Source organism: Phenylobacterium sp. (assembly GCF_016124325.1).
In the GTDB taxonomy this organism is placed as follows: Bacteria; Pseudomonadota; Alphaproteobacteria; order Caulobacterales; family Caulobacteraceae; genus Phenylobacterium.
The window spans coordinates 1-82,428 of sequence record NZ_WGNY01000007.1; the positions used below are offsets into that span (position 1 = coordinate 1).

The window sequence follows — 82,428 nt, forward strand, 5'->3', positions numbered from 1 at the left end:
GCTTCGAGGCCAACGAGGGCATCATCCTGATCGCGGCCACCAACCGGCCCGACGTGCTCGACCCGGCCCTGCTGCGTCCCGGCCGCTTCGACCGCCAGATCATCGTGCCCAATCCGGATGTGATGGGCCGCGAAAAAATCCTGCGCGTGCACATGCGCAAGGTGCCGCTGGCGCCAGACGTCGATCCCAAGGTCATCGCGCGCGGTACGCCGGGCTTCTCGGGCGCCGATCTCGCCAACCTGGTGAACGAAGCGGCGCTGCTGGCGGCGCGACGGAACAAGCGGCTCGTGACGCAGCTCGAGTTCGAGGACGCCAAGGACAAGGTCATGATGGGCGCCGAGCGCCGGTCCATGGTCATGACCGAGGACGAGAAGAAGCTGACCGCCTACCACGAGGGCGGCCACGCCCTGGTGACCCTGAACGTCGCCAACACCGACCCGGTGCACAAGGCCACGATCATCCCGCGCGGCCGCGCCCTGGGCATGGTCCTGCAGCTGCCCGAGCGCGACAAGTACTCGATGAGCTACGAGCAGATGACCTCGCGGCTCGCGATCCTGTTCGGCGGCCGCGTGGCCGAGGAGATCATCTTCGGCAAGGACAAGATCACCTCGGGCGCCAGCTCCGACATCAGCCAGGCCACCAAGCTGGCCCGCGCCATGGTCACCAAGTGGGGCTTCTCCGACCGCCTGGGCGCGGTGGAGTACGGCGAGAACCAGGAAGAGGTGTTCCTGGGCCACTCGGTCGCGCGCAACCAGAACGTCTCGGAAGAGACCGCCAAGATCATCGACGAGGAGGTTCGCCGCCTCGTGGAGGGCGGCGAGAGCGAGGCCCGGCGCATCCTGACCGAGAAGTTGGAAGACCTGCACCGGCTGGCCAAGGCGCTCCTGGAATACGAGACCCTGACCGGCGACGAGATCACCAACGTGCTGAAGGGCGTCATGCCCAGCCGCGACGAGGCCGACACCAAGCGGCCGACCGGCCCGTCGGTGGCCGTGCCGATCTCGCCCAAGCCCAGCGCCGAGCCGGCGTAAGCCGGAGCGCGACCCGCATGCGGGGCTGGATCATCGGCGCGGCCGCTGCGGCGGCGCTGGCCGGCCCCGTCCGCGCCGAGGACATCGTCGGCGACTGGATCGGCAAGGTCACCGCGCCCGGCGACGTCGAGCTGACCATCGCCGTGCACGTGGCCCGTGACGGCAAGGGCGGCTACGGCGGCTATGCCGAAAGCCCGGACCAGGTGGTCATGAAGATCCCCATGACCGGCATCTCCGGGACGGACGACGCCTTCGCCTTCGAGGCCCCGGCGGCCCGGGCCGCCTTCTCCGGCAAGTGGGACGCGGGCGCCGCCGCCTGGGTCGGGACCTTCACGCAGAACGGCGTCGAACTGCCGCTCACCCTTGCCCGGGGCGTGGTTCCGCCGCGGCCGGTGGTGGCGGGCCTCGACGGCGACTGGGCGGGCGTGCTCGCCGCGCCGCAGGGCGACCTGCACCTGCTGCTGCGCGTGAAGACCGACGCCAAGGGCACGCTGGCCCTCTTCGAATCCCCCGACCAGAGCCCCATGCAGATGGTGGCGGCCCTGACCCACGTGGGCGACGAGGTGACCGTCACGCTGAAGGGGGTCGGCGGCTTCTCCGGCAGGCTCTCGGCCGACGGCCAGACGCTGGAAGGCCAATGGCGCCAGGCGGGCGGCTCCCTGCCCCTCACCTTGAAGAAGGGCGGCTAGCCGAGATCCCGTGAGCGCTTCGCCGCCCGCCATCGCCCGCCCGCGCGTCATGGGGATCGTGAACGCAACCCCCGACAGCTTCTCCGACGGCGGACTCCACCTCGACCCGGCCGCGGCCCTGGCCCACGCCCGCCGGCTGATCGCCGAGGGCGCCGACATCCTGGACCTGGGCGCGGAGTCCACCCGTCCGGGCGCCGAGCCCGTGGCCGCCGAGACCGAGATCGAGCGGCTCGTCCCCCTGATCGAGGCCATCCGCGCGGAGAGCGGCGTCCCGATCTCGGTCGACACCATGAAGCCGCAGGCGGCCCGCGCGGCGATGGCCGCCGGCGCCTCGATCTGGAACGACGTCACCGCGCTCCGCCACGCGCCCGACAGCCTGGAGACGGCGGCGGAGCTGGGCTGCGAGGTGGTGCTGATGCACATGCAGGGCGAACCGCGCACCATGCAGGCCGAGCCCCGCTACGACGACGTGGTCGGCGAAGTCGGCGCGTTCCTGATCGAGCGCGCCGAAGCGGCCATCGCGGCCGGCGTGGCCCGGGACCGGATCTGGCTCGATCCCGGGATCGGCTTCGGCAAGCACATGATCCGCCATAACCTGCCCCTGCTGGCGGGCCTGCGCCGGATCACCGACCTGGGCTTTCCCGTCCTGCTGGGCGCCAGCCGCAAGAGCTTCATCGGCGCGCTCGACAACCGGGCCCCGGCCGACCGGCGGCTCGGCGGCTCGATCGCCGCGGCCCTGGCGGGCGCGGCCGCCGGCGTCGCCGCCGTCCGCGTCCACGACGTCTTCGAGACGGTCCAGGCCCTGAAGGTCCGGGCGGCGATCGAAGGCGCGGCCGGCTAGCCGGGGAGGCGCGACCGATAGATCTCGTTCACGCCCTTCTCGACCTCGAGGATCTCGGCCCAGGTCATGCGGATTCCGTCGGCGGCGCGTTCCACGCCGGCCAGGTGAGCATGCCAGCCCGCCGCGACGCCCGCGCCGTCCTTGGGCGTGAGCCCGCCCTGCGTGAGCGTCAGCCGACAGCCGTCGCCGTCGGGCGTGAGCTCGAAGCGCACCTCGGAGGGTCGCCCGTCCTGCGGCCAGGTCCAGGCGAACAGCCGCGGCGGATCGCAGGCGGTGATCTGGCCGGCCACGCGATGGTCGACCTCCCGGAAGTAAAGGCGGATCGGCGCGCCCACGCGAAGCGCCTCCATCTCCACCTCGCAGAACCAGTCGGCGATCCGCTCGGGGACGGTGAGCGCGGCCCAGACCTTCTCGATCGGGCGTGCGTAGCGGCGATGGAACACGACCTCGAAGGTGTCGCCGGTGCGGCGGACGTCCCCGAGGGCCGGGTCGGCGGGCGGCATGGTCACGACCCTTCCGGCGCGGGGAAGGCGGCGAGGAGATCGTGGTAGCGCTCGCCCACCTCGGTTTCGCGCTCCATGGTCCAAAGCGTGCGGATGCCTTCGCAGGCGCCGGGCAGGGCCTCGAAGAAGACGTGCCAGCCGGCGAGCGCGCCGAGGTACTTGCGATGCACCGCCGTCTGGGTCAGCCGCAGGCGGCAGCCGTCGCCGTCGGGCCAGAGTTCGTAGCGCACGTAGGCGTCGGCGTAGGCCGGATCCTCGGAGTCGGGCCAGGTGTGCGTGATGCGCTTCAACGGCTCCAGCTCGGTGATCACGCCCTCCACCGTGTAGTCGATGTCGGCGAAGAGGATGCGGTAGTGGCCGCCCACCCGCAGGTCGAGCTCTACCGGCGAGAACCAGTCGGCGAGGCGCTCGGGGATGGTGAGCGCGGCCCAGACCTTCTCGACCGGCTTCTTGATCCGCCGTTCGAAGATGAGATCGAAGCGGCCGTCGTCGCGCGCGACGGCCTGGCCGAGCTCGTCCGAGATCAGGCCGGCGAAGGGACCAGGCGTCATTGCTCGTGCTCCAGGTGCTGTTCCAGGCGCGACAGCCGGTCGGCCCAGAATTGACGGTACGGTCTGAGCCAGGCTTCGAGGCCCGCGAGGCCTTCGGGTTCGAGGCGGTAGAGCCGCCGCTGGCCGTCGGCGCGGACGCTGACCAGCCCCGCCTCCCGCAGCAGCTTCAGGTGTTTGGACACGCCGGGCTGGCTGATCGCCAGGGCCTCGACCAGATCGCCGGCCGGCCGCTCGCCCTCACGCAGGAGGTCGAGAATCCGGCGGCGGTTCGGTTCGGCCACGGCCTCGAAGGGGCTCATGGCCTAAGATATGCTCTATTAGAAATATAACTGTCAAGCGATATTAAGTCTGGCCCGCCTTGACCCGCGGATGGTCCCGCCACGCCGGCAGGGTCGCCATGTAGGCGAGCGTGTCGCGCTCGGCGTCGGCGCGGCTGCCGCCCCGCTCGCGGAGCTGCCAGTCGACCATCCGCGAAAAGCGGGTGTCGAAGTCCTGCAGCGCGCCGGTCTCGTCGACGCAGTACTGGCAGTAGCGGCCGTTCTCGATCGGCATGCCGCAGCTTTCGCAGTTGTGGGTCATGGGTCGGGCCTTTCGGTCTTGAGGGCGGAGATCAGTTCGGCGAGCGCTTCGGTCAGGCGGGCCCGCTGCTCGGGGCCCAGGCGGGCGGCGGCGCGGCTCAGGTGATCGCGATCCAGGGCGTACATCTCCCGCGCCTGGACCTCTCGGCCATTGGCGGTGAGCCAGACCAGGGCGCGGCGCCCGTCCTCGGGATCAGGCTCGCGGCGGACCAGGTCCTTCGCCTCCAGATGATCGACCATCTCCGAGAGCGTCGAGGGCGCGCGGTTCAGGTGACGGGAAAGCTCGGTCAGGGTCATGGGGCCCGCCTCGGCGAGGTGCAGGAGGAAGGCGGCGGTTTCGCGGGTGAGCTGCTCGCGCTTGTCGCGCACGCGGCGCACGGCGTGCAGATAGATGTCCTGATGCGCCTGCGCGAAGCGCTCGGCGAAGGCGGCGGCGTCCATGCCCGGACGTTGGCGGCGAAGCGATCCTTCGTAAATCCCGATGCAATTGCGGCCGGCCCGCGCTATCGCACGGCCATGTCAGCGCCGGGCCGAGTCCTGATCATCGCCGGATCCGACAGCGGCGGCGGCGCCGGTGTCCAGGCCGACATCAAGACCGTCACCGCGCTGGGCGGCTACGCCGCCACGGCGATCACCGCGATCACGGTGCAGAACACCCTGGGCGTCAGCGGCGTGCATCCGGTCCCGCTTGAGGTGATCGAGGCGCAGGCCCGCGCCGTCCTCTCCGACATCGGCGCCGACGCGATCAAGACCGGCATGCTGGGCGACGCAGCCACCGTCGACCTCGCCGCGCGGCTGATCGCCGAGGCCGGCGTTCCGGCCGTGGTCGATCCCGTGATGGTCGCCAAGGGCGGCGCGTCCCTGCTGGCGGAGGCCGCCGTCGCGGCCGTGCGCGACCGGCTGGTCCCCGTCGCGGCGCTGCTCACTCCCAACGCGCCCGAGGCCGAGGCCCTGACCGGGTTCACGGTCGCGAGCGTCGACGACCAGCGGCGCGCCGGCGAGGCGCTGCTGGCGGCGGGCGCCAAGGCGGTGCTGGTGAAAGGCGGCCACGTTCCGGGCGAGCGGGTGGTCGACGTGCTGATGACCCCGGACGGCGAGACACTCTTCGAAGGCGAACGCCTCGAGACGCGCCACACCCACGGCACGGGCTGCACGCTGGCTTCGGCCTGCGCCACCGGCGTCGCCCAGGGCCTGCCGCTCGACGCCGCCGTCGCGCGCGCCTGGGACTATGTGCACGAGGCCATGCTGCGCGCGCCGGGGCTGGGCGGCGGCCACGGCCCGCTGGATCACGGCTGGCCGCTGCGGGGTCGCGCATGAACCTGCAGACGGAGCTCGACGCCATCCTGCGCCGCTCGGCGCCGTTGATGCAGGTGCTGACGACGATGCGCGAGCTGGCGCCGCCGGACTGGATGGTCTTCTCCGGCGCCGTCTACCAGCGGGTGCTCAACCACCTGGGCGGCCGGCCGATCGACTACGGAATCCGCGACTACGACGTCGGCTATTTCGACGCCTCCGACACGTCCTACGACGCCGAGGACATCGTGATCCGGCGCGTCGCCGCGGCCTTCGAGCCGCCGCTCCGCGAGCTGGTCGAGGTGCGCAACCAGGCGCGCGTGCACCTCTGGTTCGAAGGCAAGTTCGGCGAACACTATTCGCCGCTGTCCTGCACGGCGGAGGCGCTCACCCGCTTCGAGAGCCCGATGTTCGCGGTGGGGGTCCGGCTCGGGCCCGACGACGCCATCGCCGTGGAGGCCCCGTTCGGGCTGGAGGACCTGTTCGCCCGGCGCCTGCGCCCTAATCCGACCCGGCCCAGCATCAACTTCGCCCGCACGGTCGCACGTGCGACCGTGCGTTGGCCCGAGCTCGAGGTGGTCGGCTAGCTCGCGTAGGGGTCTCGGACGCGGATCTCCATCCAGCTCTCGACCTTGGTCAGGGGAACGAACCCGAACTGGGCGTAGAGGCCGTGGGCGTCGCGGGTGGCCAGGTGGAGCCGGCGGAAGCCCTGCAGGTCGGGGTGGCCCCTGAGGTAGGCCATCAGCCGCTTGCCCAGCCCCTGACCGCGGAACGCCTCGTCCACGAACACGTCGCAGATCCAGCCGAAGGTGGCCCGGTCGGTGACCACACGGGCCATCGCCGCCATGGCGCCGTCGGCGGCGTAGCCCCCGACGACCAGGCTGTTGGCGCAGGCCTTAGCGAAGGTGTCCAGGGGAATGCCGGCGGCCCAATAGCTCTCCTGCCCGATCCAGCGGTGGGCGCGGGCGAGGTCGAAACGCCCGGCGTCGTCGCTGAGCGTGAACCCGCCGTCGCTGATCTCATGGGCCATGGGCGTTCCCCGAATGCCGCCGGCAGGTCCGCCGGGCGGGAAGTGGCCCTTGCCGCCCGCGACGGCGGAACGCAAGTGAACGATGCAATCTCGAGGATTTCGCCATGCGCCAGTGGACCATCGACGCCTTTGCCGATCGCCCGTTCCGGGGCAATCCCGCCTGCGTGGTCGAGCCGTTCGACGCCTGGCCCGAGGCCGCCTGGATGCAAGCCCTGGCCGCCGAGAACAACCAGGCCGAGACGGCCTTCCTGCTCCGGACCCCCGATCCGGCTCGTTTCGGCCTGCGCTGGTTCACCCCGGCGCTGGAGGTTCCGCTTTGCGGGCACGCCACGCTCGCCTCCAGCCATGTGCTGTTCGCCGAACTGGGCCTGGGCGCCGCGGCGGCGACCTTCGACACCCAGTCGGGCCCGCTGATCGTCCGGCGCGACGGCGAACGCTACGAGATGGATTTTCCGGCCCAGCCGCCCGTCCGCACCGAGGTTCCCGCCGGATTGGCCGAGGCCCTGGGCGCGGCGCCCGCCGAGGTCTGGGCGGGCCCCTATCTGGTCGCGCTCTTCGACGACCCGGCCGTCGTGCGCGGCCTCGCCCCCGACCTCCCGATGCTCAAGTCGATCTCCGGCGCCGCGACCGGCGGCCGCGGCAACGTGGGGGTCGCCGCGCTGGCGGCCGAGGGCGCGGGCCATGACGTTGTGGACCGGTTCTTCGCGCCCGGGTCGGGCATCCCCGAGGATCCGACCACGGGTTCGCTGCACTGCATCCTGGCGCCGCTCTTCGCCGACAAGCTGGGCCGCGCTTCGGTGAGCTTCCACCAGGCCTATCCGGGCCGGGGCGGCGACCTGGACTGCGAGGTCCGCGGCGACCGCGTCCTGATCCGCGGCCGGGCCGTCACGGTGGTCGAGAGCGTCTTACGTATCACGGCCTGAAGCGCTGCGCCCCCGCGGCGGAAACCGCGAGGGCGCCCGGCGCGATCATGACCGGGGATTAGCGGCGATAGCCGTACCCGTAGCCGTAGTCACGGTCATGGCTTTCGCGCGCGATGTTCCACTCCAGCCGGTCCAGACGCCGATCCAGTTCGGCGCGCTCGTTCCAGTTGAAGCCGCCGCGGCGGTAGCGCGCCTCGAGGCGGGCGATGTCGCGAGCCTCCTCACGCAGCCGGCGCGCCTCGCGAGCGGTCAGGGCGCCGGTTCGCAACCCGTGCTCGATGCGGCGTTCGGCCTGGGCCTGGCGGGCGTTGACGCCGGGGTCGCGGTGGGCGCGGTGGTCGCGGTAGTCCCGCTGGTCGACGTAGCGGCCATGGTTGTAGCCGTCGGGATGGGCGGCGGCGGGGCCAGCCACGGCGGCGACGGCGGTCGCGGCGGCGAGGGCGGCGATAAGGGTCTTCATGACAGGTCCTCCTGTTCGCGGGCGGCCAAGGTCGGGCCGTCCATGACGCAGAGAAGACCATGGCGCGCCTGAAGCCCGGCTGAGGCGGGCCGTTGGCGGAGGTTCAGCTAGATGACGGCGCGTTCAGGCGGCCGACTGGGCGGCCGTCCGGCCCGGCGTCGCGCCCGTCGCCGCCGCGTTCAGCGTGGTGGCGATGGCGTCGTAGAGCTTGGCGATCTCGATCGGCTTGGCGACGTGGGCGTCCATGCCCGCGGCGAGGTATTCCTCGACCTGGTGGCTCATGGCGTTGGCGGTGAGCGCCACGATCGGCGTGCGGCGGCGGCCGCTCTGCTTCTCGCCCTCGCGAATCTTGGTCGCGGCGGTGATGCCGTCCATCACCGGCATCTGGATATCCATGAGGATCAGGTCGTAGACCCCGGTGCGCCAGGCCTCCACGGCCTCCTTGCCGTCGGGGACGATGTGGACGTCGATGCCCAGCGAGCCCAGCACGGCGGCCAGGACCTGCTGGTTGGTCGGGTTGTCCTCGGCCGCGAGCAGGCGCAGGTCGCCCTCGTCCGACGCCACGGCCGTCTCCGGCGCATCGACCGAGGAGGGACCGCCGCGCCTCAGGGGCAGCTCGACCGTGAAGGTCGAACCATGGCCCTCGCGGCTTTCCACATTGATGGAGCCGCCCATCATCTGGGTCAGCTCGCGGCAGATCGCCAGGCCGAGGCCGGTGCCGCCGAAGCGGCGCGTCGCCGAATTGTCGGCCTGGGTGAATTTCTCGAACAGGCTGGGCAGCTTCTCGGGCGCGATGCCGACGCCGGTGTCGCGCACCACCACCTTGAGGGCGCCCGACGGGGCGGCGTCGAACGAGGCGGTGACCGAGCCCTGAGGGGTGAACTTGACGGCGTTGGAAATCAGATTGCCCACGATCTGGCGCAGGCGGTCGGCGTCGCCGCGCCACCAGCCCCGAGCCTCGTCGGTCACGTCGACCGCGAACTCCAGGTTCTTGGCCTCGGCCATCACCGCGAAGCTGTCGCGCGCCTGGATGACCACCGACTCGAGGTCGAAGTCGTCCTCGAACAGCGTCAGCTTGCCCGCCTCGATCTTCGACAGGTCCAGCACGTCGTTCAGCACCGCCAGCAGCAGGCCGCCCGACCGGCGGATGACGTCGAGGCGGTCGCGCTGGACGTCGTCCAGCTGGCCCATCGACATGACCTCGGCCATCGCCAGCACGCCGTTCAGCGGGGTGCGGATCTCGTGGCTCATATTGGCCAGGAACTGGGTCTTCAGCACATTGGCCGCGTTGGCGGCGTCGCGGGCGAGTTCGAGCTCGCGCATGGCCCGCTTCAGGTCGTCCTCCCGCTCGGCCAGCTTGCCCAGCAAGTGGTTGAAGCTCTTGGTCAGGCTCTCGAACAGCTCGTCGCGGGCCTCGACCACCACCGGCGTGAAGCTGCCGCCCGCGGCCACGTCGTGCATCGCCTTCGACAGGGTCTGGACCGGCTGGATCACCCGGTGCGCGAGGCTGCGCGCCAGGAACAGGGCCACGCCCACGCCGCCGAACAGCAGGACGAAGGTCAGCGCGATGAACTGCGGCAGCATCGGCGCCAGCGACGGCTGGGCGACCACGACGCTGATCTTACCGGCCGGCTTGCCGGCGACCACGATCGGTTGCTCGATCGTCTCGACCTCGCCGGCGGCGGGCGCGTTGTTGCGCATGGTCGCCAGCTCGCGCCCCGAGGCGTCGACGATCTGCGCCGAAATGACGTCGGGACTGGCCTGAATGGACGCGATCGCCTGGCCCAGCCGAATGCGCTCGCTGGGGGCCATCCCGGGCGAGGCCATCTGCGCCGCCGTGACCGCGAGGCTTTCGTGGAAGCGATGCGACTGGGTGCGCGCGACCGCCCACTGCTGCAGCATGAAGGTGAGGCAGGCGGCCACCAGAACGACGACCGTGGTGATCAGCCCGACACTCGCGACGCGTGCATGAAACGTCGCAGTCGGCGCCGAACTCTTCGGCGGCCCGTCTTCCGTATTGGCGCCCCGCGCACTCATAGGCCGGGTGATAGACCAGATAATCCTAACGCTTCGCTTCCGTGGCGCTACGACGACTTCGCGCGAAGCGGGCCCGGCTGTGGCTTTGGCGCCACGCTACAACTAGCCGCAGAAGAAAACATGGTTAACAACTCCTGAATCGGTTGCGTGCAGCTTAACCACTGCTTTACCTTAACGGGTGTCGGGTAACTTTAAGGGGTGTTCCCACATGGATAAGGCATTCGTGGCCCAGCGCGTGGCCAAGAAGCTGTTCACGACCGAAGCGGCCGTCGACAGCGCTCTCGTTGAAGCCGCTGAACTGATGGGCGAAATGCTCAAGGCCCGGCAAGACGTGAACGTCTCGCTCGTCTTCGCCGACGATGTGCAGGCGAAGATGATGGAAGCCATGAAGGCGCTGAGCGAAGCTCGCACCGCCATGGTCGGCGTCCACAACGAACTCAACGAGGCCAAGCTGCGCCTCGGCATCCGGACCAAGATGGGCCTCGAAAAGCCCGTCGAAGCCTCCGCGAAGGCCGCCCCGGCGGTGATGCGCGAAGTCGTCTGACGCCTAAGCTTTCTAGACTTTAACTGTTGCTGCACCCCTTTGAGTTCTAAGGGGTGCAGCACCATGTCGGCCTATACGATATTCCTGATCGCCCTGGCGTTTTGTCTGGGGTCTTGCGTATTCGCCCTGGTGAAGGGCGGAACGCCTGAGCGTATCGGCGCGCTCATCATCCTGGCCAACCTCATGGCCACCGCCGCCAACGAAAACCTCCTGCACGACCAGCGCATCCTCCTGGCGATCGATGGGCTCACCGCCGTGGCCCTGCTGCCGTTGACGCTGCGCTACGCCAGCGTCTGGCTGGGCGTCGTCATGCTGCTCTACGGTCTCCAGTTCGGCTTGCACGCCTTCTACTTCGTGCTGGAACGGCCGAAGGACGCCCTGCACGTGACGATCAACAACGCCAACTTCTGCGCCATCATCCTGAGCCTCGGCTGGGGCACCATTCAGGCTTGGCGCCAGCGGAGCGTTCGCGCCGCGGCCTGACGCGGAGCGCCTGCGCCATAGCGCCGCTGAGAGGTGCGTTCAGAAAACTTCCGCTTGCGCTGCGGCTCGAACCCTGGCTTTTGGCGCGCGGGCCACGCCCTCCCAACGGGGCGCTGCCCATCTGCAAGGATGGGAGACATCGCTGTGACTGACCTACCGACGCCGGCCATGCGCCCGGCTCGTCCCGAGTTCTCTTCCGGCCCGTGCGCCAAGCGCCCCGGATGGACCCCTCAAAACCTGACCGGCGCCGTCCTCGGCCGCTCGCACCGCTCCAAGCTCGGCAAGGGCCGGCTGAAGCAGGCCATCGACCGCACCCGCGAGGTGCTGGGCGTGCCCGACGACTACCTCGTCGGCATCGTGCCTGGTTCCGACACCGGGGCCGTCGAGATGGCCATGTGGTCGATGCTGGGCCCCAAGCCGGTGCAGCTGCTCGCCTTCGAGAGCTTCGGCAAGGACTGGGTCACCGACGTGGTGAAGCAGCTCAAGCTGGACGCCGAGGTGCTGGACGCGCCCTACGGCCGGCTGCCCGATCTTTCGAAGGTCCGCCCCGACGCCGACCTGGTCTTCACCTGGAACGGCACCACCTCGGGCGTGCGCGTGCCGAACGGCGACTTCATCTCGGCCGACCGCGAAGGCGTGGTGATCTGCGACGCCACCTCGGCGGCGTTCGCCCAGCCGCTCGACTGGGCCAAGCTGGATGCCGTGACCTTCTCCTGGCAGAAGGCCCTGGGCGGCGAGGCCGCGCACGGCGTGCTGATCCTGTCGCCGCGGGCCGTCGCCCGGCTGGAGAGCTACGCGCCGCCGTGGCCCATGCCCAAGCTGTTCCGCATGACCAAGGGCGGCAAGGTCAACGCCGAGATCTTCGAGGGCGCGACGATCAACACCCCGTCGATGCTCTGCGTGGAAGACTATCTCGACGCCCTGGGCTGGGCCGCCAAGATCGGCGGGCTGGCCGAGCTGCAGCGGCGCGCCGACGCCAATCTGGCCGTGCTCGCCGACTGGGTCGCCAAGACGCCCTGGGTCGACTTCCTCGCGGAGGATCCGGCGACGCGGTCCAACACCTCCGTATGCCTGAAGGTGGTCGATCCGCGCGTGACCGGGCTGGCCCCCGACGTCCAGGCCGACTTCGCCAAGAAGCTGGCCTCGGCGCTGGAGAAGGAAGGCGTGGCCCTCGACATCGGCGGCTATCGCGACGCCCCGCCCGGCCTGCGCATCTGGTGCGGCACCACGGTGGACACCGCCGACCTCGACGCGCTGACGCCCTGGCTCGACTGGGCCTTCGCGTCCGTCTCCGCCGACCTCCAAGCCGTCTGACGCATTCCTCCCTTCCCCCTTGCGGGGAAGGGCCGGGGATGGGGGTGCGAAACCCCCTCTCCAGTTCCACACCCCCACCCCAACCCCTCCCCGCAAGGGGGAGGGGCGTTGCGAGGAAACCCTCCATGCCCCGCGTTCTCATCGCCGACAAACTGAGCCCCGCCGCCGTCGACATCTTCAAGCAGCGCGGCGTCGACGCCGACGTGAAGACCGGCCTGCCCAAGGAAGAGCTGCTCAAGATCATCGGCGACTACGACGGCCTCGCCATCCGCTCGGCCACCAAGGTCGACAAGGACGTCATCGCCGCCGCCAAGAACCTGAAAGTGGTCGGCCGCGCCGGCATCGGCGTCGACAACGTCGACATCCCGGCCGCCACCGCCGCCGGCGTGGTGGTGATGAACACCCCCTTCGGCAACTCGATCACCACCGCCGAGCACGCCATCGCCATGATGTTCGCGCTGGCCCGCCAGCTCCCCGCCGCCGATGTCTCCACCCAGGCCGGCAAGTGGGAGAAGAACCGCTTCATGGGCGTCGAGCTCTACGCCAAGACCCTGGGCCTGATCGGCGCCGGCAACATCGGCTCGATCGTCGCCGACCGCGCCAACGGCCTGAAGATGAAGGTGGTGGCCTACGACCCGTTCCTGTCGCCCGAGCGCGCGGTGGAGATCGGCGTCGAGAAGGTCGAGCTGGACGAGCTGCTGGCGCGGGCCGACATCATCACCCTGCACACCCCGCTCACCGACAAGACGCGCAACATCCTGTCGGCCGAGAACCTGGCCAAGACCCGGAAGGGCGTGCTGATCGTCAACTGCGCCCGCGGCGGGCTGGTGGACGAGGCGGCCCTGCGCAAGGCGCTCGACGACGGCCATGTGGGCGGCGCGGCCTTCGACGTGTTCGTCGAGGAGCCGGCCAAGGCGAACGTGCTGTTCGGCGCGGAGAACTTCATCGCCACGCCGCACCTCGGCGCCTCGACCAACGAGGCCCAGGAGAACGTCGCCCTGCAGGTGGCCGAACAGATGAGCGACTACCTCGTCAACGGCGCCGTCACCAACGCCCTCAACAGCCCCTCGGTCACCGCCGAGGAGGCGCCGCGCCTGAAGCCGTTCGTGGCCCTGGCCGAGAAGCTGGGCGCCCTGGCCGGCCAGATGGTCGACTTCGGCATCAAGGGCGTGGACATCGCCTTCGAGGGCGAGGTCTCCAAGCTCAACACCCGGCCCCTCAGCGCCGCGGCCTTGGCCGGCGTGCTGCGTCCCATGCTGGCCGAGGTGAACATGGTCTCGGCCCCGGCGGTCGCCAAGGAGCGCGGCGTGACCGTCTCGGAGAGCCGCCAGGAGGACTCGCCGATCTACGAAAGCCTCATGCGGATCACCGTGACCACCGAGAAGGGCAAGCGCTCGTTCGCCGGTTCGGTCATGGCGGGCGCGCCGCGCATCGTGGAGGTGAAGGGCATGGAGCTCGACGCGCCGTTCTCGCCGCGCATGCTCTATGTGAACAACCTCGACAAGCCGGGCTTCATCGGCTCGATCGGCGCGCTCCTGGCCGACAGCGGCGTCAACATCGCGACCTTCAACCTGGGCCGCATCGACGCCGGCGAGGACGCCATCGCCCTGATCGGCATCGACCAGGATCCGAACGGCAAGCTGCTGGAGAAGATCCAGGCCCTGCCGCACGTCAAGGAAGCCCGCGTCCTCAGCTTCTGAGCCACGCGCAGGCGACTGGCCCTTGCCGTTCCGGCCCCGGCGCCACACCTGAGGCGTCGGGTCCCGGGAGGCGCGCATGAAGATCATCGGCAGCTATGTCAGCCCGTATGTCCGCAAGGTGCTGGCCTGCCTGAACCTCAAGGGCCTGGCCTACGAGATCGACCCGATCACGCCCTTCTTCGGCGACGACGCCTTCGAGGCCATGAGCCCGCTGCGCCGGATTCCCGTGCTGATCGACGGCGACCTGACCCTCTGCGACTCCTCGGTGATCTGCCAGTACCTGGAGGACGCCTATCCCGGGCGGCCGCTGCTGCCCGCCGACGTGAAGGACCGGGCCCGCGCCCGCTGGCTGGAGGAGTTCGCCGACACGCGCATGGGCGACGTGTTCATCTGGAGCCTGTTCTTCCAGAAATTCGTCCAGCCCGCCGTGTGGAAGACGCCGCCCGACGAGGCGCGGGTGCAGAGGGCCCTGACGCAGGACGCGCCCGCCGTGCTCGACTACCTCGAGGGCCAGGTTCCGGCCGGCGGGTTCCTGTTCGGCGACATCGGCCTCGCCGACATCTCGCTCGCCACCTTCTTCGTCAACGCCGGCTACGTGAGCTTCTCGATCGACGCGGCCCGCTGGCCGAGGACCGCCGCCTTCGTCGCCCGGGTGCTGGAGCACGACGCCCTGAGGCCCCTCCTGGCGTTCGAGAAGATCCAGACGTCGACCAGCATCGCCAGCCGCCGGCAGGCGCTCCTGGACGCCGGCGCGCCGCTCTGCGCCGACTCCGTCGGCGGCCGCGAGCCGCGGTCCAGCATCATGCTCGCCTGATCCCGGCTACTTCCCGAGCTTCAGGTCGGGCAGCATCGACTCCTGCTGGGCGTCGAGCTGGACCTTGCGGAAGTGCGTGCGCACCCCGCTGTCCGATCCGAATTCCATGAGCTGGTCGGCCTTGGGATCGTAGGCCGGCCAAGCCGTCCCCCCGCACTTGGGCGCGCCCGCCTTGGCGAAGGCCACCCAGCAGGCGTGCATGAGGCTCGCCATGGCGCGGTCGTCGGCGCTCACCGTGCTCATCGGCGTGCGCCGGCCCCAGTATTCCCAGACGTACTGGATCTCGGCGGCGTGGGTGGCCCGCGTCATCGCCGGGCGGAACCGGGCCCCGACATACGAGAAGTAATAGAGCCACGACGGCTTGCCCGCGTGCGCCTCGGCGGCCACCCAGCGCGCCGCGCCGCCCATGAAGCGGTCGGTGAACATGGCCCGCGCCAGGAGGTCGGGGTCGGCGTGGACCGGGTCGTCGGCGTAGGCGTCCTTCAGGCCGGCGGGGAAGCGGGCCAGCGCGGCTTCCGGCAGCTTCATGGGCCCCAGCAGGGAATCTTCCCCCGAGTTGGTGCCGATCATGAGGGGCACGTCGTCGAACCGGCCGTCGGCCAGCGCCTGGCTGGGCGTCTCGGTCATCAGCTGGCCGTCGACGAAGGGCCCGTAGTTGGCGTTGATCGGGACCAGCTTGTCCACGGGGATCGCCCGCAGGTCGGCGGCGCTGGCGTCGGCCGCCACCCCGATCTTCTCCAGCGCCTCGGCGCCCTGCTTCTCCTTGTCGGCGAGGGTCACGGGCGGGAACCAGCCGCCGCCGGACTCCACGATGGCCTTCTCATAGAGGCCCCGGGCCGAGGGCGTGGCCAGCAGCGCCAGCGTGCTCATGCCGCCGGCCGACTCGCCGAAGACGGTGACGTTCTTCGGGTCGCCGCCGAACGCGCGGATATTGCGCTGCACCCACTTCAGCGCCGCGATCTGGTCCATCAGGCCGAAGTTGCCGGTGGGCTGGCCGCCGGCCGCCTTGGTCAGGGCCGGATGGGCGAAGTAGCCCAGGGCGCCCAGGCGGTAGTTGATCGTCACCACCACGACGCCGTCGCGGGCGAAATTCTGGCCGTCGTAGATCCAGCCGGCGCCGGTGCGGTGGCTGCCGCCATGGATCCACACCATCACCGGCGCGGCCTTCGCGCCCTTCGGCGCATAGACGTTGAGCTGCAGGCAGTCCTCCGACGTCGGCCCGTTGGCGCCGCCCGTGTTGGGCGTGCCGTCCTTGGTCATCGGCTGCGGACATGACGGACCGGGGAAGATGGTCTCGCGCGGCTTGGCCCAGGGTGTCACGGGCCGGGGCGGCGCCCAGCGCAGATCGCCGACCGGCGGAGCGGCGAAGGGGATGTTGCGGAAGACATTGGCGTGCTCGTGCGCCACGCCGATGATCGGTCCGGAATCGATCTTCGCCTTCACCCGCGGCAGCGGGCCATCGGCGGGCTCCTGGGCCTGGCCGACGCCCGACATCGCCAGCGCCGCAACGCCCGCCAGGACCGCAATCATCCGCCGCATGTCGATATCCCCTCCGCGTTTTGGCCGGGATTAGCCCCGGTTTCTGTGACGCGGGCAACCGCGCTTGGCGGCAATCGCCAGGAATCGTCTAGAACAGGCGAAGCCGGAGCCCGGAAGGATCCCATGAAGCGGCTCGTCTTCGATCTCGACGGAACGCTGGCGCTCGACGAGCCCGAGCGGCCCTATGCCGAACGCCGGCCCAACGCCGAACTGATCGCCCGCCTGCGCGAATACCGCGCCCAGGGCTTCGAGATCGTCATCTGCTCGGCCCGCAACATGCGCACCCACCAGGGCTCGATCGGCAAGATCAACGCCCTGACCCTGCCCGTCATCCTCGACTGGCTGGCGCGCCACGAGGTGCCCTACGACGAAATCCACGTGGGCAAGCCCTGGTGCGGGACCGAGGGCTTCTACATCGACGACAAAGCGGTGCGGCCCAGCGAGTTCGTCCGGCTGAGCCTCGACGAGATCCGCGCCCTGCTGGCGAAGGAGGCCTGAGGCTTGGCGCCGTTGCGGCTGATCATGTCGGGCGCGGTCGTCGGCCAGGAGTTGGCCGCCGAGTTCGGCCCTCTGCCGCCCTCGTTCCTGCCGGTAGGGACGCGGCGGCTCTACGAACTCCAGCTCGATGCGCTGGAGGGCGGCGAACAGTTCCACATGGTGGTCCCCGAGACCTTCCAGGTCCCTGCGCACGACGCCCGGCGCCTGGCCGAGCGCGGCGTCGAACTGCTGCCGATCCCGGAAGGCCTGCGCCTGGGCGAGGCCGTCGTCTACGCCGTGAACTCCGTGGGCGCCGGCGAAGGGCCGATCCACATCCTGCACGGCGACACCCTGATCGGCGCCCCACCCCTCGATCGCGACGACGTCATCGTCGGCGGCCCGCGGATGAGCGAATACGCCTGGGCCGAGATGCGCCGGGGCGACGACGGGCGCGTGCTGTCGCTCGACACGACGCCGGCGGGCGAAGACGGCCACGAGGGTCGCCCGATCGCGGCGGGCTATTTCAGCTTCTCGTCGTCGCTGGGGCTGGTCCGCGCGCTCTCCCGCATGCGCGGCGACTTCGTGGCCGGGGTGAACCGCTACCTGACCGAGCGCCCGGTCGAGATGGTCGAAACGCCCGAATGGCTGGATTTCGGCCACCTGCAGACGTTCTTCCAGTCGCGCCTGGCGGTGACCACCGCGCGGGCCTTCAACACCGTGCGCATCGACGGCCTGACCGCGCGCAAGACCAGCGTCGATCGCGCCAAGATCCGCGCCGAGGCCCATTGGCTGAACGCCATCCCCGCGCCGGTGCAGATCCACACCGCCCGCCTGCTGGCGCACGGCGTCGACGACGGCCGCGCGTTCTACGAGACCGAGTACGAGTTCCTGCCGGTGGTCTCGGAGCTGTTCGTCCACGGCCTGCTGGGCCGGCACTCCTGGATGCGCATCCTCGCGGCCTGCGAGGCGCTGCTGGCCGCCTGCGCCGCCGACAGATCCGAGGACTCCGCCGACGCGGCGCTGCGGACGCTCTGCGTCGACAAGACCCTGGCCCGGCTGGAGCGACACGCGCGGGAGACGGGCTTTCCCATCGATCGGCCGCTGCGTTTCGACGGCCAGCCGACGCCTTCGCTGGTGGAGATCGCCGAGCGGCTGGCCGCGGGCCTCGACCTGGAGTCCGGCCGCCGCGAATGCGTGATGCACGGCGACCTCTGCTTCTCGAACCTGCTCTACGACAGCCGGGTGCGCCGCGTGCGGGCGCTCGACCCGCGCGGGCTGGTGGGCGAACGGCCCGGCATCTACGGCGACCTGCGCTACGACCTCGCCAAACTCGCCCACTCGGCGGTCGGCCGCTACGACCAGATCATCGCCGGCCGCTACGAAGCCACAGAGCACGACGGCGACTTCACCCTGGCCTTCGAGGAGATCGCCGCCCAGCCCTGGCTGGAAGCCGCGCTCGGCGAGACGACTATCGATGGCGAGCCCGCGCTGTCGCCCACGGTGCGGGCCGCCATGACGGGCCTGTTCCTTTCCATGCTGCCACTGCACGCCGACCGACCCGATCGCCAGCGCGCCTTCGTCGCCAACGCGCTGCGCCTGTTCCGGGACCTGGACGCCCGATGATCGTGATCCCCATGGCCGGGGCCTCGCGGCGGTTCGCCGAGGCCGGCTACGCGGTCCCCAAGCACATGCTGCCGCTCCACGGCCGCAGCGTGTTCGCCCACGCGGTGGGGAGCTTCGAGGCCGAGTTCGCGCGCACGCCGTTCCTGATCATCGCCCGCAGCGAGGCGGCCGGCTTCGTACGGGCCGAGTGCGACGCCCTGGGGATCGCCGAGGTCACGCTCGCGCTCCTCGACCAGCCCACGGCCGGCCAGGCCGAGACGGTCGAGGTGGGGCTGGATCAGGCCGGCGTCGGCGCGGAGACCGCGCTCACCATCTTCAACATCGACACCTTCCGGCCAGGCTTCGCCTTTCCCGGTGGCGCGCTCGCCGTCATGGACGGCTGGCTGGAGGTCTTTCGCGGCGAGGGCGCCAACTGGTCGTACGTGAGGCCCGCGCCTGGGCCGGAGCCGCTGGCGCTGGAGACGGCGGAGAAGCGGCCGATCTCCGACCTCTGCTGCACGGGCCTCTACCACTTCGCCCGCGCCGGCGACTTCCGCGCCGCCCTGGCCGCGGAGCGCAACGCCCCGCAGGCGGCCGAGCTCTACGTCGCCCCGCTCTACAACCACCTGATCCGCCGGGGCGCGCGGATCGGCTACCGGCTGATCGAGACGGACGAGGTGGTCTTCTGCGGCACGCCGGCCGAGTACGAGGCGCTGCAATAGATGAACCGTCATCCCAGGCCTTGTGCCTGGGATCCCTCTCGACGCCGCGCGATCGGCGGTCGCCTGGCGCCGTCCGGGCCGCCGAGGGAGGGATCCTCGCCACAAGGGCGAGGATGACGGGTGTGAAGCCCGCCCGCCAAAGCTAGAGCACGATGGGGTCAGGTGGAATCACCTGACCCCATCGTGCTCGAGATCCAAAAGCATAGAGCGCGTTCGAGCGGCGAAACCGCTCACACTTTCGCCTAACGTGCTCAGCGCGCCTGCTTGACCGCCTTGACGATCTTGGACGCGCGGTCCGACCAGCGGTGCTCGGCCATCGCCCGCTTGTGGCCGCCGCGCGCGATCCCCGCGAGCCGGGGCGTGTCGTCCATCAGGGCCAGCAGCTGTTCGGGCGCGCCGGCCATTCGGCTCCACGGGAAGGTCACGATCTCGCGGCCCTCCTTGAACGCCTCCGCGTAGTATTTGCTGGCGTCGGAAAACACCGCGGCCCCGGCGCACATGGCGGTGAACACCCGCTCGTGCCCGCCCGCGACGAAGCCGTTGTTGGTGTTGAGCACCAGCCGCGTGCGCCTCAGGAGACGCATCGTCTCCTCGAAGCTGCCGACGCCGCCGTAGACGAAGCTGGGATAGAGCGCCGTCAACGCCTCCCAGCCGTTTCCGTATACGTGCATGGGAACACCTGCCCGGCCCAGCGCGTGGAGCAGCGCGTCGCGATGATAGGCCTCGGCGAAGGCCTGGGCCGGCTGCAGCAGCGGCACGAACTGGTCGAACAGCTCAGGCGTGAGCTGGCCGCCGCGGGAGGCCAGCGACGCCTTCAAGGCGTCCAGGATCGGCAGGGCCCCGTCGGCGGCCATGCGCCCGGCGATCTCGCCGACGACCTCCTTCGCCGGGCTCTCCTCCCACGCCGCCCAGCCGGGCTGGGGCGGGCCACGGTAGGTGCCGGTGAAGAGCAGCGGGATGTCGCGCCGGGCAAAGGCCTCGTCGGAGGCGTCGACCGGCTCGGGCAGCTCGTTGGCGCCGGGCGGCAGGAAGCTGCGGACGGCCAGCCCCCGCGCGCCCGGCCAGCCGGCCAGGAACTGTACGTGCGAGCGATCCAGGAAGAAGGCGACGTAGCGCCGAATGGACGCGGTGATCCGCGGCACGTGGTGCACGGGATGGTCGACGTAGAGCGTCGCATAGACGGCGCCCAGCTGGTCGTAGACCGAGCCCGAGGCGTTGCGCAGGTCGCTGCCCACGCCGCCGATGCCGAAGAAGCAGTCCGGCGGATCGGCGAGCGCGGCGTTGATCGCCGCCATCCGCTCGGGAGGCTCCAGATCGACGACGCGCACGTCGTGCTCCTGCTGGCGCAGCGCTTCGGCGAGCTGGTCGATGTGCAGGCGCAGCGACCCGTACTGGGACTGGCCCTTGAACAGAACGAACCGCATGCGCCCCTCGCCGTCTTCGATCCGGCTGGTCTAGCAAGAGTTGGCCGGAACACCGAACCCCGTACGGCCGGCGGGCTCGACACAAAGTCGCCGCGAGCCGATCCAACACTCTAGCTTGTGGAGCGTCTGGGGCGGCGCGGCGGGGGAGAGCGCAGTGAGTTGGTGTCCGTCCTGGCTCGCCCTCGCGGCGGCCTTGGCCGCGTCCGTCCCGGCGGTCGCCGAGCCCGACCCGGCGAAACCGATTCCCGCCGGCCCCGCTCCGGCCAGGCCGGACGCTAGCCAGCAGACCGTGAAGGGCGTCACCGTGACGGGCGAGCCGCCGCCCGTGCGCACCTCCATCGACCGGCGAAGCTACAGCGTGTCGGGCGACCTGCAGGCGACCACCGGTTCGATCAGCGACGCCCTGCGCAACGTGCCCTCGGTCGAGGTCGACGTGAACGGCAACGTCAGCCTGCGCGGCGATCCCAACGTCACCATCATGGTCGACGGCAAGCCCTCGGGGATGTTCCGCGGCGAGGGCAAGGCCCAGGCGTTGCAGAGCCTTCCCGCCGACCAGATCGAGCGCGTGGAGGTGATCACCAACCCCTCGGCGGCGTTCAGTCCGGAAGGGTCCGCCGGGATCATCAACCTCGTCATGAAGAAGACGGACAAGCCGGGGCTCAGCGGCGGCGCGCGCGCCAACCTCGGCTCGAGCGGCCGCCAGAACGGCGGGGCGAACGTGACCTACAAGGACGGCCGTTTCACCTGGAGCGGCTCCGCCTATGGCCGCCACGACTCGCTGAAGCAGGTCAGCGCGATGACCAAGTCCTTCGTGGCCTCGGGCGCGGGCCAGCCGACGGACGAGGCCCGCGACAATATCGGATCGGGCGACGTGCGGCTCGCCAACCTGCGGGGCGGTGTCGACTACGATCCCGACGCCAAGACGCGGTTCAGCGCCGAGGTGAACTACCGGAGCCTGACCTATGACAGCCTCAGCGCCCTGGCCGTGCGTCAGGCGACGGCGGCCGGCGACGTGGTGCTGGCGGACGACACCGCCAACGCCCTGCGCGAGGACCGCGACACCCTCGAGACGACGCTCGGCTATCGCCGCAAGATGGGCGAGGACCACGAAGTCTCGCTGAGCTTCGTGCGTGAACTGAACGACGACGACCGCAGCCGCGTGGCGCTGCGGCATGTCCGGATTCCGGCCGCCGCCGGCGCCTACGAGGACACCGAGCAGCGCGACCACGCCTGGCGCACCCAGCTCAAGGCTGACTATTCGCGGCCGTTGGCCGGCGGCGTGAAGCTCAAGCTGGGCTACGAGTTCGACGGCGACGACAACGACTATCGGGTCGTGTTCGGGCGTGGCCCGGAAGGCGGGCCGGCGGCGATCGATCCCGGCCGCTCGAACCTCTTCAAGTTCGACCAGCAGGTGCACGCCGCCTACGCCACCTACGAGCGGCCGTTCGGCCGGCTGACGACGCTCGCCGGCCTGCGCGCGGAGGTCACGCGGATCGATCTCAATCAGGTCACCGACGGCCTGAAGCAGGGCGACGACGATGTCCGGCTCTATCCCAGCCTGCATCTGAGCTGGCGGCTGGACGAGGGCCGCCAATTCAAGGCCAGCTACAGCCGCCGGGTCCAGCGGCCCAACCCGCAGGACTACAACCCCTTCCGGATCTACTACGACCCGCAGACCTTCCGGGCGGGCAATCCCGACCTGAAGCCGCAGACGACCGACTCCTTCGAGCTGGGTTACGAGCAGCGCCAGCGCGGGACGATGTACCTGGCGACGCTGTACTATCGGTCGGGCCGCGACGCGGTGAACGACGTGACGCGCGACCTCGGCGGCGGCGTGCTGCTGCAGACCCGCGAGAACGTCGGCAGCTTCCAGGCCGCGGGGCTGGAGCTCACGGCGAACGGCCGCCTGCCGGGCCGCCTGACCTATTCGCTCAGCGGCAACGCCCTGTGGAGCGAGATCGACGCCGGCGACCTGGGCTTCGGCAGCACCCGCCGGTCTGGGGCGAGCGTCTTCGGCCGGGCCACCCTGAACTGGCAGGCGACCGCCAGGGACTTCCTCCAGGTCCAGGGGATCGTGAACGGCCGGCGGCTGACGCCGCAGGGCCACATCGAACCGATCGGATTCGTGAACCTCGGCTATCGGCACAAGTTCAACGACAGGATTTCCGGTGTGGTGACGGTGCAGGACGCGTTCGCCTCGTTCCGCTTCCGCAGCGTGATCGACACGCCGTTGCTGCGGCAGACCGTGCGCGGCGATCCGCAGAACCGGGCCGTGTTCGTGGGCCTGTCCTACACCTTCGGCGGAGGACGCCCGCGCGATCCCGGCTTCGACTACGGACAGGGCGGCGCGGCCCCGGGAAACTAGAACCCCCGCCCGCCCTGGCGGCTTGCGTCTTGACTCCGACGCTCCAGGTTCTAGAACAAAGATGGAACAAAAGGAGTCCCAACGCCATGTCCGATTTTCGCCGCAGGCGGCTCGCCGCCCTCGCCGCGAAGATCGCCGTCCTGGAGGCGGACGGGCGGGCGGATGCGGGCGTCCTGCCGTTCGGCGCGCCGTCGCTGGACGGCCGCCTCGCCGGCGGCGGGCTGCCGCTGGGGCGCTGGCACGAGATCACGGGCGAAGGGCTGGAGGCCGAGACGGGGGCCGCGCCGGCCGCCTTCGCGGCCCTGACGGCCACGCCCCTGGCCCGGCGTGGGGAGGCGGTCTGGGTGATGCGCCGCGACGACCTGTGGACGCCCGGGCTGATGGGCCTGGGCTTCCCGCCGCAGCGGCTGATCCAGGTGTGCGCCCGCGACGAGGCCGAGGCGCTGGCGGTGATGGAGGACGCGCTCGCCACTGCGGGCGTCTCTGCGGTTATCGGCGAGGTCGAGGCCGTGGACCTGACCGCCGGACGCCGCCTGCAGCTGGCCTGCGAGAAGCACGGGGCCACGGGGTTCGTGATCAAGCGCCGTCCGTTCGGCGGAACGGGAAAGCTCGAGCCGGCCGGATCGACAGCCGCCACCCGCTGGCGCGTGGCCTCGGCGCCTTCCGAGCCGCCGGCGGGGGAGTTCGGCCTGGGCGCGCCGCGGCTTTCGGTGACGCTGGAACGCAGCCGGGGCGGTCGGCCCGGCGCATGGATCCTCGAGGCGGCCTCCGCCTATTCCTGGGAGACGGGCGATGCCGCGCATCCTCTGCGCCTGGTCGCCGAGCTGGGCGATCGCGAACTGGCGCCGGCGCAAGACCGCCGCGCGGCCTGAGGCCCCCTCCACCGCGTTCCGCGGTCCCCCTCCCCCGCTGACGCGAGGGAGGAGCGAAGCGCCGGACTCCCGCTCCTCCCCCGCATCGGCGGGGGAGGTGTCGCCCCGCACAGGGGCGACGGAGGGGGCGGTCTCGCCCCTGGCCCTGGTCGAGACGGTCCGCCAGATCCGCCGGCTCGTGGCGGTCAGCCCCGAGGCCGCCCGGCTGGGCCTGTTCCCCGGCCAGAAGGCCACCGACGGCAGGGCCCTGGTGCCCGAGCTGGAGCTGGCCGACGCCGAGCCGGACGCCGACGCGGCGGCGCTGACCGCCCTCGTCGACTGGTGCGTGCGCTTCTCGCCCGCCGTGGCGGCCGATCCGCCGGACGGCCTGTTCCTCGACATCGAGGGCGCCGACCATCTCTGGGGCGGCGAGGCGGCGATGCTGGCCGACTTCCGCGCGCGCCTGGCCGCCAACGGCCTGGTCTTCCGCCTCGCCGTCGCCGACACGCCGGGCGCGGCCTGGGCCCTGGCCCGCTTCGGCCCCGACGGCGTCATCGCCCCGCCCGGCGGCCAGGCCGCGCTGCTGGCGCCCCTGCCCCCCGCCGCCCTGCGGCTCGATCCCGAAGCCGCCGCCCAGATCGAGCGCCTGGGCCTGCGCCGGCTGGGACAGGTGATGGACATCCCCCGCGCGCCGTTCGGCCGCCGGTTCGGGGCCGCGGCGCTCACCCGCCTCGACCAGGCCCTGGGCCGCGCGCCCGAGGCGCTCCGCTTCCGCCGCCCGCCGACGCCCTGGGCCGCGCGGCTGGCCCTCGTGGAGCCGATCAGCGCCCCCGACGACATGGCTCGGGTCGCCGGCGACGTGACCGCCAAGCTCTGCGCGCGGCTGGAGGCCGAGGATCACGGCGCGCGCCGCTTCGAGATCGCCTTCCACCGCGTGGACGGCAAGTCGCCCACCCTCGCCGTCGGCCTGTCGCGGGCCGGCCGCGACGCCGGCCGCATCGCGCGGCTGTTCCAGCCCAAGCTGGAGACCGTCGACCCCGGCTTCGGCGTCGAGGCCGTGTCGATCTGGGCCTATGAGGTCGAGGCCCTCGGCGCCCGCCAGAGCCGCCTCGACGCCGGCGTGGAGGCCCGTGACAGCCTGGCGCCCCTGGTCGATCGCCTCGCCAACCGCCTGGGGCCCGAACGCGTCTGGCGCGCGGCCCCGGTCGAGAGCCATGTGCCTGAACGGTCCGTATCCCGCCGGCCTCCGCTCGCCGACGAGATGGTGGAGGCCTTCCCCTGGGACCCCGAGGCGCCGCGGCCGGTGCGCCTGTTCCGCCGGCCCGAGCCGCTGGAGGACGTGACCGCGCTGCTGCCCGACGATCCGCCGATCCAGTTCCGCTGGCGCGGCCGGCTGCACCGCGTGCGCCGCGCCGAGGGGCCCGAGCGGATCGGCGCGGAATGGTGGACCCAGGACATCGAGGACGTCTCGACGGGCCACGTCCGCGACTACTACCGCGTGGAGGACGCCGGCGGCGCCCGCTTCTGGCTGTTCCGCGCCGGCCTCTATGGCGAGGCGCCGCCGAAGTGGTGGCTGCACGGCCTGTTCGGGTGAGGAGACCCCATGAAACCCAAGATCAGCCTGATCACCTTCGGCGCCCGCGACCTGGAGCGGATGGTCGCCTTCTATCGCGACGGCCTGGGCTTCCCGACCCACAACTACACGCCCGGCGACGACATGGTCATGTTCCGCCTGGAGGGGACCTGGCTGGGCCTGTTTCCACGGGAGGAAGCCGCCAAGGACGCGGGCGTTTCCTCGGAAGGCTCGGGCTTCACCGGCGTGACCCTCTCCCATAACGAGCCCTCGAAAGAGGGGGTCGACCGCGCCTTCGCCGAGGCTCTGGCCGCCGGGGCCACCGCCGTCAAACAGCCACAGGACGTCTTCTGGGGCGGCTACTCCGGCTACTTCGCCGACCCCGAGGGCAACCTCTGGGAGGTGGCCTGGAACCCCTTCACCGACCTCACATGACCCGCTACGCCGAGCTGCAGGCCACGACCAACTTCGCCTTCCTGCGCGGGGCCTCGCACCCGCACGAGCTGGTGGCGACGGCGGCGGCGCTGGGGATCGAGGCGATCGGGATCTGCGATCGCAACAGCCTGGCCGGGGTGGTGCGCGCCTGGTCCGAGATGCGTCGGCTGAACGAGGGCGGGCGCCCGATCCGCGCGCTCACCGGCTGCCGCCTCGACTTCGCCGACGGGACCCCCAGCCTGCTGGTCTATCCCTCCGACCGCGAGGCCTACGGCCGGCTCACCCGGCTGCTCACCGCCGGCCAGCTCCGCGCCGAGAAGGGCGCGTGCGAGCTGCATTGGGAGGACTTCCTGGCCCATGCCGAGGGCCAGCTCGCCCTGGTGGTTCCGCCCGAGCGGCTGGACGCGGCGTTCGAACACGACCTGAAGCGGATCGTCGGCGACCTGCCCGACGCCTGGCTCGCGGCCTCGCGCGGCTATGGCGCGCGCGACCTGAAGCGGCTCTCGCATCTGGCCGCCCTGGCCGAGGCGGCCGGCGCGCCGATGGTCGCCACCGGCGACGTGCTCTACCACGGCCCCGAGCGGCGGCCCCTGCAGGACGTGCTGACCTGCATCCGCGAGGGCTGCACGATCCACGAGGCGGGCCTGCGGCTCGCCGCCAACGCCGAGCGGCACCTCAAGGGCCCCGACGAGATGGCCCGCCTGTTCGCCCGCTTTCCCGGAGCCGTGGAGCGCAGCGCCGAGATCGCCGGACGGATCGGCTTCGACCTCTCCCAGCTGCGCTACGAATATCCCGACGAGCCGGTGCCGCCGGGCAAGACCGCCATCCAGCACCTACGCGACCTGGCCTGGGCCGGCGCCGAGTGGCGCTATCCCGGCGGCGTCCCCGACAAGGTGAGGAAGCTGGTCCGGCACGAGCTGGACCTGATCGAGAAGCTCGACTTCCCCAACTACTTCCTGACCGTCCACGACATCGTCCGCTGGGCGCGCGAGCAGGACATCCTCTGCCAGGGGCGCGGCTCGGCGGCCAATTCCTGCGTCTGCTTCTGCCTGGGGATCACCTCGGTCGACCCCACCAAGCCCGACCAGGACCTGCTGTTCTCGCGTTTCATCTCGGAGAACCGGGGCGAGCCGCCCGATATCGACGTCGACTTCGAGCACGAGCGGCGCGAGGAGGTGATGCAGTACGTCTACCGCCGCTATGGCCGCCACCGCGCCGCCATCGTGGCGACCGTCATCCACTACCGCCCGCGCATGGCGATCCGCCAGGTGGGCAAGGCGCTGGGCCTGACCGAGGACATCACCGCCGCCCTGGCCAACACCGTCTGGGGCAGCTACGGCGACGGGGTCCCCGACGAGCATATCCGCCAGGCCGGGCTGGACCCCGACGCCCCCGAGATCCGCCGCGCCACGGCGCTGGCCCACCAGCTCCTGGGCTTCCCCCGCCACCTGTCGCAGCACGTGGGCGGCTATGTGCTGACCAAGCGGCGGCTGGACGAGACCGTGCCGATCGGCAACGCCGCGATGGAGGACCGCACCTTCATCGAATGGGACAAGGACGACATCGACGCCCTGTCGCTGATGAAGGTGGACGTGCTGGCGCTGGGCATGCTGACGGCGATCCGCAAGGCGTTCGAGATGCTGCCGCCGCTGCCGGACGGCCGGCGCATCACCGACATCGCCCACATCCCGCAGGAGGACCCGGAGGTCTACGAGATGCTGTGCCACGCCGATTCTGTCGGCGTGTTCCAGGTGGAGAGCCGCGCGCAGATGTCGATGCTGCCAAGGCTGAAGCCCCGGAAGTTCTACGACCTGGTCATCGAGGTGGCGATCGTGCGGCCCGGGCCGATCCAGGGCGACATGGTCCACCCGTACCTCAAGCGCCGCGACGGGATCGAGCCGGTCTCCTTCCCCCGCCCGGCGCCCGAATACCCGCAGGACGAGATGGAATCGATCCTGGGGAAGACCATGGGGGTGCCGCTGTTCCAGGAGCAGGCCATGCGCGTGGCCATCGTCGGCGCCGAATTCTCCGACAACGACGCCGACGGCCTGCGCCGCTCGATGGCCACCTTCCGCAACATGGGCACGGTCGGCGAGTACGGCGTGAAGTTCGTCGAGGGCATGATCCGGCGCGGCTACGATCGCGAATTCGCCGAGCGCTGCTTCAAGCAGATCGAGGGCTTCGGCTCGTACGGCTTCCCGGAGAGCCACGCGATCAGCTTCGCGCTGCTGGTCTACGCCTCGGCCTGGATCAAGCGCCACCACCCCGACGCCTTCTGCGCGGCGCTCCTCAACAGCCAGCCGATGGGCTTCTACCAGCCGGCCCAGCTGGTCCGCGACGCGCGCGAACACGGGGTGGAGGTGCGCCCGCCCGACGTCATGGCCAGCGACTGGGACTGCACGCTGGAGGAATGCTCCTCCCCCGAAGGGAACGCTTCGGGGGAGGGGGACCGCGAAGCGGTGGAGGGGGCGCAAGGCGATCTGCTTCCATCGGGCTCGATGCCCCCTCCGTCTCGTCGCGTGCCGCGCCGAGCCACCTCCCCCGTCGCCTCCGCGACGAGGGAGGAGCGAGCGCACCCTCTCCGCGCCGTCCGCCTGGGCCTGCGACAGGTGAAGGGGCTCAAGGAAGCCGACGGCGTGGCGCTGGCGAAGGCCCGCGAGGCCGGGGCGCGGACGGTGGAGGACTTCGCTCGTCGCAGCGGCGTGTCGCGCCGGGCGCTGGAGCTGCTGGCCGAGGCCGACGCCTTCCGCGGGATCGGGCTCGACCGCCGCGCGGCGCTGTGGGCGGTGAAGGGATTGGCCGGCGAATGGCGCGCCGAGCGCGACGCCCCGCTGCTGCTGCGCCAGAACCTCCAGGAGGTCCAGGTCGAGCTGCCGCTGATGAACCTGCCGCAGCATGTGGTGGAGGACTATCGCACCACCAGCCTGTCGCTGAAGGCCCACCCTGTCGGCTTCTTCCGCGAAGACCTGGCGCGGGCGAAGGTTTTCCCCTGCATGGCGCTGCGCACCGCGCGCGACCGCCGCCGGCTTTCGGTGGGCGGGCTGGTGCTGGTGCGCCAGCGGCCGGGCACCGCCAAGGGCGTGGTGTTCATGACCCTGGAGGACGAGACGGGCGTCGCCAACATCGTCGTCTGGCGCGACGCCTTCGAAGCCAACCGCCGCCTCGTGATGACCTCGTCCTTCGTGGTGGTCCACGGCCAGGTCCAGCGCGAGGGCGAGGTGATCCACCTGGTGGCCGAACGCTTCACCGACCTGTCCGGCCGGCTCTCCGAGCTGCGCGACGACGAAGGCGCGATCACCGCGCGCACCAAGGTCCAGGGCGGCCTGATCCGCAGCCGCGACTTCCACTGATTGACCGAAAAAGCGGTATGGTCCTAAGGTCCGCGCCAAGGGGAGCGGCGGGGCCAGACGCGCATCCCCAGCGTGCCGCAAGCCTGGCCTGGAGGACGTCGCCATGGCCGAGAAGGGCTCCCTTTCCGCCGACCGCCGCACCGTGATCGCCGCCGCCGGCGCGCTGGCCGCCGCGGCAGCCGCCCCGAAGGCCCTGGCGCAGGAGCGCCCGGTCAGCGGGCTCGCCACCGGCGCCGGCGCCAGCAAGCTGTTCGCCGCCACCGAGATTGCGTCGGGCAAGGTGATGGGCATCGCCAACGGCCCGATCTGGGAGTTCCGCGGCATCCCCTACGGCGCGCCGACCGGCGGCAAGAACCGCTACATGCCGCCCAAGCCGCCGGCGCCGTGGCGGGGCGTGCGCGAATGTTTCGCCTTCGGCCAGGTCTGCCCTCAGGTGCAGGCCGACATCCGCGGCGAGTACGGCCAGCTGATCCAGTGGGACCGGCAGGTCGGCGGCATGGGCGAGGACTGCCTGGTCCTGAACGTCTGGACGCCCAAGCTGGACCGCGGTGCGAAGAAGCCGGTGTTCGTCTCGTTCCACGGGGGTGGCTTTGCGACGGGATCGGGCAATGCGCCGGGCTTCGACGGCAAGAACCTCGCCTACTACGCCGACGCCGTGGTGGTGACGATCAACCACCGCCTGGCCGCCTACGGCTATGCGGGCCTGCACGAGGCCGGCGCGCCGGACGCCTTCAGGTACGCCGGGGTGTGCGGCGCGCTCGACATGGTGGCCTCCCTGGAATGGGTGAAGGCCAATATCGAGGCGTTCGGGGGCGATCCAGGCGCGGTGATGATCTTCGGCCAATCGGGCGGCGGGGCGAAGACCTCGACCGTGCTGGCCATGCCGCCAGCCAAGGGCCTGTTCCACCGCGCGGGCGTTCAGTCGGGCTCGGCCGTTCGCCTGGCGACGCCGGAAGCCGGCGCGGCCATGGCCGAGAAGCTGCTCAAGCAGCTCGGCCTGACGCCGAAGACCGCCGGCGACATCCAGAAGAAGACCTGGCGGGAAATCCTCGAGGCCCAGACGGTCGCCGGCGCCAACTTCGCGCCGGTGATCGGGACCGACGCCCTGCCGCACCATCCCTTCGATCCGAAGGCGCCCGAAGAGTCGCACGACGTGCCCATGATCGTCTCGACGACGCTGGAGGACGCCGCCCTGTCGCTGACCAACTTCGATCTCACCGAGGCGGGGCTGGTCGAGCTGCTCGACAAGCGGTTCAAGGGCCAGGGCAAGGAGATCGCCGCGCTCTACCGGCGCTACGATCCGATCGCTACGCCGTTCCTGATCCAGGCCCAGGTGTTCACCGACTCCGGCTTCCGGCGCGGCGCGTTCCTCCAGGCGACGCGCAAGGCGGCGGCCGGCGGGGCCCCCGTCTACATGTACCAGTGGAACTGGCGCACGCCGGCCTACGACGGCAAGTTCGGCGCGGTGCACGGCATCGACGTCTCGGCCAGCTTCCACTCGTACCGCGACGCGTTCTTCGCCGGCTCGACGTCGGGCAAGCGGATGGCCGACCGGCTGGCCTCGGCCTGGAGCGCCTTCGTGCGGACCGGCGACCCCAACAATCCGCACCTGCCGCCGTGGAGCCCCTACGACGACGCCGGGCGGGCGGTGATGATCTTCGACGAGGACACCCACCAGGAGCTCAGTCCGCGCGCCGAGATCCGCGCCTATTGGGACGCGCATGCGCCCTCCGGCGGGCCGTTCGGCTAGAACGCCGTTCCATCAACTTGACGTCCTTGGCGTCTGATGTCGGAGTCCGCCCTCCCGGCGCGTCTTGAAGGGGGAGGAACCTCATCATGTCAGACGCCATCAGACTGCTCGTTGGGACCCGAAAGGGCGCCTGGACCCTGGAAAGCGACGCGGCGCGGGCGAGCTGGCGTGTCGAGGGGCCCCTGTTCCTGGGCCAGATCATCAACCACTTCGTCCGCGATCCGCGCGACGCCAGGACGCTGCTGATGGCGGCGTCGACGGGACACCTGGGTCCGACGATCCTGCGCTCGACCGACGACGGCAAGACCTGGGCCGAGGCGAGCCGGCCGCCGGCGTTTCCCAAGGGCGATCCCCATGGCCGCTCCGTCGACCACTCGTTCTGGCTGGAGCCCGGCCACCCCGACGAACCGGGCGTCTGGTGGGCGGGCGTCTCACCGCCGGCCCTGTTCCGCAGCGCCGACGGCGGCGACACCTGGGAGAGCGTAGAGGGCCTGAACCTGCATCCCAAGGCCATGGACTGGTTCCCGCCCGAAGGCGGCACGCCCGACGGCGCGATCCTCAATCAGGTGATCATCGACCCCCGCGACGCGCGCCACATGTATCTGGCCACCTGCTCGGCCGGCGTGCTCGAGACCACCGACCAGGGCGCGACCTGGCGGCCGCTGAACCAGAACGTCCGCTGCGACTTCTTCCCCGACCCCTATCCGGAATACGGCCAGGACAGCCATTTCGTGGCGCTCGCCCCCACCGACCCCGACCGGCTCTGGCAGCAGAACCACTGCGGGATCTACCGGCTCGATCGGCCCGGCGAGCGGTGGGAACGGATCGGCGAGGCCATGCCGAAGGAGGTCGGCGACATCGGCTTCACCATCGTGCCCCACGCGCGCGACCGCGACACCGCCTGGGTCTGGCCCATGGACGGCACGGAGGTCTGGCCGCGAGTGAGCCCGGGCGGGCGGCCCGCCGCCTACCGAACCCGCGACGGCGGCGCTTCGTGGGAGCGGCAGGACAAGGGCTTCCCCGCCGTGCAGGGCTGGTTCACCGTCAAGCGCCAGGCGTTCTGCGCCGATGCGCGCGACCCCATGGGCCTCTATATCGGCACCACCGGCGGCGAGGTGTGGATGACCGGCGACGAAGGCGGGAACTGGCGGCAGATCTGCGCCCACCTGCCCGAGATCTATTCGGTGACGGCCACGCCCGCATGATCCGCGTGTCGATCCCCTCGCAGCTGATCGCCTACACCGACGGCGCCACCCGGGTGGAAGCCGACGGCGCGACCGTGGCGGCCGTGCTCGACGACCTGGACCGGCGCTTTCCGGGCCTGAAGTTCCGCGTGATCGACGAGCAGGACCGCATCCGCCGCCACATGCGCATCTTCGTCGGCCAGGACGAAGCCAGGCGCGTGGACGTACCAGTCCGTAACGGCGGCGAGGTCCTGATCTTCGGCGCGCTCAGCGGCGGCTGACGCCTACTTCTTCAGGTTCGCCGCCATCTCCGCGGCGTCGCGCCAGGCCTTCAGGAAATGCTCGCGCACGGTCACGCCGCCGTCGCCGAACTCGACCTGGCCTTCCTGTTCCGCCGTGAACTTCGGCCAGGCCACGCCGCCGGCGGAGTCGGGATCGCCCGCCTTCGCGAACGCCGCCCAATAGGCGTTCATCGCGTCGGAGAGCGCCTTGTCCTGCGGCGTGAAGGCGATCGGCGCGGTGGGCGCGCCGAAGACGTAGCGGATCTCGTCGGTGTGCCGCGCGCCATAGGGCTGGCGCGCCTTGGCGGCCTCGGGGACGTGCGAGAAGTAGTAGAGCCACACCGGGGCGCCGGCCTTGGTGTGCAGCCGGGCGATGTTGCGGTCGGGCTCGGTGATCATGTTGACCGTGGTCACGTCGTTCATGATCCGCGCCTTGTCGCCGGTTCCTTCCGGATCGAAGACCTTGGACACCACGGCCTGGAGCGGCGCCGGAAGCGCGTCGAACTGCGCCGCCTGGGGCCGCACGAGGCTGGCCTCGTTCGAGTTGCCGCCGATCATCAGCGGAACCTTGGCCTCCGCGCCCGCCGCGAAGCCCTCGGCGATCCCGCCGGTGATGTAGGTCCCGTCGGCGATGGGTCCCGCGCGGCCGACGAAGGAGCCGGTGTAGGGCATGGCCGAGAGCGGCAGCTTGCGCAGCGCCGCCGCGGCCGCGGCGTCGTCGCCGGTCACGCCCGCAGCCTTGGCGGCCTCGACGCCCTGGGCCTCGGCTTCGGCCAGCGGCTTGGGCTCGAACCGCCCGAAGCTGGATTCGGCGACGACCTTGGAGAACAGGCCCTTCGCCTGAGGCGCCAGCATCAGATACAGCACCGAGATGCCGCCGGCGCTTTCGCCGTAGATCGTCACGTTCTTCGGGTCGCCACCGAACTGGCCGATGTTGGCCTGCACCCACTTGAGCGCGGCGATCTGGTCCATCATGCCGTAGTTGCCGGTCGCCCCTTCCTTTGTGAGGGCGGGGTGGGCGAACCAGCCGGCGCGGCCCAGGCGATAGTTCAGGCTGACCGCGACGATCCCCGTCTTGGCGAAGTTGGTCCCGTCGGTGTCGCCGCCGAACGATCCCATCGACGTGCCGATGATGTAGGCGCCGCCGTGGATCCACACCATCACCGGCAGCTTGTCGCCCGGCTTGGCGTTGGCCGGCCGCACGACGTTGATGAACAGGCAGTCCTCGTCCTGGGTCCCGCCCTGCTGCAGCGAACAGCTGGCGCCCGGTTTCGAAGCGTCGCGCTCGCCCGCCCACGACGGGCCGGGCGCCGGCGGCTTCCAGCGCAGGTCTCCCACCGGCGCGGCCGCATAGGGAATGCCGAGGGTATAGGCGACGCCGTCCTTCACCGTCCCCTTGAGCGCGCCCTGCTTGATCCTGACGACCTGGGTCGCGTCGGACGCGAAGGCCTCGGCCGGCGCCTGGGCGAGGCTGGCGAGCGGCGCGGCGGCGAGCACGAACGCGGCCGAAACGGCCAGCAGCGAGCGACGGATCATGACGTTTCCCCAGAGCCGATTTTTCGAAGTTCCGGTCCAATTAGACAGCGGCTGTTTCGCCAATGTGTCCGGAATGCGCGACGGACCTTGCCCCCTGGCGCGGGGCGCGCCTAGCCTCCTCGCGCAACCTGGGAGAGGCGACACGATGCGCAGACGGACAGCGATGATCGGAGCGGGCGTCGCGGCGCTCGCCCTGGCGGCGGGCGCAGCTTGGGCGGCCGATGCGCCCGCCTATGTGGTCAACGAGATCAACGTGACCGACGCGGCGAAGTTCGGGACTTACGTCGCCCAGGTGCCGGCCACCTTCGCGCCGTTCGGCGGCGAGTATGTGATCCGCGGCGGCGCGCCCGAGGCGGTGCACGGCGGGGAGCCGCCGCAGCGGCTGGTGGTGCTGAAGTTCCCCAGCCGGGAGAAGGCCCGCGCCTGGCGCGCCTCGCCCGCCTATCAGGCGATCCTGCCGATCCGGGAGGCCTCGTCCACCAGCCGGGTCTACATCGTCGACGGCTACGTCCCTTAGGAGTGGGCGGCGGGGACGTGCGGCGCGGTGGCCATCTTCTGCGCGCCGGCCGCGTCGGCGGGCTGGCCGGATTCCACCGTGTGGATCACCCCGAACACCAGGGCGACGAAGATCGCGCAGGCCACGGTCACCGGCGGGACCAGGACGAGAATGCGACCGGGCGTGGCGAGACCCTTGGGCATGGGCATGGCGGACTCCTGACGAAACACCCTCTCGACGGACGTTCCGGGGGAGGGTTCAGCCGCGCTTGAACGCCGCGATCGCGTCGGAAAGAGGGCGCGCGGCCTCTTCGTAGCCGGCCCAGGCCTTGGTGCGCTTCAAGCGGGCAGGGGCCGTGCGGAGGGTGAACGCCAGGGGATCGAGCCCCTGGCGGACCTGGCCCCAGGTCAGCGGGAACGAGACCGGCGCCAGGGGCCGCGCACGTGGCGACAGCGGCGCCACAGCCGTCGCCATCCGGTCGTTGCGAAGATAGTCGAGGAAGATGCGCCCCTTGCGCTTCTCCTTGGCCATGGAGACCACGTAGCGGTCGGGGTCGTCGGCGGCGATGGCGTCGCAGACCGCGCGGGCGAACCGCTTCGCCGCCGCCCAGTCGCAACCGCCGGGCACGATCGGCGTCACCACATGCAGGCCCTTGCCGCCGGTGGTCTTGCAGAAGGCGACGAGGCCGGCCGCGTCCAGCCGCGCTTTCACGGCCCGGGCGGCTTCCGCCACGCGATCGAAGGGCAAGCCTTCGTCGGGATCGAGGTCGAACACCAGGCGACCGGGAACCTCCGGCTCGCCGGGCGCGCAATTCCAGGGATGCAGTTCCAGGACCCCGATCTGGGCCAGCGCCGCCAGGGCCTCCAGGCGATCCACCTGCAGGTAGGGTTCGTCGTCGCCGGCCACCTCCACCTGGGTAATCAGGCCCGGCACGCCCCGGCCCGCATGGCGCTGGAAGAAGCGGTCGCCGCCGAGGCCCTCCGGCGCGCGGATCATCGAGCAGGGCCGGCCTCGGATATGCTCCAGCATCCACGGCCCGACGGTCTCGAAATAGCGCGCGAGATCCAGCTTGGTGATCGGCCGGCCCTCGCCGTCGTCGGGCCACAGCGGCCGGTCGGCGTGGGTGAGGCTCACGCCCATCACGGTCGGATCGTCGGCCTCCGCCACCCTGCCCTACTCCGTCATGAACCGCGTGGGCGTCGGCCCTCCGCCCTCGGCGATGGCGGCCATGGTCCGGCCCGACGCCACCGAGGTCGTCTCCTCGTCCAGGATGGCCGCGCCGCCGTCGTCGACCGACCAGCCGTCATGGTGCTTGATCAGCAGCCAGTTGTCGCGTCGCTCGCCCTTGCGGCCCTTCATGCGCACCAGGACCCAGGACCCCTTCAGCCGTTCGCCGTCCAGGTCGAACTTGAGCTCGCCCGTCTTCAGCCCGTCCCGCGCGTCGCCTTCGGGCGTCCAGTAGCCGCGATCCCAGAGCATCACGGTCCCGCCGCCATATTCCCCCTGGGGGATGGTCCCTTCGAAATCGCCGTAGTCCAGCGGATGATCCTCCACTTCGACCGCGAGACGCTTGTCGTGCGGATCGAGGGACGGGCCGCGGGTCACCGCCCAGGACTTGAAGACGCCGTCCAGTTCGAGACGCAGATCATAGTGGAGGCGGGTGGCGTCGTGCTTCTGAATCACGAACCTAAGGCGTTTCGACGCCTGCGTCTTGGCGGCGTCCTTCGGCTCGGTCGTCTTTGCGAAATCCCGCATGGACCGGTAGCGGGTGAGCGTGTCCATGAGGCTAGACCGCGACCGCCGACCGTTCGGACCGCATCGCGGCCAGGGCGCGCACGAATGCGTCCCGCCAGGCGGTCACGTCCTCGCGGGAGACGCTCTCGAACATCGACCGCCAGCGCCGGATGCGCTCGTCCTTCTCCATGAAGATCGCCCGCTTCAGCGCGTCGGCCACCTCCTCGGCGCTGTTGGGATTGACCAGCAGGGCGTCGCGGAGCTGGCCCGCCGCGCCGGCGAACCGCGAGAGGATGAGTACGCCGGGGTCCTCGGGGTCCTGGGCCGCCACGAATTCCTTGGCCACCAGGTTCATGCCGTCGCGGAGCGGGGTGACCATGCCGATGCGGGCGGCCCCGTAGAGCCCCGCCAGCTCGTCGCGCCGATAGGCCTTGTTCACATAGCGGAACGGCGACCAGTCGAGATCGGAGAACTCGCCGTTGATGCGCCCCGACAGGGCGTCCAGGCGGGCGCGGATATCCTGGTAGGCCTCTACGGACTCGCGGCTGGGCGGGGCGATCTGCAGCAGCAGCACCTGCCGGCGCAGGTCGGGATTCTCGGCCAGGAAGCGCTCGAAGCCCAGGAATCGCTCCTCGAGCCCCTTCGAGTAGTCCAGCCGGTCGACGCCGACGATCAGGCGCCGGAAGACCGTGCAGGCGCGCATCAGGTCGCGCATGCGCCCCGCGCGCGGGCTGGCCGCCAGCCGCGCGAATTCCGCCGCGTCGATCCCGATGGGGAAGGCGCCCACGCGAAGCGTTCGGCCGAACGCCGAGAGGTCGCCCGGCGCGGTCTGCGCGCCGCCGGCCTCGTTGAGCACATATTCCTCGAACGCCTGCCGGTGCTCCGCCGTCTGGAAGCCCACGAGGTCATAGTCGAACATCGCCTCCACCAGCCCGCTGTGGCGGGGCAGGTTGATGATCACCTGGTGCGCCGGCCACGGGATATGCAGGAAGAAGCCGATCCTGTTCTTCACGCCCAGGCGGCGCAGCTCCCGGGCCATCGGGATCAGGTGGTAGTCGTGCACCCAGATGATGTCGTCGGGCTCGATCAGCGGCGCGAGGGTCTCGGCGAACCGCCGGTTCACCCGGCCGTAGCCTTCGCCGTAGGCGCGGTCGAACGCGGCCAGGTCGGTGCGGTAGTGGAACAGCGGCCAGAGCGTCTTGTTGGCGTAGCCGTTGTAGTATTCGTCGAGGTCCGCCGCCTCGAGGTCGACCGTTGCCGTCGTCACTCCCCCGACGCGCTCGATGGCGAGGCGGCCGGTGAACTCCGGCGTGGTGCGGCCGCTCCAGCCGAACCAGATTCCCGAATACTCCCGCAGCGCCGCCGCCAGCGCCATGGCCAGGCCGCCGACGCTCTCTTCGCCCGACTCGGCGGGCGGATTCACCCGGTTCGACACCACGATCAGCCGGCTCATCGCGCGGCCTCCAGCCAGTCCGGCAGTTCGTCGACGCTGGCGCCCTTCTTCCCGACGATCAACCCTTCGCCGGCCTGGGCCGGGCCTTTCGGGGCGAAGATTGCCAGCGAGCGGGCGACCGCAGGCGCTTCCAGCAAAATGAACCTCCCGGCAGGCATGCCGACACAACGCAGAGGCGAGCCGTTCGATCCCCGCGCCGAAACGCGGCCCGCCCCTTGACCGCGAAGCCGCCGCGCGCTCGTCTCCCGCCTCCGCGTCGCAAGAGGAAAGCCCATGCCCGCCAACGAAGCTGACGCCATCGTGCTGTTCGGCGCGACCGGCGACCTGGCGGGCCGGATGCTGCTGCCGTCGCTGTATTTCCTGCACGCCGACCGGTTCCTGCCGGACGGGTTCCGCATCGTCTGCACGGCCCGGACCGAGCTCACCCGCGAGGCGTTCCTGGAGCAGGCCCACGCGACCGTCAGCGAGCGCAGTTCGGGCGTGGACGACGAGGTCTGGGCCGGGTTCGCCGAGCGCATCGACTATGTGGCGGCCGACGCCACCACCGCCGAGGGCGCCGGCAAGCTTTGCGCGGCGCTGGAGGGCGCGCGGCGGCCGTTCTTCTACCTGGCCATCTCGCCCAGCCTCTACGAGAAGATCGCCGTGGCGCTGGCCGGCGTGGGCCTGGCGAGCGAGGCGTCGCGGATCGTGCTGGAGAAGCCGATCGGCCGCGACCTCGACTCCTCGCGCCGCATCAACCGCTCGCTGGGCGGCGTGTTCGACGAGAACCAGGTGTTCCGCATCGACCACTACCTGGGCAAGGAGACGGTCCAGAACCTGATCGCTCTGCGGTTCGCCAACACGCTGTTCGAACCGCTGTGGAACAGCCTGTCGATCGACCACGTCCAGATCACCGTGGCCGAGACCGAGGGCGTCGGCGACCGCTGGCCCTACTACGACGAGTACGGCGCGCTGCGCGACATGCTGCAGAACCACATGCTGCAGCTCCTGTGCCTCGTGGCCATGGAGCCGCCGGCCGACATGGAGCCCGACTCGGTCCGCAACGAGAAGGTCAAGGTGCTGCGCTCGCTGCGCCGCTTCAGCCGGGTGGACGCCAACGAGAAGTCGGTGCGCGGCCAGTACACGCCGGGCGTCGTGCGGGGCGCTTCGGTTGACGGCTACGAGGCCGAGCGGGGCGAGAAGAGCGGCACCGAGACCTTCGTGGCGTTGCGGGCCGACATCGACAACTGGCGCTGGGCCGGCGTGCCGTTCTTCCTGCGCACCGGCAAGCGGATGCCGGAGAAACGCACCCAGGTCGCCATCCAGTTCAAGCCCGTGCCGCATTCGATCTTCGGCCAGGCCTCGATCCACGACCTCGTCGCCAACCGCCTGGTCATCGACCTGCAGCCGGACGAGGACATCAAGCTCACCCTGATGAACAAGGCGCCGGGCCTGAGCCAGGGCGGCATGCGCCTGCAGTCGCTGCCGCTGTCGCTGTCGCTGCTGCGCACCTACGAGGGCGTGGGCGGCCGGCGGCGCATCGCCTACGAGCGGCTGCTGCTCGACGTGATCCACGGCGACGCCACCCTCTTCGTCCGCCGCGACGAGGTGGAAGCGGCCTGGAGTTGGGTGGACTGCGTGGCCGACGCCTGGGCCGAGGCGAACCTGCAGCCCAAGCCCTACGCGGCCGGCAGCTGGGGCCCCTCCGGCGCCTTCGCCCTCATCGAACGCTTCGGCCGCGCCTGGACCGACTGAGGCGCTACCGCACGCTCTGCCAGCTCTTGGAGAGCAGCGAGGCGCAGTTGATCAGGCCGACCAGCGAATAGGTCTGCGGGTAGTTGCCCCAGAGCTCGGCCCCGTCGAGAGCGATGTCCTCCGACAACAGGCCCGCGGCGGTGCGCCGGCCCAGCATCTCCTCGAACAGCGCCCGCGCCTCGTCGGTCCGGCCCGACAGGTGCAGGGCCTCGATGAGCCAGAAGGTGCAGACATTGAAGGCCGTCTTCGGCGGGCCGAAGTCGTCGGGGATCGCGTAGCGTAGCATGTAGGGCCCGCGCCGCAGGCCCGCCTCCACGGCGGCCATGGTGGCCTTCATGCGCGGATCGTCCGAGGCGGCGAAGCGCACGTCCACCATCTGCAGGAGCGAGGCGTCCAGTTCGTCGCCCCCGAAGGTGGCGGCGTAGCGGCCCTCCTCCGCGTTCCAGGCCCGCGTCTCGATGGTTTCGCGCACCTTGGCGGCCCGGTCGTTCCAATACTCGGCCCGGTCGGCGAGGCCCAGCTTCTCGGCCGCGTTGGCCAGGCGGTCGCAGGCGGCCCAGCACATGACCGACGAGTAGGTGTGGACCGCCTCGCGGCCGCGAAACTCCCACAGGCTGGCGTCGGGCTGATCGTGCAACTCGAAGGCCCGCTCGCCGATCGGCTCCAGGGCGTGGAAATCGTCCTCCGTGGCCGGCCGCAGCAGGCGTTCGTCGAAGAACGCCTGGACGGTCGACAGGATGATCTGGCCGTAGACGTCGTGCTGCAGGTGCTCGTGGGCCTGGTTGCCGACCCGCACGGGCCCGATGCCCCGGAAGCCGGCCAGATGCGGCGCGATCCATTCGGTCAGCACCGGCTCCAGCCCCACGCCGTAGACGGGCTGCACGTGACCCGCCTTGCCGTTGGCCGGGCGGGGCGGGGCCGGTTCGGACCGCTGCAGGCCCGAGTGCCAGGCCAGTTCGGCGGTTCTCTGGAACGGGCCGCGCGTCGCCTCGTCCACAAGGTTGCGCAGGTAGCCCAGGTAGTTCTCCAGCATGTCGGCCGCGCCCAGCCGGTTCAGGGCCTGGACCACGTAGTAGGCGTCGCGAAGCCAGCAATACCGGTAGTCCCAGTTGCGGCCGTCGCCGTCCTCGGCCTGGTGTTCCGGGATCGAGGTGGTCAGCGCCGCGACGATGGCGCCGGTCTCCTCGTAGGCGCAGAGCTTCAGCGTGATCGCCGCGCGGATCACCGCTTCCTGCCATTCCAGCGGAACCGAGAGCGTCCGGACCCAGCCGCGCCAGTAGCCCGTGGTTTCGCGCAGCATCTGGCCGGCGATGGTCGCCACGTCGGCGTCGAGCCCCTCGTCGGGCCCCAGGAACATGCCGATGGGTTCCTCCAGCCGGAACGCGCGCTCGTTCTGGATGTGGCTGACCGGCGCGTCGGTGGTGAGCCTCAGCGTCACGTCCTTGGCCATGTAGCGGATATGGTTCGAACCGGTGGTCTGGTAGCAGGCCTGCTCCCCGTAGTTCGTCGTTGGGCGCAGGCGGATGCGGATGCGCGGCGCTCCGGACAGCGGCGTGACCATCCGGACGAAGGCCAGCGGCCGGTAACGGCGGCCCCGCCGGGTGAAGCGCGGCGCGAAGTCCAGGATCTCGACGGCGGCGCCCTCGGCGGTGCGGATCTCGGTGCGCAGGATCGGCGTGTTGCGCAGATAGGCCTGCGAGGTCTCGACCGCGCCCTCCACCTCGATGGCCCAGACGCCCCGACCCGCCTCGTCGACGGAATCCTTGCCGCCCAGCAGGGTCGAGAAGAACGGATCGCCGTCGACCCGCGGCACGCAAGCCCATACGAACCGTCCCGCCCGGTCGATCAGCGCGCTCGCGGTGCAATTGCCGATCGGGAACAGATCGAGGGACTGGGACATCGGGGGCCTTCTCGCCGTTGCGCTCGCGACCAGTAGGGCGGCGACGCGCCGCCGCCGCAACCCCCAGAAACGCACGGCGGGCCCTGTGGCGCCTCGCAGCCCGCCACGAGGCGGGCTAGGCTTGCGCGGCGCGCGCCCGCAACCGGGCCGGACGCCGACGGATCGATGCTGGAAACCTACGACGCTCCGCAGGCCCTCGAAGCCACTGCGGCCGAGGCTGTGATCGGCGCGCTCGGCGACGCCCTGTCCGCACGCGGCCGAGCGAGCCTGATCGGCACGGGCGGCCGGTCGCCCGGCCCTGTCTACGATCGCCTGGCTTCGGCGCCGCTGGCCTGGGCCGATGTGACGGTCTCGCTGTCCGACGACCGTTTCGTGCCGCCGGACGATCCGGCGTCGAACGCGCGCCTGGTCCGCGAGCGACTGCTGACCGGGCGCGCCGCCACGGCCAAATTCGAGCCGCTGCGCCACGACGTGGCGACGGCTGACGCCGCCGCCGACATCGCCGATCCGCGCCTCGCGGCCCTGGCCCCCTACGACGTGGTGATGCTGGGCATGGGCGAGGACGGCCACGTGGCCTCGCTGTTTCCGGGCGATCCGCGGCGCGACGCGGCGATGGATCCGAGCGGGGAGCGCTTCGTGATGGGGGTCCCGGCCGGCCTGGGCAGCCCGCCGGTGGCGCGGATCACGCTGACGCTGAGGGCCCTCCTCTCGGCGCGGCTGACCCTGATCCTTATCTCGGGCGTTCCAAAGCGGACGATCATCGAAGCCCGGGCGGGCCTGCCCGTGCACGCCCTGCTCGAACACGCTAAAGCCCCGGTGCGCGTCCTCTGGACGCCGTGACGCCGGGCCCATCGCAATTGTCGCAAGGAGCGCAGCCGTGCATCCCGTCACCGCCGAAGTCACCCAACGCATCGTCGAACGCAGCCGCGAGACCCGGACCGACTATCTGGCGCGGATGGAGGCCGCCCGCGCGGCCGGGCCGGGCCGCGGCAAGCTCTCCTGCGCCAACTGGGCCCACGCGTTCGCGGCCTCGCCCGAAGGCGACAAGCAGCGGATGCGCGACCCCACCGCGCCGAATGTCGCCATCGTCTCGGCGTATAACGACATGCTCTCGGCCCATCAGCCGTACGAGCGGTTCCCCGCCATCCTGAAGCGCGCGGCCCACGAGGTAGGCGCGACGGCCCAGTACGCCGGCGGCGTGCCGGCCATGTGCGACGGCGTCACCCAGGGCCGGCCGGGCATGGAGCTGTCGCTGTTCTCCCGCGATGTGATCGCCATGGCGACCGCCGTCGCCCTGACCCACGACGCCTTCGACGCGGCCCTGTTCCTCGGCATCTGCGACAAGATCGTGCCGGGCCTGTTCATCGGCGCCGCCGCCTTCGGCCACCTGCCGGCGATCTTCGTGCCCAGCGGGCCGATGACCTCGGGCATCCCCAACTCGGAAAAGGCGCGGGTGCGGGCGCTCTACGCCGAGGGCAAGGCCACCCGCGACGAGCTGCTCGATTCCGAGATGAAGAGCTACCACGGCCCCGGCACCTGCACCTTCTACGGCACCGCCAACTCCAACCAGATGATGATGGAGATGACCGGGCTGCACCTGCCCGGCGCGGCGTTCGTGACGCCCAACACGCCGCTGCGCGACGCCCTCACCGCCGCCGCCGCCAAGCGCGCCGTCGAGATCCGCGACGGCGGCAACGCCTATGCGCCCTTCTCCGCCGTGATCAGCGAGAAGAGCCTGGTGAACGCCATGGCCGGCCTGCTCGCCACCGGCGGCTCGACGAACCACACGCTCCACATCCTGGCCATGGGACGCGCCGCGGGCGTGCAGATCGCCTGGGAGGACTTCCACGACCTGTCGCGGGTCACGCCGCTGATCGCGCGGGTCTATCCGAACGGGTCCGAGGACGTGAACGCCTTCCACGCCGCGGGCGGGATGGGTTTCGTCACCCGCCAGCTGCTCGACGCCGGGCTGGCGCACGAGGACGTCATGACCGTCGCGGGCATGGGGCTGCGCCGCTACCAGCAGGAGCCCTTCCTCGACGGCGGCCGGCTCGTCTGGCGCGACGGGACGCCCAAGAGCCTTAACCCCGACATCCTGCGGGCCGTCGACGACCCCTTCGAGGCCGAGGGCGGCATCAGGATACTGACCGGTAAGTTAGGTCGCGGCGTCATCAAGGCCTCGGCGGTCAAGCCCGAGCATCGGCGGATCGAGGCGCCGGCCCTGGTGTTCGACGATCAGGACGAACTGCTGGCCGCCCACAAGCGGGGCGAGCTCGACCGCGACTTCGTCGCCGTCGTGCGCTTCCAGGGACCACAGGCCAACGGCATGCCCGAACTGCACTCGCTGACGCCGGCCCTGGGCGTACTGCTCGACAAGGGCTTCAAGGTGGCGCTGGTCACCGACGGGCGCATGTCGGGCGCCAGCGGCAAGGTGCCATCGGCGATCCATGTGACGCCCGAGGCCGCCGCCGGCGGGCCGCTGGCCCATGTCCGCGACGGCGACGTCATCCGCCTCGACGCCGAGACGGGCGAGTTGGACATCAAGCTCGATTCCCGCGAACTGATGAGCCGCGAACGCGCGTCGGCGCCGCCCTCGGGCGGAGGCTACGGGCGCGAGCTCTTCGGCTGGATGCGCCGCGTCGCGGGCCCGGCCGACACCGGCGCCTGCTCGCTGTTCGAGGCGGCCTGATGAAGGTCCAGTGGACCGGATTGGTCGGGGACGTGGGCGGCACCAACGCCCGCCTCGCCCTGGTGGACGAAGAGGGCCGCATCCGCAATCCGCGGTCGTTTCCCTGCCGCGAGTACGCGAGCCTCGCCGACATCCTGGCCGAATACCTCGAGACGACCGCCGGCAAGCGTCGGCCGCCGCGCGCCGTGATCGCGGTCGCCGGCCCCGTGGTCGAGGGCGAGATCGAGTTCACCAACCTCGACTGGCGGGTCTCCGAAGTGGATCTCGTCGCCCAGTTCGAGTTCGAGGCGGTCGCCCTGATCAACGACTTCGCCGCCCAGGCGCTCGCCTGTCCGCGCCTGGAGGGCCAGGACGTCCGCGTCCTGGGCCCGGAGTTGGCCGGCGCCCACAACATGCCCCTGATCGCCCTGGGCGCGGGCACCGGCTTCGGCGTCGCCGGCCTGGCGCGCAGCGACCGCGGCGACATCGCCATCGCCACCGAGGGCGGCCACGCCGCCTTCGCGCCGACCGACGAGGTGGAGCTGGAAATCTGCCGTCGCCTGCAGGCCCGGCATGGCCGGGTGTCGATCGAGCGCCTGCTGTCGGGACCGGGTCTCTATGATCTCTATGCCGTCCTGGCCGACCTGGAGGGCCAGGCGCCCGCCCTGGCGGACGAGGCCGCCGTCACCACCGAGGGCCTGGTGGGCGACCCGCTGGCCGCCGCCACGCTCGACCGCTTCTGCCGCATCCTCGGCGCGGTGGCGGGCGACCTGGCGCTGACCTTCGGGGCGCGCGGCGGGGTCTACGTCTCCGGCGGGATCGCGCCCCGGATCGCCGAACGGCTGGCCGGGAGCGCCTTCCGGGCCCGCTTCGAGGACAAGGGGCGCCTGTCGGACTATGTCCGCGACATCCCGACCTTCCTCGTGCTGCACCCCTACCCGGCCATCGTCGGCGCGGCCCGGGCGCTGGAGCAGATGGAACGGACCCTCAGCACGCTGTAGAGCCTTCCCGGATCAAGTGGCATCACTTGATCCGGACAAGAAGGCTCGATCTTCAAAAGTGTAGAGCCCGTCCGGGCGGGTGAACCGGCATCCACTTCACCCTGACGGGCTCTAGCGGCCGGCGAAGTTCCCCGGCCGGCGCTCGGCGACCGAGCGCACGCCTTCCTTGAAGTCTTCCGTGGCCCGCAGGATCGTCTGCTCGCGGTGCTCGACGTCGGTCCGGGCGCGGATCGCCGCCGCCAGGCCTTCGCGCAGCGTCTTGCGGGTGGAGACCACCGCCAGCGGCGCGTTCTCGGCGATCTCGGCGGCCAACTTCAGCGCCGCGGCGCGCAGCTCCTCGGCCGGGACCAGCTCGTCGGCCAGCCCCCAGGCCAGGGCTTCCTCGCCCTTGATCCGGCGGCCGGTCAGCATCATCAGCGCCGCCTTCTGCTCGCCCACGATGCGCGGCAGGGCGTAGGTGATGCCGAAGCCGGGGTGGAAGCCCAGCTTGACGAAGTTGGCCGCGAAGCGCGCCTCGGGGCTCACGACCCGGAAGTCGGCCACCAGCGCCAGGCCCAGGCCTGCGCCGACGGCGGCGCCCTGCACCGCCGCGACGATCGGCGTCTCCACGGAGTAGAGCCGCACCGCCTCGACGTAGAGGTCATTGATCCCTTCCATGCCCGACGAGACGCGGTCGGTGGGCGAAGAGAAGTCGGCGCCGGCCGAGAAGCTCTTGCCGTCCGACTGCAGCACGATGGCCCGCGCCTGCGAACCGTCGACCGCCTCCATGGCGTCGGCCAGGTCGCGCATGAACTCGACCGAGACGAAATTGTGCGGCGGCCGGTCCAGCGTGACCACCGCCACGTGCCCGTCCATCGCGACCTTCACGTGGTCGCCGTATTTGTCTTTCATCGCCTGGTCCCCAGAAGATTCCTCGCCACCACCCACTTATGCACTTCGGTGGGCCCGTCATAGATGCGCATGGTGCGCAGCTTCGCCTGCATGAGCTGCAGCGGTAGTTCCTTGGTCATACCCATGGCGCCGAACGCCTGCATGGCACGGTCGACGACCTCGTAGGCCATCTCGGTGGCGAACCACTTGATCATGCTGATCTCGGAGCGGACGTCGCGGCCCTGGTCGATCTTCCAGGCGCAGTCGTAGGTCATCAGCCGGGTGGCGTGGATCTTGGTGGCGGCCTCGGCCACCCACCACTGGATCGCCTGCCGCTCCGACAGCGGCATGCCGAAGGTCTTCCGCTGCGGCGCGTACTCGACGATCATGTCCAGCGCGCGCTGGGCCATGCCCACCGACCAGGCCGCCATCTGGATGCGGCGCGTGCCGAGGCGGGTCTGCATCGGCGCGAAGCCCGCGCCTTCCTGGCCCAGCAGCTTCCAGCCCTCGACCCGGCAATCCTCCAGCGCCACCTCGTAGGTGTAGGCGCCGGCGATCATCGGAATCCGCCGCAGCACGTTGAAGCCCGGCGTCCCCTTGTCGACCAGGAAGGCCGAAATCCCGCCCCGCGCCTTCTTCTCGGGATCGGTCACCGCCATCAGGATGGTGAAGTCGGCGTCGGCGGCCCGGCTGATCCAGATTTTCCGGCCGTTGATCACCCAGTCGTCGCCGTCACGCACAGCGCGGGTGGTCATACCGGCGGGGTCGGACCCGGCGCCGGGCTCGGAGATGCCGATGGCCGAGGTGGTCTTGCCCGCCACATAGGGCGCCAGATAGGCCGCGCGCTGCCGTTCGTTCACCGTCTGCATCAGCATGCGCAGGTTCGGGCTGTCCGGCGGCAGGGTGTAGGGCGTGACCGTGCGGCCGATCTCCTCCTCGACCCCCACCATGGCCACCATCGGCAGGTCGGAACCGCCCACGTCCTCCGGCGCGTCCAGGCCGAACAGGCCCAGTTCGCCCGCGATCTTGTCGAGGCGGGCATTCTCGGCCTCGCCGATGCCCAGGCCCTTGCCCTCGGCCTCGCGCAGCATGACGGCGGCTTCCAGGGGCATCAGCTGGTCGCGCACGAACTTGCCCACCAGGTCCTTGAGCATGCGATGCTCTTCGGGGAGCTCGAAGTCCATGGCGCTTCCTCGCGTGTTTTCCGACTGTTGAACCAGCCTCGGCGAACCGATACTAGGTCCCCTGGGAATTGCCCATATGTGGATCGCATTTCCACATATGTAGAAGATATGTCCTCTGATATGGACGAGCGCGCATACTTGTGGTGATTGGGTCCAGAATACGGGAGTCAGGCATCCGTGGCCGAGGGCGCGGTCAAATCGGCGAGGCGGGCGCTGGAGATCCTCGAGGTGTTCAGCCGCCATCGCCGCCCGCTGGCCCTCAAGGAGGTGCTGGACGAGCTCGGCTATCCCACCTCCTCGGGCTCAGCGCTGATGAAGTCGCTCGTGGCCCTAGGCTACCTCGACTACGACCGCGAGCGGCGCACCTACTTCCCGACCATGCGCATCGCCGCCCTGGGCGACTGGGTGCAGAAGGCCCTGTTCGGCGACGGCCCGCTGCTGCCGGCGCTGCAGGAACTCCACGAAAGCACCGGGGAGACCGTCGTGCTGGCGGTGCAGAGCGACCTGCACGCCCAGTATGTCCACCTGATCCATTCGGCCGAGCCGCTGAAGATCGGCGCGCAGCCCGGCACGCGGCGGCCGCTGGCGCGCTCGGGACTCGGCCTTGTCCTGCTGTCGGCGAAGAGCGACGCCGAGATCGAGCGGCTGCGGCGGCGGATCAACGCCTCGGGCGACGACAACCTCCAGTCTCGCGAAGAGCTGATGGGCCGGGTGAACACCGTCCGCTCCCGCGGCTACGCCTTTTCGAAGAACAGCATCTCGGCGGGCGTCGGCATCATCGGCGTGGCGTTGCCGAAGGGCCCGTTCGGGCGGACGTTCGCGGTGGGCGTCGCCGGCCAGGTGCCGCGCCTGGAAGACAAGCAGGATCAGATCGTGGGCGAGCTGCAGGCGATGGTCCACCGGCTCGAGCACAGTTGAGGGAGAACGCATGACCAAGACCCTGGCCCCAAAGCCCACCGGGCCGCTGGCGGGAATCCGCATCCTGGACCTGACCAGCGTGGTGAACGGGGCCTACGGCACCCAGATCCTCGCCGACCAGGGCGCTGACGTGATCAAGCTGGAGGATCCCGGCTCGGGCCGCGGCGACGGCGGTGACATCATGCGCTGGGCCGGCCATCTGCCCGAGGGCGCGCCCCGCGGCATGGGGCCGATCTTCCTCACCATCAATCGCAACAAGCGCTCGATCCTGGTCGACATGAAGTCCGAGGCCGGCAAGCGGACCCTGAGGCGCCTCATCAAGTCGTCCGACGTACTGGCCAGTTCGGTGCGCTACGAGGGCATGAAGCGCCTGGGCCTGTCGTACGAGGAGGTGGCGGCCATCAAGTCCGACATCATCTTCGTGCATGCGGCGGGCTACGGGTCGGATGGGCCCTACGCGGGCGAACCGGCGTACGACGACCTGATCCAGTCCGCCTCCGGTATGGCCGACGTCCTACCGCGCACCGACGGCAATCCCGTTCCGCGCATCCTGCCCACCCTGGTGGCCGACAAGGTGTCCGGGCTGTTCCTCTCCCAGGCGGTGACCGCGGCCCTGCTCCACCGCGAACGGACCGGCGAGGGCCAGTTCGTGGAAGTGCCGATGTTCGAATGCGTCACCAGCTTCCTGCTGGTCGAGCACCTCTACGACCACGCCTTCGACCCGCCGACCGGCCAGTGGGGCTATCAGCGGGTGGTCAACCCCAACCGCAAGCCGTTCAAGACGAAGGACGGCTACATCGGCCTGCTGCCCTACACCGACAAGCAGTGGGACCAGTTCTTCGACGCCGCAGGCTTCGGCGAGGCGGTGAAGTCCGACCCGCGCTTCGCCGACTACGCCATGCGCGCCAAGCACACCCGCGAGCTCTACGGCATGATCGAGGAGGCGGCGGCCACCAAGACCACGCAGGAATGGCTGGACATCCTCAAGCCGCTGTCGATCCCGGTGGTGAAGACCAACAGCCTCGACGACCTCGACGACGACCCGCACCTGAAGGCCGTGGGCTTCTTCGAGACCTACCAGCACCCCGACGTGGGCCGCTACCGGCTGATGAAGCCGCCGGTGAAGTTCGCCAGGAGCCCCTCCAACATCCGCCGCCACCCGCCCAAGCTGGGCGAGCACACCGAGGAAGTGCTGGCGGAGATCCCCGAGGAGGCCTAGGGCGGCCCCCCGCCGTCGCCGAGGACGATGAAGGGCGCCCAGAAGCGCGGGTGGAGGTTGGCGCGGGCCGGCGGCGCGGCGAGGTAGGCCCGCTGCGCCTGGGCCAGCGCCTCGGCGGGGCCCGGCGCCCCTGCGCCGGCCAGCCGCGCGAAGAGGTCCGAGACGATGGTCGCGCCGGCCTCGGAATTCACCGGCCAAAGCGTGCCCAGCACCCCGCGCGCGCCGGCCTGGGCGAAGGCCGAGCTCAACGCCGGCAGGTCCTGGGCGACGCGGGTGAAGTCGAGGTTCGCCGTGTTGCAGGCCGACAGGGCCACGAAGTCGGCGGGCAGGTCCAGATCGGCGATCTCCGAGGCGGTCAGGAGGCCGTCGAAGGCGTCGCCGCCGGAGGGGGTGAGCACCAGGGCCGGCTCGGCCACGCCCTCGACCTCGCCGCGCATGAGGCCGTGTGTGGCGAAGGAGACGAACCGGGCCCCCGGCGCGAGCGCCTCGCGCACCCGCGCTTCGGTGGCGTCGGGCCCGGTCAGGATCTACGCCGTGCGGAACGGCCGGGCCGACGCCGCCAGCTCGGCGGCGGTTTCCGGCAAGGGGCCGAGCCCGGCCTCGCGCAGGGCCTTGGCGCCCTCGCCGTCCAGCACCGGATCGCCGACGCCGAGGAAGTCGCGGGCCGGCGGGCGGAGCCGGGCCGAGCGGGCGGCCACCAGGGCGGCGGCCGAGCCGGCATAGCTCACCGCGTGGCTCCGCACGAACCAGTCGGCAGCCGCCAGGTCGTAGCCTTCGCCCTGGCGCGGCGGCGCGCTTGGCAGCAGGGCCGCCAGCGGCAGGCCGCCGACACTGACCAGCGGCGAGAGCCAGGTCACACGGTCGCCCGGCTTCAGGCAGGGCTCGAAGGGTCTCAGGAAGACGTCGTAGAGCCGTGCCGCCGAGGCGGCCGGGAACTGGTTGTCGACCTCGTCGTCCGGCGCGTGGGTCGCCGACAGCGCCGCCTGCAGCAGCCGCACGTCGAGGACCACGCGGCTGGTGTCGGGGCGGGCGGTGGCGAGCGTCATCCCCTCTCGGCGGACACAGGCGTAGACCACCTCGCTCCCGATAGGCGCATAGGCCAGCGCGGCCTCGTCCGGGCCCAGCACGCCGCGCAGCCTTTGCAGGGTGACGAGATTGGCGCCCGAGACCGCGAGGCCGGCGTGGACGAGCGCCTGGTCCGACGCCGCCAGCGCCGCGTCGAGCTGGGCGAGTTGGGCCAGGCCGGCCGTGTCGTAGCCGAACGGGCGGGCCGGATCGGGCGCGGCGGCGCGACGGACCATGCCGCCGATAGCCGCCTGCTCCAGCCGGTCCCGCCGCGCTCGCAGGCGAAGGCCCTCGTGCGCCAGGCGGCGTGCGTCCGCGTCGCGCGCCGAGGCCAGCAGCGTCATGGCGTCGGCGTCGAAGCCCGGCCCGGCCCGGCTCGCCAGTTGGACGAGGGCGAAGGTCGTTTCCGGATCGCCCGACTGGCGCGTCGCCGGGATCAGCGACAACCCGATCAGCAGCCGGTCGAAGACTCCCGGGCGGTACCAGGCGCCGGGCGGGCCGTCCGCCTCCGCCATGGCCAGGACCCGGCCGCCGAGCTGGGCGAGAGCCTGGGCCTTGCCGGACCCTGGCGGCGCGGCCAGCGCCCGGCCCGCGAGCCTGTAGGCGTCCACGGCGGCCCGCGCGTCCGCATCGGGCTTGAAGCCAAGGGGGCCGCCCAGGGCGGCGGCGGCCACCGCGTCAGGCCGCCTCGCGCTCGCCGCAGCCAGGCCGCGGACGGTGAGGTAGGCGAGTTCGTCGACGTTCTGGGGCGCCCGGCCGGGGGCCGTGTAGAGCGGCGCCAGCGGGTGATCGGCCAGGACGCGGACGCCGCAATCCAGGGCGTCGCGGCAGAGCGCCGCCTTCATGTTCAAGGCCCAGCCGGCAAGCCAGGCGCGCATGTCGGGATCGAGTTCGAGGGTCTCCAGGCCGGCCAGCACCGCATCGGTCTCGCGCGCCGCGCCCTCGCCGTCGTCGACGGCTGCGAGCAGTTCGGCGGCTGAGCGATGGAACAGCACCGCCTCCAGCGTCCGGGGCGGCAGGGCGGCGGCGATGAAGGGCTGGCTGGCCGCATACAGCCCATAGGCGCGTTCGTAGGCCCCGAGCTGAACGAGGCTCGCCATCGCGTCGGCCAGGACGCTGGCGACCTCGTAGGGCGCACGGCTCGGCGCGCCGACCGACCCGGCGATCGCCAGCACCTCGCTCGCGGCCCGTTCGGCCGCCTCGCGCGAGCCCGCGGCCAGGACGACGTTGGCCCGAAGCGCCCGGCGGCGAAGGTAGAGCAGCCCCTCGGCCGGCGCGTCCGCGTCCCAGGCCTTGTCGGCCAGGGCCTCGGCGAGGGCGGGCTTCGACCCGATCGCGAGCCGCGCGGCGTTCACGTAGTAGTCGACTTCCAGCGCCTGGCGCATCCGCTGCGCCGGATCGGCCGACAGCGAGGCGGTGACGGCGTCCACATAGGCCTGGGTCCGTTCGGCCAGGCAGGCGGCGGCCCGCATGCGGCGGCAGATCTCCAGGAGGGTGGCCAGCGCCTGGGCGCGCGCCGGCGCGTCGTCCCGGGCGGCCTCCGCCAGGGCGGCGAGCTGGTCCCGGGCCTTTAGGCCCTGTCCGTCCAGGAACAGGCGCCCCGCCGCGGCGATCCGGTCATCGGAAGTTTCCGCCGCCGCCGGCGCAACTCCGCCGAGAAATAGGCTTGCCGCGCATGCCAGCCCGGCTAGGCTTCGCACGTGACGTCCGAAGGGGAGGCCTAAGCCCATGAAATGGCTCCAGATCACCATGCTCTCAGCAAGCCTGGCGGCGCCATCATATGCGCTGGCCGCGCCGCCGGAAGCCTACCTGGGGCGTCCGGCCGTCCAGGCGCAAGGCGCCCGAAAGCCCGCGGACGACGCCGTGGCGGCCTCGATTCCCGCAGGATCCGCCGCCCAGCGCTCGGGCGCCGCGGTCAAGCGGTACGGCGAGGCGCTGAACGGCCTGAAGCCCGAGCGCCACGCCGCCACCCGCGGCGCCGCGGAGACGCGGATCTACGAACAGGCTTCGCCTTCGGTGGTGCTGATCGTGACGCCGGCGGGCCTGGGCTCGGGCGTGGTCGTGGGCGCCGACGGCCGGATCGTCACCAACCTGCACGTGGCCGGGGACTTCGACACCGTCGGCGTCATCTACAAGCCGGCCGAGGAGGGCGCCTCGATCGAGGACGCCGTGCTTCACAAGGCCCGGGTGCTGCGGCGAGACGAGAAGGCGGACCTTGCCCTCGTGCAGGTGGACGACCTGCCGACCACGATCAAGCCGCTGGCGATCGGCAACCTGGACGCCGTACGGGTGGGCGCGGACGTCCACGCGATCGGCCACCCGACGGGCGAGGCCTGGAGCTACACGCGCGGCATCGTCAGCCAGGTGCGCCGCGACTACGCCTGGACCGCGCGGGGCGACCGCTTCGAGCATGAGGCGACGGTCATCCAGACCCAGACCCCGATCAATCCCGGCAATTCGGGCGGGCCGCTGTTGAACGACAAGCTGGAGGTCGTGGGCATCAACAGCTTCAAGGCCGGTGGCGAGGGGCTGAACTTCGCGGTGTCGGCGGACGACGTGAAGGCGCTCCTGGCGCGAACGGAGGATCGGGCGGCCACCAAGCGCTCGAACGCCCCCGACGGCGTCTGCAAGGCGGCCGAGATCGACAGCCGGCCCTCCAAGGATCCCACCGGGGTGGAGTATCTGATCGACGCCGACTGCGACGACGAGGGCGACTATTCGGTGTTGATCCCCAAGAGCAGGCGCGATCCGATCCTGACCATGCTCGACACCGACGGGGATCGCGAAATCGACACCATCCTGGTCGACAAGAACCACGACGGGGAGCCGGAAACCGGACTCTACGACACGGACGGCGACGGCAAGGTCGACCTCGTGGGGGCGTTCCGCAAGGGCGAGGACGAGCCCTACAAGTGGGAGAAGATCAAGGACTGAGCATGCGGGTGACGGTCAGCGGGACGTCGGGGTCGGGCAAGACCACCTTCGCCGGAACGCTGGCGAAGGCCATCGGCGCGCGCCATATCGACCTCGACGCCATCAACTGGCAGGCCGACTGGCGCGACCTGAACACCCACGACCGGGAGGAATTCCGCCGCCGGGTGGCCGAGGCCGCCGCCGGCGACGCCTGGGTGGCCTGCGGCAACTACTCGACGGTGCGCTCGATCATCGTGGCGCGCGCCACGCACGCGGTCTGGCTCGACTATCCGAAATGGGTGGTGATGAGCCGCGTCCTGCGCCGCTCGTTCCATCGCTCATGGACCAGCGAGGAGCTGTGGCCCGGCACCGGCAACACCGAGACCTTCGCGCGGTGGTTCGACAAGGAGCATCCCGTCCGCTGGGCCTGGGACACCTACGACAACCGCCGGCGGCGGATCGACGCCGAGATCGCCGATCCGGCGCTGGCCCATCTTGAGGCGCACCGCCTGCGCCATCCCCGCGAGGCGGCCCCGTTGATCGCGGCGCTGACGGCCGCAGCCCAGGCCGAACGCGTCTCCGCCTGAAATCCGTCAGGCCTTTAAATCGAAAGACGCGAGCACGCTGATCCCGGATGGCTTGATTCAAGCCAGCCGAGACGTGCTCTAGGCGGGCGCGAACACCGGCACGGGTGCGCCGCCTTCGGTGGGCTGGAACTTCACCTTCACCCGCATGCCGATCGACAGCCCGTCGGGCGCCACGTCGACGAAGTTGGTCAGCATGGCCGGCCCCTCGTCGAGGGTGACGTAACCGATGGCGTAGGGGCCGCTCGGTGAGCGCCACATCACCGAGTAGGTGTAGATCACGCCTCCGCCAGCGCTCTCCTCCCAGACGGTGCGGTCGGAATGGCAGAACGGGCAGATGGTGCGCGGGTACCAGTGGGCCTCGCCGCAGGCCTGGCAGCGCTTGATGAGGAACCTTCCCTCGGCGGCGGCGTCGAAGAACGGCTTGCTCTCCAGCGTCACGGCCGGCGCCGGGAGGGGCCGGCTCATCAGGGCGGGGCGTTCGGTGGTGTCGGACATGGCCTTACGCCTCCCGTTCCATGATGACGGTCGCCGATCCGTGGCGGACGCCCAGCGAGCCGCCCGTGCCGTGGGCGATGACGAGGTCGCAGTTCGGGACCTGCACCTTGGGATGCGCCTCGCCGCGGGCCTGGCGGACCGCCTCGATGATCTTGGTGATGCCGCCGCGGTTGGTGGGGTGGTTGTTGCAGAGCCCGCCGCCGTCGGTGTTGAACGGCAGCTTGCCGACGCCCGAGATCAGGTTGCCGTCGGCGACGAACTTGCCGCCCTCGCCCTTCCGGCAGAAGCCCAGATCCTCGATCTGCATCAGGACCGTGATGGTGAAGCTGTCGTAGATCGAGGCGTACTTGATGTCGGCGGGCGTCACGCCGGCCTCCTCGAACGCCTTGGGTCCCGACCAGACGGCGCCGGAATAGGTGAGATCGAGGCCCCGGCCGCCTTGCTGCACCTTGGGCGCCTCGCCGGCGCCCAGCACCCGCACCAGCGGCCGCTTCAGCGACCTGGCGATCTCGGGCGTCGTGACGACCACGGCGCCGCCGCCGTCGGTGACGACGCAGCAGTCCAGCAGGTGCAGCGGATCGGCGATCATCCGCGAGTTCACCACCTCCTCCACCGTCACGACGTTCTTGAGGAACGCGTGCTCGTTCCACTGGGCGTGGTGGCTGGCCGCCACCTTGATCCAGGCCAGCTGCTCCGAGGTGGTGCCGTACTCGTACATGTGGCGCATGGCGCACATGCCGTAGGTGTTGTGGGTCGAGCCGCCGTAGACGCTCTCGAAGCCCTGCTCGGGCGCGCCGTCCGAAAGGCCGCCTCCGCCACCCCCGCCGCGTCCGGGCCCGGGACGCCCGCCACCGTTGCGCGGACGGCCGGCGAGGGTGATCAGCGCCACCTGGCACTTGCCCTCGGCGATCGCCTGGGCGGCGTGGTTCAGATGGACGATGTAGGAGGATCCGCCGGTCTCGGTGGTGTCCATGTGGCGGATGTTCTTCAGGCCCATGTAGTCGATCATCGACATGGCCCCGAAGCCCGGCGCGTCGCCGGCGCAGAAGTAGGCGTCCACGTCGTCGAACGAGAGCCCCGCGTCGTCCAGCGCGCCCCTGGCGCACTCGGCGTGGAGTTGGGCGGTCGTCTTGTCGGGCGCGTCGCGCGTCGGATGCTCGAACACGCCGGCCACATAGGCCTTGCCTTTGATGCTCATCGTCCTCCCCAAACCAGGGCGCCAAGAATGGCGTGGGCTTAGCCGCTGGCGCCGCCCCCTTCAATCGTCCGCAGGGTCACCCTCAGGCCGTCTGGGCCGTCTGGGCGATACGGGCGTCGCGCAGCGCCGTGCGGCGCACCTTGCCGGCGTCGTCGCGCACCGGCTCGTCGACGAACTCGTAGGATCGGGGGCGCTTGTAGGTCACCAGCCGGTCGGCCAGATGCGCCTGCAGCGCCTCGGCGCTCACCTCGCCCTTGGCGTTGATGATGGCGTGGATGCGCGAACCCATGTCCTCGTCGGGCAGGCCGATCACGGCGCACGACTCCACCGCCGGGTGCTCCTGCAGCGCCGATTCGATCTCGGCCGGATACACGTTGGAGCCGCCCACCAGGATCATGTCGGTGCGCCGGTCGGCCAGGTAGAGATAGCCGCCCGCGTCGAACCAGCCGATGTCGCCCAGGCTCTCCCAACCGTCGGGCAGCGTCCTGGCCTTGGCGCCGACGTACCGGTACGTTTCAGGCGCGCCAGGCGTGCGGCGCATGTAGATTTCGCCCACCTCGCCGGCGGGCAGCTCCTGGCCGTCGTCGCCGCAGACCTTCATCTCGCCGATCGCCACCTGGCCCACCGAGCCGCGATGCGCCAGCCACTCGGTTCCGGTGATGATCGTCACCGCCTGGGCCTCGGTGCCGGCGTAGAGCTCCATCACCTCGCCCGGCGCGATCCAGTGGATGAAGGCTTCCTTCAGCCAGGCGGGGCAGGGCGCCGCCATGTGCCAGAGCGTCTGGACGCTGGAGAGGTCGTAGCGGCTCTTCACGTCGCCCGGCAGGTGCCAGATGCGGTTCATCATGGTGGGCACGAGATAGACCCAGCTGGCCCTGCGCCGTTCGATCTCGGCCAGCGTCCCCTCCGGGTCGAACCGGGGCGTCAGCACCACGTGGCAGCCCATGGCCGTGCCGGTCATCATCATGCCGAAGGGGGCGTTGTGGTAGAGCGGCGCCGGGATCAGCATCGTCTCGCCGGCGCAGATGCGGAAGCCGCCCACCTCGGGCGTCTCGCGCGGCGTCACGCCGGGCTGGCCCGCGAGGATCAGCTTTGGCCGGCCGGTCGATCCGCCGCTGGTGGGCGCCTTGGAGATCGGGGGAATCGCGTCGGGCAGGTCGCTTTCGTCGTCGGACAGCGCCGCGATCTCGGACACGCCCATCACGGGACGGTCCACCTCGTGCTCGAAGTCGGCGATCACCAGCGGCGACCCGGCCAGTTCGATGATCGCCTGCAGCTCTCCCCGGGGCAGGCGGAACGACACCGGCTGCGGCGTCGCCCCCAGCTTCCAGATCGCGTGGCAGGCCTCGACGAAGCCCACGCCGTTCTGCAGGCCCACGGTCACCAGATCGCCGGCCTTCACGCCCCGCGCGGCCAACCCGCGGGCCAGGCGGTTGGTGCGCCGGTGCAGCTCCGCATAAGTGAGGGTTTCGCCGCCGCAGCTCACTGCCGGACGCTGGCCCTGCGTCGCCGCGTTCTGGGCCAGCTTGGCGCCGAAGGACATCATCTCGTCGGTCATCGACCTGGGCCTCCCACAGCCTGGGGCCCGAAGCCCATCACGCCTTTTCGTCACCTTCGGGCCTCGGGGCGGGCCGCGCAAGGTTTCGAAAGTGCGGTGTGGCCCTTGGCTTCCCCGACGTCCGGCTCCCACCTGACCTGCAACGATGGAGACACGACGATGCTCGAAGGCAACCAGGCGGCCGTATTCGCCGAGCGCCAGAAGGGGACCCTGCCCGGCGAACTGGGGATCGAATGGGAGGTGGTCGCCAACGGCCGCGCCAGCGGCCGCTTCACCGTCGCCCGCCGGCACATGGCCCCGAACGGCTTCATGCACGCCGCCTCGGTCGTGGCGCTGGTCGATTCAGCCTGCGGCTACGCCTGCGTGGCCTCGCTGCCCGACGGCGCGAGCGGCTTCACGACGATCGAGATCAAGACCAACTACCTGGGCACGGCCAAGGAGGGGGAGGTGGTCCGCTGCGAGGCGCGCCTCGTCCATGGCGGCCGCATGACCCAGGTCTGGGACGCCGAGGCCATCAACGAGACCACGGGCAAGACGATCGCGCTGTTCCGTTGCACCCAGATGGTGCTCTGGCCGCGCTGAACCGCCGCCCTTGCGCAAGCGGGAGCGGATGAGTAGTAGTCGCCGCTCGCTCAGCCGGCGGCCTTCACGGGCCGCCGCGCAGCCCGTCGGAGAGGTGGCTGAGTGGTTGAAAGCACCGCACTCGAAATGCGGCATACTCGCAAGGGTATCGAGGGTTCGAATCCCTCCCTCTCCGCCACAACGCCTCACGGCGCCGGATCGGCCTAGTCGCCCTGCGTCCCGTCGTTGGCCGCCTTGCGGCCACGCGCGGGCGGATGCGGCAGTTCGAGCTGCTCGAGCGCGGAAATGAGATCCGTGAAGATCGGCAGGGTGCTCTTGAGCTGACCGAGGTTGTTCCGCGAGATCGTTTCCAGGATCTCCGCGCCCGCATCCGTCAGGCTCAGCAGCACGCGGCGGCGATCGAGGGGCGACGGCGCCCGGCTCAACAGGCCCCGTTCGATCAGGCGGTCGACCAGCCCGAGCGCGCTGTGGTTCTTGATCATGAGGCAGTCGGCCAGCTCGCCCACGCTCATCGCCATCGGGCCCGGATGCGCGCGCACGGCGAGCAGCGCCTGGTGTTGCTGGGGTGTGAGCTTCAGCGCCCGCGCGCCGGCCTCGCTGAACGCATGGAAGCGCCGCAGCGCGTTTCGGAAGGCGCCGAGCGCCTGGTAGTCGAGGGTAGTGAGCTTCCGCCGCGACATGCCACGCGGCGAAGAGACACGGGTTGGCGCGTTCACGGGACTTCTGTTTCCGCCATTCGATCCGGGGCCAGGCGAAATTGCCTCGCGACCAGAGGTAGACCAAAAAGCGCGCCCGTCCGCCACCTGATCAAAAGATAGTACCGGGCGTCCGGCGGCGGCCCCCGCCTTAGTCCTTCCACTCCGAGATCAGCGCCCCGTCGTGGCCTTCGAAGGCCACGCGATCGAAGGTCACCGCGAACAGGCAGATGGGCCGGTGATCGGCCGACTCACTCCAGCAGCGGATCGCCCGGCCGTCAGGGAAGCCGGTAATGCGCCCCTGGATCTCCAGCTCGAACCCCTCCGGAGGCGTCAGGACGACGCCGTCTTCGGCCTTGACCACGTAGTCGTAGGGGCGACTGCGGCGCTGGGCGACGCGCGAGGCCCCGGCGTCGAACAGGCGCGCGAGCCCGAGCGTGGGCCCCGCCGGCGGCGTCGGCGACGCCGGCGCGACCTGATCGCGAGGCGGCGGGCAGATGTCGGCCGACGTCCAGGGCCGCGGGATCCAGAAGCCTTCCACGTTCTCGGGCCGCTCTGCGGCGGGCAGGCCCTGGATCAACGGCAGCTGCGACCATGTCCCCGGGCGCGCGATCAGCCGGATGGACCGCCCCTTGGGATCGAGCTCGTAATAGGCCTGGGCGCCACCCGGTTGGACCTGCGGGCCGTCGCAGCCGAAGGGGATGCGGAGGGCGAACGCGCGCCCGACGAGCGGATCCTTGGCCTCATCCGGGGCCTCGCCGGCGGCGTAGGCCGAGGCGGCGGCCTGCGAGGCCGCGATGATCTCGGCCCGGGTCAGAGTCGGCTCGGGTTCGACGATCTTGGGCGGCGGCTGGATCACCGCCGGCTCGGCCTTGGGCGGTGGGGCCGGCGGCGCAGGCGCGGGCGCCTTCTCCGTGGGCCGCAGGATCGCCCAGGCCAGGATCGCCGCGACCACCAAGCCAATCGTCACGGGGGCGATAAGGTCCAGGTTGCGCCGAGGGCGCCCCGATCTATTGTCCGCCATGCCACCACCCTAGCAGATAGTCAGGCGGCGGATTCAAGATGTGCGGGAAATGTCCTAGCGAACGCGCGGCGTCCGAGACGCCGCCGGCATGACGACGCCGCAGATCATCGCCCTGGGCGTGCTGGCGGCCGTCGTGGCCGCGCTGATCCAGGGCCGCGTCCGCGCCGACGTCGTGGCGCTCGCGGGCGCGGCGGTGCTGCTGGGCACCCGCACGGTCCGGCCGGTCGAAGCCCAGGCGGCGTTCGCGAGCCCGGCGATCATCGCACTCGCCTCGCTTTTCGTGATCGCCTACGCCATGGAGCTGTCGGGCCTTCTCGGCCTGATCATCCGCATGGCCATCCGCCTTTGCGGACGCCTCGGGGCGATGGGCCTGTGGATCGTCATCGTGCTGGCGGGCGCCGCCTCGGCCTTCCTCAACAACACGCCCATCGTCGTGCTCGCCGCGCCGGTGGTGCGCGATACGGCCCAGTCGATGGGCCTGTCGCCCAAGCGGTTCCTGATCCCGCTCTCCTACGCCACCATCCTAGGCGGCGCCTGCACGCTGATCGGCACCTCGACCAACCTGCTGGTCAACGACATGGCGCGCAACGCCGGCCAGCCGGCCTTCGGCATGTTCGAGATCACGCCGGTGGCGCTGGTCGTCGCCGCCGCCGGCGGGGCCTATCTTTTCTTCTTCGGCGGCCGCCTCCTCGCCCATCCGGCCCCGGACGGCGGCGGCGAAGCGCCGAAGTTCGGCGGCATCAACGCTCCGGGCGACGACCCCAGCCTGTTCCCGACCGACCGGCCGCTGAAGCCCGGCGCCGCGGCGCTGTCGCTGCTGGTGTTCTTGGCCGTGCTCACCGTATCGGCCCTGGGCGTGGCGCCCATCGCCGCCAGCGCCTTCACCGGCGCGGTCCTGCTCGTGCTGCTGCGCGTGATCACCGCCGAGGAGGCCTATCGCGGGCTGCGGCCCGAGATCCTGTTCCTGATCGCCGGGATGGTGGTGGTCGGCATCTCGCTGGAGGTGACGGGGCTGGCCTCCACGGTGACCGACGCGCTCGTCGGCTGGGTGCAGGTCCTGGGTCCGATGGCGGCGCTGGCGCTGGTCTACGGCGCCACCCTGCTGCTGACCGAGGTGCTCTCCAACGCCGCCGTGGCGGTGCTGTTCGCCCCGATCGTCGTGGCGCTCGCCGAAAGCCTGGGCGTCAGTCCGCGGCCGTTCCTGGTCGCCCTGATGATGTCGGCCAGCGCCGCCTTCGCCACGCCGTTCGGCTATCAGACCAACGTGCTCGTCTACCAGTTGGGCGGCTACGCCTACACCGACTTCATCCGCATCGGCGTGCCGCTGAATCTGGTGACGTGGGCGGTGGGCGTCGCGGTGATCCCCACCGTCTTCCCCTTCTGAGCCGGCCGGCGGCCGTCAGCAGATGAAGAGCGGCGTGCGCCAGCCCCAGAGGGCGCGGCGGCGCAGGCCCGCGCCGCTGGGCCCGGAGAACTTGGGGTCGAGCAGCATCTCCCGGGACATGACGATCAGGTCGACCTGATGGTCTTCCATGTATTGCGCCGAGGCCTCATCGGGCGTCTCGGCGTCCAGCGGGAAGATGTTGGCCTCGCAGGCGCCCACCGCCTCGCGCGCCCAGGCCAGCTTGGCGGCGGCGGGCTCGTCGTCGGCCGAGCCCATCAGGATGATGTCGAGGTCCAGGTCGGACAGCACAGGCAATCGCGAGACGGTCTCGACGGCGCGTCGATGGCCAGGATCTGAATCGATAAGCACCAGGGCGCGGCTGATCGGCAGGTAGATCTGCGATACCAGGCAAAGCGACTTCGTCGTCCGGCGCAGCAGGGCCTCGGCCCGCGAGCCCAGCGTCATGCGCCGCCCATTGGTCCGTTCGCCGCGCTTGCCCAGGACGATCACTTCGGCGTCGCCGCCCGCCCCCTCCACGGCTTCGACGAAGTCGCCGGCGCTGCGCAGGATCCGCGCCGCTTCGACCCCGTGATGTTCCAGCCGCTCGCGAGCGGTGGTGAGGATGTCCTCGACCGCCTCGCCATCGCCGTTCTGCGGCTCGGCGACCCGAAGAACCTCCACCGAAGCCCCGAGCGGCCCGGCCAGCCACGCGGCGTGGTCGCAGACGGAGGTCGCATAGGCCGAGCGGTCCAGGCAGGCGAGTACGGTCGACATCGGGCGGGAAGGTCTCCGGCAGATCGGCGGGAACCGTCGGTCGTTTCAGCAGGCCAGTCCAGAGACCACCGGCGCGCGCCGTTCGCGGCCAGCGCCATCAACTGCGCAATGCGCGGAGGAGGATGCGCGACGCCGTCGGCCGGGGGGGCGCGTATACGGCGCCGCGCGCGGATCCTCAAACGACCCGTCGGTCTGTCTACACCAGATGGTATTTGATCGTAAGGCGATACTTCCTAAAAAGTGGGCGACACGCCCGCTGCCCAACCGCTGCGCAGACGAAGACGGAGAGACAGGCGTTGCCCACGCCCGGGACGACATCGCGAAAGTTCCGCATCCTGCTGTTCGCCGTGGGGGCGGCCGCGGCCTGCGCGACCGGCGCCGCGGCGGGCCAGTACCTGCGCCTGGAAGAAGGGGCCCTGCTGATCAGCGGGCCGCCCAGGCTTCAGATCTCCGGGCCCGGGCGCGCGAGCCTGCCCAGGACGTAGAGCGCCGCCGCGGCGGCCAGGGCGACCGGGGCCATGGCGGCGAACACCTCGCCCGGCGTGGCGCCCATGTCCCGCAATTCGCCCGCCACCAGGGGCCCGGCGATGGATCCCAGGCGCCCCATCGCCACCGCCGCGCCGGTCCCCGCCGCCCGCGCCTGGACCGGATAGAGCTCCGGAGCCACCGCGTAGAGCGCGAACTGCGCGCCCATCACCAGGAAGCCGGCGGCGGCGCATGACGCCAGTATGGCGCCCGTGGACGAGGCGGCGGCGAGGCCGGCCATCGCCGCGGCCAGGGCGAGATAGGCGAGCAGCAGCGGCCAGCGCCAGCCGATCCGGTCGGTCACGGCCCCCAGCGCCAGCGCCCCCAGGATGCCGGCGACGTTGAACACCATCGCCGCGGCGAACCCTTCCGCGGGCGGACGCCCGTTGGCGACGACCAGCGTCGGCAGCCAGTTCAGCGCGAGATAGAGCACCATCAGGGTCAGAACGAACGCCGCCCAGAGGGCGACGGAAGCGCCGGCGCGCCCTCCGCCGAACAGGGTGGAGGCCAACCGGCGATCGGTCGCCGGTTCGTGGGCCGGCCGCGTCTCGGGCAGCGCCCACGCGACGAGCGGGACGAGCACGAGCGGGACGATCCCGCCGGCGACGAAGATCATGCGCCAGTCGAGATCAGGGCCGGCCAGCCGCGCGATCAGCGCCGAGGTCGCCCCGCCCACCGGCATGCCGCAGAACATGGCCGTGACGGTCACGCCCCGGCGGTCGGGGCGGCTGATCTCATTGGCCACGGCGATCAGGTTGGGCATCGCCCCGCCGAAGCCGAGGCCCGTGGCCAGGCGCGCGGCGAGCAGGGCCTCGTAGGACGGGCTCATCGCGGTCACGATGGAGAAGACGCCGAACGCGGCCACCGATCCGAGCAGCACCGGCTTGCGCCCGACGCGGTCGGCGAGCCAGCCGCCGATGAACGCCCCGATGACGAGGCCGATCATCGCCGCGCCGCCGGCCCACCCCTGCTGGCTGGGATCGAGGCCCAGGGCCGGGACCATCGCCGGGGCCGCCACGCCGAAGGCCTGGATGTCGTAGCCCTCGACCGCGGCGACCAGGAAGCAGACCGACACCACCAGGCCGGAGCCGGCCCACTTCGACTGCTGCACCGGCTTGCCCCCGTCACCCGTTCCGGCGCGCAACATGCCGTGCGGCGGGCGGCGCTGTCATCCCCGCGCGGCGGTCAGGGCAGCTTCAGCGCCGCGCGGACGGCGGCCCAGGAGATCAGCTTGAAGTTCTGGTCCTCGGGGGCGTTGTCGCCGTCCTGGGCGATCAGCACGCCCTCCGGGAAGTCGGGCCCGAAGGCGCCGAGGGCGATCTCGATGCCGTCGGTCTCGCTGGTCCCGTCGACGCCGGTCGGGCCGGCGACGATCCGGAAGCGGCCCATGTAGCGGGCGTCGGGCAGGCGATACACCGCATAGGCCGAGTCGCCCTGGCTCGAGGCGACGAGATAGCCGCCGTCGGCGCCCTGCGGCGCGATCGCCACCCCCTCAGCATCGGCCACCAGCGTCGCGCCGTCGACCCGCGCGAAGACCCGGGGGACGGGCGAGCCGGCGGGGTCGGCGTCGATGCGCCACAGACCCACGTCCTCCTCGGCGACATAGAGCTGGCCGGTGCGGTCGTCGGCGGCGCAGCCCTCGGCCTGGGTGGCAAGCTTCACCTGCCGGACCACCTCGGCCTTCGGCGCGGCCCCCGAAAGATCGAGCCGGGCCTGCACGACGCGGCCGTCCTTCATCACCACGAAGGCGAAGACGGCGCGGTCGGCGGCGCGCCGCCACAGGCAGAACCCGTAGGCCTCGCCCTCCGCCACGGGAAGGGCGCCCAGGGCTGTGAGCCCGGCGGTCGCCGTATCGAGCCGGAAGAGGGCCACCTTGCCGTGCGCCAGGTCGGTCCGGTCGCTGGCGGCCACCAGCACGCCGGGCGTGCCGGCGATGTCGGCGCCGTCGCGCAGGTCGACGTTGTTCACCCGCCCGGCCGCCAGCTGGCTGCGGGTCCGGCCGTCCAGGCCATAGACGTAGAGTCCGGCCTGCTTGTCGGTGGCGACGATCAGGCTGGCGGCGGGGTCGGCGGGATTTCGCCAGATCGCGGGATCGTCGGCGGCGTCGCGCGCCGAGGCCACCGCCGTCGTCTCGCGCAGCGCCGGGACCTCGACCGTGACCGGCGGCGGCGCGGCGGTCGCGCAGCCCGCCAGCGCGGCGAGAATGGCGGCCAACCCCATCGACCGGCCCACGATCGGATTTCCCATCGGCTTCCCCTCATGTCCTGGGGTGGGCCTAGGAACTCGCCACGTCACGGCGATGAACGATTTGCAACGATCGGGTGAAGACGGGCCGGTGGAGCGCCTACTTCTTCAGGCACAGCCAGCGGGTCCGGTGGAAATTGGGCGCGCTGTCCACCCAACCGGAAACACGCAGGCCGACCAGGTTTCGGTTCACGACGAAGAAGATCGGGATCAGCGCTTCATCGTCGAGCGCGAGTTGTTCGGCCTTCGCCAGAAGCTCCGCACGTTTTCCCGCGTCGGGCTCCTGGTCGGCCTGAGCGAGCAACGCGTCGTACTTCGGGTTCTTGTAGTCGCCGTAGTTCTGCGGGCCGGTGTCGGATTTCAGCAACCCCAGGAAGGTGACGGGGTCGTTGAAGTCGGCGTACCAGCTCATCGAACCGATCTGAAAGTTGCGCGCGCGGTACTGGGAGAACGCGACGCCCGCTTCGGCCTGTTCGATCTTGGCGTCCACGCCGATCTCGCGCCAGTCGGCCTGTACGGCCTCCATCAGGAGCATGGTGTTGGAGTTGTTCGCGGCGAGGATCGTGATCTTCAGCGGGTGGGCGGAATCGAAGCCCGCCTGCGCGAGCAGGGCGCGAGCCTCGACCTGGCGGGCTCCGAACGGCTTGTCGGCCCAGCGCAGCCGGGGCCCGTCCTCCTCGACGTAGTTGGCGGTGATGGGCGGCACGAACGAGTAGGCAGGCTGCTGGCCGGCCCGCAGCAGCTTCTCGGTGATGAAGTCGCGGTCGATCGCCTCGGAGAGCGCGCGACGCACCCGTACGTCCTTGAAGGCGGGGACGTCGCTCGTGTTGAAGGAGAGATAGGACGTCGCCAGGGAGACATGGGTCCGCGCCACGCCGGGCATCGTCTTCTTCAACCGGTCGAAGCGGTTGGATTGGAAGCTGGTGTTGACGTCGAGCTCGCCGCGGGCCACCCGCCGCTCCGCGCTCACGGCGTCGGGGGTGGGGTAGTAGTTGACCCGATCGACGCAGACCTTTTCCGCTTCCCAGAAATAGGGGTTCTTCTCGGCCGTTATGCGGTCGCCCAGCCGCCAGGAGATCAGTCGGAACGGACCGTTCGAGACGTAATGGCCGGGCTGCACCCAGGCGTCGCCGTACTTCTCCACGACATGCTTTGGCGCCGGGAAGAAGCTCTGGTGCTTGGTGAGCTCCAGCAGATAGGGCGCGGGGTGCTCCAGCGAAATCTCGACCGTCCGTGGATCGACCGCGCGAACGCCGAGCGCCGTGAGCGGCGCTTTGCCCTCGTTCACCGCCTGACCGTTCTTGATGACGTAGAGAAGGTAGGCGTAGATCGAAGCCGTCTTGGGATCGAGCGTTCGGCGCAGCCCGAACACGAAATCGTCGGCCGTCACCGGAACGCCGTCGGACCACTTCGCGTCGCGCAGGTGGAACGTCCAGGTCAGGCCGTCGGCGCTCGTCTCCCAGCTCTCGGCCGCCCCCGGCATGGGCGAGGCGTCTGGCGCGTCGGTCGTAAGGCCCATCATCAGATCGCCGATGATCTGCGCCTCGTCGACCAGATTGGACTTCTGCGGATCGAGCGTCTGCGGTTCGGAGTTGTTGCCGAACTCCAGGCAGACCTTGCCCGGCGGGCAGTTGGCGCGCTGCGGGGCGTTGTTGCAGGACGCCAATGCAAGCGCCGCGACGAACGAAACGATGAGAACTCTGGACAAGGCGGCCCCTGGCGGCTGATCCGCCATCACGCCACGGCGTTGGGGCCCGTGTCGAGACGTCCGTTCAGTGCAGGCGGAATTCGGCGCCGATCGCCTTCAGCTCCGCCGGCCGAATCAGCCGGCAATGGCCGACCGTCACCTTGAACAGGGGCCCGTCCAGCGTGTTCGCCCAGAAATCGAGGAACTTCCGGAGCGCCGGGAATTCGGGGAAGAGGTCGTAGTCCTGCCAGAGGTAGCTCTGCAGCAGGGCCGGGTGGTCCGGCATGCGGTAGAGGATCTCGGCCGTTGTCAGGCCATATCCCTGGAGCTGCTTCCTGAACTCCGGCGATGCTTTCATCAGCGACCTCGCAACATGGTTCCGCCGCGCGGCGCACGGGCCGGCCGCGCTTGATGACAGTACGCACGATTCGCGATGAAAGCTTCGTGAATCCAATATGTTGGCACTCGATCGGCCGCGCTGCTGCCAGGTCAGTCGAAGAGGTCGGGCCGCCGCACGCGCAGCATCAGGATCAGCGCCAGGGTCTTCAGGTCCTCGATGCGCCGCTGCTCGACCCAGGACCAGAGGAGATCGAGCGGGACCTCCTCGACGGTGATGTGTTCGTGCTTGCCGCCGCCGGGCCCGACCCGATCGGCGGCGGAGTAGGCCGCCAGGAACAGGTCGACCCGCTCGCTCGATATCCCCGGGGAGGAGAATGGCGCGCCGAGCGTGTCGAGCCGCCCGAGACGGACGCCGCATTCCTCAAGCGCCTCGCGCAGCGCGGCGTCCTCCGAATCCTCGTCCTCGACCAGGCCGGCGGGCGCCTCCAGCAGCTCCGGCGGCCCGCCCGCCCAGATCACCGGCGCCCGCGGCAGATTGACCAGCAGCGCCGTGCGCCGATCGGGATCATAGGGGAGCACGCAGGCCGCGCGGCCGTGGTGCTCGATCTCCCGTACGAACGGACCGTCCGGCCCGCTCAGGGTCGCGGCCAGGAGGGTGACATGGCCCTGGTAGACGGTCTCGACCGTCCGCAATTCCACCGACATTTCGCCACGCTCCGAACGCGCTTCCGCCGGGAACAGCGAACATGGTCGCGCGGCTGCCAAGTATGCGTTCCCCGGGGAGTTCCGGCCATGCCCGACATTCGTCCTCGTATCGACGAGGATCGCCATCTGCCGCCTGGCGCGGCCGGCCACATCGCCGCCTGCGCCGAACCTCTGCCCGACTTCGAAGACCCGCGGTTCGGCCGCCTCTTCGACAGGTTCGGCGACGCCCGCGTCGTGCTGCTGGGCGCGTCGAACCACGGGGCCGCCGAGTTCTGCCGCGCCCGGGCCGCGATCACGCGCTGGCTGGTCGAGAAGCGCGGGTTCAACATCGTCGCGCTGGAGGCCGATGCGTCCGACACGGCCGTCCTCGACGCACGCGCGTACGGCGAGCGGCCGCCGGGCGCGGCGTTCGCCGGGTTTCCGTCGTGGGTCTGGCGGAACCGCGAGTTCGACGCCTTCGTGGACTGGCTCGCCGATCATAACCGGGGGCGGGGCTCGGCGGCGCGGACCAGCCTCCACGGCCTCGACCGCTACGACCTCTCCGCTGCGATGGCGGCGGCGCTCGACCACCTCCGGCGCGTCGATCCCGACGCCGCGGCGATCGCGCGCGAGCGCTACGGCTGCCTGCGGCCCTGGGCGCTCGACCCCGAGGCGTTCGGCCGGATGCCGGTGTCGGGCCGCTACGCCGCCTGCGAGACCGCCGTGACGGCGATGCTCGGCGAGGCGCTGGCGCGCCGGCTCCGCGAGACTGAAGATGCTTCGGAAGCCGCCGCCAACGCACGTCTGCTGCGCGGCGCCGACGACCACTACCGCGCGATGTACTACGGCGGCGCCGACGCCTGGAACCGGCGATCCCAGCACCTGTTCGAGACGCTGGACGGCCTGATCGAAGCGAGGGGCGGCGAGGCCAAGGCGGTGGTCTGGGCGCACAATGCTCAGGTAGGCGACGCGCGCGCCGTCGAGATGGGCCACGTGCGCGACGAGATCAGCCTGGGCCAGCTCTGCCGCGAGGCGTGGGGCGAGGACGCCCGGCTGATCGGCTTCGGAGCCCACGCCGGCCGCCTGGCCTGCGCCGCGGACTGGGACGCGCCCCTTGAGATCAAGGCGCTGGAGCCATCCCTGCCCGAGAGCTTGGAGCGGCAGTCGCACAACGCCGGCGTCGGCCGCTTCCTCCTCGACCTGCAGCCCGGCGTGCACGGCGCGCTGCGCCGCGCACTCACCGACCCGCGGCTCGAACGCTTCATCGGGGCCGTCTACCGGCCGCAGTCGGAGCGCTGGAGCCACTACGCCGAATGCCGGCTGGCCGAGCAGTTCGACGCCTGGGTCTGGTTCGACGAGACGACGCCGGTGACGCCGCTCTAACCAGTCACCCCAAGGAGGCGGCAGCATCCAGGCGTGCTTCTCGTGGGCGTCGATGCGGTCGTCGATCAGCGAGACCGTGACCTCATCGGCGCCCTCGCGCGCGGCCTTGGCCGTCTCGATCAGCGCCTCGTGGTCGGCCACAAGCTCCTTCAGCATGCCCTGGGCGTCGGCCTCGGGCGCGCCGTCCTTGATCGCCGACAGCTTGGCGAAGGCGCCGTAGCCCTGCGGAGCCAGCTCGCCCAGCGCCCGGATGCGTTCGGCGATCTGGTCGATCGAGGTCCACATCTCGGTGTACTGGGTCATGAACAGCTGGTGCAGCGAGCCGAAGTTGGGGCCGCGAACGTTCCAGTGGTAGCCGTGCGTCTTCAGATAGACGGCGTAGGTGTCGGCCAGCAGTCTGGCCAGGCCGTCGGCGGACGTCTTCTTTCCCATCGTCGATCTCCTTGTCGTCAGCGGCGCACGCGCGCCGGGACCGGGCGCAGCGCCCACGCCCGCTCGTGCGCGGCGAAGGCGATGGTCTGGAACACGGGCTCGATCAGGCCGACGGCCAGGGCCGCGCGCCAGTTCTGGGTCAGCGCATAGGCCACGGCGATGGCGACGGTCATGTGAACCAGCGACCAGCTGGCGGTCTTGGCGGCGAGGCGCATCGTTTTGATCCTCATTGACGGACATGATCTGGGCCCTCGTGGATCAAAGAGCAAATCGATAGTTTTGAGGATCAGAATAGATATAATTGATATAACGCGTTCGGCGCTTGGCGCCGGGCCGCCTTTGGTTATCGTCGTTCAGCGACCGTCCGCCAGAGACGGCGACTGGAGGATCGGCCCATGAAGTTCACCTGGTTCAACCTCATGCCGTGGCCCTATCTGCCGGACGATTTCCGGGAGAAAAACCGCTCGGTGTGGGTGGACATCGACCAGCGCCTGTTCGACCCGGCCAAGAGCCACGAGGTCTACAACACCTACATGGACCTGCTCGAATACGCCGACACCCTCGGCTTCGACGGGATCGGGGTGAACGAGCACCACCAGAACGGCTACGGCATCATGCCCAGCCCCAACATCATCGCCGCGGGCCTGGCGCGCCGGACCAGCGACGCGGCCATCGTAGTGCTGGGCAACTCCATCGCGCTCTACAACCCGCCCGTCCGAGTCGCCGAGGAGTTCGCGATGCTGGACTGCATCTCGGGCGGCCGCCTGGTGGCCGGCTTCCCGGTCGGCACCTCGATGGACACCAACTACTGCTACGGCCAGATCCCCTCGCTCACGCGCGAGAAGTACCAGGAGGCCCACGACCTGATCATCAAGGCGTGGACCAGCCGCGACCCGTTCGCCTTCAACGGCCGCTACAACAAGCTGCGCCACGTGAACATCTGGCCGCGGCCCATCCAGCAGCCGCATCCGCCGGTGCACATCCCGGGCGGCGGCTCGGTGGAGACCTACGACTTCTGCATCGACAACACCTACAGCTACTCCTACCTCAGCTTCTCGGGGTACCTGCGGGCCCAGGCGCTGATGAACGGCTACTGGAAGCGCGTGGAGGAGCGGGGCGTCGACAAGAGCCCCTATCGCGCGGGCTTCGCCCAGACGATCTGCGTGGCCGAGACCGACGAGGAGGCCGAGCGCCTCTACGCCCCGCACGTGAACTACTTCTACAACCGCTGCCTGCACGTCTATCCGGGCTTCGCCGACGCGCCGGGCTACCGCACGATCAAGACCATCCAGACCGGGGCGCTGTCGCAGTACGCCCCGCCGCGCGGCGGCTACGCCGAGCTGACCTGGAAGGACCTGACCGAGCAGGGCCACGTGATCGCCGGCTCGCCCGAGACCGTGCGCCAGCGGATGGAAGACCTGATCAAGGGCCTGAACGTCGGCAACATCTTCTGCCTGATGCACGTGGGCGACATGCCGGCCGACAAGTGCATGTACTCGACCAAGCTGTTCGCCGAGAAGGTGATGCCCAAGCTGCGCAACATGTTCCCCGACCGGGCCGACGACAGCCGCTTCTGGTGCCATCCGCTGGACAAGCGGGTCAGCGCAGGCTCGCTCCCCACCGCCCCGGCGCGCGCGCCGATCCCGGCCGAATAGGGAGGCGGACATGGAGCTCAAGACCGTCCAGACCCGTCACGTCCCCGTCCGCTACCTCGAAGGCGGCGCGGGCCCCGACCTCGTTTTCCTGCACGGCGCTGGCGGCGTGACCGCCGACGACCCGCTGCTGGCGGCGCTGGCGAAGACGCATCACGTGGTGGCCCCGCTGATCCCCGGCTACGGCGACAGCGAGGAATGCGGCGAGATCCGCGACATGCTGGATTTCACGCTGCATACCTGGGACGTGGTGGAGGCCCTGGGGTGCAAGGACCCCATCCTCGTCGGCCACTCGATGGGCGGCATGATCGCCGCGGAGATGGCCGCCGTTCAGCCCAACGACGTCTCGCGCCTGGCGCTGATCGCGCCGGCGGGCCTGTGGGACGACGACCATCCGATCGCCGACCTGTTCTCGACCATGCCCTACGAGATGCCGGCGCTGCTGTTCCACGACCCCGAGGCGGGGGCGGCGATGATGACCGCCGGCCGCGACGTGGAGGACCCCAACTTCCTGCAGACCTATCTGGTGGCCAACGCCCGCCAGCTGGGCATGGCCGGGCGCATCCTGTTCCCGGTGCCGGAACGGGGCCTGGCCGGCCGGCTCTACCGGATCAAGGCCAAGACCGTTCTGATCTGGGGCGACTCCGACAAGCTGATCCCGCCGGTCTACGCCCACGCCTTCAAGAAGAGCGTCGCCGGCGCCGAGCTGGTCTCGATCCCCGAGGCCGGCCACATGATCACCCTGGAGCAGCCGCAGGCCGTGGCCGAGGCGATCGGGCGGCTGGGGTAGCCGCCCGGGAGCCTCGCTGTCGGCGGATCACGCGGACAGGGGCCGCCGCCGCGTGCGCATCGCCCCGCCCAGCAGGCCGAAGCCGCTGACCGTCAGCGCCCAGGTGGCCGGCTCGGGCGCCGCGGACGGATCGCCGGCGCCCGGGTCGGGATCCGGCGCCGAGGTGAAGCTGCCGCCGAGCGAGAACGAATTCTGAGTCTCGGTCGCGAAGAAGCCGTGGCCTTCGTTGAGCACCGACGATTTCGTCGCGTTGTCGCCAGCCGTCACCCAGAAGACGCTGCTGGAGTCCGAATGCAGGCCGATCCAGTAGGTGGTGTCGGCCTGCGCCTGGAACGCCGAACTGAAATCGAACGAGATGCGCCCGCCGACCAACTGGTTGAACGCGACGCCGCTGGATTGGTAGGCGAGGTTCTGCGCGTGGCCGCTCCAGATGGGGCCGCCCGGCCCGTTCGCGCCGTCCGCATAGATGAAGAAGGTGAGGCTGGGCGCGTCGACGCCGGGCGTGATCGCCCCCGTCGCCAGCACCTCCAGCGACATGCCCGTCACGCTGGCGGCGCCGGTGAGCCGGAAGTCGTCGGCGGCCGTGTAGGACTTTCCATTGCCGGTCGCGTAGTTCCAGCCATTGGCGTAGTTCGCCGGGCCATTGTCGTAGAGGACGGCGGCGTGGCTCGCGCCCGCCACCAGCGCAGCGGCCGCCAGCGAAACGGCGGCGACCCCGATTTTGCGAAACATCACTCGATCCTGAAAGCATCCCAATAGGATCGGCATTGAAGGGCGCGGCGCGGCGGCGCGCATGAAGCATTTGAACTAGAGCCCGTCAGGGTGAAGTGGATGCCGGTTCACCCGCCCGAACGGAGGCCGCGCCCCCAGGGCGAATCGATCGGGTCGCCGCCCTACGCCGACAGTTCGGCCGCTGCCCGCGCGAACACCTCCGGCCAGTGCTTCAGCATCATGAGATGCCCGATGCCGGCGCGGCGTTCGACGACGTAGGGATGGGCGCCCAGCGCCTCGCGCAGTTGCGACAGGGAGGTCATCTGATCCTCGTCGCCATGCCAGAGCGTGACCGGCGCCGACAAGTCGGCCAGATCGATGCGCTCGTCGGCCCGGAACGGGCCGAGATCGTCCGCCGGGCCGCGGCCGCCCTGCTCGAGCGCCTCGGCGACGTAGCTCGCGAGATAGGGCACCGCCCAAGACGCCGCATCCGCGAACGCCCGGTCGCCGCGCGAGCGCCGCGTCGCGCGCCGCAGCGCCTGTCGCACCAAGGGCCCGCCGACCCGGAGCGCCAGCATCTGGAAGTAGGGCTCGGCCAGCCAGTCGGCGCCCTCCAGCGCCGCCCGGAAGCGGTGCAGCGGGCCCGGCTGGCCGGTGGATCGGCCCGGCGGGCGGCCCGAGCAGAAATGGAGCCCCCGCGCCCTGTCTCCGAAGCCCGCCGCCGCCGCCATGGCGAAGGGGGCGCCCGACATCTGTCCCGCGAACACGGCCCGATCGACGCCCAGCCCCTCCAGCAGGTCGCACGCGTCGCGCCCCACCGACGCGAACCCGAAGCCGCGATGGGGGTCGGACCCGCCGAACCCCGGCCGCTCCAGCGCGATCACCCGGAGCCCGAGCGCGTGCGAGGTCCCGTCCACGCTCTGCGGAAAGAGCGACGAGCCGAGGCCGTCGTGGAAGGTCATGAGCACGCGGCCGTCGGGATGGCCGTATTCGCGGTAGGCCAGCCGCCGACCGTCGCCCAGGGTGAAGCTCCGCCGCGCCGGGGCGCGCCAGCCGCCGATGGGCGAGGGCGCGAAGGCGCTCAGCTCCAGCAGCAGGCGCACGATCTCGGCCTGCCGCTGCACGCCGATCTTGTTGAACACCGAGTTCAGCTGATTGCGCGTCGTGTGGATGCTCACGCCCAGGTCGGCGGCGATGTCGGTCAGGGCCAGGCCCTGGCCGAGGCGCTCGACCAGCCGGACCTCGGCGGGGGTGAGGCCGAAGCTCTCGCGCAGCGCGTCGCGAAGATGCTCGGCCATGGTCAGCGTCGGGAAGACGAGCAGGAAGGCGGGCGAGGGCCGGCCGGGCCGCACGTCGGCGGGACCGCCGCGCAGCAGGAAGGCGAACAGCGGCGAGTTCAGGTCGCGGCGGTTGAAGCGCACGACCACCCGGGGCGACGCGCCGCCGCGCAGCTTGTCGGCGGCGGCGGCGAGAGCCTCGGCGTTGACCTCGTCGTCGAAGACCGGGCGGCTTCCGGCCGGCGCCCGTCCCCCGCAAAGCGCGAGCATGGCCTCGCCCTGGGGCGTGCCGCCGACCCGCCGCAGGCCGGCGTCGAAATGCAGGGCGCCGCCGGCTTCGGGCTCCAGGACGCCCGCGGCGCCCGGCGGGGCCCCGGCCGAGGCCTGCATCAGGCTTTCGCGCAGGCTCGCGGCGCCTCGGGGGTCGAGGTCGGGGAGTGCGGCGCCGGCCTCCAGCACCTCGAACAGCTCGTCCCAGCCCTCCGGGTCCGAGGCGATCCTGTGCAGGGTCTCGATCAGCTCGGCGTCACGTTCCGGCACAACTGAACTCTGGCAAAACTGAACCCTGGCGCCACAGGACTCTGGGCTTCGGCCTGAAAACGACAACCACGACCGCGTCACGCCGGCGGCGGAGCATGACCCGGCGAACGGAGCCATGGAAGCAACAATGGCGCCATGGCCTCCGCCGTGCGCCGGGCTAGCGGTGCGGTCGAGGCGCCGCCTCGGCCATGGCGGCGATCTTGGCGGCGTCTTCCGGTGTGGTCGGGTTGTAGACCACCAGGGCCAGGTCGGGGCGGCCGTCCACGGCGAAGGCGGTGTGCTCCAAGGCGATGGGGCCGAGCACCGGATGGCGCATGTGCTTGACGCCGTCGCCGGGGCTGAGGACTTCGTGGTCGCGCCAAAGGGCGGCGAATTCGGGGCTCTGGCGACTGAGCTCGTCGACCAGCGGCTGCACGGCCTCGGCGGCGCCGGCCCGGGCCGCGTCCACGCGGAAGGCGCTGACCACCGCCCGCGCCACGCTCTGCCAGTCGTCGTTGGCGGCGCGCACGCCCGGCTCCAGGAAGACGATGCGCAGCATGTTGCGCTGTTCGGGGGCCAGGGCGGCGTAGTCAGTGAGGACGGTCGCGGCGGTGCGGTTCCAGGCGACCACGTCCCACACGGCCGTGCGGATCACCGCCGGCGTCGGGTCCAGCGCGTCGAGCACCCGCTGGAGCCGGGGCGAGACGCCGTCGTCCCGGCGGTAGCGCGCCTCGGGCGGACGGCCGAGGCCCAGGAGGAACAGGTGCTCGCGCTCCACCTCGGTGAGCATCAGGGCGTGGGCGATGCGGTCGAGGACGTCGGCCGAGGGCGCGCCGCCGCGCCCCTGCTCCAGCCAGGCGTACCAGGTAGGGCTGATGTTGGCCCGCTGGGCCACCTCCTCGCGCCGCAGCCCCGGGGTGCGCCGGCGTCCGGGCGGGAAGCCGAACGCCGAGGGATCGAGCCGGCCGCGCCGGTCCCGCAGGTAGGCGCCGAGCCGCCCGTCTTCCGCTGCGCGGCCGCTCATGCTGTTAGGCCTTATCCCATGATAAAGTCACGACTTTACCAGGATATGCCGGAAGCCGACCCTTGTCGCCTGTTGTGGTGTCTTGGAGATCTGACGATGCGCGTATTCGTGACCGGAGCGACGGGGTTCATCGGTTCGACCCTCGTGGAGGACCTGATCGACGCCGGCCATGAGGTGATCGGGCTCACCCGCTCGGAGGCGGGGGCGCAGGCCCTGGCGGCGGCGGGGGCCGAGCCGCACCGCGGGTCGCTCGACGACCTGGAGAGCCTCCGGCGCGGCGCCGCCCGCGCCGATGGGGTGGTCCACCTGGCCTTCAACCACGACTTCTCGACCTACATGGCCAACTGCGAGGACGACCGGCGGGTTATCGAGGCGCTGGGCTCGGCGCTGGCGGGATCGGATCGCCCGCTGCTCGTGACCTCGGGCGCCGCGATGGCGGCGGTGCAGGGCCGCCCGGCGACCGAGGAGGATCCGCCCGCCCCCGCCACGGCCATCCCGCGCGCGGCGTCGGAGGAGGCGGCCGAGGCGCTGGCGGCGCGCGGCGTCAACGCCGGCGTCGTGCGCCTGCCCCAGGTGCACGACACGCGGAAGCAGGGCCTCGTCACCTATGCGATCGAAGTGGCCCGGGCGACGGGCGTGTCGGCCTATGTGGGCGACGGGGCCAACCGCTGGCCCGCCGCGCACCGGGTGGATACGGCGCGGCTCTACCGCCTGGCGCTGGAGCGGGCCGAGCCCGGCGCCCGCTACCACGCCGTGGCCGAGGAGGGCGTGGCGATGCGCGACATCGCCGAGGCGCTCGGCAGCCGGCTGGGCCTTCCGACGCGGTCGATCGCGCCGGAGGAGGCGCCGGCCCATTTCGGCTGGCTGGGCATGTTCGCCGGCTCGGACTCGACAGCCTCCAGCGCGCTCACCCGCCGCTGGCTGGACTGGCGCCCGACCGGCCCCACGCTCATCGCCGACCTGGAACGACTGGAGCTGGCCGAGGCTTAGTGGGGGGCTGAATTCGAGGGCGGCAAGCGCGATGGCCTCCGCTCATCCCGGCGAAATGATCGCAACGAGCCAGGAGCCGGCGTGAGCGGTGACCGCCGCCAGCGCGGGTTGGTCCAATCCGGCTTAACCTGACTTTCAGGGCGGCGTGGGAAGATTGGTCTCCAGGGCCGGCGCCTGCTTACCCGGCAGGAGGACCGGCTTGCGGAAACAGTCATTGCAGAGCGGCAAGATCTCGCCTTGGGATCTTTGTTTGATCCAAGGCGTGGCCCAAGCAAACCAGGACTGCATCTGGGTGCTGGGCTCGGACTGTCGCGTCGCCTACATGAATCCCCGGGGCCAGGAACTGCTCGGCGGGGTCCCGGGCGACGGAGTCACGCTCTCCGAGCTGTGGCCGGCCGAGAGCCGTTTCAGCCTCGACCGCGCCGTGAGAGCCGCCGCGGAAGGCCAGGTCCAAAAGTTCCGCGCCTTCTTCGGCGCCGGCCAGAGTTCGGGCGCCTATTGGGAGACCGTCGTCTCGCCGATCCGCGGCGACGACGGCGAGATCACCCGCCTTTTGGCCGTCGGTCGCGATGTGACCACCGAGGTCGAGACCCATGCGTTCCTGCAAACGGTGATCCACCTGCTGCCCTCGCCGCTCACCGTGAAGAACGTCGAGGATCGCCATTTCGTCCTCATCAATCGGGCGGCGGAGGATCTGTTCGGGATCAGCGGCGACGATCTGGTCGGACGCACCGGCGCCGAGGCCGGCCTGAGCAGCGCCGCCTGGTGGTCCGAGGCCGAAGACCGGGCCCTTCTGGCGGGCGAAACGCGCATCGAGGCCCAGGTGGTGGAGACGCCGAACGGCACGCGACGCTTCGCCACCAAGCTGCTCGCCACCCACGATGACTTGGGCCCGCGCCACCTGATCACCCTGGCCGACGATATCACGGACACCCTCGTGGCCGAGGAGAAGCTGCGCGCCGCCCTGGCCGACGCCGAGGCGGCCAGCCGGGCCAAGAGCGCCTTTCTGGCCAATATGAGCCACGAGATCCGCACGCCGCTGAACGGAGTCGTCGCCGGCGCCGACATGCTGGCGCGGGACGCGCTTTCTCCACGTGCGCGGGAACTGGTGGAGATGATCCGCGCGTCCGGCCAGACCCTGGAGCGGCTGGTCAGCGATATCCTCGACCTGGCGCGGGCCGAGTCTGGCCAGATGGAGCTGGAGACGCGGCCGTTCCACGCCGGAGACATGGCGCGCTCGGTCTGCGCGATGTTCGAAGCGGCGGTTCAAGACAAGGGCCTGAAGCTGGAACTCGACCTCGATCCGGCCTTGGACGCGCCGGCGATGGGAGACGAGACCCGCCTGCGCCAGGTGCTCGGCAATCTGATTAGCAATGCGGTGAAGTTCACCGAAACCGGTACGGTCATCGTCTCGGCCGCGCGGAAGGGCGGGCGGGCCCGGTTCCAGGTGCGCGACACCGGCGTCGGCTTCGAGCCTCAGGCCAAGGCCCGGCTGTTCGACCGGTTCCAGCAGGCCGACGAGACGTCCACGCGCCGGTTCGGCGGCGCCGGCATGGGACTCGCCATCGCCCGCGAGTTGGTCCAGCTCATGGGAGGCGACCTGGACGCCGACGCTCGGCCGGGAAAAGGGGCGGACTTCTGGTTCGAGATCCTACTGCCCGCGGCCACTCCGCCGGCGGCGGGGGAAACCTCGGTCGACGCGGACGCGGGGCTGCGGGTTCTGGTGGCGGACGATCACCCTACCAACCGCCAGGTGGTCGGACTGATGCTCGGCGAGGTGGCCGAGGTTCTCGCCGTGGAGAATGGCGCCGAGGCCGTGGAGGCTTTCGGCCGCACGCCGTTCGACCTGATCCTGATGGACATCCAGATGCCGGTGATGGACGGGCTGAGCGCTGTGCGCGCCATCCGCGCCGCGGAGGATGCCCAAGCCCGTCCCCGCACCCCCATCATCATGCTGACCGCAAACGTCCTGCCCGAGTACGCGGTCGCCAGCCTCGAGGCCGGGGCCGACCTCCACCTCGGCAAGCCGATCACCACGACCGCACTTTTTGAGGCCATCACGGCCATCTTGTCGCAGGCGTCGGAGGGCGATCTTTACCCGACCTTCGGACATGGCGCGCGAGGGTAAGGGACGATGCAGAAGCAGCGTTCCATGAGTCTTGCACGGTCCTCGGTTCCTTCGGACATCGTCCCGGCCCGGCCGCCCGTGGCCGACCGCCTGGACACGGCGCGGCAGGCCGTGGAAGGCCGCTTCCTTGAAGCCGGCGAGGTGCTGGGCAGCTCTGTCGAGGGCGTGGGCCAGCTCATCGCATCCCTCGACAAGCTGACCCGCTCGCTCGACCAGACGACGGTTGAGGCCACGACCGGGGAGCTGAAAACCGCGGCACGGCGCCTGACGTCCCTTCCCCAGCGGCACACGGAGCGGCGCGAGATCGTCGAGCGGCTGAGCCGAGGCGGGGAGGCTCTCGCCCTATGCGTCGACGATATGCGGCGCAACCTGGATTACCTTCGGTTCTTCGCCATCAACATCAAGATCACCGCCGGCGGGGTGGCTGCGGCGGACACCGAGTTCGGCTTATTCGCGCAGGAGATGTCCGACTACATTGAGCTGGGCCGGACGCACCTCACTGAGTTCGACCGCGACCTCAAGGCTCTGGCCGGCGAGTTGAAGGCCGCCGTGGCCCAGGATCAGGCCTTGGCCGAGCGCTGCCACGGCCTGATCCCCGAAGTGCCGGACGGCCTGTCGGCCAGCGCCGAGGCGCTGGAATCGCATCACGCCCAGGTGGCTCAAGCCGCCACTGAGGTGACGGCCCTGGCCCGGGCCGTCCAGTCAAAGGTCGGCCTGGCGCTTGCGGCCTTGCAGGTCGGCGACATCACCCGCCAGCGCATCGAGCACGTCCAGGAGGCTTTGACCTCGCTGGCCGAAGTCGAGGACCTGGAGGCTGAACCCCGCGCGCGGCTGAACGCCTTCATTCACGGTTTGCTGGCCGCCCAGCTGCGCGCCGCGGGCGATGACTTCCAGCGCGATGTGAGCCGGATCAATCAGAGCATGACCGGCATCGCCGGCGACGCGCTCGCGATCCTGCGCCTGCGCGACCTGGCCCTGGGTCGCGCCAAGGGCGACGATTCGGGCTTCCTGAAGGGGTTGGAGCGCCATGTGGCGCGGGCGGTGGACCTGGTGGCCCAGGTCGAACAGGCCGACAGGGGCGCCGAAGCGATCGGGGCTTCCGCCGCGGCGGCCGTGGCCGGGCTGAGCGCCCACATCACCGATCTGCAGAGGATCAGGACCGACGTCCAGCAGATGGCGCTCAACACCACGCTGAAATGTGGCCGCATTGGTGACGCCGGCAAACCCCTGGCCGTGATCGCCGTGGAACTGCGCGCCGAGGCCGGAGGCCTGGAGGCCGCCGCCCACGAGGCTTTGACGGCTCTCCAAACCCTCGCCGGCCAGGCGCAGGCTCTCGTCGGAACCGGGGACGTTGGGACGGCGGAGGGCGCCGACCAGGCCCTGGCCGAAGCGGCGGGACGCCTGCGTGGCGTCAGCGATGCGATGGAGGCCGACCTGCAAGCCTTGGCCGTCCAGGGCGACGCCGTCGTGCAGTCGCTGCGCCAGGCGGCGTCGCGCCTGTCCTTCCAACAGGAGATCGGCGCGATCATGGACGAAGCGGCCGAAGTCCTGGGCCGGATGGCAGAGGACGAACCGTGCCGGGTCGACGACTTGGGCGAGCGCCTGAGCGACCTGCTGGGCCGGATTTCGCGCTCCTACACCATGGTCCAAGAGCGCGAAGTGCATCGGAGATTCACCGACGGTCTGGACCTCGGCGCCGACGAGCCCGAGCCCGCGGCGGCCAAGCCTGTCGCAGCGACCGCCGACGAAGACGAGTTCGACGACGTCCTGTTCTAGGTCCGTGATTCAATCAGCTTTGATCTGAGCGTCGTGGGGATATTCCAACTTTCGGTTGGGTCTTCGGCCTAAGGACCTTCCCGCTCACGATTGGGCGTTATCAACGCGCCGCGAGCCGCAAGATTTCCTGTGCGATGTTGGGCAGGGGCACGATGCGGTCCACGCAGCCCCTGGCGATCGCCTCCTTGGGCATGCCGAACACCACGCTGGTGGCCTCGTCCTGGGCGACCGTGCGGGCGCCGGCCTGCTTCATCTCTTCCAGGCCTCGGGCGCCGTCATCGCCCATGCCGGTCATGATCACGCCCACGGCGTTCGCTCCGGCCGAACGGGCCGCCGAGCGGAAAAGGACATCCACAGAGGGCCGGTGGCGGGACACCAGCGGGCCGGTCTTCACCGACACCCGATAGTTGGCGCCGGACCGTTCGATCATGGTGTGAACGTTGCCGGGGGCGATCAGCACGCGGCCGCGCAACACCGCATCGCCGTCCTCGGCCTCCTTCACGTCCACCTGGCACAACCCGTCCAGGCGCTTGGCGAACGAGGCGGTGAACTTCTCGGGCATGTGCTGCACGATCACGATCCCCGGGGAGTCGGGCGGCAGGGCCTCCAGCACTTCACGCAGGGATTCGGTTCCGCCGGTCGAGGCGCCGATGCAGACGATGGATTCGGTGGTGCGCGCCATCGCCCGCCCGTTGGGCGGGGGCAGCATGGCGTCCGCGGTCAGCTTCTTCTCCGGCTCGCGATGGATCAGTTTCGGCGGCGCCTCGCGACGGCCGCGCACCCGCGCGCCAGCCGCGGCCTTGACCGCGTCGCAGATGCGAATCCGCGATTCCTCCAGGTGCTCGGCCACGCCCATCTTCGGCTTCAGGATCACGTCCACCGCGCCGGCTTCCAGCGCCTGGAGCAGGGTCTCCGACCCCGCCTCGATCAGCGACGAGCACATCACCACCGGGATGGGATGCTGCGCCATCAGCTTGCGCAGGAAGGTGATGCCGTCCATCCGCGGCATCTCCACGTCCAGCGTGATGACGTCGGGCACTTCGCTTCGGATGCGCTGGGCCGCGACATAGGGATCGGAGGCCACGCCCAGCACCTCGATCTGCGGATCGGCGTTGAGCAGGGTGGTCATGGTCTGCCGCACGGTGGCGGAATCGTCGACAACCAGGACACGGATCTTTCGGGGGCCCGGCAAGAATCTAGCTCCGCTGGAATACCGTGTTGGCGATCTGCGTCACGGGCAGGTCGAGGCCGACGATCGACTCCGAATGCCCCAGGAACAGATATCCCCCCGGCCGAAGGTGGTCGCAAAGACGCCGCAGCACCGCCGACTGGGTCGGTTTATCGAAATAAATCAATATATTGCGGCAGAAGACCATATCCATGTCGCGTTCGACCGGATAGGCCTCGTCCATCAGGTTCAGCCGGGCGAAGCTCAACCTTGAACGTAGCTGCGGGACGATCCGCACCTGATCGCGTCGCGCGTCCCGGGACCGCATCAGATAGCGCCGGCGCAGGTCCATCGGAACCGGAGCGATCATCGCCTCGGAAAACACGCCGGCCAGGGCCAGGCTCAACACCTGCGTCGACAGGTCGGTGCAGAGGATCGAATAGTCAGGGCCCCGGGACTTCTTGCGGAATTCCTCGAACACCATGGCCAGGGTGTAGGGCTCCGCGCCGATCGAACAGGCCGCGCTCCAGGACTTGATCTGGCGGCGGCCCTGCCTGGCGATCGCCGGCAGCGCCTTGTCCTCCAGGAACTTGAAATGGGCCGGTTCGCGGAAGAACTCGGTCTTGTTGGTGGTCACCGCGTCGATCAGGTGGACGATCTCGGTGTCCAGCCCGTTCTCGTCGAACAGATAGCGGCAATAGTCGTTGAGCGTGGCGATCCCGGTCGCGCGCATCCGCCGCCGCAGACGCCCCTCAAGCATGGTGCGCTTGCTCTGCGGCATCTTGATGCCGCTGTAGTTCTGGATCAGTTCGGCGAGACGCTTGAAGTTGCTGTTGCTGAGCTGATCGGTCCCGATCGGCGCTTCGGCCTCAGCGTGCCTGACCTGGGCGCTCACGCGGCGGCGTCCACGGCCAGCGCCGCCGCCTCCTGGCTGGTCAGCAGGCGCGCCAGATCGAACAGGATGACGAAGTCGCCCTCGCGGCGGACCACGCCTCGGATATAGGCCGAGCGCCACGGCACGCCGATGTCCGGCTTGGGCTCGATCTGTTCATCGGAAAAGACCGCGACCTCGATCACCCGATCCGCCACCAGTCCCAGTGACAGGACACGGCCGTCGACCGGGATGTCCAGCACAAGGATCCGCGTGCTGAGGGTCGTATCCGCCGCCGGCATGCCGAGTTTCAAGCGCAGGTCCAGGGTCGGCGTCGCCCGGCCGCGGACGTCCGTCAGGCCCAGAAGATAGGGCGGACCCTCGGGGACGGCGAATGGCGGGGCGTAGTCGAGGATCTCGCGCACGTACTCCACCGGAACGGCGAAGGTCTCCTCGCCAAGGCCGAGGGTGACGAACTGGGCTTCACCCGCCATCACGCGTATTCCCGGAAGTCGGCGTCACCAGAGTCGGGGCCGCCCTGCGAAAGGTCCAGCGCGAAGCCTTGGGCGCGAGCCTGCTGGGCCGCGACCGGATGCGGCCGTGCGGCCGCGGCTTTCGTCGACTTGACGACGGCCGGGCGGGCGCTCGCCGCGCGCTTCGTGGCTGACGCGGCGCGGCGCGGCGCGCCGGAGCCCACGTCGGTCTTGAAGTAGGCGATGGAGGCCTGCAGCTCTTCGGACTGGGCGGCCAGCTCTTCGGAGGTGGCGCTCATCTCCTCGGAGGCGCTGGCGTTCTGCTGGGTCACCTTGTCCAGTTGCTGGATCGCCTCGTTGATCTGGCTGGCGCCGATGTCCTGCTCGCGGCACGCCGCGCTGATCTCCGACACCAGTTCGGCC

79 protein-coding genes, 1 tRNA gene and 2 pseudogenes are annotated in these 82,428 nt (G+C 70.6%); 41 read left to right on the plus strand and 41 right to left on the minus strand.

All coding sequences use genetic code 11. The features are described from left to right. From GC203_RS03120 to folP, 3 genes are all read left to right on the plus strand, one after another. A partial coding sequence (locus GC203_RS03120) for an AAA family ATPase (RefSeq protein ID WP_293451239.1) occupies positions 1-1,031 on the plus strand: 1,031 nt, incomplete at its 5' end. Positions 1,032-1,048: 17 nt separating this feature from the next. Then, a complete protein-coding gene (locus GC203_RS03125; RefSeq protein ID WP_293451241.1) occupies positions 1,049-1,720 on the plus strand; it encodes a hypothetical protein in 672 nt (223 codons plus the stop codon). A 49-nt stretch (positions 1,721-1,769) separates the two neighbouring features. After that, positions 1,770-2,561, plus strand: coding sequence for a dihydropteroate synthase (gene folP / locus GC203_RS03130; protein ID WP_293451379.1), 792 nt, complete (start codon positions 1,770-1,772; stop codon positions 2,559-2,561). Here folP and GC203_RS03135 read toward each other — a convergent pair. Genes GC203_RS03135 through GC203_RS03155 form a run of 5 tightly spaced genes read right to left on the minus strand, consistent with a single transcriptional unit; the run spans position 2,558 to position 4,634 of the window. Further along, positions 2,558-3,064: an SRPBCC family protein gene (locus GC203_RS03135; protein ID WP_293451381.1), complete on the minus strand. Its 507-nt coding sequence runs from the start codon at positions 3,062-3,064 to the stop codon at positions 2,558-2,560. The two genes, folP and GC203_RS03135, sit on opposite strands and share 4 nt — an antisense overlap. A 2-nt stretch (positions 3,065-3,066) precedes the next feature. After that, a complete protein-coding gene (locus GC203_RS03140) occupies positions 3,067-3,615 on the minus strand; it encodes an SRPBCC domain-containing protein (RefSeq protein ID WP_293451243.1) in 549 nt (182 codons plus the stop codon). Then, complete coding sequence (locus GC203_RS03145; RefSeq protein ID WP_293451245.1) at positions 3,612-3,914, minus strand: metalloregulator ArsR/SmtB family transcription factor; 303 nt, start codon at positions 3,912-3,914, stop codon at positions 3,612-3,614. The genes GC203_RS03140 and GC203_RS03145 overlap by 4 nt, the downstream gene beginning before the upstream one ends. A gap of 43 nt (positions 3,915-3,957) precedes the next feature. Further along, positions 3,958-4,194: a hypothetical protein gene (locus tag GC203_RS03150; RefSeq protein ID WP_293451247.1), complete on the minus strand. Its 237-nt coding sequence runs from the start codon at positions 4,192-4,194 to the stop codon at positions 3,958-3,960. Beyond that, positions 4,191-4,634: a MarR family transcriptional regulator gene (locus GC203_RS03155; RefSeq protein ID WP_293451249.1), complete on the minus strand. Its 444-nt coding sequence runs from the start codon at positions 4,632-4,634 to the stop codon at positions 4,191-4,193. Before GC203_RS03155 ends, GC203_RS03150 begins: the two co-directional genes overlap by 4 nt. Positions 4,635-4,709: 75 nt before the next feature. Between GC203_RS03155 and thiD the strand changes: the two genes are divergently transcribed. Further along, entirely contained in the window at positions 4,710-5,510 is an 801-nt protein-coding gene (gene thiD / locus GC203_RS03160; RefSeq protein WP_293451251.1) for a bifunctional hydroxymethylpyrimidine kinase/phosphomethylpyrimidine kinase, read from the plus strand. Beyond that, positions 5,507-6,073: a nucleotidyltransferase family protein gene (locus tag GC203_RS03165; protein WP_293451253.1), complete on the plus strand. Its 567-nt coding sequence runs from the start codon at positions 5,507-5,509 to the stop codon at positions 6,071-6,073. Before thiD ends, GC203_RS03165 begins: the two co-directional genes overlap by 4 nt. Here GC203_RS03165 and GC203_RS03170 read toward each other — a convergent pair. Then, positions 6,070-6,516 carry a GNAT family N-acetyltransferase gene (locus GC203_RS03170; protein WP_293451255.1) on the minus strand — a complete coding sequence of 149 codons (447 nt, stop codon included), beginning with the start codon at positions 6,514-6,516 and terminating at the stop codon, positions 6,070-6,072. The genes GC203_RS03165 and GC203_RS03170 overlap by 4 nt on opposite strands. A gap of 104 nt (positions 6,517-6,620) precedes the next feature. Here GC203_RS03170 and GC203_RS03175 point away from each other — a divergent pair, with 104 nt between their 5' ends. Beyond that, complete coding sequence (locus GC203_RS03175; RefSeq protein ID WP_293451257.1) at positions 6,621-7,439, plus strand: PhzF family phenazine biosynthesis protein; 819 nt, start codon at positions 6,621-6,623, stop codon at positions 7,437-7,439. A 58-nt stretch (positions 7,440-7,497) separates the two neighbouring features. On the opposite strand, the gene GC203_RS03180 is transcribed toward GC203_RS03175, so the two are convergent. Next, entirely contained in the window at positions 7,498-7,899 is a 402-nt protein-coding gene (locus tag GC203_RS03180; RefSeq protein ID WP_293451259.1) for a hypothetical protein, read from the minus strand. A gap of 123 nt (positions 7,900-8,022) precedes the next feature. Continuing rightward, positions 8,023-9,936, minus strand: a complete 1,914-nt coding sequence (locus tag GC203_RS03185) for an ATP-binding protein (RefSeq protein ID WP_293451261.1) — start codon at positions 9,934-9,936, stop codon at positions 8,023-8,025. Between the two features lie 208 nt (positions 9,937-10,144). Between GC203_RS03185 and GC203_RS03190 the strand changes: the two genes are divergently transcribed. The 5 genes from GC203_RS03190 (at position 10,145) to GC203_RS03210 (ending at position 14,791) form a co-directional block, all read left to right on the plus strand. After that, positions 10,145-10,480 (plus strand): hypothetical protein, encoded by a 336-nt coding sequence (locus GC203_RS03190; protein ID WP_293451263.1) that lies wholly within the window; start codon positions 10,145-10,147, stop codon positions 10,478-10,480. A 63-nt stretch (positions 10,481-10,543) separates the two neighbouring features. Further along, positions 10,544-10,963 carry a hypothetical protein gene (locus GC203_RS03195; RefSeq protein ID WP_293451265.1) on the plus strand — a complete coding sequence of 140 codons (420 nt, stop codon included), beginning with the start codon at positions 10,544-10,546 and terminating at the stop codon, positions 10,961-10,963. A 129-nt stretch (positions 10,964-11,092) separates the two neighbouring features. Continuing rightward, positions 11,093-12,277 (plus strand): phosphoserine transaminase, encoded by a 1,185-nt coding sequence (locus tag GC203_RS03200; RefSeq protein WP_293451267.1) that lies wholly within the window; start codon positions 11,093-11,095, stop codon positions 12,275-12,277. A gap of 125 nt (positions 12,278-12,402) precedes the next feature. Continuing rightward, a complete protein-coding gene (gene serA, locus GC203_RS03205) occupies positions 12,403-13,977 on the plus strand; it encodes a phosphoglycerate dehydrogenase (protein ID WP_293451269.1) in 1,575 nt (524 codons plus the stop codon). A 76-nt stretch (positions 13,978-14,053) separates the two neighbouring features. Further along, a complete protein-coding gene (locus GC203_RS03210) occupies positions 14,054-14,791 on the plus strand; it encodes a glutathione S-transferase family protein (RefSeq protein WP_293451271.1) in 738 nt (245 codons plus the stop codon). A gap of 6 nt (positions 14,792-14,797) precedes the next feature. Here the strand turns inward: GC203_RS03210 and GC203_RS03215 are convergent, their stop codons facing one another. Continuing rightward, positions 14,798-16,330 (minus strand): carboxylesterase family protein, encoded by a 1,533-nt coding sequence (locus GC203_RS03215; protein ID WP_293451273.1) that lies wholly within the window; start codon positions 16,328-16,330, stop codon positions 14,798-14,800. Positions 16,331-16,453: 123 nt separating this feature from the next. Here GC203_RS03215 and GC203_RS03220 point away from each other — a divergent pair, with 123 nt between their 5' ends. Genes GC203_RS03220 through GC203_RS03230 form a run of 3 tightly spaced genes read left to right on the plus strand, consistent with a single transcriptional unit; the run spans position 16,454 to position 19,131 of the window. Further along, positions 16,454-16,828, plus strand: a complete 375-nt coding sequence (locus GC203_RS03220) for an HAD hydrolase family protein (protein ID WP_293451275.1) — start codon at positions 16,454-16,456, stop codon at positions 16,826-16,828. A 3-nt stretch (positions 16,829-16,831) separates the two neighbouring features. Continuing rightward, positions 16,832-18,430 (plus strand): hypothetical protein, encoded by a 1,599-nt coding sequence (locus tag GC203_RS03225; protein WP_293451277.1) that lies wholly within the window; start codon positions 16,832-16,834, stop codon positions 18,428-18,430. Beyond that, complete coding sequence (locus GC203_RS03230) at positions 18,427-19,131, plus strand: NTP transferase domain-containing protein (protein WP_293451279.1); 705 nt, start codon at positions 18,427-18,429, stop codon at positions 19,129-19,131. Before GC203_RS03225 ends, GC203_RS03230 begins: the two co-directional genes overlap by 4 nt. Positions 19,132-19,382: 251 nt before the next feature. Here the strand turns inward: GC203_RS03230 and GC203_RS03235 are convergent, their stop codons facing one another. Next, positions 19,383-20,555: a glycosyltransferase gene (locus GC203_RS03235; protein WP_293451281.1), complete on the minus strand. Its 1,173-nt coding sequence runs from the start codon at positions 20,553-20,555 to the stop codon at positions 19,383-19,385. A gap of 154 nt (positions 20,556-20,709) precedes the next feature. Here GC203_RS03235 and GC203_RS03240 point away from each other — a divergent pair, with 154 nt between their 5' ends. The 8 genes from GC203_RS03240 (at position 20,710) to GC203_RS03275 (ending at position 32,344) form a co-directional block, all read left to right on the plus strand. Next, the gene (locus GC203_RS03240) at positions 20,710-22,920 is read left to right on the plus strand and encodes a TonB-dependent receptor (RefSeq protein WP_293451283.1); all 2,211 of its coding nucleotides are present in this window, start codon (positions 20,710-20,712) and stop codon (positions 22,918-22,920) included. An 86-nt stretch (positions 22,921-23,006) separates the two neighbouring features. After that, positions 23,007-23,792: a protein imuA gene (locus GC203_RS03245; RefSeq protein WP_293451285.1), complete on the plus strand. Its 786-nt coding sequence runs from the start codon at positions 23,007-23,009 to the stop codon at positions 23,790-23,792. Next, positions 23,713-25,365, plus strand: a complete 1,653-nt coding sequence (locus tag GC203_RS03250) for a DNA polymerase Y family protein (protein WP_366501390.1) — start codon at positions 23,713-23,715, stop codon at positions 25,363-25,365. The genes GC203_RS03245 and GC203_RS03250 overlap by 80 nt, the downstream gene beginning before the upstream one ends. Before the next feature lie 9 nt (positions 25,366-25,374). Continuing rightward, on the plus strand, positions 25,375-25,779 hold the full coding sequence (locus GC203_RS03255) for a VOC family protein (RefSeq protein ID WP_293451287.1): 405 nt from the start codon (positions 25,375-25,377) through the stop codon (positions 25,777-25,779). Further along, on the plus strand, positions 25,776-29,129 hold the full coding sequence (locus GC203_RS03260; protein ID WP_293451289.1) for an error-prone DNA polymerase: 3,354 nt from the start codon (positions 25,776-25,778) through the stop codon (positions 29,127-29,129). The genes GC203_RS03255 and GC203_RS03260 overlap by 4 nt, the downstream gene beginning before the upstream one ends. A 103-nt stretch (positions 29,130-29,232) precedes the next feature. Continuing rightward, the gene (locus tag GC203_RS03265; protein ID WP_293451291.1) at positions 29,233-30,879 is read left to right on the plus strand and encodes a carboxylesterase family protein; all 1,647 of its coding nucleotides are present in this window, start codon (positions 29,233-29,235) and stop codon (positions 30,877-30,879) included. Between the two features lie 86 nt (positions 30,880-30,965). Next, the gene (locus GC203_RS03270; RefSeq protein WP_293451293.1) at positions 30,966-32,084 is read left to right on the plus strand and encodes a glycosyl hydrolase; all 1,119 of its coding nucleotides are present in this window, start codon (positions 30,966-30,968) and stop codon (positions 32,082-32,084) included. Then, complete coding sequence (locus GC203_RS03275) at positions 32,081-32,344, plus strand: MoaD/ThiS family protein (protein ID WP_293451295.1); 264 nt, start codon at positions 32,081-32,083, stop codon at positions 32,342-32,344. Before GC203_RS03270 ends, GC203_RS03275 begins: the two co-directional genes overlap by 4 nt. A 3-nt stretch (positions 32,345-32,347) precedes the next feature. Here the strand turns inward: GC203_RS03275 and GC203_RS03280 are convergent, their stop codons facing one another. Further along, complete coding sequence (locus tag GC203_RS03280) at positions 32,348-33,880, minus strand: carboxylesterase family protein (protein ID WP_293451297.1); 1,533 nt, start codon at positions 33,878-33,880, stop codon at positions 32,348-32,350. Positions 33,881-34,025: 145 nt separating this feature from the next. Between GC203_RS03280 and GC203_RS03285 the strand changes: the two genes are divergently transcribed. Further along, positions 34,026-34,397 (plus strand): DUF1330 domain-containing protein, encoded by a 372-nt coding sequence (locus tag GC203_RS03285; protein WP_293451299.1) that lies wholly within the window; start codon positions 34,026-34,028, stop codon positions 34,395-34,397. Here GC203_RS03285 and GC203_RS03290 read toward each other — a convergent pair. The 5 genes from GC203_RS03290 to GC203_RS03305 are packed head-to-tail and all read right to left on the minus strand — an operon-like array spanning position 34,394 to position 37,700. Then, positions 34,394-34,585 carry a hypothetical protein gene (locus GC203_RS03290; RefSeq protein WP_293451301.1) on the minus strand — a complete coding sequence of 64 codons (192 nt, stop codon included), beginning with the start codon at positions 34,583-34,585 and terminating at the stop codon, positions 34,394-34,396. The genes GC203_RS03285 and GC203_RS03290 overlap by 4 nt on opposite strands. A gap of 49 nt (positions 34,586-34,634) precedes the next feature. Continuing rightward, the gene (gene ligD / locus GC203_RS23895) at positions 34,635-35,543 is read right to left on the minus strand and encodes a non-homologous end-joining DNA ligase (RefSeq protein WP_366501392.1); all 909 of its coding nucleotides are present in this window, start codon (positions 35,541-35,543) and stop codon (positions 34,635-34,637) included. A 6-nt stretch (positions 35,544-35,549) separates the two neighbouring features. Beyond that, a complete protein-coding gene (locus GC203_RS23900; protein ID WP_366501394.1) occupies positions 35,550-36,158 on the minus strand; it encodes a DNA polymerase ligase N-terminal domain-containing protein in 609 nt (202 codons plus the stop codon). Between the two features lie 4 nt (positions 36,159-36,162). Further along, complete coding sequence (locus tag GC203_RS03300) at positions 36,163-37,563, minus strand: trehalose-6-phosphate synthase (protein WP_293451303.1); 1,401 nt, start codon at positions 37,561-37,563, stop codon at positions 36,163-36,165. Beyond that, positions 37,560-37,700, minus strand: a complete 141-nt coding sequence (locus GC203_RS03305) for a hypothetical protein (RefSeq protein ID WP_293451305.1) — start codon at positions 37,698-37,700, stop codon at positions 37,560-37,562. Before GC203_RS03305 ends, GC203_RS03300 begins: the two co-directional genes overlap by 4 nt. A 136-nt stretch (positions 37,701-37,836) precedes the next feature. On the opposite strand from GC203_RS03305, the gene zwf reads away from it, so the two are divergent. After that, the gene (gene zwf, locus GC203_RS03310; protein ID WP_293451307.1) at positions 37,837-39,297 is read left to right on the plus strand and encodes a glucose-6-phosphate dehydrogenase; all 1,461 of its coding nucleotides are present in this window, start codon (positions 37,837-37,839) and stop codon (positions 39,295-39,297) included. A gap of 4 nt (positions 39,298-39,301) precedes the next feature. On the opposite strand, the gene GC203_RS03315 is transcribed toward zwf, so the two are convergent. Then, positions 39,302-41,197: a glycoside hydrolase family 15 protein gene (locus GC203_RS03315; protein WP_293451309.1), complete on the minus strand. Its 1,896-nt coding sequence runs from the start codon at positions 41,195-41,197 to the stop codon at positions 39,302-39,304. A gap of 165 nt (positions 41,198-41,362) precedes the next feature. On the opposite strand from GC203_RS03315, the gene pgl reads away from it, so the two are divergent. From pgl to glk, 3 genes are read left to right on the plus strand one after another with little or no spacing between them, the layout of a single operon-like run. Further along, positions 41,363-42,037, plus strand: a complete 675-nt coding sequence (gene pgl / locus GC203_RS03320) for a 6-phosphogluconolactonase (protein WP_293451311.1) — start codon at positions 41,363-41,365, stop codon at positions 42,035-42,037. Between the two features lie 37 nt (positions 42,038-42,074). Next, positions 42,075-43,886: a phosphogluconate dehydratase gene (gene edd, locus GC203_RS03325; RefSeq protein ID WP_293451313.1), complete on the plus strand. Its 1,812-nt coding sequence runs from the start codon at positions 42,075-42,077 to the stop codon at positions 43,884-43,886. Continuing rightward, positions 43,886-44,866 carry a glucokinase gene (gene glk / locus GC203_RS03330; protein ID WP_293451315.1) on the plus strand — a complete coding sequence of 327 codons (981 nt, stop codon included), beginning with the start codon at positions 43,886-43,888 and terminating at the stop codon, positions 44,864-44,866. Before edd ends, glk begins: the two co-directional genes overlap by 1 nt. Positions 44,867-44,977: 111 nt before the next feature. On the opposite strand, the gene GC203_RS03335 is transcribed toward glk, so the two are convergent. Together GC203_RS03335 and GC203_RS03340 are read right to left on the minus strand one after the other, a co-directional pair. After that, positions 44,978-45,757, minus strand: a complete 780-nt coding sequence (locus tag GC203_RS03335) for an enoyl-CoA hydratase/isomerase family protein (protein ID WP_293451317.1) — start codon at positions 45,755-45,757, stop codon at positions 44,978-44,980. Further along, positions 45,754-46,920, minus strand: a complete 1,167-nt coding sequence (locus tag GC203_RS03340; RefSeq protein WP_293451319.1) for an acyl-CoA dehydrogenase family protein — start codon at positions 46,918-46,920, stop codon at positions 45,754-45,756. Before GC203_RS03340 ends, GC203_RS03335 begins: the two co-directional genes overlap by 4 nt. A 177-nt stretch (positions 46,921-47,097) precedes the next feature. Here GC203_RS03340 and GC203_RS03345 point away from each other — a divergent pair, with 177 nt between their 5' ends. Both GC203_RS03345 and GC203_RS03350 read left to right on the plus strand, forming a co-directional pair. Continuing rightward, positions 47,098-47,838: an IclR family transcriptional regulator gene (locus GC203_RS03345; RefSeq protein ID WP_293451321.1), complete on the plus strand. Its 741-nt coding sequence runs from the start codon at positions 47,098-47,100 to the stop codon at positions 47,836-47,838. A 10-nt stretch (positions 47,839-47,848) separates the two neighbouring features. Further along, the gene (locus GC203_RS03350; RefSeq protein WP_293451323.1) at positions 47,849-49,057 is read left to right on the plus strand and encodes a CoA transferase; all 1,209 of its coding nucleotides are present in this window, start codon (positions 47,849-47,851) and stop codon (positions 49,055-49,057) included. On the opposite strand, the gene GC203_RS23905 is transcribed toward GC203_RS03350, so the two are convergent. Next, entirely contained in the window at positions 49,054-49,584 is a 531-nt protein-coding gene (locus GC203_RS23905; protein WP_366501404.1) for a CHAT domain-containing protein, read from the minus strand. The genes GC203_RS03350 and GC203_RS23905 overlap by 4 nt on opposite strands. Then, on the minus strand, positions 49,585-51,852 hold the full coding sequence (locus GC203_RS23910) for a hypothetical protein (protein WP_366501397.1): 2,268 nt from the start codon (positions 51,850-51,852) through the stop codon (positions 49,585-49,587). Between GC203_RS23910 and GC203_RS03360 the strand changes: the two genes are divergently transcribed. After that, complete coding sequence (locus tag GC203_RS03360) at positions 51,851-53,056, plus strand: trypsin-like peptidase domain-containing protein (protein WP_293451325.1); 1,206 nt, start codon at positions 51,851-51,853, stop codon at positions 53,054-53,056. The genes GC203_RS23910 and GC203_RS03360 overlap by 2 nt on opposite strands. 2 nt (positions 53,057-53,058) lie before the next feature. Further along, entirely contained in the window at positions 53,059-53,622 is a 564-nt protein-coding gene (locus tag GC203_RS03365; RefSeq protein WP_293451327.1) for a hypothetical protein, read from the plus strand. Between the two features lie 78 nt (positions 53,623-53,700). Here GC203_RS03365 and GC203_RS03370 read toward each other — a convergent pair whose 3' ends face one another. The 3 genes from GC203_RS03370 to GC203_RS03380 all read right to left on the minus strand — a co-directional run bounded on the left by GC203_RS03370 (position 53,701) and on the right by GC203_RS03380 (position 56,873). After that, positions 53,701-54,117, minus strand: a complete 417-nt coding sequence (locus GC203_RS03370; protein ID WP_293451329.1) for a Zn-ribbon domain-containing OB-fold protein — start codon at positions 54,115-54,117, stop codon at positions 53,701-53,703. Between the two features lie 4 nt (positions 54,118-54,121). Next, positions 54,122-55,315 (minus strand): thiolase domain-containing protein, encoded by a 1,194-nt coding sequence (locus GC203_RS03375; RefSeq protein ID WP_293451331.1) that lies wholly within the window; start codon positions 55,313-55,315, stop codon positions 54,122-54,124. A gap of 82 nt (positions 55,316-55,397) precedes the next feature. Then, the gene (locus GC203_RS03380; RefSeq protein WP_293451333.1) at positions 55,398-56,873 is read right to left on the minus strand and encodes an AMP-binding protein; all 1,476 of its coding nucleotides are present in this window, start codon (positions 56,871-56,873) and stop codon (positions 55,398-55,400) included. 159 nt (positions 56,874-57,032) lie between these two features. On the opposite strand from GC203_RS03380, the gene GC203_RS03385 reads away from it, so the two are divergent. Together GC203_RS03385 and GC203_RS03390 are read left to right on the plus strand one after the other, a co-directional pair. Beyond that, positions 57,033-57,455 (plus strand): PaaI family thioesterase, encoded by a 423-nt coding sequence (locus GC203_RS03385; protein WP_293451335.1) that lies wholly within the window; start codon positions 57,033-57,035, stop codon positions 57,453-57,455. A gap of 88 nt (positions 57,456-57,543) precedes the next feature. Beyond that, positions 57,544-57,633 (plus strand) — tRNA-Ser (locus GC203_RS03390). A 25-nt stretch (positions 57,634-57,658) separates the two neighbouring features. On the opposite strand, the gene GC203_RS03395 is transcribed toward GC203_RS03390, so the two are convergent. Together GC203_RS03395 and GC203_RS03400 are read right to left on the minus strand one after the other, a co-directional pair. Next, positions 57,659-58,135: a MarR family transcriptional regulator gene (locus GC203_RS03395; protein WP_293451337.1), complete on the minus strand. Its 477-nt coding sequence runs from the start codon at positions 58,133-58,135 to the stop codon at positions 57,659-57,661. 166 nt (positions 58,136-58,301) lie between these two features. Then, positions 58,302-59,120, minus strand: coding sequence for a hypothetical protein (locus GC203_RS03400; RefSeq protein WP_293451339.1), 819 nt, complete (start codon positions 59,118-59,120; stop codon positions 58,302-58,304). Positions 59,121-59,262: 142 nt separating this feature from the next. On the opposite strand from GC203_RS03400, the gene GC203_RS03405 reads away from it, so the two are divergent. Beyond that, positions 59,263-60,558 (plus strand): SLC13 family permease, encoded by a 1,296-nt coding sequence (locus GC203_RS03405; protein ID WP_293451341.1) that lies wholly within the window; start codon positions 59,263-59,265, stop codon positions 60,556-60,558. A 15-nt stretch (positions 60,559-60,573) separates the two neighbouring features. Here the strand turns inward: GC203_RS03405 and GC203_RS03410 are convergent, their stop codons facing one another. Beyond that, positions 60,574-61,332 carry a universal stress protein gene (locus GC203_RS03410; protein WP_293451343.1) on the minus strand — a complete coding sequence of 253 codons (759 nt, stop codon included), beginning with the start codon at positions 61,330-61,332 and terminating at the stop codon, positions 60,574-60,576. Positions 61,333-61,628: 296 nt separating this feature from the next. On the opposite strand from GC203_RS03410, the gene GC203_RS03415 reads away from it, so the two are divergent. After that, the gene (locus GC203_RS03415; protein ID WP_293451345.1) at positions 61,629-61,817 is read left to right on the plus strand and encodes a hypothetical protein; all 189 of its coding nucleotides are present in this window, start codon (positions 61,629-61,631) and stop codon (positions 61,815-61,817) included. Here the strand turns inward: GC203_RS03415 and GC203_RS03420 are convergent. The 5 genes from GC203_RS03420 to GC203_RS03440 form a co-directional block, all read right to left on the minus strand. Then, a complete protein-coding gene (locus GC203_RS03420; protein WP_293451347.1) occupies positions 61,775-63,004 on the minus strand; it encodes an MFS transporter in 1,230 nt (409 codons plus the stop codon). The two genes, GC203_RS03415 and GC203_RS03420, sit on opposite strands and share 43 nt — an antisense overlap. A 38-nt stretch (positions 63,005-63,042) precedes the next feature. Then, positions 63,043-64,104, minus strand: a complete 1,062-nt coding sequence (locus tag GC203_RS03425) for a phytase (protein WP_293451349.1) — start codon at positions 64,102-64,104, stop codon at positions 63,043-63,045. Positions 64,105-64,201: 97 nt separating this feature from the next. Next, positions 64,202-65,809, minus strand: a complete 1,608-nt coding sequence (locus GC203_RS03430; RefSeq protein ID WP_293451351.1) for a peptide ABC transporter substrate-binding protein — start codon at positions 65,807-65,809, stop codon at positions 64,202-64,204. Positions 65,810-65,873: 64 nt separating this feature from the next. Continuing rightward, positions 65,874-66,146: an usg protein gene (locus tag GC203_RS03435; protein WP_293451353.1), complete on the minus strand. Its 273-nt coding sequence runs from the start codon at positions 66,144-66,146 to the stop codon at positions 65,874-65,876. A gap of 131 nt (positions 66,147-66,277) precedes the next feature. Then, the gene (locus GC203_RS03440) at positions 66,278-66,832 is read right to left on the minus strand and encodes an NUDIX hydrolase (protein WP_293451385.1); all 555 of its coding nucleotides are present in this window, start codon (positions 66,830-66,832) and stop codon (positions 66,278-66,280) included. A gap of 87 nt (positions 66,833-66,919) precedes the next feature. Between GC203_RS03440 and GC203_RS03445 the strand changes: the two genes are divergently transcribed. Then, the gene (locus GC203_RS03445; RefSeq protein WP_293451387.1) at positions 66,920-68,194 is read left to right on the plus strand and encodes an erythromycin esterase family protein; all 1,275 of its coding nucleotides are present in this window, start codon (positions 66,920-66,922) and stop codon (positions 68,192-68,194) included. A 21-nt stretch (positions 68,195-68,215) separates the two neighbouring features. Here GC203_RS03445 and GC203_RS03450 read toward each other — a convergent pair. Together GC203_RS03450 and GC203_RS03455 are read right to left on the minus strand one after the other, a co-directional pair. After that, positions 68,216-68,626 (minus strand): annotated as a pseudogene (locus tag GC203_RS03450) (DNA starvation/stationary phase protection protein); the annotation flags it as partial. 17 nt (positions 68,627-68,643) lie between these two features. Further along, positions 68,644-68,856: a DUF2061 domain-containing protein gene (locus GC203_RS03455; protein ID WP_293451355.1), complete on the minus strand. Its 213-nt coding sequence runs from the start codon at positions 68,854-68,856 to the stop codon at positions 68,644-68,646. A 165-nt stretch (positions 68,857-69,021) separates the two neighbouring features. Here GC203_RS03455 and GC203_RS03460 point away from each other — a divergent pair, with 165 nt between their 5' ends. Further along, complete coding sequence (locus GC203_RS03460) at positions 69,022-70,281, plus strand: LLM class flavin-dependent oxidoreductase (RefSeq protein ID WP_293451357.1); 1,260 nt, start codon at positions 69,022-69,024, stop codon at positions 70,279-70,281. A gap of 10 nt (positions 70,282-70,291) precedes the next feature. Further along, on the plus strand, positions 70,292-71,068 hold the full coding sequence (locus GC203_RS03465; protein WP_293451359.1) for an alpha/beta hydrolase: 777 nt from the start codon (positions 70,292-70,294) through the stop codon (positions 71,066-71,068). A gap of 27 nt (positions 71,069-71,095) precedes the next feature. Here the strand turns inward: GC203_RS03465 and GC203_RS03470 are convergent, their stop codons facing one another. From GC203_RS03470 to GC203_RS03480, 3 genes are all read right to left on the minus strand, one after another. Next, a complete protein-coding gene (locus GC203_RS03470) occupies positions 71,096-71,800 on the minus strand; it encodes a PEPxxWA-CTERM sorting domain-containing protein (protein WP_293451361.1) in 705 nt (234 codons plus the stop codon). Between the two features lie 161 nt (positions 71,801-71,961). Then, positions 71,962-73,596, minus strand: coding sequence for an alpha/beta fold hydrolase (locus GC203_RS03475; protein ID WP_293451363.1), 1,635 nt, complete (start codon positions 73,594-73,596; stop codon positions 71,962-71,964). Positions 73,597-73,753: 157 nt separating this feature from the next. After that, a complete protein-coding gene (locus GC203_RS03480; RefSeq protein WP_293451365.1) occupies positions 73,754-74,599 on the minus strand; it encodes a helix-turn-helix transcriptional regulator in 846 nt (281 codons plus the stop codon). A gap of 96 nt (positions 74,600-74,695) precedes the next feature. Here GC203_RS03480 and GC203_RS03485 point away from each other — a divergent pair, with 96 nt between their 5' ends. From GC203_RS03485 to GC203_RS03495, 3 genes are all read left to right on the plus strand, one after another. Then, positions 74,696-75,589: an SDR family oxidoreductase gene (locus GC203_RS03485; RefSeq protein WP_293451367.1), complete on the plus strand. Its 894-nt coding sequence runs from the start codon at positions 74,696-74,698 to the stop codon at positions 75,587-75,589. A 262-nt stretch (positions 75,590-75,851) separates the two neighbouring features. Next, the gene (locus GC203_RS03490) at positions 75,852-77,717 is read left to right on the plus strand and encodes an ATP-binding protein (RefSeq protein ID WP_293451369.1); all 1,866 of its coding nucleotides are present in this window, start codon (positions 75,852-75,854) and stop codon (positions 77,715-77,717) included. Positions 77,718-77,741: 24 nt separating this feature from the next. Beyond that, the gene (locus tag GC203_RS03495; protein ID WP_293451371.1) at positions 77,742-79,493 is read left to right on the plus strand and encodes a hypothetical protein; all 1,752 of its coding nucleotides are present in this window, start codon (positions 77,742-77,744) and stop codon (positions 79,491-79,493) included. Between the two features lie 100 nt (positions 79,494-79,593). Here the strand turns inward: GC203_RS03495 and GC203_RS03500 are convergent, their stop codons facing one another. From GC203_RS03500 to GC203_RS03515, 4 genes and pseudogenes are all read right to left on the minus strand, one after another. Further along, positions 79,594-80,685, minus strand: coding sequence for a chemotaxis response regulator protein-glutamate methylesterase (locus tag GC203_RS03500; RefSeq protein ID WP_293451373.1), 1,092 nt, complete (start codon positions 80,683-80,685; stop codon positions 79,594-79,596). A gap of 4 nt (positions 80,686-80,689) precedes the next feature. After that, entirely contained in the window at positions 80,690-81,556 is an 867-nt protein-coding gene (locus tag GC203_RS03505; RefSeq protein ID WP_293451375.1) for a CheR family methyltransferase, read from the minus strand. Continuing rightward, positions 81,553-82,026: a chemotaxis protein CheW gene (locus tag GC203_RS03510; RefSeq protein WP_293451377.1), complete on the minus strand. Its 474-nt coding sequence runs from the start codon at positions 82,024-82,026 to the stop codon at positions 81,553-81,555. Before GC203_RS03510 ends, GC203_RS03505 begins: the two co-directional genes overlap by 4 nt. Beyond that, a pseudogene (locus tag GC203_RS03515) lies at positions 82,026-82,428 on the minus strand (methyl-accepting chemotaxis protein); the annotation flags it as partial. The gene GC203_RS03510 and the pseudogene GC203_RS03515, both read right to left, overlap by 1 nt.

Excerpts from the sequence above, each read along its gene's own strand:
- GC203_RS03125 (WP_293451241.1), top strand. The coding sequence starts at position 1,049 with ATGCGGGGCTGGATCATCGGCGCGGCCGCTGCGGCGGCGCTGGCCGGC.
- folP (WP_293451379.1), top strand. The coding sequence starts at position 1,770 with ATGGGGATCGTGAACGCAACCCCCGACAGCTTCTCCGACGGCGGACTC.
- GC203_RS03135 (WP_293451381.1), bottom strand. The coding sequence starts at position 3,064 with ATGCCGCCCGCCGACCCGGCCCTCGGGGACGTCCGCCGCACCGGCGAC.
- GC203_RS03140 (WP_293451243.1), bottom strand. The coding sequence starts at position 3,615 with ATGACGCCTGGTCCCTTCGCCGGCCTGATCTCGGACGAGCTCGGCCAG.
- GC203_RS03145 (WP_293451245.1), bottom strand. The coding sequence starts at position 3,914 with ATGAGCCCCTTCGAGGCCGTGGCCGAACCGAACCGCCGCCGGATTCTC.
- GC203_RS03150 (WP_293451247.1), bottom strand. The coding sequence starts at position 4,194 with ATGACCCACAACTGCGAAAGCTGCGGCATGCCGATCGAGAACGGCCGC.
- GC203_RS03155 (WP_293451249.1), bottom strand. The coding sequence starts at position 4,634 with ATGGACGCCGCCGCCTTCGCCGAGCGCTTCGCGCAGGCGCATCAGGAC.
- thiD (WP_293451251.1), top strand. The coding sequence starts at position 4,710 with ATGTCAGCGCCGGGCCGAGTCCTGATCATCGCCGGATCCGACAGCGGC.
- GC203_RS03165 (WP_293451253.1), top strand. The coding sequence starts at position 5,507 with ATGAACCTGCAGACGGAGCTCGACGCCATCCTGCGCCGCTCGGCGCCG.
- GC203_RS03170 (WP_293451255.1), bottom strand. The coding sequence starts at position 6,516 with ATGGCCCATGAGATCAGCGACGGCGGGTTCACGCTCAGCGACGACGCC.
- GC203_RS03175 (WP_293451257.1), top strand. The coding sequence starts at position 6,621 with ATGCGCCAGTGGACCATCGACGCCTTTGCCGATCGCCCGTTCCGGGGC.
- GC203_RS03180 (WP_293451259.1), bottom strand. The coding sequence starts at position 7,899 with ATGAAGACCCTTATCGCCGCCCTCGCCGCCGCGACCGCCGTCGCCGCC.
- GC203_RS03185 (WP_293451261.1), bottom strand. The coding sequence starts at position 9,936 with ATGAGTGCGCGGGGCGCCAATACGGAAGACGGGCCGCCGAAGAGTTCG.
- GC203_RS03190 (WP_293451263.1), top strand. The coding sequence starts at position 10,145 with ATGGATAAGGCATTCGTGGCCCAGCGCGTGGCCAAGAAGCTGTTCACG.
- GC203_RS03195 (WP_293451265.1), top strand. The coding sequence starts at position 10,544 with ATGTCGGCCTATACGATATTCCTGATCGCCCTGGCGTTTTGTCTGGGG.
- GC203_RS03200 (WP_293451267.1), top strand. The coding sequence starts at position 11,093 with ATGGGAGACATCGCTGTGACTGACCTACCGACGCCGGCCATGCGCCCG.
- serA (WP_293451269.1), top strand. The coding sequence starts at position 12,403 with ATGCCCCGCGTTCTCATCGCCGACAAACTGAGCCCCGCCGCCGTCGAC.
- GC203_RS03210 (WP_293451271.1), top strand. The coding sequence starts at position 14,054 with ATGAAGATCATCGGCAGCTATGTCAGCCCGTATGTCCGCAAGGTGCTG.
- GC203_RS03215 (WP_293451273.1), bottom strand. The coding sequence starts at position 16,330 with ATGCGGCGGATGATTGCGGTCCTGGCGGGCGTTGCGGCGCTGGCGATG.
- GC203_RS03220 (WP_293451275.1), top strand. The coding sequence starts at position 16,454 with ATGAAGCGGCTCGTCTTCGATCTCGACGGAACGCTGGCGCTCGACGAG.
- GC203_RS03230 (WP_293451279.1), top strand. The coding sequence starts at position 18,427 with ATGATCGTGATCCCCATGGCCGGGGCCTCGCGGCGGTTCGCCGAGGCC.
- GC203_RS03235 (WP_293451281.1), bottom strand. The coding sequence starts at position 20,555 with ATGCGGTTCGTTCTGTTCAAGGGCCAGTCCCAGTACGGGTCGCTGCGC.
- GC203_RS03245 (WP_293451285.1), top strand. The coding sequence starts at position 23,007 with ATGTCCGATTTTCGCCGCAGGCGGCTCGCCGCCCTCGCCGCGAAGATC.
- GC203_RS03250 (WP_366501390.1), top strand. The coding sequence starts at position 23,713 with ATGCCGCGCATCCTCTGCGCCTGGTCGCCGAGCTGGGCGATCGCGAAC.
- GC203_RS03255 (WP_293451287.1), top strand. The coding sequence starts at position 25,375 with ATGAAACCCAAGATCAGCCTGATCACCTTCGGCGCCCGCGACCTGGAG.
- GC203_RS03260 (WP_293451289.1), top strand. The coding sequence starts at position 25,776 with ATGACCCGCTACGCCGAGCTGCAGGCCACGACCAACTTCGCCTTCCTG.
- GC203_RS03265 (WP_293451291.1), top strand. The coding sequence starts at position 29,233 with ATGGCCGAGAAGGGCTCCCTTTCCGCCGACCGCCGCACCGTGATCGCC.
- GC203_RS03270 (WP_293451293.1), top strand. The coding sequence starts at position 30,966 with ATGTCAGACGCCATCAGACTGCTCGTTGGGACCCGAAAGGGCGCCTGG.
- GC203_RS03275 (WP_293451295.1), top strand. The coding sequence starts at position 32,081 with ATGATCCGCGTGTCGATCCCCTCGCAGCTGATCGCCTACACCGACGGC.
- GC203_RS03280 (WP_293451297.1), bottom strand. The coding sequence starts at position 33,880 with ATGATCCGTCGCTCGCTGCTGGCCGTTTCGGCCGCGTTCGTGCTCGCC.
- GC203_RS03285 (WP_293451299.1), top strand. The coding sequence starts at position 34,026 with ATGCGCAGACGGACAGCGATGATCGGAGCGGGCGTCGCGGCGCTCGCC.
- GC203_RS03290 (WP_293451301.1), bottom strand. The coding sequence starts at position 34,585 with ATGCCCATGCCCAAGGGTCTCGCCACGCCCGGTCGCATTCTCGTCCTG.
- GC203_RS23900 (WP_366501394.1), bottom strand. The coding sequence starts at position 36,158 with ATGGACACGCTCACCCGCTACCGGTCCATGCGGGATTTCGCAAAGACG.
- GC203_RS03300 (WP_293451303.1), bottom strand. The coding sequence starts at position 37,563 with ATGAGCCGGCTGATCGTGGTGTCGAACCGGGTGAATCCGCCCGCCGAG.
- zwf (WP_293451307.1), top strand. The coding sequence starts at position 37,837 with ATGCCCGCCAACGAAGCTGACGCCATCGTGCTGTTCGGCGCGACCGGC.
- GC203_RS03315 (WP_293451309.1), bottom strand. The coding sequence starts at position 41,197 with ATGTCCCAGTCCCTCGATCTGTTCCCGATCGGCAATTGCACCGCGAGC.
- pgl (WP_293451311.1), top strand. The coding sequence starts at position 41,363 with ATGCTGGAAACCTACGACGCTCCGCAGGCCCTCGAAGCCACTGCGGCC.
- glk (WP_293451315.1), top strand. The coding sequence starts at position 43,886 with ATGAAGGTCCAGTGGACCGGATTGGTCGGGGACGTGGGCGGCACCAAC.
- GC203_RS03335 (WP_293451317.1), bottom strand. The coding sequence starts at position 45,757 with ATGAAAGACAAATACGGCGACCACGTGAAGGTCGCGATGGACGGGCAC.
- GC203_RS03340 (WP_293451319.1), bottom strand. The coding sequence starts at position 46,920 with ATGGACTTCGAGCTCCCCGAAGAGCATCGCATGCTCAAGGACCTGGTG.
- GC203_RS03350 (WP_293451323.1), top strand. The coding sequence starts at position 47,849 with ATGACCAAGACCCTGGCCCCAAAGCCCACCGGGCCGCTGGCGGGAATC.
- GC203_RS03360 (WP_293451325.1), top strand. The coding sequence starts at position 51,851 with ATGAAATGGCTCCAGATCACCATGCTCTCAGCAAGCCTGGCGGCGCCA.
- GC203_RS23910 (WP_366501397.1), bottom strand. The coding sequence starts at position 51,852 with ATGGGCTTAGGCCTCCCCTTCGGACGTCACGTGCGAAGCCTAGCCGGG.
- GC203_RS03365 (WP_293451327.1), top strand. The coding sequence starts at position 53,059 with ATGCGGGTGACGGTCAGCGGGACGTCGGGGTCGGGCAAGACCACCTTC.
- GC203_RS03370 (WP_293451329.1), bottom strand. The coding sequence starts at position 54,117 with ATGTCCGACACCACCGAACGCCCCGCCCTGATGAGCCGGCCCCTCCCG.
- GC203_RS03375 (WP_293451331.1), bottom strand. The coding sequence starts at position 55,315 with ATGAGCATCAAAGGCAAGGCCTATGTGGCCGGCGTGTTCGAGCATCCG.
- GC203_RS03380 (WP_293451333.1), bottom strand. The coding sequence starts at position 56,873 with ATGACCGACGAGATGATGTCCTTCGGCGCCAAGCTGGCCCAGAACGCG.
- GC203_RS03385 (WP_293451335.1), top strand. The coding sequence starts at position 57,033 with ATGCTCGAAGGCAACCAGGCGGCCGTATTCGCCGAGCGCCAGAAGGGG.
- GC203_RS03395 (WP_293451337.1), bottom strand. The coding sequence starts at position 58,135 with ATGTCGCGGCGGAAGCTCACTACCCTCGACTACCAGGCGCTCGGCGCC.
- GC203_RS03405 (WP_293451341.1), top strand. The coding sequence starts at position 59,263 with ATGACGACGCCGCAGATCATCGCCCTGGGCGTGCTGGCGGCCGTCGTG.
- GC203_RS03410 (WP_293451343.1), bottom strand. The coding sequence starts at position 61,332 with ATGTCGACCGTACTCGCCTGCCTGGACCGCTCGGCCTATGCGACCTCC.
- GC203_RS03420 (WP_293451347.1), bottom strand. The coding sequence starts at position 63,004 with ATGTTGCGCGCCGGAACGGGTGACGGGGGCAAGCCGGTGCAGCAGTCG.
- GC203_RS03425 (WP_293451349.1), bottom strand. The coding sequence starts at position 64,104 with ATGGGAAATCCGATCGTGGGCCGGTCGATGGGGTTGGCCGCCATTCTC.
- GC203_RS03435 (WP_293451353.1), bottom strand. The coding sequence starts at position 66,146 with ATGAAAGCATCGCCGGAGTTCAGGAAGCAGCTCCAGGGATATGGCCTG.
- GC203_RS03440 (WP_293451385.1), bottom strand. The coding sequence starts at position 66,832 with ATGTCGGTGGAATTGCGGACGGTCGAGACCGTCTACCAGGGCCATGTC.
- GC203_RS03445 (WP_293451387.1), top strand. The coding sequence starts at position 66,920 with ATGCCCGACATTCGTCCTCGTATCGACGAGGATCGCCATCTGCCGCCT.
- GC203_RS03455 (WP_293451355.1), bottom strand. The coding sequence starts at position 68,856 with ATGAGGATCAAAACGATGCGCCTCGCCGCCAAGACCGCCAGCTGGTCG.
- GC203_RS03460 (WP_293451357.1), top strand. The coding sequence starts at position 69,022 with ATGAAGTTCACCTGGTTCAACCTCATGCCGTGGCCCTATCTGCCGGAC.
- GC203_RS03465 (WP_293451359.1), top strand. The coding sequence starts at position 70,292 with ATGGAGCTCAAGACCGTCCAGACCCGTCACGTCCCCGTCCGCTACCTC.
- GC203_RS03470 (WP_293451361.1), bottom strand. The coding sequence starts at position 71,800 with ATGTTTCGCAAAATCGGGGTCGCCGCCGTTTCGCTGGCGGCCGCTGCG.
- GC203_RS03480 (WP_293451365.1), bottom strand. The coding sequence starts at position 74,599 with ATGAGCGGCCGCGCAGCGGAAGACGGGCGGCTCGGCGCCTACCTGCGG.
- GC203_RS03485 (WP_293451367.1), top strand. The coding sequence starts at position 74,696 with ATGCGCGTATTCGTGACCGGAGCGACGGGGTTCATCGGTTCGACCCTC.
- GC203_RS03495 (WP_293451371.1), top strand. The coding sequence starts at position 77,742 with ATGAGTCTTGCACGGTCCTCGGTTCCTTCGGACATCGTCCCGGCCCGG.
- GC203_RS03510 (WP_293451377.1), bottom strand. The coding sequence starts at position 82,026 with ATGGCGGGTGAAGCCCAGTTCGTCACCCTCGGCCTTGGCGAGGAGACC.